The sequence below is a fragment of the Oerskovia sp. NPDC060338 genome, from assembly GCF_042726295.1.
Lineage (GTDB): Bacteria > Actinomycetota > Actinomycetes > Actinomycetales > Cellulomonadaceae > Oerskovia > Oerskovia merdavium.
On sequence record NZ_JBHXCQ010000004.1, the window covers coordinates 57,134 to 172,476 of the forward strand.

General features: G+C 70.5%; 104 protein-coding genes and 4 tRNA genes (2 of these 108 running past the window's edge). 20 read left to right on the forward strand and 88 right to left on the reverse strand.

Going from position 1 to position 115,343, the window contains the following annotated elements:
• Positions 1-1,230: the 5' portion of a glutamine--fructose-6-phosphate transaminase (isomerizing) gene (gene glmS / locus ACFWGN_RS06075; protein ID WP_377616126.1), read on the reverse strand. Its footprint begins 636 nt before the window's first position; only the first 1,230 of its 1,866 coding nucleotides appear in the window; the start codon lies at positions 1,228-1,230; its stop codon lies beyond the left edge, outside the window.
• 201 nt (positions 1,231-1,431) lie between these two features.
• Here glmS and coaA point away from each other — a divergent pair, with 201 nt between their 5' ends.
• Entirely contained in the window at positions 1,432-2,382 is a 951-nt protein-coding gene (coaA, locus tag ACFWGN_RS06080) for a type I pantothenate kinase (RefSeq protein ID WP_377616313.1), read from the forward strand.
• Positions 2,383-2,513: 131 nt separating this feature from the next.
• Here the strand turns inward: coaA and ACFWGN_RS06085 are convergent, their stop codons facing one another.
• The 8 genes from ACFWGN_RS06085 to ACFWGN_RS06120 all read right to left on the reverse strand — a co-directional run bounded on the left by ACFWGN_RS06085 (position 2,514) and on the right by ACFWGN_RS06120 (position 10,592).
• Positions 2,514-3,269, reverse strand: coding sequence for a DedA family protein (locus tag ACFWGN_RS06085; RefSeq protein ID WP_377616127.1), 756 nt, complete (start codon positions 3,267-3,269; stop codon positions 2,514-2,516).
• 274 nt (positions 3,270-3,543) lie between these two features.
• Positions 3,544-4,218 carry a peptide deformylase gene (locus tag ACFWGN_RS06090; RefSeq protein WP_377616128.1) on the reverse strand — a complete coding sequence of 225 codons (675 nt, stop codon included), beginning with the start codon at positions 4,216-4,218 and terminating at the stop codon, positions 3,544-3,546.
• Positions 4,215-5,579, reverse strand: a complete 1,365-nt coding sequence (gene glmM, locus ACFWGN_RS06095; RefSeq protein ID WP_377616129.1) for a phosphoglucosamine mutase — start codon at positions 5,577-5,579, stop codon at positions 4,215-4,217. Before glmM ends, ACFWGN_RS06090 begins: the two co-directional genes overlap by 4 nt.
• 153 nt (positions 5,580-5,732) lie before the next feature.
• Positions 5,733-6,221, reverse strand: coding sequence for a 30S ribosomal protein S9 (rpsI, locus tag ACFWGN_RS06100; protein WP_056653832.1), 489 nt, complete (start codon positions 6,219-6,221; stop codon positions 5,733-5,735).
• A gap of 46 nt (positions 6,222-6,267) precedes the next feature.
• On the reverse strand, positions 6,268-6,711 hold the full coding sequence (rplM, locus tag ACFWGN_RS06105) for a 50S ribosomal protein L13 (protein WP_030151909.1): 444 nt from the start codon (positions 6,709-6,711) through the stop codon (positions 6,268-6,270).
• Positions 6,712-6,980: 269 nt separating this feature from the next.
• Complete coding sequence (locus ACFWGN_RS06110) at positions 6,981-7,940, reverse strand: rhodanese-related sulfurtransferase (protein WP_377616130.1); 960 nt, start codon at positions 7,938-7,940, stop codon at positions 6,981-6,983.
• Between the two features lie 193 nt (positions 7,941-8,133).
• Complete coding sequence (locus tag ACFWGN_RS06115; protein WP_377616131.1) at positions 8,134-9,861, reverse strand: ABC-F family ATP-binding cassette domain-containing protein; 1,728 nt, start codon at positions 9,859-9,861, stop codon at positions 8,134-8,136.
• Between the two features lie 173 nt (positions 9,862-10,034).
• A complete protein-coding gene (locus ACFWGN_RS06120; protein WP_377616132.1) occupies positions 10,035-10,592 on the reverse strand; it encodes a DUF937 domain-containing protein in 558 nt (185 codons plus the stop codon).
• 186 nt (positions 10,593-10,778) lie between these two features.
• On the opposite strand from ACFWGN_RS06120, the gene ACFWGN_RS06125 reads away from it, so the two are divergent.
• On the forward strand, positions 10,779-11,177 hold the full coding sequence (locus ACFWGN_RS06125) for a DUF5709 domain-containing protein (RefSeq protein WP_377616133.1): 399 nt from the start codon (positions 10,779-10,781) through the stop codon (positions 11,175-11,177).
• 33 nt (positions 11,178-11,210) lie between these two features.
• Here the strand turns inward: ACFWGN_RS06125 and truA are convergent, their stop codons facing one another.
• Positions 11,211-12,131, reverse strand: a complete 921-nt coding sequence (gene truA, locus ACFWGN_RS06130) for a tRNA pseudouridine(38-40) synthase TruA (RefSeq protein WP_377616134.1) — start codon at positions 12,129-12,131, stop codon at positions 11,211-11,213.
• 34 nt (positions 12,132-12,165) lie between these two features.
• Here truA and ACFWGN_RS06135 point away from each other — a divergent pair, with 34 nt between their 5' ends.
• Positions 12,166-12,951, forward strand: coding sequence for an ROK family protein (locus tag ACFWGN_RS06135; RefSeq protein WP_377616135.1), 786 nt, complete (start codon positions 12,166-12,168; stop codon positions 12,949-12,951).
• Between the two features lie 109 nt (positions 12,952-13,060).
• On the opposite strand, the gene ACFWGN_RS06140 is transcribed toward ACFWGN_RS06135, so the two are convergent.
• The 43 genes from ACFWGN_RS06140 to ACFWGN_RS06350 form a co-directional block, all read right to left on the reverse strand.
• The gene (locus ACFWGN_RS06140) at positions 13,061-13,795 is read right to left on the reverse strand and encodes an alpha/beta fold hydrolase (protein ID WP_377616136.1); all 735 of its coding nucleotides are present in this window, start codon (positions 13,793-13,795) and stop codon (positions 13,061-13,063) included.
• Positions 13,796-14,056: 261 nt separating this feature from the next.
• Positions 14,057-14,575 (reverse strand): 50S ribosomal protein L17, encoded by a 519-nt coding sequence (rplQ, locus tag ACFWGN_RS06145; RefSeq protein WP_377616137.1) that lies wholly within the window; start codon positions 14,573-14,575, stop codon positions 14,057-14,059.
• A 56-nt stretch (positions 14,576-14,631) separates the two neighbouring features.
• Complete coding sequence (locus tag ACFWGN_RS06150; RefSeq protein WP_056653808.1) at positions 14,632-15,651, reverse strand: DNA-directed RNA polymerase subunit alpha; 1,020 nt, start codon at positions 15,649-15,651, stop codon at positions 14,632-14,634.
• 154 nt (positions 15,652-15,805) lie between these two features.
• The gene (gene rpsK, locus ACFWGN_RS06155) at positions 15,806-16,210 is read right to left on the reverse strand and encodes a 30S ribosomal protein S11 (protein WP_056653805.1); all 405 of its coding nucleotides are present in this window, start codon (positions 16,208-16,210) and stop codon (positions 15,806-15,808) included.
• A 103-nt stretch (positions 16,211-16,313) separates the two neighbouring features.
• Positions 16,314-16,688 (reverse strand): 30S ribosomal protein S13, encoded by a 375-nt coding sequence (gene rpsM / locus ACFWGN_RS06160; RefSeq protein WP_030151919.1) that lies wholly within the window; start codon positions 16,686-16,688, stop codon positions 16,314-16,316.
• A gap of 214 nt (positions 16,689-16,902) precedes the next feature.
• Positions 16,903-17,016, reverse strand: coding sequence for a 50S ribosomal protein L36 (gene rpmJ / locus ACFWGN_RS06165; protein ID WP_009740505.1), 114 nt, complete (start codon positions 17,014-17,016; stop codon positions 16,903-16,905).
• 85 nt (positions 17,017-17,101) lie between these two features.
• Entirely contained in the window at positions 17,102-17,323 is a 222-nt protein-coding gene (infA, locus tag ACFWGN_RS06170; RefSeq protein WP_012867920.1) for a translation initiation factor IF-1, read from the reverse strand.
• A 344-nt stretch (positions 17,324-17,667) separates the two neighbouring features.
• Positions 17,668-18,504, reverse strand: a complete 837-nt coding sequence (gene map, locus ACFWGN_RS06175; protein ID WP_056653802.1) for a type I methionyl aminopeptidase — start codon at positions 18,502-18,504, stop codon at positions 17,668-17,670.
• A gap of 22 nt (positions 18,505-18,526) precedes the next feature.
• The gene (locus tag ACFWGN_RS06180) at positions 18,527-19,084 is read right to left on the reverse strand and encodes an adenylate kinase (RefSeq protein WP_191801536.1); all 558 of its coding nucleotides are present in this window, start codon (positions 19,082-19,084) and stop codon (positions 18,527-18,529) included.
• A 56-nt stretch (positions 19,085-19,140) separates the two neighbouring features.
• Entirely contained in the window at positions 19,141-20,436 is a 1,296-nt protein-coding gene (secY, locus tag ACFWGN_RS06185) for a preprotein translocase subunit SecY (protein ID WP_377616138.1), read from the reverse strand.
• 233 nt (positions 20,437-20,669) lie between these two features.
• Positions 20,670-21,242 (reverse strand): 50S ribosomal protein L15, encoded by a 573-nt coding sequence (gene rplO, locus ACFWGN_RS06190; protein ID WP_082609121.1) that lies wholly within the window; start codon positions 21,240-21,242, stop codon positions 20,670-20,672.
• A 2-nt stretch (positions 21,243-21,244) separates the two neighbouring features.
• On the reverse strand, positions 21,245-21,427 hold the full coding sequence (gene rpmD / locus ACFWGN_RS06195) for a 50S ribosomal protein L30 (RefSeq protein ID WP_030151924.1): 183 nt from the start codon (positions 21,425-21,427) through the stop codon (positions 21,245-21,247).
• Positions 21,427-22,083: a 30S ribosomal protein S5 gene (gene rpsE / locus ACFWGN_RS06200; protein ID WP_056653795.1), complete on the reverse strand. Its 657-nt coding sequence runs from the start codon at positions 22,081-22,083 to the stop codon at positions 21,427-21,429. The genes rpmD and rpsE overlap by 1 nt, the downstream gene beginning before the upstream one ends.
• A gap of 52 nt (positions 22,084-22,135) precedes the next feature.
• Positions 22,136-22,507 (reverse strand): 50S ribosomal protein L18, encoded by a 372-nt coding sequence (gene rplR, locus ACFWGN_RS06205; protein ID WP_056653792.1) that lies wholly within the window; start codon positions 22,505-22,507, stop codon positions 22,136-22,138.
• 2 nt (positions 22,508-22,509) lie between these two features.
• Complete coding sequence (gene rplF / locus ACFWGN_RS06210; RefSeq protein ID WP_056653788.1) at positions 22,510-23,046, reverse strand: 50S ribosomal protein L6; 537 nt, start codon at positions 23,044-23,046, stop codon at positions 22,510-22,512.
• Between the two features lie 20 nt (positions 23,047-23,066).
• Positions 23,067-23,465 (reverse strand): 30S ribosomal protein S8, encoded by a 399-nt coding sequence (gene rpsH, locus ACFWGN_RS06215; RefSeq protein ID WP_030151928.1) that lies wholly within the window; start codon positions 23,463-23,465, stop codon positions 23,067-23,069.
• A 76-nt stretch (positions 23,466-23,541) separates the two neighbouring features.
• Positions 23,542-23,727, reverse strand: a complete 186-nt coding sequence (locus tag ACFWGN_RS06220) for a type Z 30S ribosomal protein S14 (RefSeq protein ID WP_012867931.1) — start codon at positions 23,725-23,727, stop codon at positions 23,542-23,544.
• A gap of 1 nt (position 23,728) precedes the next feature.
• On the reverse strand, positions 23,729-24,301 hold the full coding sequence (gene rplE, locus ACFWGN_RS06225) for a 50S ribosomal protein L5 (RefSeq protein ID WP_056653785.1): 573 nt from the start codon (positions 24,299-24,301) through the stop codon (positions 23,729-23,731).
• Positions 24,301-24,642, reverse strand: a complete 342-nt coding sequence (gene rplX, locus ACFWGN_RS06230) for a 50S ribosomal protein L24 (protein WP_056653782.1) — start codon at positions 24,640-24,642, stop codon at positions 24,301-24,303. Before rplX ends, rplE begins: the two co-directional genes overlap by 1 nt.
• Positions 24,643-24,644: 2 nt before the next feature.
• Positions 24,645-25,013 (reverse strand): 50S ribosomal protein L14, encoded by a 369-nt coding sequence (gene rplN / locus ACFWGN_RS06235; RefSeq protein ID WP_056653778.1) that lies wholly within the window; start codon positions 25,011-25,013, stop codon positions 24,645-24,647.
• A gap of 205 nt (positions 25,014-25,218) precedes the next feature.
• Positions 25,219-25,521, reverse strand: a complete 303-nt coding sequence (rpsQ, locus tag ACFWGN_RS06240; protein ID WP_056653775.1) for a 30S ribosomal protein S17 — start codon at positions 25,519-25,521, stop codon at positions 25,219-25,221.
• A gap of 7 nt (positions 25,522-25,528) precedes the next feature.
• Entirely contained in the window at positions 25,529-25,768 is a 240-nt protein-coding gene (rpmC, locus tag ACFWGN_RS06245; protein WP_056653772.1) for a 50S ribosomal protein L29, read from the reverse strand.
• Positions 25,768-26,187: a 50S ribosomal protein L16 gene (gene rplP, locus ACFWGN_RS06250; RefSeq protein ID WP_056653770.1), complete on the reverse strand. Its 420-nt coding sequence runs from the start codon at positions 26,185-26,187 to the stop codon at positions 25,768-25,770. Before rplP ends, rpmC begins: the two co-directional genes overlap by 1 nt.
• 2 nt (positions 26,188-26,189) lie before the next feature.
• Positions 26,190-27,032 carry a 30S ribosomal protein S3 gene (gene rpsC / locus ACFWGN_RS06255; RefSeq protein ID WP_030151934.1) on the reverse strand — a complete coding sequence of 281 codons (843 nt, stop codon included), beginning with the start codon at positions 27,030-27,032 and terminating at the stop codon, positions 26,190-26,192.
• Positions 27,032-27,403 carry a 50S ribosomal protein L22 gene (gene rplV / locus ACFWGN_RS06260; protein WP_193718679.1) on the reverse strand — a complete coding sequence of 124 codons (372 nt, stop codon included), beginning with the start codon at positions 27,401-27,403 and terminating at the stop codon, positions 27,032-27,034. Before rplV ends, rpsC begins: the two co-directional genes overlap by 1 nt.
• Positions 27,404-27,473: 70 nt before the next feature.
• Entirely contained in the window at positions 27,474-27,755 is a 282-nt protein-coding gene (gene rpsS / locus ACFWGN_RS06265) for a 30S ribosomal protein S19 (RefSeq protein ID WP_012867940.1), read from the reverse strand.
• A 14-nt stretch (positions 27,756-27,769) separates the two neighbouring features.
• Entirely contained in the window at positions 27,770-28,606 is an 837-nt protein-coding gene (rplB, locus tag ACFWGN_RS06270) for a 50S ribosomal protein L2 (RefSeq protein ID WP_056653766.1), read from the reverse strand.
• A gap of 33 nt (positions 28,607-28,639) precedes the next feature.
• Positions 28,640-28,942 (reverse strand): 50S ribosomal protein L23, encoded by a 303-nt coding sequence (gene rplW, locus ACFWGN_RS06275; protein ID WP_056653763.1) that lies wholly within the window; start codon positions 28,940-28,942, stop codon positions 28,640-28,642.
• Positions 28,939-29,640: a 50S ribosomal protein L4 gene (gene rplD, locus ACFWGN_RS06280; protein WP_056653761.1), complete on the reverse strand. Its 702-nt coding sequence runs from the start codon at positions 29,638-29,640 to the stop codon at positions 28,939-28,941. Before rplD ends, rplW begins: the two co-directional genes overlap by 4 nt.
• A 5-nt stretch (positions 29,641-29,645) precedes the next feature.
• Positions 29,646-30,308: a 50S ribosomal protein L3 gene (gene rplC, locus ACFWGN_RS06285; protein ID WP_191801411.1), complete on the reverse strand. Its 663-nt coding sequence runs from the start codon at positions 30,306-30,308 to the stop codon at positions 29,646-29,648.
• Positions 30,309-30,322: 14 nt separating this feature from the next.
• On the reverse strand, positions 30,323-30,631 hold the full coding sequence (gene rpsJ, locus ACFWGN_RS06290) for a 30S ribosomal protein S10 (RefSeq protein WP_012867945.1): 309 nt from the start codon (positions 30,629-30,631) through the stop codon (positions 30,323-30,325).
• 1,027 nt (positions 30,632-31,658) lie between these two features.
• A complete protein-coding gene (gene tuf / locus ACFWGN_RS06295; RefSeq protein ID WP_377616141.1) occupies positions 31,659-32,849 on the reverse strand; it encodes an elongation factor Tu in 1,191 nt (396 codons plus the stop codon).
• Positions 32,850-32,967: 118 nt separating this feature from the next.
• Complete coding sequence (fusA, locus tag ACFWGN_RS06300) at positions 32,968-35,073, reverse strand: elongation factor G (protein WP_377616143.1); 2,106 nt, start codon at positions 35,071-35,073, stop codon at positions 32,968-32,970.
• A 108-nt stretch (positions 35,074-35,181) separates the two neighbouring features.
• Positions 35,182-35,652: a 30S ribosomal protein S7 gene (gene rpsG, locus ACFWGN_RS06305; protein ID WP_030151942.1), complete on the reverse strand. Its 471-nt coding sequence runs from the start codon at positions 35,650-35,652 to the stop codon at positions 35,182-35,184.
• Positions 35,652-36,026 (reverse strand): 30S ribosomal protein S12, encoded by a 375-nt coding sequence (gene rpsL, locus ACFWGN_RS06310; protein WP_021479869.1) that lies wholly within the window; start codon positions 36,024-36,026, stop codon positions 35,652-35,654. The genes rpsG and rpsL overlap by 1 nt, the downstream gene beginning before the upstream one ends.
• A 381-nt stretch (positions 36,027-36,407) precedes the next feature.
• The gene (locus tag ACFWGN_RS06315) at positions 36,408-40,277 is read right to left on the reverse strand and encodes a DNA-directed RNA polymerase subunit beta' (protein WP_377616144.1); all 3,870 of its coding nucleotides are present in this window, start codon (positions 40,275-40,277) and stop codon (positions 36,408-36,410) included.
• Between the two features lie 129 nt (positions 40,278-40,406).
• Positions 40,407-43,931, reverse strand: a complete 3,525-nt coding sequence (gene rpoB / locus ACFWGN_RS06320) for a DNA-directed RNA polymerase subunit beta (protein ID WP_056762583.1) — start codon at positions 43,929-43,931, stop codon at positions 40,407-40,409.
• 476 nt (positions 43,932-44,407) lie between these two features.
• Positions 44,408-44,791: a 50S ribosomal protein L7/L12 gene (gene rplL, locus ACFWGN_RS06325; protein WP_030151946.1), complete on the reverse strand. Its 384-nt coding sequence runs from the start codon at positions 44,789-44,791 to the stop codon at positions 44,408-44,410.
• 108 nt (positions 44,792-44,899) lie between these two features.
• Positions 44,900-45,427, reverse strand: coding sequence for a 50S ribosomal protein L10 (gene rplJ / locus ACFWGN_RS06330; protein WP_030151947.1), 528 nt, complete (start codon positions 45,425-45,427; stop codon positions 44,900-44,902).
• Positions 45,428-45,735: 308 nt separating this feature from the next.
• The gene (locus tag ACFWGN_RS06335; protein ID WP_377616145.1) at positions 45,736-48,297 is read right to left on the reverse strand and encodes a CHAT domain-containing protein; all 2,562 of its coding nucleotides are present in this window, start codon (positions 48,295-48,297) and stop codon (positions 45,736-45,738) included.
• Positions 48,298-48,399: 102 nt separating this feature from the next.
• Positions 48,400-50,244 (reverse strand): S8/S53 family peptidase, encoded by a 1,845-nt coding sequence (locus ACFWGN_RS06340; RefSeq protein WP_377616146.1) that lies wholly within the window; start codon positions 50,242-50,244, stop codon positions 48,400-48,402.
• 108 nt (positions 50,245-50,352) lie between these two features.
• Complete coding sequence (locus tag ACFWGN_RS06345; protein WP_377616148.1) at positions 50,353-50,850, reverse strand: hypothetical protein; 498 nt, start codon at positions 50,848-50,850, stop codon at positions 50,353-50,355.
• Positions 50,847-51,491: an RNA polymerase sigma factor gene (locus ACFWGN_RS06350; protein ID WP_377616149.1), complete on the reverse strand. Its 645-nt coding sequence runs from the start codon at positions 51,489-51,491 to the stop codon at positions 50,847-50,849. The genes ACFWGN_RS06345 and ACFWGN_RS06350 overlap by 4 nt, the downstream gene beginning before the upstream one ends.
• 479 nt (positions 51,492-51,970) lie before the next feature.
• On the opposite strand from ACFWGN_RS06350, the gene ACFWGN_RS06355 reads away from it, so the two are divergent.
• Positions 51,971-53,326, forward strand: a complete 1,356-nt coding sequence (locus tag ACFWGN_RS06355; RefSeq protein WP_377616151.1) for a glycosyl hydrolase family 18 protein — start codon at positions 51,971-51,973, stop codon at positions 53,324-53,326.
• Between the two features lie 134 nt (positions 53,327-53,460).
• Here the strand turns inward: ACFWGN_RS06355 and ACFWGN_RS06360 are convergent, their stop codons facing one another.
• From ACFWGN_RS06360 to ACFWGN_RS06385, 6 genes are all read right to left on the reverse strand, one after another.
• A complete protein-coding gene (locus ACFWGN_RS06360) occupies positions 53,461-55,503 on the reverse strand; it encodes an alkaline phosphatase family protein (RefSeq protein ID WP_377616152.1) in 2,043 nt (680 codons plus the stop codon).
• Between the two features lie 325 nt (positions 55,504-55,828).
• Positions 55,829-56,545 carry a 50S ribosomal protein L1 gene (gene rplA, locus ACFWGN_RS06365; protein ID WP_191801426.1) on the reverse strand — a complete coding sequence of 239 codons (717 nt, stop codon included), beginning with the start codon at positions 56,543-56,545 and terminating at the stop codon, positions 55,829-55,831.
• 124 nt (positions 56,546-56,669) lie between these two features.
• Complete coding sequence (gene rplK / locus ACFWGN_RS06370) at positions 56,670-57,101, reverse strand: 50S ribosomal protein L11 (RefSeq protein WP_191801428.1); 432 nt, start codon at positions 57,099-57,101, stop codon at positions 56,670-56,672.
• Positions 57,102-57,176: 75 nt separating this feature from the next.
• Positions 57,177-57,980 carry a transcription termination/antitermination protein NusG gene (gene nusG / locus ACFWGN_RS06375; protein ID WP_377616153.1) on the reverse strand — a complete coding sequence of 268 codons (804 nt, stop codon included), beginning with the start codon at positions 57,978-57,980 and terminating at the stop codon, positions 57,177-57,179.
• Between the two features lie 126 nt (positions 57,981-58,106).
• A complete protein-coding gene (gene secE / locus ACFWGN_RS06380) occupies positions 58,107-58,382 on the reverse strand; it encodes a preprotein translocase subunit SecE (protein ID WP_377616154.1) in 276 nt (91 codons plus the stop codon).
• A 104-nt stretch (positions 58,383-58,486) separates the two neighbouring features.
• A tRNA-Trp gene (locus ACFWGN_RS06385) sits at positions 58,487-58,559 on the reverse strand.
• A 357-nt stretch (positions 58,560-58,916) separates the two neighbouring features.
• Between ACFWGN_RS06385 and ACFWGN_RS06390 the strand changes: the two genes are divergently transcribed.
• The gene (locus ACFWGN_RS06390) at positions 58,917-60,563 is read left to right on the forward strand and encodes an AbgT family transporter (RefSeq protein ID WP_377616155.1); all 1,647 of its coding nucleotides are present in this window, start codon (positions 58,917-58,919) and stop codon (positions 60,561-60,563) included.
• Positions 60,564-60,701: 138 nt separating this feature from the next.
• On the opposite strand, the gene ACFWGN_RS06395 is transcribed toward ACFWGN_RS06390, so the two are convergent.
• Both ACFWGN_RS06395 and ACFWGN_RS06400 read right to left on the reverse strand, forming a co-directional pair.
• On the reverse strand, positions 60,702-62,183 hold the full coding sequence (locus ACFWGN_RS06395; protein WP_377616156.1) for a leucyl aminopeptidase family protein: 1,482 nt from the start codon (positions 62,181-62,183) through the stop codon (positions 60,702-60,704).
• Positions 62,184-62,261: 78 nt separating this feature from the next.
• The gene (locus ACFWGN_RS06400; RefSeq protein WP_377616158.1) at positions 62,262-64,106 is read right to left on the reverse strand and encodes an SLC13 family permease; all 1,845 of its coding nucleotides are present in this window, start codon (positions 64,104-64,106) and stop codon (positions 62,262-62,264) included.
• A gap of 202 nt (positions 64,107-64,308) precedes the next feature.
• Here ACFWGN_RS06400 and ACFWGN_RS06405 point away from each other — a divergent pair, with 202 nt between their 5' ends.
• From ACFWGN_RS06405 to ACFWGN_RS06440, 8 genes are all read left to right on the forward strand, one after another.
• Positions 64,309-65,325, forward strand: a complete 1,017-nt coding sequence (locus ACFWGN_RS06405; RefSeq protein WP_377616159.1) for an ABC transporter ATP-binding protein — start codon at positions 64,309-64,311, stop codon at positions 65,323-65,325.
• Entirely contained in the window at positions 65,322-66,176 is an 855-nt protein-coding gene (locus ACFWGN_RS06410; RefSeq protein ID WP_377616160.1) for an ABC transporter permease, read from the forward strand. The genes ACFWGN_RS06405 and ACFWGN_RS06410 overlap by 4 nt, the downstream gene beginning before the upstream one ends.
• Entirely contained in the window at positions 66,163-67,563 is a 1,401-nt protein-coding gene (locus tag ACFWGN_RS06415) for a histidine kinase (protein WP_377616161.1), read from the forward strand. The genes ACFWGN_RS06410 and ACFWGN_RS06415 overlap by 14 nt, the downstream gene beginning before the upstream one ends.
• Before the next feature lie 104 nt (positions 67,564-67,667).
• Positions 67,668-68,300: a response regulator gene (locus ACFWGN_RS06420; protein ID WP_377616314.1), complete on the forward strand. Its 633-nt coding sequence runs from the start codon at positions 67,668-67,670 to the stop codon at positions 68,298-68,300.
• A gap of 74 nt (positions 68,301-68,374) precedes the next feature.
• On the forward strand, positions 68,375-69,421 hold the full coding sequence (locus tag ACFWGN_RS06425; RefSeq protein ID WP_377616162.1) for an adenosine deaminase: 1,047 nt from the start codon (positions 68,375-68,377) through the stop codon (positions 69,419-69,421).
• Positions 69,422-69,467: 46 nt separating this feature from the next.
• A complete protein-coding gene (locus ACFWGN_RS06430; protein ID WP_191801449.1) occupies positions 69,468-69,899 on the forward strand; it encodes a hypothetical protein in 432 nt (143 codons plus the stop codon).
• Positions 69,899-71,509 (forward strand): cell wall metabolism sensor histidine kinase WalK, encoded by a 1,611-nt coding sequence (locus ACFWGN_RS06435; RefSeq protein WP_225219970.1) that lies wholly within the window; start codon positions 69,899-69,901, stop codon positions 71,507-71,509. The genes ACFWGN_RS06430 and ACFWGN_RS06435 overlap by 1 nt, the downstream gene beginning before the upstream one ends.
• Positions 71,506-72,174, forward strand: a complete 669-nt coding sequence (locus ACFWGN_RS06440) for a response regulator transcription factor (protein ID WP_377616164.1) — start codon at positions 71,506-71,508, stop codon at positions 72,172-72,174. Before ACFWGN_RS06435 ends, ACFWGN_RS06440 begins: the two co-directional genes overlap by 4 nt.
• 36 nt (positions 72,175-72,210) lie before the next feature.
• Here the strand turns inward: ACFWGN_RS06440 and ACFWGN_RS06445 are convergent, their stop codons facing one another.
• Positions 72,211-73,485, reverse strand: coding sequence for a phosphotransferase family protein (locus tag ACFWGN_RS06445; RefSeq protein ID WP_377616165.1), 1,275 nt, complete (start codon positions 73,483-73,485; stop codon positions 72,211-72,213).
• Between the two features lie 293 nt (positions 73,486-73,778).
• Here ACFWGN_RS06445 and ACFWGN_RS06450 point away from each other — a divergent pair, with 293 nt between their 5' ends.
• Positions 73,779-74,099: a GntR family transcriptional regulator gene (locus ACFWGN_RS06450; protein WP_377616316.1), complete on the forward strand. Its 321-nt coding sequence runs from the start codon at positions 73,779-73,781 to the stop codon at positions 74,097-74,099.
• Positions 74,100-74,229: 130 nt separating this feature from the next.
• A complete protein-coding gene (locus ACFWGN_RS06455) occupies positions 74,230-75,135 on the forward strand; it encodes a L,D-transpeptidase family protein (RefSeq protein WP_377616166.1) in 906 nt (301 codons plus the stop codon).
• A gap of 114 nt (positions 75,136-75,249) precedes the next feature.
• On the opposite strand, the gene ACFWGN_RS06460 is transcribed toward ACFWGN_RS06455, so the two are convergent.
• The 3 genes from ACFWGN_RS06460 to ACFWGN_RS06470 all read right to left on the reverse strand — a co-directional run bounded on the left by ACFWGN_RS06460 (position 75,250) and on the right by ACFWGN_RS06470 (position 79,440).
• Positions 75,250-76,467 (reverse strand): UDP-N-acetylmuramate dehydrogenase, encoded by a 1,218-nt coding sequence (locus tag ACFWGN_RS06460; protein WP_377616168.1) that lies wholly within the window; start codon positions 76,465-76,467, stop codon positions 75,250-75,252.
• Between the two features lie 70 nt (positions 76,468-76,537).
• Positions 76,538-77,848, reverse strand: a complete 1,311-nt coding sequence (locus ACFWGN_RS06465; RefSeq protein ID WP_377616169.1) for an MFS transporter — start codon at positions 77,846-77,848, stop codon at positions 76,538-76,540.
• The gene (locus tag ACFWGN_RS06470; protein ID WP_377616170.1) at positions 77,845-79,440 is read right to left on the reverse strand and encodes an MFS transporter; all 1,596 of its coding nucleotides are present in this window, start codon (positions 79,438-79,440) and stop codon (positions 77,845-77,847) included. Before ACFWGN_RS06470 ends, ACFWGN_RS06465 begins: the two co-directional genes overlap by 4 nt.
• Before the next feature lie 99 nt (positions 79,441-79,539).
• Here ACFWGN_RS06470 and ACFWGN_RS06475 point away from each other — a divergent pair, with 99 nt between their 5' ends.
• On the forward strand, positions 79,540-80,640 hold the full coding sequence (locus ACFWGN_RS06475) for a LacI family DNA-binding transcriptional regulator (RefSeq protein WP_377616171.1): 1,101 nt from the start codon (positions 79,540-79,542) through the stop codon (positions 80,638-80,640).
• A 130-nt stretch (positions 80,641-80,770) separates the two neighbouring features.
• Here ACFWGN_RS06475 and ACFWGN_RS06480 read toward each other — a convergent pair whose 3' ends face one another.
• The 6 genes from ACFWGN_RS06480 to ACFWGN_RS06505 all read right to left on the reverse strand — a co-directional run bounded on the left by ACFWGN_RS06480 (position 80,771) and on the right by ACFWGN_RS06505 (position 82,603).
• Positions 80,771-81,223, reverse strand: coding sequence for a MaoC family dehydratase (locus ACFWGN_RS06480; protein ID WP_191801463.1), 453 nt, complete (start codon positions 81,221-81,223; stop codon positions 80,771-80,773).
• Positions 81,220-81,687, reverse strand: coding sequence for a MaoC family dehydratase N-terminal domain-containing protein (locus ACFWGN_RS06485; protein WP_056653682.1), 468 nt, complete (start codon positions 81,685-81,687; stop codon positions 81,220-81,222). The genes ACFWGN_RS06480 and ACFWGN_RS06485 overlap by 4 nt, the downstream gene beginning before the upstream one ends.
• A 32-nt stretch (positions 81,688-81,719) precedes the next feature.
• The gene (gene rpmG / locus ACFWGN_RS06490) at positions 81,720-81,890 is read right to left on the reverse strand and encodes a 50S ribosomal protein L33 (RefSeq protein WP_030151977.1); all 171 of its coding nucleotides are present in this window, start codon (positions 81,888-81,890) and stop codon (positions 81,720-81,722) included.
• Positions 81,891-81,978: 88 nt separating this feature from the next.
• Positions 81,979-82,055: transfer RNA gene (locus tag ACFWGN_RS06495), tRNA-Met, on the reverse strand.
• Positions 82,056-82,118: 63 nt separating this feature from the next.
• Positions 82,119-82,191, reverse strand: a tRNA-Thr gene (locus tag ACFWGN_RS06500).
• A 330-nt stretch (positions 82,192-82,521) separates the two neighbouring features.
• Positions 82,522-82,603, reverse strand: a tRNA-Tyr gene (locus tag ACFWGN_RS06505).
• 162 nt (positions 82,604-82,765) lie between these two features.
• Between ACFWGN_RS06505 and rarD the strand changes: the two genes are divergently transcribed.
• The 4 genes from rarD to ACFWGN_RS06525 all read left to right on the forward strand — a co-directional run bounded on the left by rarD (position 82,766) and on the right by ACFWGN_RS06525 (position 86,455).
• Positions 82,766-83,749, forward strand: coding sequence for an EamA family transporter RarD (rarD, locus tag ACFWGN_RS06510; protein ID WP_377616172.1), 984 nt, complete (start codon positions 82,766-82,768; stop codon positions 83,747-83,749).
• Positions 83,750-83,851: 102 nt separating this feature from the next.
• Positions 83,852-84,346 carry a YajQ family cyclic di-GMP-binding protein gene (locus ACFWGN_RS06515; protein WP_191801466.1) on the forward strand — a complete coding sequence of 165 codons (495 nt, stop codon included), beginning with the start codon at positions 83,852-83,854 and terminating at the stop codon, positions 84,344-84,346.
• A 223-nt stretch (positions 84,347-84,569) separates the two neighbouring features.
• A complete protein-coding gene (locus tag ACFWGN_RS06520; protein WP_377616173.1) occupies positions 84,570-85,415 on the forward strand; it encodes an HAD family hydrolase in 846 nt (281 codons plus the stop codon).
• Positions 85,412-86,455 (forward strand): alpha/beta hydrolase family protein, encoded by a 1,044-nt coding sequence (locus ACFWGN_RS06525; RefSeq protein ID WP_377616174.1) that lies wholly within the window; start codon positions 85,412-85,414, stop codon positions 86,453-86,455. The genes ACFWGN_RS06520 and ACFWGN_RS06525 overlap by 4 nt, the downstream gene beginning before the upstream one ends.
• Before the next feature lie 84 nt (positions 86,456-86,539).
• On the opposite strand, the gene htpX is transcribed toward ACFWGN_RS06525, so the two are convergent.
• The 17 genes from htpX to ACFWGN_RS06610 all read right to left on the reverse strand — a co-directional run.
• Positions 86,540-87,415, reverse strand: coding sequence for a zinc metalloprotease HtpX (htpX, locus tag ACFWGN_RS06530; protein WP_377616175.1), 876 nt, complete (start codon positions 87,413-87,415; stop codon positions 86,540-86,542).
• A gap of 245 nt (positions 87,416-87,660) precedes the next feature.
• Positions 87,661-89,085 carry an FAD-dependent oxidoreductase gene (locus ACFWGN_RS06535; RefSeq protein WP_377616176.1) on the reverse strand — a complete coding sequence of 475 codons (1,425 nt, stop codon included), beginning with the start codon at positions 89,083-89,085 and terminating at the stop codon, positions 87,661-87,663.
• 237 nt (positions 89,086-89,322) lie between these two features.
• Positions 89,323-89,856 carry a hypothetical protein gene (locus tag ACFWGN_RS06540; RefSeq protein WP_377616177.1) on the reverse strand — a complete coding sequence of 178 codons (534 nt, stop codon included), beginning with the start codon at positions 89,854-89,856 and terminating at the stop codon, positions 89,323-89,325.
• The gene (locus tag ACFWGN_RS06545; RefSeq protein WP_191804605.1) at positions 89,853-90,329 is read right to left on the reverse strand and encodes an LpqN/LpqT family lipoprotein; all 477 of its coding nucleotides are present in this window, start codon (positions 90,327-90,329) and stop codon (positions 89,853-89,855) included. The genes ACFWGN_RS06540 and ACFWGN_RS06545 overlap by 4 nt, the downstream gene beginning before the upstream one ends.
• Positions 90,330-90,459: 130 nt before the next feature.
• The gene (locus ACFWGN_RS06550) at positions 90,460-91,584 is read right to left on the reverse strand and encodes a WXG100 family type VII secretion target (protein WP_377616178.1); all 1,125 of its coding nucleotides are present in this window, start codon (positions 91,582-91,584) and stop codon (positions 90,460-90,462) included.
• A gap of 132 nt (positions 91,585-91,716) precedes the next feature.
• Positions 91,717-91,989 (reverse strand): WXG100 family type VII secretion target, encoded by a 273-nt coding sequence (locus tag ACFWGN_RS06555; RefSeq protein ID WP_191804601.1) that lies wholly within the window; start codon positions 91,987-91,989, stop codon positions 91,717-91,719.
• 119 nt (positions 91,990-92,108) lie between these two features.
• Entirely contained in the window at positions 92,109-96,560 is a 4,452-nt protein-coding gene (locus ACFWGN_RS06560) for an FtsK/SpoIIIE domain-containing protein (RefSeq protein ID WP_377616179.1), read from the reverse strand.
• Between the two features lie 64 nt (positions 96,561-96,624).
• Positions 96,625-97,317 (reverse strand): hypothetical protein, encoded by a 693-nt coding sequence (locus ACFWGN_RS06565; protein ID WP_191804597.1) that lies wholly within the window; start codon positions 97,315-97,317, stop codon positions 96,625-96,627.
• Positions 97,314-99,113: a protein kinase gene (locus ACFWGN_RS06570; protein WP_377616181.1), complete on the reverse strand. Its 1,800-nt coding sequence runs from the start codon at positions 99,111-99,113 to the stop codon at positions 97,314-97,316. Before ACFWGN_RS06570 ends, ACFWGN_RS06565 begins: the two co-directional genes overlap by 4 nt.
• On the reverse strand, positions 99,110-101,017 hold the full coding sequence (locus ACFWGN_RS06575) for an FHA domain-containing protein (RefSeq protein ID WP_377616182.1): 1,908 nt from the start codon (positions 101,015-101,017) through the stop codon (positions 99,110-99,112). Before ACFWGN_RS06575 ends, ACFWGN_RS06570 begins: the two co-directional genes overlap by 4 nt.
• Positions 101,014-101,856, reverse strand: a complete 843-nt coding sequence (locus ACFWGN_RS06580; protein WP_377616183.1) for a PP2C family protein-serine/threonine phosphatase — start codon at positions 101,854-101,856, stop codon at positions 101,014-101,016. Before ACFWGN_RS06580 ends, ACFWGN_RS06575 begins: the two co-directional genes overlap by 4 nt.
• Positions 101,853-103,550: an RDD family protein gene (locus tag ACFWGN_RS06585; RefSeq protein ID WP_377616185.1), complete on the reverse strand. Its 1,698-nt coding sequence runs from the start codon at positions 103,548-103,550 to the stop codon at positions 101,853-101,855. The genes ACFWGN_RS06580 and ACFWGN_RS06585 overlap by 4 nt, the downstream gene beginning before the upstream one ends.
• A complete protein-coding gene (locus tag ACFWGN_RS06590; protein WP_377616186.1) occupies positions 103,550-106,057 on the reverse strand; it encodes a transglutaminase family protein in 2,508 nt (835 codons plus the stop codon). Before ACFWGN_RS06590 ends, ACFWGN_RS06585 begins: the two co-directional genes overlap by 1 nt.
• Positions 106,057-107,517 carry a DUF58 domain-containing protein gene (locus ACFWGN_RS06595; protein WP_377616187.1) on the reverse strand — a complete coding sequence of 487 codons (1,461 nt, stop codon included), beginning with the start codon at positions 107,515-107,517 and terminating at the stop codon, positions 106,057-106,059. The genes ACFWGN_RS06590 and ACFWGN_RS06595 overlap by 1 nt, the downstream gene beginning before the upstream one ends.
• 4 nt (positions 107,518-107,521) lie before the next feature.
• Positions 107,522-108,496 carry a MoxR family ATPase gene (locus ACFWGN_RS06600; protein ID WP_191804585.1) on the reverse strand — a complete coding sequence of 325 codons (975 nt, stop codon included), beginning with the start codon at positions 108,494-108,496 and terminating at the stop codon, positions 107,522-107,524.
• Between the two features lie 58 nt (positions 108,497-108,554).
• Entirely contained in the window at positions 108,555-114,569 is a 6,015-nt protein-coding gene (locus tag ACFWGN_RS06605) for an Ig-like domain-containing protein (RefSeq protein ID WP_377616188.1), read from the reverse strand.
• A 343-nt stretch (positions 114,570-114,912) separates the two neighbouring features.
• Positions 114,913-115,343: the 3' portion of a polyprenyl synthetase family protein gene (locus ACFWGN_RS06610; RefSeq protein WP_377616189.1), read on the reverse strand. The gene runs 592 nt beyond the window's last position; the window shows 431 of its 1,023 coding nt (coding positions 593-1,023); its start codon lies beyond the right edge, outside the window; it ends in the stop codon at positions 114,913-114,915.

Consider the following 115,343-nt stretch of genomic DNA (forward strand, 5'->3'; position numbering starts at 1 on the left):
GGTCGAGGCGACCGCGATCTCCGGTCCCGCGTGCGTGTACAGGACCGCGTCGGACTCGCGCGGGATGGTCGACCCGTGCGTGTTGACGATCGAGATGACCTTGGCGCCCTGCTCACGCGCGTGCCGGACCGCCATGAGCGTGTCCATGGTCTCGCCGGACTGGGTGACGGCCACGACGAGCGTCTTCTCGTCGACGATCGGGTCGCGGTAGCGGAACTCGTGCGCGAGCTCGACCTCGACGGGGATGCGGCACCAGTGCTCGATCGCGTACTTGGCCACGTGCCCCGAGTAGGCCGCGGTGCCGCACGCGACGACGATGATCTTGTCGATGGTCCGCAGCACGGACTCGTCGATGCGCAGGTCGTCGAGGATCAGGCGTCCCTCGGCGTCGGTGCGTCCGAGCAGGGTGTCCCCCACGGCCTGCGGCTGGTCGTGGATCTCCTTGTCCATGAAGGACACGAAGCCACCCTTCTCGGCGGCAGCAGCGTCCCAGTCGACCGTGAAGCGCGTGGCCTCGGCCGGGTTGCCGTGGAAGTCGACGACCTCGACCGAGTCCGGCGTGATGGTCACGATCTGGTCCTGGCCCAGCTCGAGCGCGTCCTTGGTGAAGGCGATGAAGGCCGCGACGTCGGAGCCGAGGAAGTTCTCGCCCTCGCCGAGCCCGACGACGAGCGGCGAGTCGTGGCGCGCGCCCACCACGGTCGTGGGGCTGTCCGCGTGGACGGCGAGCAGGGTGAACGTTCCCTCGAGCTGACGAGCCACGTAGGCCATGGCCTCGGTCAGGTCACCCGTGCGGCGGTAGGCACGGGCGAGCAGCTGGGCGGCGACCTCGGTGTCGGTCTCGGAGAGGAACGTGGCGCCGTCGGCCAGCAGCTCTTCCTTGAGGACCGCGAAGTTCTCGACGATCCCGTTGTGGATGACCGCGAGGCGCCCCTCGTCCGCGAGGTGCGGGTGCGCGTTGGTGTCGTTGGGCGCGCCGTGCGTCGCCCACCGTGTGTGTCCGATCGCTGCGGACGCGGCAGGCAGCGGTCTGGCGGCGAGCTCGTCGAGGAGCTTGACCAGCTTTCCGGACTTCTTGGCCGTCGCGACACGGTTCAGCCCGGGTGCGACGAGCGCGACCCCGGCCGAGTCGTAGCCGCGGTACTCGAGCCTGCCGAGTCCTTCGAGGACGACGTCCAGGGGTCGCCCGGACGTTTCGAGAGGGCCTGCGTAACCCACGATTCCACACATGTTTCGGAGTCTAGCGGCACCGGTCTGGGCTCCTTCGACCGCGACATCTCGCGGTTCTTTGTTAGTGGTCCGGCGGCTCGCGGTTCCCGATCACCGCGTGCGTCCGGCAGAATCATCCGAGTGGTTCCTCCCTCCGACCTGCCCGTCCCTCCGCGCGAGGGTGTCCCTGCGAGCGACCCGAGCGCCTCTCCCGGTGCGGGGCTGCTGCCCGAGCGCACCACGGCGTCGCCCTACGTCGACCTGGACCGCGCCGCGTGGAGCAAGCTCTCCGAGTCGACGCCGCTGCCGCTGACCGACGCCGACGTCGTCAAGCTCCGCGGCCTGGGCGATCCGATCGACCTGGCCGAGGTCGACGCGATCTACCGCCCCATCTCGCGGCTCCTCAACCTGTACGTGACGGCTACGAGCGGCCTCCACGAGGCCACGTCGACCTTCCTGCGGGAGAACTCGACGCGCACGCCGTACGTGATCGGTGTCGCGGGGTCGGTCGCCGTGGGCAAGTCGACGACGTCCCGCATCCTGCGCGAGATGCTCGCGCGCTGGCCGGAGACCCCGCGCGTCGAGCTCATCACGACCGACGGGTTCCTCTACCCGAACGCCGAGCTCGCGCGGCGTGGCCTCATGGAGCGCAAGGGCTTCCCGGAGTCGTACGACCGACGCGCCCTGATCCGGTTCCTGTCGCGCGTCAAGGCGGGGGCTCCCGAGGTCCGCAGCCCGGTCTACGACCACCTGACCTATGACATCGTCCCGGGGGCCGAGACGGTCGTCCGCAAGCCGGACGTCCTGATCGTCGAGGGGCTCAACGTCCTGCAGCCCGCACGGCCGAGCGCGACCGACGAGTCGACGGTCGCGGTGAGCGACTTCTTCGACTTCTCGATCTACGTCGACGCCCGTACGCGCAACATCCGCCAGTGGTACGTGGACCGGTTCCTGTCGCTGCGCCGGACGGCGTTCGCGCGCCCCGAGTCGTACTTCAAGCGCTACGCGACGCTCACCGACGAGGAGGCGATCGAGAAGGCCAGGTCGATCTGGGACTCGATCAACGCGCCGAACCTCGAGGAGAACATCCTGCCGACCCGCGGGCGGGCGACCCTGGTGCTGACCAAGGGCTCGGACCACTCGGTCCAGCGGGCACGTCTGCGCAAGATCTGAGCGGCAGCCTGGGCCTGGCGGGGCGCTGGGGTGCCCAGCACCCCGGGGATCCCGCGAACGCACTGAGCGATCGGCCCCTCCCGCCGCTCACGCCCCCACGGGACGCGTGAGCACCAGGAGGAGCAGCGCGCTCAGCAGGCCCGGCGGACCGCCGACTCGTCGTCCTGCAGGTCCGCGGTGCCCGACGACGGCGCAGCGGCCTGGTCGGTCGTCGCACCGTGGAGCGGGGTGGCGCCTGCGGCGGCAGCCCGCGCGGCCTCGGCGGCGCGGCGCTTGCGGGCCATGCGGTTCATGATGCGGTCGACGACCACCCCGGACAGGACGCCCAGGATCACGCCGATGACCATGGCGAGGAGCGGCTGGTGGCCGAGCCACTGCGCGGCGACGAGCCCGATGAGGACCGAGTAGAGCGACCACGTCACGGCGGCGAGCCCCGAGTAGAGCATGAATCGTCGCCGCGGATAGCCCACCGCGCCCGCGGTCATGTTGACCGCGACACGACCGATGGGGATGTACCTCGCCGCGAGGATGAAGGCGGCCCCACGTGCCTTGAGGGCCTGGTCGGCCCAGGCGACCGCCTTGCGGCCCCGGACCGTGCGGAGGAAACGGATCCGCTCGGTGCCGATGCTGCGGCCGAGCGCGTACGCGATCTGGTCGCCGGTCCACGCTCCGAGCGCGGCGATGACCAGGACGAGGACGAGGTTGGGATTGCCCGACGCGCTGGCGGCGACCGCGAGCGTGATGACCACGGACTCGCTGGGGATCGGCGGGAAGAAGCCGTCGATCGTCGCGAAGGCGTACAGGGCGGGGTAGATCCATGCGGACGCCGCGAGTGCGAGGACCCAGGTCTCCAGGTTCTCCAGGAAGGTCGAGACGGCCTCTATCACGGGTCCTCTGTTCGTCGGCTGGTGTGGCGAACCAGGCTGGTCACAGGTACAGGAGATGCACCTGTGACCAGCCTACGGATACGAGGGGCCGGCACCATCGGGGAAACCCCCCAGTCTGCCCTGATACCGACCCCTACCTTCCTCGATGAATTCTGCCGCACCGACCGGGACCGGTGCGTCATCCTCCGGAGGGAGATCACCACCTAGGGAGGTCCCCCGGAAGGATGCTGTGACACTTCCGGGGGACGGACCTCCCTGACGGGGGCGGAGCCGGTCAGGGCAGCGTGAACCCCAGGGCCTCCGCGGCCCCGGAAGGATCCGGGGTCTGCCCCCAGAACCGCATCATGCTGTCGTTCGACGCGAGCGACCGGAGCTCGGCACGGTCGAGGTAGAGCCTGCCTCCCAGATGGTCGGTCTCGTGCTGGACGATGCGCGCCGGCCAGCCGGTCAGGACCTCGTCCACCGGGCGACCGTGCTCGTCCTGGCCGGTGAGCCGGACGGTCCGGGGCCGGGCCACGACGGCCTGCCAGCCGCTCACGCTCAGGCAGCCCTCGTAGAACGCCCGAAGTTCGTCCCCCACGGCTTCGTACGCGGGGTTGACGAGCACGCGGAACGGCAGAGGGTGGCGTTCGCGCAGGTCCGCGTCCTCGGGGTCGGAGACGCCCTGGTCCTGGATCACCGCGACCGCGATGCCCAGGCCGATCTGGGGAGCCGCGAGCCCGACCCCGGGGGCCGCGTGCATGGTGCGACGCATGGCCTCGACCAGCTCGGGGAACAGGTCCCCGAGCTGCCCCGTGTAGGGCGCCGCCTGTCGGCGCAGGACCGGGTGACCCGCCTGGACGATCGGCAGCACACCGTCCTCGTGGCGTGCGAGAAGGCTCGCGACGTGGTCGCGCACCTCCTCGTCGACGGGTCCGGCGAACCCGACGGCGTGACTCTCGGTCGTCACAGGGCCAGCCTGTCCCGCACCACTGCGGCGAGCGACTCGGCCACGGCGTCGGCCGAGGCCTGTGTCGCGGCCTCGACCATGACGCGCACCAGGGGCTCGGTGCCCGACGAGCGCAGGACGACGCGGCCGGTCTCGCCGAGTCGGGACTCGGCTGTCGCGACGGCCTCCTGGAGGACCGTGTCGGTCGCAGCGCGGGCCTTGTCCACCCCCGGGACGTTGAGCAGCGTCTGCGGCAGCTTGGGCACGGCGCCCGCGAGGTCCGCGAGCTTGGTCCCCGACTCCTGGATGCGTGCCGCCAGCTGGAGCGCCGTGAGGACGCCGTCGCCCGTCGTCGCGAACTGCGACAGGATGATGTGACCCGACTGCTCGCCGCCGAGGGTGTACCCGTTGGCGCGCATCTCCTCCAGCACGTACCGGTCACCCACGCCGGTCTGGACGGTCCGGATGCCGGCCTCACGCATCGCGAGGATCAGCCCGAGGTTGCTCATGACCGTCACGACGAGAGTGTCCTCGTGCAGGCGCCCCTTCTCCTTCTCGGCGAGGGCCAGGACACCCATGATCTGGTCGCCGTCGACGAGCACACCCCGGTGGTCCACGGCGATGCAGCGGTCGGCGTCGCCGTCGAACGCGACGCCGAAGTCGGCCTCGGAGGCGACCACGACGGCCTGGAGCTGCTCGGGGTGGTTCGAGCCGCACTTCTCGTTGATGTTGCGCCCGTCCGGGCTTGCGTTCATCACGACGACATCGGCACCTGCCGCACGCAGCGCCGCGGGTCCCACGTCGCTCGCCGCGCCGTTCGCGCAGTCCACGGCGATGCGCAGCCCCGAGAGCGGCAGGGCGTCACCCGTCGCGCCGATGCTCCCGATGAGGTGCTCGACGTAGTCCGCACCGGCGCTGCCCGTGTCGGTGCGGACGCGGCCGACGCCGGCCCCGAGCGGACGGTCCCACGCGGTGCCGAGCTGACGCTCGATCTCGTCCTCGAGCGAGTCCTCGAGCTTGATCCCGCCGCGGGCCAGGAACTTGATGCCGTTGTCGGCCATCGGGTTGTGCGAGGCGGAGATCATGACGCCGAAGTCCACGTCGAGCGTGCTCGTGAGGAATGCGACGGCCGGCGTCGGCAGGACGCCGACGTCCAGCACGTTGACCCCCGCGCTCGCCAGGCCCGCGGTCACTGCGGCCCCGAGAAACTCGCCAGAGGCCCGGGGGTCGCGACCGATTACCGCACGCGGGCGGTGCCCTTCGGGTTGTCCCGTGCGACCCAGCACGTTGGCCGAGGCCACGCCCAGGCCGAGCGCGAGCTCGGCCGTGACGTCCCTGTTCGCCAGCCCCCGCACGCCGTCGGTGCCGAACAGTCGTCCCATGAGTTTTCCTCCCTCAACGGGACGGTACAGGCACCGAGGCCCGCTCCGCCCCCGCTGCGAGCAGACCGGTCCGGTCGCTCGTCAGCATCCCTGACAAAAGACAACGGCCCCGGCGGACGATGTCCACCGGGGCCGTTGTGCGCAAGCGCTGGATCAGCGCTTGGAGTACTGCGGAGCCTTACGGGCCTTCTTGAGCCCGGCCTTCTTGCGCTCGACGACGCGAGCGTCGCGGGTCAGGAAGCCGGCCTTCTTGAGCGCCGGGCGGTTGTGCTCGGCGTCGATCTCGTTCAGCGCGCGGGCGATGCCCAGGCGAAGAGCGCCGGCCTGGCCGGACGAGCCGCCACCGTTGATGCGGGCGATGACGTCGAAGCGACCCTCGACGTCGACCAGCTTCAGCGGGGAGTTGACCAGCTGCTGGTGCACCTTGTTGGGGAAGTACCCCTCGAGGGTGCGGCCGTTGATCTTCCACTGGCCGGTGCCGGGCACCAGGCGCACGCGGGCGATGGCCTCCTTGCGACGGCCCAGGGCCTGCGCGGGGGCGGTGATGCTCTGGCCACGGCCCGTGGGGGCTGCGCTCTCAGAGGTGTAGTTGCTGGGAGTCTCTTCGTCCAGCACGTCGATGTCGACGGTGGTCTCGGCCACTGGTGTGTCCTCGCGTCCTAAGTTCTCGTCTACGAGCAGGCGGAGCCTACTGCGCGACCTGGGTGATCTCGAAAGTCTTCGGCTGCTGCGCGGCGTGCGGGTGCTCAGAGCCTGCGTAGACCTTGAGCTTGCCGAACTGGGCGCGGCCGAGCGAGGTCTTGGGGATCATGCCGCGGACGGCCTTCTCCACAGCACGCTCGGGGTGCTTCTCCAGCAGGTCGCTGTAGGCGACCGCCCGAAGACCACCCGGGTAACCGGAGTGGGTGTAGGCAAGCTTCTGCTCGCGCTTGTTGCCGGTGAGGGCGACCTTGCCGGCGTTGATGACGATGACGAAGTCACCTCCGTCGACGTGAGGCGCGAAGGTGGCCTTGTGCTTGCCACGGAGCAGGGTCGCCACGTGGGTGGCGAGGCGGCCCAGGACGACGTCGGTCGCGTCGATGACGTACCAGTCACGCTGGACGTCGCCGGGCTTCGGGGTGTACGTACGCACGGTCGTAGCCTTCGTTTCGTGTCTTCGATGTCTTCGGCGCAGGAGCCTGCGTCCGACAAGTCGTTCGGCCTTCGGTCGACGGATGTCCACGTCACGGAGCGAGTGGGCGCACAAGTGACGAGATAACCGAAGGGGAAGCACAACGACTCAACAGACTACCTGGACGGCCCATGCAGGGTCAAAACAAGATGCGTCACACCGAGGGCGAAAAGGACCTCGGTGTGATCAGCCTCGTCGGACGGCACGGGCTCTGGTGCCAGACAGCCGATTCAGGCGGTTGCCCGGTGGTTGTCGTGGGAGAGACCGGTCCTCGCGTCTTCCCGAGGACGAGGATACGCGCCCGGGCGCAGTTCGGCACAGGCGTCGCACTGGAGCGTGCGCGCCAGGCCCGCACATTCGGTGCAGAACAGGCGCAGGGTCTGGCACCCGGGGTCGACGCAGTTCTCGTACTTCGCCGTCGCCGCAAGGCACTCGCAGCACGCGCCGAGCGGGACGGTGTCGTCACCGAACTCGACGTGCATGCGCTCGTCGAACACGTAGAGCGACCCTTCCCACAGCCCCTGGTCGCCGAACGTCTCGCCGTAGCGGACGATCCCGCCGTCGAGCTGGTAGACCTCCTCGAAGCCGCGCGCGAGCATGAGCGAGGACAGGACCTCGCACCGGACGCCGCCCGTGCAGTAGGTCACGACGGGCCGGCCCTTGAGGTCGTCGTACGCCCCCGAGTCGAGCTCCGCGACGAAGTCACGCGTCGTCGCGACGTCGGGTACCACCGCACCGCGGAACTTGCCGATCGCGGCCTCGAACGCGTTGCGGCCGTCGAAGAACACGACGTCCTCGCCGCGCTCGGCGACCAGCTCGTGGAGCGCCTCGGGGGCGAGGCGCACCCCGCTGTCGACCACGCCGTCCTCGTCGACCGCGATCTCGTCGACGGCCCCGAAGCTCACGAGCTCGGGTCGGACCTTGACGGACAGGCGGGGGAAGTCGCGACCCGTGCCGTCCGACCACTTCACGTCGATCCCCGCGAAGCCCGGGTACTGCTTGGTGGTCTTGACGTACTGCTTGAGGTTCTCGACCGTTCCGCCGAGCGTGGCGTTGATGCCGTGCTCCGAGACGATGACGCGTCCCGTCAGGTTCCACTGCTCCCCGAGCGAGCGTTGCCACAGCTGCACCGCGCGCGGGTCGGCGAGCGGTGTGAAGGCGTAGAAGAGCACGATCTTGGGGACGGCCATTGCTCCATTTTAGGAGCCCGACGGCGCCGCGCGGGCCGTGCTATCGGCTCTCCGCGCGGCGTGTGGTCTTCCTCACCGCACGACCTCCGCGCGCGGGGCCCGTCTCGTGCGTCGTCACGTCTCGTCGTCGCCCGACCGACCTCGAGCCGGCGACCGGTGGCGCCCCGACGACGGGGCTGCCCCGGTCGGCCGGTCAGCGCTGTCGCTTGACGCGCTCGACGTCCCACACGGGCTCGGGGGTCTCGACGACGCGGCCGTCCGAGCCGAAGACCACGAACCGGTCGAAGCCCCGCGCGAACCACCGGTCGTGCGTGACGGCCATGACCGTGCCCTCGAACGCCAGGAGGCCCGCCTCGAGCGCCTCGGCAGAGTGCAGGTCGAGGTTGTCGGTCGGCTCGTCGAGCAGCAGGAGCGTGGCTCCCCCGAGCTCGAGGAGCAGGATCTGGAAGCGCGCCTGCTGGCCGCCCGAGAGCGTCTCGAAGCGCTGCTCGGCCTGACCGACCAGCTCGTAGCGGTCGAGGGCCTTGCTCGCGGGCTCGCGCCCCATGCCGTCGCGCGCACCGTCACCCCGGTGCAGGATCTCGAGGAGCGTGCGGCCCTCGAACTCGGGGTGGGCGTGGTTCTGCGCGAACCACCCCGGGCGCACGCGCGAGCCGAGCACGGCGCGGCCCGTGTGCGCGACGGGCGGGACCACGGCCGCGTCGCCCGGAGCACCCGTGGTGCCCACAGCGCCCCCGGCGGACTCGTAGACCGGCCGGTGCTCGACGTCCGGGTCCGACCCGCCCCGAGCCAGCAGGCGCATGAAGTGCGACTTGCCCGAGCCGTTGGACCCCAGGATCGCGACGCGCTCGCCGAAGAAGACCTCGAGGTCGAACGGCTCCATGAGGCCCGTGAGCTCGAGCCGCTCGCACGTCACGGCGCGCTTGGCCGTGCGTCCGCCCGTGAGCCGGACCTTGACGTTCTGCTCGTGGGCGAGCACCTGCGGCGGGCCGGCCTCCTCGAACTTGCGCAGGCGCGTCTGGGCGGCCTGGTAGCGGCTCGCGAGCCCGTCGTTGAACGCCGACTTGTTCTTGAGCATGTTGACGAGGTCCTTGAGCTTGGTGTGCTCCTCCTCCCAGCGGCGCAGCAGCTCCTCGAGGCGGCTTCGGCGGTCGGCGCGCGCCTCGGCATAGGTGCCGAACCCGCCGCCGTGCACCCAGATCGTGCCGCCCGCGGCCGTGGGCTCCACGGTGGCGACCTGGGTCGCGGTGCGCGCCAGGAGCTCGCGGTCGTGGCTGATGAACAGCACGGTCTTGGGCGAGGCCGCGAGCTTCTCCTCGAGCCAGCGCTTGGTCGGCACGTCGAGGTAGTTGTCGGGCTCGTCGAGGAGGAGGACCTCCTCGGGCCCCCGGAACAGGGCCGTGAGGACCAGGCGCTTCTGCTCGCCGCCGGACAGCGTGCGGACCTCGCGGAACTGGGCCTGGTCGAACGGGATGGACAGGACCTCGTCGGTGACCTTGTCCCACTCGGCCTCGGCCTCGTAGCCGCGCGCGTCGGCCCAGTCGGCGAGCGCCTGGGCGTACCGCATCTGGGAAGGGGTGTCGTCCACCGTCATGATGTCGAGCTCTGCCGCGGCGAGCTCACGGGCGGCGTCGCGGATCGAGGGCTGCGCGAGGTCGACGAGCAGGTCGCGGACCGTGCGGTCGTCGTCGATACGACCGACGAACTGCCGCATGACGCCGAGCCCACCGCTGCGTCCCACGGTGCCGCCGTGCGGCGACAGGTCGCCCGCGACGATGCGCAGGAGCGTCGTCTTGCCGGCGCCGTTGGGTCCGACGAGCGCGACCTTGGCCCCGTCCGCGACGCGCAGGGTCGCCCCCGCGAGGAGGGGACGCCCGTCGGGCAGGAAGTAGCTGATGTCGCTGATGTCGATGTGACCCACGGGCACATCCTCCCTGCCCGAGGCCCCGGATGACGATTCCTTTCCGCCCGGGCGGCCGCGCACGGGCCGCGGAGGGCGGGCAGGGCTCCCCTGCGTCACCCTCGCGATGCCCGACGGCGGAGCGCACCCGGGTGCACCCGTGCGCCCGGGTGCGCTCCGCCGTCGGGCAGAGGTCAGCGCTTGCCGCCGCCCAGGAGGCCGCCCAGCCCGCCCAGGATGCTCCCGAGGCCGCCGCCTCCCGAACCGCCTTGCCCACCACCCAGGAGCCCGCCCAGCAGGTCGCCGATCCCGCCGCCCCCGGCGGCCTCCTGCGTCCCGGCGGGCTGCTCGCTCTTGCCCCCGAGCTGCTTGGCGAGGAAGGACAGCGCGATGGGTGCGAGCGCCGGGAGGATCGAGGCCAGGACGTTCGACTGCGTGCCGCTCTTGTCCGCGAGCTGCGCGACGACCTGCTCCTCGTTCGATCCGAAGATGTTGCGGACGATCTTCTCGCCGTCGGCCGTGTCGACGTCGTCGAGGTTCACGCCGCCCTCGACGAGCGAGGGAGAGTGCTGCGCGAGGGCCTTCTGGAGCGACGCGGCCCCGGCGGGGTCCTGCGCGTTGGCCTCGAGACCGCCGATCAGCGCGGGAAGGGCCGTCGTGACCGCCTGCTGGGCGGTCGCCTCGTCCACGCCGAGCCTGCCGGCGAGCTGGTCGAGCGGGATGGCGGACAGGAGGTCGTCGATCGATGCCATGGTGGGACTCCTGGTTCAGGCCGCCCCGCAGGTCGAGGACGGCGTCGTCACGGGAAGGACGTGCGCCGGGGCACCGGACGGCCACCCGTCGGGAGTCCCTGCCGCGCGCACCCCGAGCCTAGTCCGCAGGTGGCCGGATCTGCCCGGTGGGCTGCGCGAACGCGTCACCGGTGCGAGTGTGGAGACATGAGCGACGACACACCGGCCACCCGGACAGACCCGGCCCTCGGCACCGAGGGCGACTCCGACCAGCTCCAGCAGGACGACACCCTGGTCGACCGCGGCGTCGACGACGTGCTCGACGAGGGGTACGCCCCGCCCGAGCGCGCTCCCCTGACCTACGCCCACCCCGAACGGCTCGAGGAGGACGGCGAGTCGCTCGACCAGCGCCTCGCCGACGAGGAGCCCGAGGACTGGGAAGCCGACCCTCTCGACCGCCCCGACTCGACCCGGTCGGGCCGCCTCGTGGCGGACGCCGACGCGCTCGACGGGCGCGTCAACGACACGTACGCGGACGACGCCGGGATCGACGGCGCCGCGGCGAGCGCCGAGGAGGCCGCGGTCCACATCGTCGAGGAGCCGTAGGGGACGACGGCGGGCGCGGGACGACGGCGGGCGCTACGAGGTCGGGGAGGTCCCTGCTCCGGCGGTCGGCCCTGCCGCCCCCGCGTCCCACACGTCCTCGTCCATGCGCACCGCGCGCACGCGCTCGGCACGGGCAGCGAGCTCGTCGTCGGGCGGGTACGTGACCTCCTCGAGGACCAGGCCGTGCGGCGGCACGACGCCGGCCCCCGCGTCCCGCCGCCTCGCTGCCAGGACCTCGGCCGGCCACGAGACCGGGCGGCGCCCCTCCCCCACGGCGACCGACGCCCCGACGAGCGCCCGGACCATGTTGTGGCAGAAAGCGTCGGCGCGGACGTGCGCGACGACGAGCCCCGCGTCGGGGCCGTCGGCCGCACGCTCCCACGACAGGTGCTGGAGCTCGCGGATCGTGGTCGCACCGGGGCGCGGCTTGCAGAAGGCCGCGAAGTCGCGCACGCCGAGCAAGGGTTGCAGCGCCTCGTGCATCGCGTCCGCGTCGAGCGGCTTGCGGTTCCACAGGACCCACTCGCGGCGCAACGGGTCGCGCAGCGTGGGGTCGTCGACGATCCGGAACGTGTAGCTGCGGTAGAGAGCCGAGAAGCGGGCGTCGAACCCCTCCGGCGCCCGGGAGGCCCGGTGCACCACGACGTCACCCGGCAGCACTCCCCCGAGCCGCGCGACGAGCGCGTCTCCTGGCTCGCGGTCCGACCGGCCGGGCATCGCGTCCCAGACGGACCGTGGGAGGTCGACGTGGGCCACCTGCCCGCGGGCGTGCACGCCGGCGTCGGTGCGCCCCGCGACCGTCAGGCGCGGCGGGACGCCCCGCAGGATCTGCCCCAGACCTTCCTCGAGGGCCCCCTCGACGGTCCGCAGACCGGGCTGTCGGGCCCAGCCCGCGAAGTCGGTGCCCTGGTAGGCGAGGTCCAGGCGGACGCGGACCGGCTGCTCGTTCGTCACGTGCACCTACGCTAGCGCCCGTTAGTGTGCAGACATGCCCGAACGTCCCGCCACGACCGACCCCGCCGACCTGCGCACCCTCGCGGTGGACTGCGGCGGGGGCGGCATCAAGGCCAACGTGCTCGACGCCGCGGGGACCGCGCACGCGACCGCCGTGCGGGTACCCACGCCCTACCCGCTGCCGCCCTCGCTCCTGGTCGACGTCATCGCGCAGATCGCCGACCGCCTGCCCCCCGCCGTGCGTGTCACGGTCGGCATGCCCGGCATGATCCGGCGCGGGGTCGTCGTCCACACCCCGCACTACATCACCCGCTCGGGCCCGCGGAGCCGTGTCGACCCGGCCCTCGCCGAGCAGTGGGCCAGCTTCGACGTCCAGGCCGCCGTGAGCGAGAGGCTGGGGATGCCGGCGCTCGTCCTCAACGACGCCGAGGTCCACGGGGCCGGGGTCATCGCGGCGTCGGGCCTCGAGCTCGTCCTGACGCTCGGGACGGGGCTGGGGTCGGCGCTGTTCCACGGAGGGCGCCTCGCGCCCCACCTCGAGTGGTCCCACGCCCCGGTGCGGCGCGGCACCACGTACGACGAGTACATCGGCGAGGTCGAGCGTCGCCGCCTCGGGAACGGGCTGTGGTCACGGCGGGTCGTCGCGCTCGTCGACGGCCTGCGCCCCGTCTTCTGGTGGGACCGCCTCTACCTCGGCGGGGGCAACTCACGCCAGATCACGCCCTCCGCGCTCGAGCGGCTCGGTGACGACGTCGTGATCGTGCCCAACTCCGCCGCGCTCGTGGGCGGGGCCAGGGCGTGGGACCTGCCCCTGGCCTGAGCCGGGCGGTCGTGCGGGACGGGAGGTGCCGGGCCGGCCGGGACCGTCGGAGCAGGGTAGGGACTGCGGGGCGGGACGGCCTGCGGGCGAGGCAGGGCCGGACGGCGGGTCACGCCCGCCGCTCTGCCGCCACGACCTCTCCGTACGCCTCGAGGACCGCACGGTTGAACGCGACGGGTCGGTCGAGGCTCACGAGGTGCTTGGCCCCGGGGATCACGACGAGCTGGGCGCTGGCCCCGCCGGCCCGCGCCGCTGCGACGAACTCACGCTCACCGAAGCGGAAGTGGTCCCACCGACCGTTGACGAACCAGACCGGCGAGTCGGTCGCGGCCAGAGCCGTGAGGGGGTCCGAGGTACCCACCTCGTCCAGGATCGCAGTCATGGCCGTCAGTGCGAACCCGCCCGCACCGATGTCGACGATCCCGGCCGCGGGCAGGGTCCGGTCGACCAGTGCCTGGTTGATCGCCGCACCGTTGTCGGGCAGCTTCTCGATCCGGTCGGCCGCGACGCGCCACGCGCCACGCAGGGGCGAGCCGGGGACGGTGCAGCAGCTCGCGGCGACGAGCCCCGCGACCTGCTCGGGACACCGCGCACGGTGCTCGATCCCGACGTACCCGCCCAGCGAGAGCCCGACGACGAGCGCCCGGCCTCCGAGGTCGTCCACCGCACGGGCGACGGTCGTCACCGCGCCGTCGAGCGTGAACGGCTCGCCGATCCTTCGGCCGTGCCCCGGCAGGTCCACCGCGCGAGCCTCGATGCCGGCACGGTCCATGGCCTCGAGCTGCGCGCGCCACATCGTGCGGGACGTGCGCGAGCCGTGGACGAACAGCACCGGGAGAGCCATGCGGACCAATCTAGGGCGAACCGGCCTGCGTCGCGGGCCGAGGCGTGCCCGTCACCGCGCGCGCGACGTCGCGCACCCCGCGGGGTAACCCGTGTCCCGCCCCGCGGCAAGCGCCAGGTCTCCCGCCTCCCGGCCTGACGCCACCCCCGGGCCGAGCCCTCAGCGCTCGACGTCGCTCCGTCGTCGGGCATGGCGAAGGGCCCGGCACCAGATGGTGCCGGGCCCTTCAGGAGGTACCCGTCCGGCAGAGCCGGGGCGGGATCAGTCCTCCTTGGAAGCCGGAGCGTCCTCGACGACGAGAGCGTCCTCGACAACCGGGGCGTCCTCGACGACCGGCGCGTCCTCGACCTTGGCGGCCTTGGGCTTGCTGGCCTTCTTCGCAGCCTTCTCGGCCTCGTGGACGACAGCCTGCTTGGGGCTGACGGGCTCGGTCACGAGCTCGATGACCGCCATGGGGGCGTTGTCGCCCTTGCGGTTGCCGACCTTCGTGATGCGCGTGTAGCCACCGTTGCGCTCCGCCATCTGCGGGGCGATCTCGGTGAAGAGCGTGTGCACGACGGACTTGTCGCGGACCACGGTCATGACGCGACGGCGAGCCGACAGGTCACCGCGCTTCGCGAACGTGATGAGACGCTCGGCCAGCGGACGCAGGCGCTTGGCCTTGGTCTCGGTGGTCGTGATGCGGCCGTGCTCGAAGAGCGCTGTGGACAGGTTCGCGAGGATGAGACGCTCGTGAGCCGGGCCACCGCCGAGCCGCGGACCCTTGGTGGGGGTAGGCATTGATCTTGCTCCTTAGAAGTGGATCGTGCGTGCGGCCGAGCCGCTCGCACGGAAGGTCAGTACTGCTGCTGCTCGTCGGAGAACGTCGCCTCGTCCTCGTCGGCCTCGTAGTAGTCGGCCGTCGAGGGGTCGAAGTCCAGCGGCGAGTCCTTGAGGTTCAGGCCGAGCTCTGCGAGCTTCTCCTTGACCTCGTTGATGGACTTCGCGCCGAAGTTCCGGATGTCCAGCAGGTCTGCTTCGCTGCGAGCGACGAGCTCGCCGACCTGGTGGATGCCCTCGCGCTTGAGGCAGTTGTACGAACGGATCGTGAGGTTGAGCTCCTCGATCGGGAGCGCCAGGTCCGCGGCGAGAGCGGCGTCCGTCGGGGACGGGCCGATCTCGATGCCCTCGGCCTCGACGTTGAGCTCACGGGCGAGGCCGAAGAGCTCGACGAGCGTCTTGCCGGCCGAGGCCAGCGCGTCGCGCGGGGAGATCGCCTGCTTCGTCTCGACGTCGACGATCAGCTTGTCGAAGTCGGTGCGCTGCTCGACGCGGGTCGCCTCGACCTTGTACGTGACCTTGAGGACCGGCGAGTAGATCGAGTCGACGGGAACACGGCCGATCTCGGCGTCGAAGGACTTGTTCTGGTTGGCGGAGACGTAGCCACGTCCACGCTCGACCGTCAGCTCGATCTCGAGCTTGCCCTTGTCGTTGAGGGTGGCGATGTGCAGGTCCGGGTTGTGGACCTCCACGCCCGCCGGCGGAACGATGTCCGCGGCGGTGACCGCGCCAGCGCCCTGCTTGCGCAGGTACATCACGACCGGCTCGTCGTTCTCCGAGGAGACCACGAGGTTCTTGATGTTGAGGATGATCTCGGTGACGTCTTCCTTGACACCGGACACCGTGGTGAACTCGTGGAGCACACCGTCGATACGGATCGAGGTCACTGCAGCGCCCGGGATGGACGAGAGCAGCGTGCGACGAAGCGAGTTGCCGAGGGTGTAGCCGAAGCCAGGCTCGAGCGGCTCGATGGAGAAGCGCGAACGGTTCTCCGAGAGGACCTCTTCGGTCAGGGTGGGGCGCTGTGCGATCAGCACTGGTGTGTTCCTTTCAGTGTGCGTCCGCCATATGACGCATCACGGGCAACGCTGTGCCGGGGCGGGACTCTGTCCACCCGCCCAGGTGGCCGCGCCCGCCGGCGCACCGACCCGAGGTGATCGGGTGCGGCGCGACGGCGAGCGAAGCGGAAGATCAGACGCGGCGACGCTTCGGGGGGCGGCAGCCGTTGTGAGCCTGGGGCGTCACGTCCTGGATCGAGCCGACCTCGAGGCCGGTCGCCGTGAGCGAGCGGATCGCGGTCTCGCGACCGGAGCCCGGGCCCTTGACGAAGACGTCGACCTTCTTGACGCCGTGCTCCTGGGCGCGGCGAGCCGCGGACTCAGCAGCGAGCTGCGCGGCGAACGGGGTCGACTTGCGCGAGCCCTTGAAGCCGACGTGGCCGGCGGAGGCCCAGGCGATGACAGCACCCGTCTGGTCCGTGATCGACACGATCGTGTTGTTGAACGTGCTCTTGATGTGAGCCTGGCCGTGAGGGACGTTCTTCTTGTCCTTGCGGCGCGGCTTGCGAGCCGCGGTGGCGCGAGTCTTGGGAGGCATTTCTGAGTTCTCTCCTGGTCTGAGGTGTTCGGACCGGGTCGGCGTGCGCTGCGCGGGTGAACTCGAGGTTCAGGCGAGCGGCACGCGTTCCACGGACTACTGCTTAGCGGGCCTTCTTCTTGCCGGCCACGGTGCGCTTGGGTCCCTTGCGGGTACGCGCGTTGGTCTTGGTGCGCTGCCCGCGGACGGGCAGGCCGCGGCGGTGACGCAGGCCCTCGTAGCAGCCGATCTCGACCTTGCGGCGAATGTCAGCGGCCACCTCACGGCGGAGGTCACCCTCGAGCTTGTAGTTGCCCTCGAGGTAGTCACGCAGCGCGACGAGCTCGGTGTCACCGAGGTCCTTCACGCGAACGTCCGGGGAGATCCCGGTGGCGGCCAGCGTCTGCTGGGCGCGGGTACGGCCGACGCCGTAGATGTAGGTGAGCGCGATCTCGAGCCGCTTCTCGCGGGGGAGGTCGACGCCGACAAGACGTGCCATGTGCCTTTCGGCTCCTCTGTACTTCGTTCGGAGGTCTACCGCACCATCTTCCCGCGGAGCTGCGGGCCCCGGCCTCCGAGCCGGGGGTTCCCCTCAGTGGACCTGTGCGGCCCGACCGTGAGGTTCGTGGTGATGCGCTGGTTGGCACCCGAGGGTGCCGGCGACCGGTCCGCTCTCGCGGACCTGGATCACCGTGCGCCGGAGCGCCGGGGACTCAGCCCTGGCGCTGCTTGTGGCGCAGGTTCTCGCAGATCACCATGACGCGACCGTGCCGGCGGATCACCTTGCACTTGTCGCAGATCTTCTTGACGCTGGGCTTGACCTTCATCAGTCTGTTCCTCCGCCGCCGCACGCACGCGCGGGCGAACCCAGGCTTGCGGCAGCAGTTGTTTCGAGTGGTGGATTCTTGACGACTACTTGTAGCGGTAGACGATCCGGCCACGGGACAGGTCGTACGGGCTCAGCTCCACCACCACTCGGTCCTCAGGGAGGATCCGGATGTAGTGCTGTCGCATCTTGCCCGAGATGTGAGCCAGAACCTTGTGCCCGTTGGCCAGCTCCACGCGGAACATCGCGTTCGGCAAGGCCTCGACCACGCTGCCCTCGATCTCGATGACACCGTCCTTCTTTGCCATATCCTCCGCTAACTCTCGTCTGAACTGCTTCCCACGCACCCGTGCTCTACGAGGACCGGTGAGTGGACGTCGTGTGTGTTCCGGCCCGTCGTCGGTCTGTTCGACTCGCACGGGAAACGCGGACTACACCCAGCGGACTATCCTACGGCATGGATCACCGCGAGGGAACCGCAGGGTTGTGCAGCCGGTCACCGTGGTGCTCGGTTGCCCGGCCCTCGGGCGCCTCGTGCTCGTGCGAGCTACGGTTCGCCCGACGACCGACGGCCCGCCCGGACCGGTAGGTCAGGACGGGCCGGGTCTGACGCCGGCCCGAGCCTGGGGCGGGGTCTGGCCGAACAGGGCCGTCAGGCGTCGAGCGGGGCGATCGTGACACCGAGCTCTGCGAGCTTGGCAGCACCGCCGTCGGGGGCCGTCAGGACCCAGATGCCGTCCTCGAGGATCGCGACGCTGTGCTCCCAGTGAGCAGCACGAGCACCGTCGTCGGTCACGACGGTCCAGTCGTCCTCGAGAACCTGCGTGAAACGCTCGCCACGCGTCACCATCGGCTCGATCGCGAGGCACATGCCTGGCTTGAGCCGAGGGCCCCGCTCACGCGTCCGATAGTTCAGGACGTCCGGCGGCTGATGCATCGAGGTACCGATGCCATGGCCGACGTACTCCTCGATGATCCCGTAGGCGACGCCGTCCGCGGCGGCCGAGGCCTCGATCGAGTCCTCGACCGCGTTCCCGACGTCGCCCAGACGCTCACCCGTGGCCAGCGCGGCGATACCCGCCCAGAGCGCCCGTTCGGTCGCCTCGACGAGTGCGACGTCCGCCGCGTCCGCCTCTGGCAGCACGAACGAGAAGGCGGAGTCGCCGTGCCAGCCGTCGACGATCGCGCCGCAGTCGACCGAGACCACGTCACCCGGGAGGAGCTCGCGCGTCCCGGGGATCCCGTGCACGACCTCGTCGTTCACCGAGACGCAGAGCGTCGCCGGGTAGCCGTGGTACCCGAGGAACGAGGGGGTGGCACCGGCGTCGCCGATGACGGCCGCCGCCAGGGCGTCCAGGTCCGCGGTCGTCATGCCGGGACGCACCGCCGAGCGGACCGTGGCGAGCGCGTCAGCGACCACCAGGCCCGCCCGGCGCATGGTGCGCACCTGGTCGACCGTCTTGTACTCGATCTTCTCGCGACCGAACACGTCTCGCCCCAACCGTCCCGGGTCAGCCGACGAGAGGCGCGAGCGCCTCGACGAGACGCGAGGTCACGTCGTCGATCTCACCGATGCCGTCGACCTGGGCGAGCAGACCGCGCTCGGCGTAGGCGGACGTGAGCGGAGCCGTCTGCTCGGCGTAGATGTCCAGACGGCGGGCGATCGCCTCCTCGGTGTCGTCCTCACGACCTTCGATCTCCGCACGCTTGCGCAGACGAGCGAGGAGCTCGTCGCGGTCCGCGGTGAGCTCGAGGACGGCGTCCAGCCGGACGCCGAGGTCCGCGAGGATCTCGTCGAGCTCGACGACCTGCGCCGCGTTGCGCGGGTAGCCGTCGAGGATGAAGCCGCGCGCCACGTCGTCCTGAGCGAGACGGTCACGGACCATCTCGTTCGTCACGGAGTCCGGGACGAGCTCACCCTTCGCGGTGTACTCCTGAACGAGCCTGCCCAGCTCGGTGCCGCCCTTGATGTTCGCACGGAAGATGTCGCCCGTGGAGATCGCAGGGATGCCGTAGTGCTCCGCCAGGCGAGCCGCCTGGGTGCCCTTGCCCGCACCCTGGGGACCCATGATGATCAGGCGAGCGGAGCCCTGCGCGGAGGACGCTGCAGTGGGAGTCGATTCGGTCAACGCAAGAACCCTTCGTAGTGACGCTGCTGCAGCTGCGAGTCGATCTGCTTGACCGTCTCGAGGCCGACGCCCACGACGATGAGGATCGAGCTACCGCCGAACGGGATGTTCGTGCTCACCCCCAGCAGGACGAGGACGAGCGTCGGGATGAGTGCAACGAGCGCGAGGTAGATGGCACCCGCGGAGGTGATGCGGGTGATGACGTAGTCCAGGTACTCCGCCGTCGGCCGGCCGGCACGGATGCCGGGGATGAAGCCGCCGTACTTCTTCATGTTGTCGGCGACCTCGTCCGGGTTGAACGTGATGGCCGTGTAGAAGAAGCAGAAGAAGACGATCAGGAGCACGTAGATCGAGATGTGGATCGGCGAGGCCGGGTCCGCGAGGTACTTCGAGACCCACTGGACCCATCCGGCCGTCGCGTCGCCGAACTGGGCGATGAGACCGGGGACCGCGAGCAGCGACGACGCGAAGATGACGGGGATGACACCCGACATGTTGATCTTGATCGGGATGTAGGTGCTGGAGCCGCCGTACATCTTGCGTCCGACCATGCGCTTCGCGTACTGCACCGGCACTCGGCGCTGGGACTGCTCGACGAAGACGACGAGACCGATCACCAGGACGATGACCGCGATCATGATGGTGAAGTTCACGGCACCGTTGGCGCCGCCCGCGATGGACCACAGCGCCGTGGGGAAGCTGGCGGCGATCGAGGTGAAGATGAGGAGCGACATGCCGTTGCCGACGCCACGCTCCGAGATCAGCTCACCGAGCCACATGATCAGACCGGTACCGGCGGTCATGGTGATCACCATGAGGGCGGAGGTCATGAAGCTGTCGTTCGGGATGACCTCGACCGGGCAGTTCGGGAAGAGGAAGCCGCTGCGGGCAGTGGTGATGACCGTCGTGGACTGCAGGATCGCAAGAGCGATGGTCAGGTAGCGCGTGTACTGCGTGAGCTTCGCGGTACCGGACTGGCCCTCCTTGTGCAGCGCCTCGAAGTGAGGGATGACCACGCGGAGCAGCTGCACGATGATGCTCGCGGTGATGTACGGCATGATGCCGAGCGCGAAGATCGAGAGCTGGAGCAGGGCTCCACCGCTGAACAGGTTCACCATTCCGAGGAGGTCGTTCTGCCCCTGGGAATCGATGCACTGCTGGACGTTGGCATAGTCCACGCCGGGGGTAGGGATGAACGAGCCCACACGGAAGATCGCCATGATGGCGATCGTGAACAGCAGCTTGCGCCGCAGGTCAGGTGTCCGGAAAGCCCGGGCGAATGCGCTGAGCACCTATCCTCCTGGCCCGCTCGAGGCGGGATGTCGTGTCGCCGGGGTTCGGCGAGATGTGACGCACCCGGCACGGGACGCCACTGGGCACCTTAGCCGCTGCGCCGCGATGGACGGCAATTTGAGACAACCGGCAGTGATTCTACGTTCCCCCGAGCGAGGCTGGTACCGGCTACCACGCCTCTAGACGCAGACAGGGCCGACAGCGCATAGCGCTATCGGCCCTGTCCTTCGTATCAGTTCTCCGAGATGGAGCCACCGGCCGCAAGGATCTTGTCCTTGGCGGAACCAGAGAGCGCGTCGACCGCGACCTCGAGCTTGACGGTGATCTCACCCGTGCCGAGCACCTTGACGAGCTCGCCCTTGCGGACGGCTCCCTTGGCGACCAGGTCCTCGACGGTGACGGAGCCACCCTCGGGGTACAGCGCGGAGAGCTTGTCCAGGTTCACGACCTGGTACTCCGTGCGGAACGGGTTCTTGAAGCCACGAAGCTTGGGCAGACGCATGTGGAGCGGCATCTGACCACCCTCGAAACGCTCCGGCACCTGGTAACGAGCCTTCTGGCCCTTGGTACCACGGCCGGCCGTCTTACCCTTCGACGCCTCACCACGACCCACACGGGTCTTGGCCTTCTTGGCGCCGGGGGCCGGACGGAGGTGGTGCACCTTCAGGGTGCCACCAGCGCCGACGGTCTGCTGAGCCTCGGCCTTGGGGGCCTCGGCGACAGCAGCCTTCTTGGCAGGAGCCTTCTTCTTGGGAGCGTCGGTCGAAGCCTCGACCGCGGTCTCCTTCTTGGCCTTCTCAGCCATGATCACTCGACCTCCTCAACGGCGACGAGGTGCGCCACCGTTGCGACCATGCCGCGGATCTCCGGGCGGTCCTCCTTCACGGCGGTGTCGCCGATCCGCTTGAGGCCCAGAGTGCGCAGCGTGTCGCGCTGATTCTGCTTGCCGCCGATGGCGGACTTCGTCTGGGTCACCTTGAGTCGAGCCATCACGCACCTACCCCAGCTGCACGTGCACGCAGGAGGGCGGCCGGAGCCACTGCCTCGAGCGGCAGGCCACGGCGCGCTGCAACAGCCTCAGGCTGCTCCAGGTTGCGCAGGGCCTCGACCGTTGCGTGCACGATGTTGATCGCGTTGGACGAACCGAGCGACTTGCTCAGCACGTCGTGGATGCCCGCGCACTCCAGCACGGCGCGCACCGGTCCACCGGCGATAACACCGGTACCCGGAGCGGCCGGACGCAGGAAGACGACACCGGCGGCTGCCTCGCCCTGGATGGGGTGAGGGATGGTGCCCTGGATGCGGGGAACCTTGAAAAAGTTCTTCTTGGCTTCCTCGACACCCTTGGCGATCGCCGCGGGAACTTCCTTCGCCTTGCCGTAGCCGACACCGACGGTACCGTCACCATCGCCCACCACGACGAGCGCGGTGAAGCTGAAGCGACGGCCGCCCTTGACGACCTTGGACACGCGGTTGATGGTGACGACGCGCTCGACGAAGGCGTTCTTCTCGGCGGCGTCACCACGGCGACCGTCACCCCGACGACCGTCGCGACGAGCGTCGCCCCGGCCTCCGGAGTTGCGGTCGGTCGACTCGTTGGCGGCACCCGTAGGGGCGCCGGTGCTGCTGCGCTGCCCTGCAGCCATCAGAGAATCCTTTGCTTCCGTACCGTGTACACGGTGGTGGTTTCGGCCATCATCACAGGGACAGACCGCCTTCGCGGGCCCCGTCGGCGACTGCAGCCACCCGGCCGTGGTACTTGTTGCCACCGCGGTCGAAGACGACCGAGTCGACACCAGCGGCCTTGGCACGCTCTGCGACGAGCTCGCCGACCTTGCGGGCCTTCGCGCTCTTGTCGCCCTCGAGCGACCGCAGGTCGCCCTCGATGGTCGAAGCGGAAGCAACGGTCTGGCCGATCGTGTCGTCCACGATCTGCGCCGTGATGTGGCGCGCGGAGCGCGTCACCACGAGGCGGGGACGAGCAGCCGTGCCGGCAATCTTCTTGCGCAGGCGGAGGTGGCGGCGCTTGCGCGAGACCGCCTTGCCCTTGCCGAGAACCTTGAGAGCCATCGTTACTTACCAGCCTTTCCGACCTTGCGGCGGACGACCTCGCCGGCGTACCGCACACCCTTGCCCTTGTACGGCTCGGGCTTGCGGATCTTGCGGATGTTCGCAGCGACCTCGCCGACCTGCTGCTTGTCGATGCCCGCGACCGAGAACTTGGTCGGGGACTCGACAGCGAAGGTGATACCAGCGGGCGCGGACACCACGACGGGGTGGCTGAAGCCCAGAGCGAACTCCAGGTCAGTTCCCTTCGCGGTCACGCGGTAACCGGTACCGACGATCTCGAGCTTCTTCTCGTAGCCCTCGGTGACACCGGTCACCAGGTTCGCGAGAAGCGTGCGGGTCAGGCCGTGCAGAGCGCGCGATGAACGCTCTTCGTTAGGGCGCGTCACCACGAGGGTGGAGGCGTCCTGGGAGACCTCGATGGGGGCGGGGATGGTGTGCTCCAAGGAACCCTTCGGGCCCTTGACCGTCACCAGTGCGCCGCTGATCGTGACATCCACTCCGGCGGGAACCGGAACGGGGATCTTGCCGATACGAGACATGGCGTATCTCTCCTTTCCGATTACCAGACGTAGGCGAGGACTTCTCCGCCCACGCCCTTCTTGGCTGCCTGACGGTCGGTCAGGAGGCCGGAGGACGTGGACAGGATCGCCACGCCGAGGCCACCGAGAACCTTGGGCAGGTTGGTCGACTTCGCGTACACACGCAGTCCGGGCTTCGACACGCGGCGCACGCCAGCAAGGGAGCGCTCACGGTTCGGGCCGAACTTCAGCTGGATCGTGAGGTACTTGCCCACGGGGGCGTCCTCGACGGTCCAGCCGGAGATGTAGCCCTCGGCCTGCAGGATCTCAGCAATGTGCGACTTCAGCTTCGAGAACGGCATCTGAACCGTCTCGTGGTAAGCCGAGTTCGCGTTACGCAGACGGGTCAGCATGTCTGCGATCGGGTCGGTCATCGTCATTGGGCTTCAGCCCTTCCTCGCCGGGGTATCTGGCCGGTTCCCCGAGGGGAACCGTGCCAGACCTACGACGTAGTTGTTACCAGCTGCTCTTGGTGACGCCGGGAAGCTCGCCACGGTGTGCCATCTCGCGAACGCAGATACGGCAGAGGCCGAACTTGCGGTACACGGAGTGCGGGCGACCGCACTTCTGGCAGCGAGTGTAGGCGCGAACCGCGAACTTAGGCTTTGCGGCTGCCTTGTTGACCAGGGCCTTCTTCGCCATATCAGTTCTGCTCCTTGAAGGGGAAGCCGAGACGGCGCAGCAGGGAGCGGCCCTCGTCATCGGTCGTCGCCGTCGTCACGATCGTGATGTCCATACCGCGGACGCGATCGATCTTGTCCTGGTCGATCTCGTGGAACATCGACTGCTCCGTGAGACCGAAGGTGTAGTTGCCGTGTCCGTCGAACTGCTTGGGCGACAGGCCGCGGAAGTCGCGGATACGCGGCAGTGCGATGGACAGCAGGCGGTCGAGGAACTCCCACATGCGCTCGCCGCGCAGCGTGACGTGCGCGCCGATCGGCATGCCCTCACGCAGCTTGAACTGAGCGATGGACTTGCGGGCCTTGGTGACCTGCGGCTTCTGGCCGGTGATGGCCGAGAGGTCGCGGATGGCACCTTCGATGAGCTTCGAGTCCTTGGCCGCGTCGCCGACACCCATGTTGACGACGATCTTCGTCAGTCGTGCAACCTGGTTGACGTTCTCGTGGCCGAACTCCTCGAGGAGCCCGGCGACGATCTCGTCGCGGTAGCGCTGCTTGAGACGCGCGATCTCCGGGGCTTGCAGTTCAGTGCTCATCAGATGTCCTTACCGGAACGCTTGGCGACGCGCACGCGGACGTTACGCGTACGGCCGTCACGCTCGACCTCTTCGGTGCGGTACCCGACGCGGGTGCCCTTCTTGGTCTCCGGGTCGACGACCATCACGTTGCTCACGTGGATCGGCGCCTCGACGACCTCGATGCCACCGGTACGCGTCCCACGCTGGGACTGACCCACCTTGGTGTGCTTCGTGACGCGGTTGATGCCCTCGACGATCACGCGGTCGGAGTCCGTGAGGACCTCGAGCACGCGACCCTGCTGGGTACGGTCCTTGCCAGAGATGACGACCACCAGGTCGCCCTTCTTGATCTTCGCCATGTTCAGAGCACCTCCGGAGCCAGCGAGATGATCTTCATGAACCGCTTGTCACGCAGCTCGCGGCCCACGGGGCCGAAGATGCGCGTGCCACGAGGCTCACCGTCGTTCTTGAGGATCACGGCCGCGTTCTCGTCAAACTTGATGTAGGAACCGTCCGGACGACGACGCTCCTTGGCGGTGCGGACGATGACCGCCTTCACGACATCGCCCTTCTTCACGTTGCCGCCGGGGATAGCGTCCTTGACGGTTGCGACGATGACGTCGCCGATTCCGGCGTAGCGACGGCCCGAACCACCGAGAACACGGATGCAGAGAATCTCCTTGGCACCCGTGTTGTCGGCGACGCGAAGTCGCGACTCCTGCTGGATCATTTAGTGAACTCCTGTCGTCGAGCCGGTTCTCGCTGAGCGAGCCTTGCCGAACGGATAGCTGTCAGTGCCGGGTCCCTTGCGGGTGAACCGGCCAGGTGCGGCGGGGTCCCGCCGCCCTGTCTACTGGTTGCCGCACCTTCGTGCGGCCCGAGACCGGTCGTGACGGACGGGACCCCCGCCCGTCACGACCTGGTAGGCGCAGGGCCTACTTGGCCTTCTCGAGGATCTCCACCAGGCGCCACCGCTTGGTCGCGGACAGCGGGCGGGTCTCCATGATAAGGACGAGGTCACCGACGCCGGCAGCATTCTGCTCGTCGTGGACCTTGACCTTGCTCGTGCGCCGGATGACCTTGCCGTAGAGCGGGTGCTTGACCCGGTCCTCGACCTCGATCACGACGGTCTTGTCCATCTTGTCGCTCACCACGTAGCCGCGCCGCGTCTTGCGGTTGGCGCGCTGGTCAGCGGCCGTCTCGGTCACCGGTGCGGCGTTCGTTGCGTTCTCGCTCATTCCAGCCTCACTCACTCACGCTCGGTGCGGTACGGATACCGAGCTCGCGCTCGCGCAGGATCGTGTAGATCCGAGCGATGTCGCGACGCACGGCCTTCAGGCGACCGTGGCTCTCCAGCTGACCGGTGGCCGACTGGAAGCGGAGGTTGAAAAGCTCCTCCTTGGCCTTCTTCAGCTCGGCAACGAGCTTCTCGTCGTCGAACGTGTCCAGCTCGCTCGAACCCAGTTCCTTGGTTCCGATAGCCATCAGTTGCCACCACCCTCGCGCACCACGAAACGGCACTTCATCGGGAGCTTGTGGATCGCGCGGCGCATGGCCTCGCGAGCCAGGGGCTCCGGTACACCGGCCAGCTCGAAGATGATACGGCCGGGCTTGACGTTGGAGATCCACCACTCGGGCGAACCCTTACCAGAACCCATGCGGGTCTCCGCCGGCTTCTTGGTCAGCGGGCGGTCCGGGTAGATGTTGATCCAGACCTTTCCGCCTCGCTTGATGTGGCGGGTCATCGCGATACGAGCAGCCTCGATCTGACGGTTCGTGACGTACGCAGGCTCGAGAGCCTGGATGCCGAACTCGCCGAACGCGATCTGGTTGCCACCCTTCGAGGCGCCGGAGCGCGAGGGGTGGTGCTGCTTGCGGTGCTTCAGCCTGCGCGGGATAAGCATGCTCAGGCCTCCGTTCCGGACTCAGGAGCCTTCTCGGCGACAGGTGCCTCCGCCCCTGCAGCTGCAGGTGCCTCGGACTGTGCCGGACGCTCGTTGCGACGACCAGCACCGCGACGGTCTCCACCACGGTCAGGACGGTCGCCACCGCGGGGGCCACCACGGCCCTGGCGGGGAGCGGCGGTCGCCTGCTGCGCAGCGAACTCCTTCTCGGTCATGTCGCCCTTGTAGATCCACACCTTGACGCCGATACGGCCGAAGGTGGTGCGGGCCTCGAAGAAGCCGTAGTCGATGTTCGCGCGGAGCGTGTGCAGCGGCACACGGCCTTCGCGGTAGAACTCCGAGCGGCTCATCTCGGCGCCGCCGAGACGGCCCGAGCACTGGACACGGATGCCCTTGGCGCCAGCGCGCTGCGCGGACTGCATGCCCTTGCGCATCGCACGACGGAAGGACACGCGGCTCGCGAGCTGCTCCGCGATCCCCTGGGCCACGAGCTGAGCATCGATCTCAGCGTTCTTGACCTCGAGGATGTTGAGCTGGACCTGCTTGCCCGTGAGCTTCTCGAGCTCGCCGCGGATGCGGTCTGCCTCTGCGCCACGGCGGCCGATGACGATGCCCGGACGTGCGGTGTGGATGTCCACACGAACACGGTCGCGGGTGCGCTCGATCTCGACCTTGGAGATGCCGGCACGCTCGAGGCCCGTGGCCATGAGCTTGCGGATCTGGACGTCCTCACGGACGTAGTCGCGGTACCGCTGTCCGGGCTTGGTGCTGTCGGCGAACCAACGCGACCGGTGGTCGGTGGTGATGCCGAGGCGGTACCCGTGCGGGTGAACCTTCTGTCCCACTATCGGGCCCTTCCCTTCGTGTCTTCGCGCGGAGCGAGAACCACGGTGATGTGGCTCGTCCGCTTGAGGATCTGGCTCGCGCGCCCCTGAGCGCGAGGCCGGAACCGCTTGAGGGTCGGGCCCTCGTCCACGAACGCCTGGGCAACGACGAGCTCCTGCTCGTCGAATGCCACGCTCGCGCGGTCGGCCTTCACCCGTGCGTTCGCGATCGCGCTCTCCACGACCTTGCGGATGGGCTCACTCGCGGCCTGCGGTGCGAACTTCAGCACCGCGACGGCCTCGGTGGCCTGCTTGCCACGGATGAGGTCCACGACGCGCCGGGCCTTCTGGGGCGTGACACGGACGAACCGCGCCTGCGCCTTGGCTTCCATTGCTGTCCTGCCTTCTTGTCTCGTCATGACGTTCGGAGTCGCCGTCTCTTGATCTGCGTCTGCACGCAGATCAGCGACGACGGCCCTTCTTGTCGTCCTTCACGTGGCCGCGGAAGGTCCGGGTGGGTGCGAACTCGCCGAGCTTGTGGCCAACCATCGACTCGGTGACGAACACCGGAGTGTGCTTGCGTCCGTCGTGCACGGCAAAAGTGTGACCGAGGAAGTCGGGCGTGATGACCGACCGACGGGACCAGGTCTTGATGACGTTCTTGGTCCCCTTCTCGTTCTGGACGTCCACCTTCTTCTGAAGGTGTCCATCGACGAAGGGGCCCTTCTTCAGGCTGCGTGGCATCTGTCAGGCTCCTATCAGCGCTTCTTGCCGGTACGGCGACGACGCACGATCAGCTTGTCGCTCGGCTTGTTCGGACGGCGGGTACGACCTTCGGCCTGGCCCCAAGGGCTGACCGGGTGACGTCCACCGGAGGTCTTGCCTTCACCACCACCGTGAGGGTGGTCGATCGGGTTCATGGCGACACCACGGACGGAGGGGCGCTTGCCCTTCCAACGCATACGGCCGGCCTTGCCCCAGTTGATGTTCGACTGCTCGGCGTTGCCCACCTCGCCGACCGTGGCGCGGCAGCGCAGGTCGACGTTGCGGATCTCACCCGACGGCATACGCAGCTGGGCGTAGGGGCCGTCCTTGGCGACGAGCTGCACGGAGGCACCAGCCGAACGGGCGATCTTCGCGCCGCCACCGGGCTTGAGCTCGATGGCGTGGATGACCGTACCGGTCGGGATGTTGCGCAACGGCAGGTTGTTGCCGGGCTTGATGTCGGCACCGGCGCCGTTCTCGATGACGTCGCCCTGCTTCAGCTTGTTCGGCGCGATGATGTAGCGCTTCTCGCCGTCCGCGTAGTGCAGGAGCGCGATGCGTGCCGTGCGGTTGGGGTCGTACTCGATGTGAGCGACCTTCGCGGGCACGCCGTCCTTGTCGTGACGACGGAAGTCGATGACTCGGTATGCGCGCTTGTGGCCACCACCCTTGTGACGGGTGGTGATGCGACCGGTGCTGTTGCGGCCACCGCTCTTGGTGAGCGGACGGACCAGCGACTTCTCCGGCTGCGAGCGCGTGATCTCGACGAAGTCGGCAACGCTCGAGCCGCGGCGGCCGGGCGTCGTCGGCTTGTACTTACGGATTCCCATGGGGATCTGTCCTCAATCTGCTCTCGTCCGGCCTCAGCCGACCGGCCCGCCGAAGATGTCGATCGTGCCCTCGCGGAGGGTGATGATCGCACGCTTGGTGTCCTTGCGCTTGCCCAGTCCGAAACGCGTCCGCCGGGTCTTGCCCTTGCGGTTGATCGTGTTCACGGAGGCAACCTTGACCGAGAAGATCTGCTCGACAGCGATCTTGATCTCGGTCTTGTTGGCCCGCGGGTCCACGAGGAAGGTGTACTTACCCTCGTCGAGGAGCCCGTAGCTCTTCTCGGAGACCACCGGCGCGAGCAGGATGTCGCGGGGGTCCTTCGTCACGGCGGTCACTTCGCGGCCTCCTCGGCCTCGTCAGCTGCTTCCGACTCGGACGCGACGGCCTTGACCGACGAGCCCGTGGCGGGTCCGGCGAGGAACGCAGCGAGTGCGCCCTCGGTGAAGACCACGTCGTCGGAGACCAGCACGTCGTAGGTGTTCAGCTGGTCAGCGACCAGGAGGTGCACCTGCTCCGCGTTGCGGAGGGACTTGCTCGTCAGCTCGTCGCCGCGCTCCAGCACCACGAGCACGTGCTTGCGGGGAGAGAGGTTGGCGAGCGAGGAGATCGCGGCCTTGGTCGACGGCTGGCCGTCGATCCCGAAGCCGGACACGACGTGGACACGGCCTGCACGAGCCCGGTCGGAGAGGGCGCCGCGCAGAGCAGCAGCCTTCATCTTCTTGGGGGTGCGCTGGCTGTAGTCGCGCGGCGTCGGGCCGTGAACGACCCCACCGCCGGCGAACTGAGGCGCACGGGTCGAACCCTGACGGGCGCGGCCGGTGCCCTTCTGCTTGTACGGCTTGCGTCCACCACCGCGGACCTCGCCGCGGCTCTTGGTGTCGTGCGTGCCCTGACGGGCTGCAGCGAGCTGCGCGACGACAACCTGGTGGATCAGCGGGACGTTCGTCTGGACGTCGAACACCTCGGCGGGAAGCTCGGCGGTGCCGGCCTTCTTGCCCGTGGCGTCGAGGACGTCAACAGTGAGAGCTGCCATGAGTGTCATGCTCCCTTCACGGCGCTACGCACGAGGACGACGCCGCCCTTGGGGCCGGGCACTGCGCCCTTGACGAGCAGCAGACCCTTCTCTGCGTCGACCGCGTGGACGGTCAGGTTCTGCGTGGTCTGCTGGTCGAAACCCATGCGACCAGCCATGCGCACGCCCTTGAAGACTCGACCCGGGGTCGAGGCCCCACCGATCGAACCAGGCTTGCGGTGGTTACGGTGTGCACCGTGGGAGGCCGGGGCGCCGTGGAAGCCGTGACGCTTCATGACACCGGCCGTGCCCTTGCCCTTGGTGGTGCCCTGGACGTCGACCTTCGCGCCGGCCGTGAAGACCTCCGCGGTGATCTCCTGGCCGAGGGTGTACTCACCGGCGTTGGTCGTGCGGACCTCGGTCACGTGACGGCGCGGCGTGACGCCGGCCTTCTCGAAGTGACCCTTGAGGGGCTTCGTGACCTTGCGCGGGTCGATCTGGCCTGCAGCCAGCTGGACCGCGCTGTAGCCGTCGACCTCTTCGGTACGGACCTGGGTCACGACGTTCGTGCCCACGGCAACGACCGTGACGGGAACCAGGCGACCGGCCTCGTCCCAGAGCTGGGTCATGCCGAGCTTCGTACCGAGCACGGCCGTGACGGGCCGCTCGTTCTGCTGGGGGGTAGTCATGTTGTCCTCCCGCCTCAGAGCTTGATCTCGATGTTCACGTCCGCAGGCAGGTCGAGACGCATGAGCGAGTCGACGGCCTTCGGAGTGGGATCGATGATGTCGATAAGCCGCTTGTGCGTGCGCATCTCGAAGTGCTCGCGGCTGTCCTTGTACTTGTGAGGCGACCGGATGACGCAGAAGACGTTCTTCTCCGTCGGCAGCGGCACCGGGCCCACGACCGTTGCACCAGCGCGGGTGACAGTGTCGACGATCTTGCGCGCCGAGCTGTCAATCACCTCGTGGTCGTAGGACTTGAGCCGGATGCGGATCTTCTGTCCCGCCATGGCGTCGTCTGACTCTCTCTCTCGAACCGCTAGCTGTCCGACCCACGCGCTCGGGCGTGTCGCCAATCGCGACCTACCCAGCGCACGCACCGAGGAACGGTGCAGGGCCGTTGGATATGTGAACCGCTCACGCATCGGGCCAACTTCTGGCGCCCGACGGCGTCACAGCCGTTCACAACGTTGTCGAGCCTGTGCAGAACCTGAGCTCCGCGGGGTCCTCGATCCGTATCGACAGAGAGTTCAACCCGCGGCAACCCCGGAATACCGAGGTCCGCATGCTTAGCGGTTCAACACACTGTTCGACACATGAAAGAGCGCACCCGTAACAGGCAACCTGAACAGTCTGCCACAGGAACTCGTGGAAGACCAATCGTGGCTCGTGTGACTCTGCCCTCAGACGGACTGTCCTCACGCTCCGACCGACACGCTCACGCGCAGTGCGGGCTTGTCGGTGCTTCAAGGGTAACCGCCCGATGGGGCCTCGCAGGACGAAGTGACGGCCTTCACACCGACGGCCGGCTCGCCTGGAGAGCCACAGGCCCGACCACGTGCTCCTCACCTGCATCGATGCAGCTCGACCACGCGCCGACCGGAATCGAGATCGGTCGCAGATCACTACTCCGGACCCTGCCGGTCTGCCCGTCTTCGCCCTCGAGTCACGCCTCGCGCGACCGGGGCACGACCCACCCGGCCCGGAGCCGAGCCCCCACCCGGAGTCGCACGCTGCCCGCTCCCCCGAGACCGGCCGTGCGCCTGCCACGACCAGGTCGTCGGGCGCCACGACGCACGACTACCGAGGGAGGCCCGACACCCGTCACGGCAGCGAGCACTCCGGTGCCTCGGCCGCCCCGGTATCGGCCCGCGGCGACGGACGGCATCGGGGCACGCCTCGCGAGCCCGGGTCAGGCACCCGGGGACGACGAAGGGCCCGGGTACCTTGCGGTACCCGGGCCCTTCGTTCAATCCTTCCCGACTGCCCTGAGCCTGAGGCTCACGAGCTGACGGAGTGGATCAGGTGGTCAGAAGATCACTTGATGATCTTCGTGACACGGCCCGAACCGACCGTACGGCCGCCCTCACGGATGGCGAAGCCGAGGCCCTCCTCCATGGCGATCGGCTGGATCAGCGCGACCGTCATCTCGGTGTTGTCACCAGGCATGACCATCTCGGTGCCCTCGGGCAGCGTGATGACGCCGGTGACGTCCGTGGTGCGGAAGTAGAACTGCGGGCGGTAGTTCGAGTAGAACGGGTTGTGACGCCCACCCTCGTCCTTGCCCAGGATGTAGACCTGAGCCTCGAAGTCGGTGTGCGGGGTGATCGAACCCGGCTTGACGACGACCTGGCCGCGCTCGACGTCCTCGCGCTTGATGCCGCGGAGCAGCAGACCGGTGTTGTCGCCGGCCTGAGCCTCGTCCATCTGCTTGTGGAACGTCTCGATACCCGTGACCGTGGTCTTCTGCGGGTTGCGGATGCCGACGATCTCGACCTCGGAGTTGACCGCGAGGGTGCCGCGCTCGACCTTGCCGGTGACGACGGTGCCACGACCGGTGATCGTGAAGACGTCCTCGACGGGCATGAGGAAGGGCTTGTCGAGCTCACGGACGGGCTCGGGGACGTTCTCGTCCACGGCCTCCATGAGCGCCTCGACGGACTTGACCCACTCGGGGTCGCCCTCGAGAGCCTTCAGACCGGAGACGCGGACCACGGGGGCCTCGTCGCCGTCGAAGCCCTGCGACGAGAGGAGCTCACGCACCTCCATCTCGACAAGCTCGAGGATTTCCTCGTCCTCGACCATGTCGGACTTGTTCAGCGCGACCAGCAGGTAGGGGACACCCACCTGGCGGGCGAGCAGGACGTGCTCACGCGTCTGAGCCATGGGGCCGTCGGTCGCCGCGACCACGAGGATCGCGCCGTCCATCTGAGCGGCACCGGTGATCATGTTCTTGATGTAGTCGGCGTGCCCGGGAGCGTCGACGTGAGCGTAGTGACGCTTGTCCGTCTCGTACTCGATGTGCGCGATGTTGATCGTGATACCGCGCTGCTTCTCTTCCGGAGCCTTGTCGATCTCGTCGAACTTGAACTCGGGGTTCACGTCCGGGTACTTGTCGTGCAGCACCTTGGAGATCGCTGCCGTCAGGGTCGTCTTACCGTGGTCGACGTGACCGATGGTGCCGACATTGACGTGCGGCTTGGTCCGCTCGAACTTGGCCTTCGCCACTGGGGTCCTCCTGGGACTTGGGTAGTTGTGCCGAACGATGCAGATGCACAAGACATCTGCGGGGCGTGCGGGTCGCTACAGGTTGATGGTTGTTACAGGGTCTTCGACCTGTGGGGACTCACTCGCCCCGGGTCTTCTTGATGATCTCTTCGGCAACGTTCCGAGGGACCTCGGCATAGCTGTCGAATGACATCGAGTACACAGCGCGACCCTGGGTCTTGGACCGCAGGTCGCCGATGTACCCGAACATCTCGGACAACGGTACTTGAGCACGGATGACCTTGACACCCGTCGCGTCCTCCATGGACTGGATCATGCCGCGACGAGAGTTGAGGTCACCGATCACGTCGCCCATGTACTCCTCGGGCGTACGCACCTCGACCGCCATGACCGGCTCCAGCAGAACCGGGTCCGCCCGCTTGACGCCCTCCTTGAGGACCATCGAGCCGGCAATCTTGAATGCCATCTCCGAGGAGTCGACATCATGGTACGCGCCGTCGATGAGCGTAGCCTTCACGCCCACGAGCGGGAAGCCGGCGAGGACACCCAGCTGGAGGGCGGCCTGGATACCGGCGTCGACCGACGGGATGTACTCACGCGGGATGCGACCACCGGTGACGGCGTTCTTGAACTCGTAGAGCTCGCCGCCCTCGGTCAGGTCGAGAGGCTCGAAGGTGACCTGCACCTTGGCGAACTGACCCGAACCACCGGTCTGCTTCTTGTGCGTGTAGTCGATCTTCTCCGCCGCGCGGCGGATGGTCTCGCGGTACGCGACCTGCGGCTTGCCGACGTTCGCCTCGACGTTGAACTCGCGACGCATACGGTCGACGAGGATGTCGAGGTGGAGCTCGCCCATGCCGCCGATGACGGTCTGGCCGGTCTCCTCGTCGAGCTTGACGCGGAAGGTCGGGTCCTCCTCGGCGAGCTTCTGGATGGCGACCGAGAGCTTCTCCTGGTCGGCCTTCGTCTTGGGCTCGATCGCCACGTCGATGACAGGCTCCGGGAAGGTCATCGACTCGAGGACCACGGGGTTCGCGATGTCACACAGGGTGTCACCGGTCGTCGTGTCCTTGAGGCCGATGAACGCGTAGATGTGGCCGGCGCTGCCGAGCTCGACCGCGTTCTCCTTGTTGGAGTGCATCTGGAAGATCTTGCCCAGGCGCTCCTTCTTGCCCTTGGTCGCGTTGAGCACCTGGGTGCCCGGCGTGACCTGGCCGGAGTAGACGCGGACGTACGTCAGCTTGCCGAAGAACGGGTGCGAGGCGACCTTGAACGCGAGAGCCGCGAAGGGCTCCGAGGCGTCGGGGTGGCGCTCGACGACCTTCTCCTCGTCCTTGACGTCGTGGCCGTTGATGGCCGGGACGTCGAGGGGCGACGGGAGGTAGTCGATGACCGCGTCGAGCATGGGCTGGACGCCCTTGTTCTTGAACGCGGAGCCGCACAGCACCGGGAAGGCCTCGCCCGCGACGGTGAGCTTGCGGATCGCGGACTTGATCTCCGCGATCGTCAGCTCTTCACCGTTGAGGTACTTCTCGAGGAGCTCCTCGTCGGCCTCGGCGACGTTCTCGACGAGCTCGGCACGGTAGGTCTTGGCCTTCTCGAGGAGGTCCGCGGGGATCTCCTCGACCTCGTAGGCCTCGCCCATCTTGGTCTCGCCGCGCCAGACGAGCGCGCGCATCTCGAGCAGGTCGACGACGCCCGTGAAGTCGCTCTCCGAGCCGATCGGCAGCTGGATGACCAGCGGCTTGGCCTTGAGGCGGTTCACGATGGTGTCGACCGTGAAGTAGAAGTCAGCGCCGAGCTTGTCCATCTTGTTGACGAAGCAGATGCGCGGCACGTTGTACTTGTCGGCCTGGCGCCAGACGGTCTCGGACTGGGGCTCGACGCCCTCCTTGCCGTCGAAGACAGCAACAGCGCCGTCGAGCACGCGCAGGGAGCGCTCGACCTCGACCGTGAAGTCCACGTGGCCGGGGGTGTCGATGATGTTGATCTGGTTCTTGTTCCAGAAGCAGGTCACGGCGGCAGACGTAATCGTGATGCCGCGCTCCTTCTCCTGCTCCATCCAGTCGGTCGTCGACGCGCCGTCGTGCGTCTCACCGATCTTGTAGTTCACCCCGGTGTAGAACAGGATGCGCTCGGTGGTCGTGGTCTTACCGGCATCGATGTGGGCCATGATGCCGATGTTGCGGACCTTGTTCAGGTCGGTCAGCACGTCGTGTGCCACGGGTACTTCCCCTTTGTGTGGGTTGAGTCGGGGGCGATGCTTCGACCGAGAGGCCGGCTGGACCCGCCGACGGCCCCGGGGGTGAACCCCCAGGGCCGGTCGGTCGGACTACCAGCGGTAGTGCGCGAAGGCCTTGTTGGACTCGGCCATCTTGTGCATGTCCTCGCGACGCTTGACCGCGGCACCGAGGCCGTTGCTCGCGTCGAGGATCTCGTTCATGAGGCGCTCGGTCATGGTCTTCTCGCGGCGGGCGCGCGAGTAGTCCGTGAGCCAGCGCAGCGCGAGCGTCGTGGAACGCGTGGGGCGCACCTCGACGGGGACCTGGTAGGTCGCGCCACCGACACGGCGAGAGCGGACCTCGAGGGCCGGGCGCACGTTCTCGAGCGCACGCTTGAGGACGACGACGGGGTCACCGTCGGTCTTCGCGCGGACACCCTCGAGGGCACCGTAGACGATCGCCTCGGCGGTCGACTTCTTGCCGTCCAGGAGGACCTTGTTGATGAGCTGCGTGACGACCGGGGAACCGTAGACAGGGTCGACGATGAGCGGGCGCTTCGGGGCGGGGCCCTTACGAGGCATTAGCTCTTCTCCTTCTTGGCGCCGTAGCGGCTGCGAGCCTGCTTGCGGTTCTTGACGCCCTGGGTGTCGAGTGCGCCACGGACGATCTTGTAGCGGACACCGGGGAGGTCCTTCACACGACCGCCACGGACGAGCACGATGGAGTGCTCCTGGAGGTTGTGGCCGACACCGGGGATGTACGCGGTGACCTCGACCTGCGAGGACAGCTTCACGCGTGCGACCTTGCGCAGTGCGGAGTTCGGCTTCTTGGGGGTGGTGGTGTACACACGCGTGCACACACCACGCCGCTGCGGGGAACCCTTGAGGGCGGGAGTCTTGGACTTCCCGACCTTCGAGGTCCGCCCCTTGCGGACGAGCTGCTGGATCGTAGGCACTACGTCTCCGTGTCTTCTCGAGCTGGACCGGGGCGAAACCCCGGCGGTGGTCTACGGGCTGTGGGCGCCGACGGCAAACGGCACCTGCGACGCAGAGCGTCGCAATCGCCACGTACCACCGGCTCGATGGTCCGGGCCCCGAACCACGGATCATCCGAGGAACACAGGGACCGGAATGCTCGCGCACTCACATCGGCTCGCTGGAGAACACCACAGCAAGCCCGACGGCGCGGGCACGGTCATTCACGATACCTGCCGGTCGGCAGGTAGTCAAAGCGAGAGGGGGTGACCGCGGCGCGTCGAACGCGCCACGGTCACCCCCTGTGCTACTCGTTCCCCCGCTGCCCGACGACGAGGAGTCGCCGGGCAGCGGGGTCAGGATCAGCGGTAGTCGCCGAAGTCCAGGTCCTCGAGCGGGATCGCCTCGCCGGAGCCCATGCCGAGCCCCTGGAAGTCGATCTCGTCGTAGCCGAAGCTCGGGTAGAGCTCGGTCTTGGCCTGCTCGGTGGGCTCGACCTCGACGTTGCGGTAGCGGGGCAGACCCGTACCGGCCGGGATGAGCTTACCGAGGATGACGTTCTCCTTGAGGCCGAGGAGCGGGTCACGACGACCGCTCATCGCCGCCTCGGTGAGGACGCGCGTCGTCTCCTGGAAGGAGGCCGCCGAGAGCCACGAGTCGGTCGCGAGCGACGCCTTCGTAATCCCCATCAGCTCGGGACGGCCGGAGGCCGGCTGGCCACCCTCCGCCACGGCCCGACGGTTGAGGTCCTCGAAACGCCCACGCTCGGCCAGCTCGCCCGGGAGCAGCTGCGAGTCACCCGAGTCCAGCACGGTCACGCGACGCAGCATCTGCCGCACGATGACCTCGATGTGCTTGTCGTGGATGTCCACGCCCTGGGAGCGGTAGACCTCCTGGACCTCGTCCACCAGGTGCTTCTGGGTGGCGCGGGGGCCGAGGATGCGCAGGACCTTCTTGGGGTCGACCGCACCCTGGACCAGCTGGGTACCGACCTCGACGTGGTCGCCGTCGCTGACGAGGAGGCGCGAACGCTTCGTCACCGGGTAGGCGATCTCCTCGGAGCCGTCGTCCGGGGTCAGGACGATGCGGCGCGTGCGCTCCGCCTCGTCGATCGTGATACGACCCGAGAACTCCGCGATGGGACCCTCACCCTTCGGGGTACGGGCCTCGAAGAGCTCGGTCACACGGGGCAGACCCTGCGTGATGTCGTCCGCGGAGGCCACACCACCGGTGTGGAAGGTACGCATCGTCAGCTGGGTACCGGGCTCACCGATCGACTGGGCCGCGATGATGCCGACGGCCTCGCCGATGTCGACGAGCTTGCCCGTGGCCAGCGAACGGCCGTAGCACTTGGCGCACGTACCGACGCGGGACTCGCAGGTCAGGACCGAGCGGACCTTGACCGTGTCGATCCCGGCGGCGAGGAGCGCGTCGATGACCAGGTCACCGGCGTCCTCCCCTCCCTTGGCGATGAGGTTGCCGTCTGCGTCCTGCACGTCGGAGGCCAGCGTGCGGGAGTAGATGCTCGTCTCGACCTTGTCGTGACGGACCAGGCGGTCGCCGATCTTCTCCCCGACGGGCAGCGTCAGACCGCGCTCGGTGCCGCAGTCCTCCTCGCGGACGATGACGTCCTGCGACACGTCGACCAGACGACGGGTCAGGTAACCCGAGTCGGCCGTACGCAGTGCGGTGTCGGCGAGGCCCTTACGGGCACCGTGCGTCGCGATGAAGTACTCGAGGACCGAGAGGCCCTCACGGTAGTTGGACTTGATCGGGCGAGGGATGATCTCACCCTTCGGGTTCGCCACGAGGCCGCGCATACCGGCGATCTGACGGACCTGCATCCAGTTACCACGAGCACCCGAGCCGACCATCGTGTAGACGGTGTTGCGCTCGGGGAAGCTCGCGCGCATCGCGGTGGCGACCTTGTCGGTGGCCTGGGTCCAGATCTCGATGAGCTCCTGGCGGCGCTCGTCGTCGGTGATCAGACCACGCTCGTACTCCTGCTGGACCTTGAGCGCACGAGCCTCGTGCTCCTCGAGGATCGCGGCCTTCTCGCTCGGCGTCGCGACGTCGGAGATCGCGATGGTGACACCCGAACGGGTCGCCCAGCGGAAGCCGGCCTCCTTGAGGGCGTCGAGCGAGGCAGCGACCTCGACCTTGGGGTAGGTCTCGGCGAGCTCGTTGACGATCGTCGAGAGCTTCTTCTTGTCGACGATCCCGTTGACGTAGCCGTAGCTGACGGGGAGCGTCTCGTTGAAGAGCGCGCGGCCGAGCGTCGTCGCGAAGACGAACGGCTCACCCGGGACGAAGCCCTCAGGGGCCTCTCCCTCGGCGAAGACGAGGCCGTCCATGCGGATGCTGACCTCGGCGTTCAGGTCCAGCGTCCCGCTGTCGAAGGCCATGATGGCCTCGGCGACGGAGCTGAACGCGCGCCCTGCACCCTTGGCATCCTTCTTGTCGTTCGTCAGGTGGTACAGACCGATGATCATGTCCTGCGAGGGCATGGTCACCGGACGGCCGTCCGACGGCTTCAGGATGTTGTTGCTCGAGAGCATGAGGATGCGGGCCTCGGCCTGGGCCTCGGCCGACAGCGGCAGGTGCACGGCCATCTGGTCACCGTCGAAGTCCGCGTTGAACGCGGCGCACACGAGCGGGTGCAGGTGGATGGCCTTGCCCTCGACCAGCTGGGGCTCGAACGCCTGGATGCCGAGACGGTGCAGCGTCGGTGCACGGTTGAGCAGCACCGGGTGCTCGGTGATGACCTCTTCGAGGACGTCCCACACGACCGGGCGCGCGCGCTCGACCATGCGCTTGGCGCTCTTGATGTTCTGCGCGTGGTTCAGGTCCACGAGGCGCTTCATCACGAACGGCTTGAAGAGCTCGAGGGCCATCTGCTTGGGCAGACCGCACTGGTGCAGCTTGAGCTGCGGGCCGACCACGATGACCGAACGGCCCGAGTAGTCGACACGCTTGCCGAGCAGGTTCTGACGGAATCGACCCTGCTTGCCCTTGAGCATGTCGGAGATCGACTTCAGCGGACGGTTGCCGGGGCCCGTGACCGGGCGACCACGACGGCCGTTGTCGAAGAGCGAGTCCACAGCTTCCTGCAGCATGCGCTTCTCGTTGTTGACGATGATCTCCGGGGCGCCCAGGTCGAGAAGACGCTTGAGACGGTTGTTCCGGTTGATCACGCGGCGGTACAGGTCGTTCAGGTCCGAGGTCGCGAAGCGGCCACCGTCGAGCTGCACCATGGGGCGCAGGTCCGGCGGGATGACCGGGACGGCGTCCAGCACCATGCCCGTGGGCGAGTTCGTGGTCGTCAGGAACGCGTTGACGACCTTGAGGCGCTTGAGCGCACGGGTCTTCTTCTGGCCCTTGCCGGAGCGGATGATCTCGCGCAGGAGGTCAGCCTCGGCAGCCAGGTCGAAGTCCTGGAGACGCTTCTGGATCGCCGCGGCGCCCATCGAGCCCTCGAAGTAGTTGCCGTAGCGGTCCTGGAGGGCGCGGTACAGCATCTCGTCGCCCTCGAGGTCGGCGACCTTGAGGTTCTTGAAACGGTCCCAGACCTGGTCCAGGCGGTCGAGCTCGGCGTCGGAACGCTTGCGGATCGCCGCCATCTCGCGCTCGGCCGAGTCGCGGACCTTGCGGCGGGCGTCGGCGCGAGCGCCCTCGGCCTCGAGCGCGGCCAGGTCGGCCTCGAGCTTCTGGGCACGGGTGTTGATGTCGTTGTCGCGACGGTCCGTGATCTCCTTCTTCTCCAGGTCGATCTCGTTCTGGAGGTTGGGGAGGTCTTCCTGACGGCCCTCGACGTCGACCGACGTGATCATGTACGCGGCGAAGTAGATGACCTTCTCGAGGTCCTTCGGCGCGAGGTCGAGGAGGTAACCGAGGCGGGAGGGCACACCCTTGAAGAACCAGATGTGCGTGACAGGAGCGGCGAGCTCGATGTGGCCCATGCGCTCGCGGCGCACCTTCGAGCGCGTCACCTCGACGCCGCAGCGCTCGCAGATGATGCCCTTGAAGCGCACGCGCTTGTACTTGCCGCAGTAGCACTCCCAGTCACGGGTGGGACCGAAGATCTTCTCGCAGAAGAGCCCGTCCTTCTCCGGCTTGAGGGTGCGGTAGTTGATGGTCTCAGGCTTCTTGACCTCGCCGTGAGACCAGTCACGGATGTCGTCTGCCGTGGCCAGTCCGATACGCAGCTCGTCGAAGACATTGACGTCGAGCAAGGTGGTCCTACTTCCTTCGTCTGCCGGCCTGTCCGGGGTTCGTCCCGGCCGGCGCGGTGGAGGTGCTACAGAGTGTCGGGTGGCGGTGGGGGCGGTCGTTCGTCACGAACGCCCCCACCGCTTCCGAGATCAGATCTCGTCGATGCTGGATGCTGCGTTGGGGCGACGCGAGAGGTCGATGCCGAGCTCCTCGGCAGCGCGGTACACGTCGTCGTCCGACTCACGCATCTCGATGGAGACACCGTCGCTGGAGAGCACCTCGACGTTCAGGCACAGCGACTGCATCTCCTTGAGGAGAACCTTGAAGGACTCCGGGATGCCCGAGTCGGGGATGTTCTCGCCCTTGACGATCGCCTCGTAGACCTTGACACGGCCCGGGACGTCGTCGGACTTGATCGTCAGCAGCTCCTGGAGGGTGTACGCCGCGCCATAAGCCTCGAGCGCCCACACCTCCATCTCGCCGAAACGCTGTCCACCGAACTGCGCCTTACCACCCAGCGGCTGCTGCGTGATCATGGAGTACGGACCGGTCGAGCGGGCGTGGATCTTGTCGTCCACCAGGTGGTGGAGCTTCAGGATGTACATGTAGCCCACGGAGACCGGCTCCGGGAACGGCTCGCCGGAGCGGCCGTCGAACAGACGGGCCTTGCCGTCGCGCCCGACCATGCGGTTGCCGTCACGGTTCGGCAGCGTCGTGGAGAGCAGACCCGTGAGGGCTTCCTCCTCGAGGCCGTCGAAGACCGGGGTGGCCACGGGGCGACCGGGCTCGGACGATGCCGCGACGACGGGGAGGCGCTCCTTCCAGGAGAGGTCGCCCTCGCCTGCTGCGCCGTCCGTCTGCGAGATGTCCCAGCCCTGCTTGGCGACCCACCCGAGGTGGGTCTCGAGGACCTGGCCGACGTTCATACGACCGGGAACACCCAGCGGGTTGAGGATGACGTCCACAGGGGTGCCGTCCTCGAGGAAGGGCATGTCCTCGACCGGGAGGATCTTCGAGATGACACCCTTGTTGCCGTGACGGCCGGCGAGCTTGTCGCCGTCCGTGATCTTGCGTCGCTGCGCGATGTAGACGCGGACCAGCTGGTTGACGCCGGCGGGCAGCTCGTCGCCGTCCTCACGGTTGAACTCGCGGACGCCGATGACGGTGCCGGACTCGCCGTGGGGGACCTTGAGCGACGTGTCGCGGACCTCGCGGGCCTTCTCGCCGAAGATGGCGCGCAGCAGGCGCTCCTCGGGGGTCAGCTCGGTCTCGCCCTTGGGCGTGACCTTGCCGACGAGCACGTCGCCCGCGCCGACCTCTGCACCGATGCGGATGACTCCGCGCTCGTCGAGGTCCGCCAGGACGTCCTCGGAGACGTTCGGGATGTCCCGCGTGATCTCCTCGGGGCCGAGCTTCGTGTCGCGGGCGTCGACCTCGTGCTCCTCGATGTGGATCGAGGACAGGACGTCGTCCTGCACGAGGCGCTGCGACAGGATGATCGCGTCCTCGTAGTTGTGGCCTTCCCAGGACATGAACGCGACCAGCAGGTTGCGGCCGAGCGAAAGCTCGCCCTCGTCGGTCGCCGGGCCGTCGGCCAGCACGGAGCCGACCTCGACGCGTGCGCCCTCGTCGACGACGACACGCTGGTTGTACGACGTGCCCTGGTTCGAGCGGCGGAACTTGGCCGCGCGGTAGCTCGTCGTGGTCGCGTCGTCGTTGGCGACGACGATCATGTCGGCCGAGACCTCGGTCACGACACCGGGCTTGGTGGCGACGATGACGTCACCGGCGTCGATGGCTGCACGACGCTCCATGCCGGTCCCGACGAGCGGGGCCTCGGAACGGACCAGGGGCACGGCCTGACGCTGCATGTTGGCACCCATGAGTGCGCGGTTGGCGTCGTCGTGCTCGAGGAACGGGATGAGGGCGGTCGCGACCGACACCATCTGGCGCGGCGAGACGTCCATGTAGTCGACCTCGGTACCGAGGACGTCAGCCGTCTCGCCACCCTTGGTGCGGACCAGGACGCGCTCCTGACGGAACGAGCCGTCCACGTTGAGCTCGGTGTTCGCCTGGGCGATGACGTAACGGTCCTCGTCGTCGGCCGTCAGGTAGACGACCTCGTCGGAGACCTTGCCGTTCTCGACCTTGCGGTACGGCGTCTCGATGAACCCGAAGGGGTTGATCCGGCCGTAGGAGGCGAGCGAGCCGATCAGACCGATGTTCGGGCCTTCAGGGGTCTCGATGGGGCACATGCGGCCGTAGTGCGACGGGTGGACGTCACGGACCTCCATGCCGGCGCGGTCACGGGACAGACCACCCGGGCCCAGCGCGGACAGACGACGCTTGTGCGTCAGGCCGGCGAGCGGGTTGTTCTGGTCCATGAACTGCGACAGCTGCGAGGTGCCGAAGAACTCCTTGATCGACGCCACCACGGGGCGGATGTTGATCAGGGTCTGCGGCGTGATCGCCTCGACGTCCTGGGTCGTCATGCGCTCGCGCACGACACGCTCCATGCGCGAGAGACCGGTGCGCACCTGGTTCTGGATGAGCTCACCCACGGCGCGGATACGACGGTTGCCGAAGTGGTCGATGTCGTCGGTCTCGACGCGGATCTCGACGGGCTCGCCGGCACGCGTGCCGGGGAGCGTCGTGACCTCTGCGTGGAGGGCCGCGAGGTACTTGATCGTCGCGACGATGTCCGTGACGGACAGCGTGGAGTCCGCGAGGGGCGCGTCGACGCCGAGCTTCTTGTTCGCCTTGTAGCGGCCGACCTTCGCGAAGTCGTAGCGCTTGGGGTTGAAGTAGAAGTTCTCGAGGAGCGAGCGACCGGCCTCGACCGTGGGCGGCTCGCCCGGGCGGATCTTGCGGTAGAGGTCGACGAGCGCCTCTTCCTCGGTGTGGACGTGGTCCTTCTCGAGCGTGTCGAGCACGGCCGGGAAGTCCGCGAACTCCTCGCGGATCTGCGACTCGGTCACGCCGAGGGCCTTGAGCAGCACCGTGACGGACTGCTTGCGCTTGCGGTCGACGCGGACGCCCACGGCGTCACGCTTGTCGATCTCGAACTCCAGCCACGCACCGCGCGACGGGATGATCTTCGCGGAGTAGATGTCCTTGTCGCTCGTCTTGTCGGCCTGGCGCTCGAAGTACACGCCGGGCGAACGGACGAGCTGCGAGACGACGACGCGCTCGGTGCCGTTGATGATGAAGGTGCCGCGCGCGGTCATGAGCGGGAAGTCGCCCATGAAGACGGTCTGGCTCTTGATCTCACCGGTGTTGTAGTTCACGAACTCCGCGGTGACGAAGAGCGGTGCGGCGAAGGTGAAGTCCTTCTCCTTGCACTCCTCGGCCGTGTACTTCGGGGGCTCGAAACGGTGGTTCGAGAAGGAGAGAGACATGGAGGAGCCGAAGTCCTCGATCGGGGAGATCTCCTCGAAGATCTCCTCGAGACCCGACGTCGCGGGGACGTCCTGGCGACCGGCAGCAGCCGCGGCGTCGACGCGTGCGCGCCACGCCGGGTTGCCGAGCAGCCAGTCGAAGCTCTCCGTCTGGAGCCCGAGCAGGTCGGGCACCTCGAGAGGCTCGTAGATCTTGGCGAAAGAGACGCGCCGGGAAGCGGTGCGGTTCGCGATAGCGTCGGCGGACGGAGCAGAAGGGGTGCGCGAGGCAGCCAAGAGGGGTCCTTCCCTGCAGATCGATTGCACGCTGTACGCTGCGTGGCTGGAGGACCTCTTCCCCCCTGAGGCTGCCGTGGTGCACGATGGACGCACACCGAAGACGGTTCGGGCAGTTCAGAGGGTGCCGAGGGCACACGCGAGCGCAAAGCGCTAGCATACCCGGTCCGGTCAAGCGTGTCCAGCGACGCCAAATCACGGCCTGTCAAGACCGTTGTCGAGCCGCGTTCCACTCCCCCACCGGACCGGTGAGGACATCTTCTCGGTGGCCGCCATATGCCGCCCAAGAACACGAAAAAGATCCCTGCCCGACGGCGCCTGTCACCTTCTCCTGGAAGGTGGGCTCCGGCGTCGGGCCGGGAGACGCACAAGCGACGAGAGGCCCGCACCCCGGAGGGTGCGGGCCTCGTCGCCTGTGCTACCTGTCAGGTCGCGCGAGGCGACCTGTCATGCGATACCGCCCCGAAGGGCAGTGATCACTTGACGGTGACGGTTGCGCCGGCGCCCTCGAGGGCAGCCTTGGCCTTGTCAGCAGCGTCCTTGGCGACGTTCTCCAGGACGGGCTTGGGGGCGCCGTCAACGAGGTCCTTGGCCTCCTTCAGGCCGAGGCTCGTGAGGGCACGCACCTCCTTGATGACCTGGATCTTCTTGTCGCCGGCAGCCTCGAGGATGACGTCGAACTCCGTCTTCTCCTCGACCTCCTCGGCGGCAGCGGCCGCGGGGCCTGCAACGGCGACGGCGGCCGGAGCGGCGGCGGTGACCTCGAAAGCGTCCTCGAACGCCTTCACGAACTCAGAGAGCTCGATGAGGGAGAGGCCCTTGAACTGCTCGATGAGCTCTTCGGTGCTGAGCTTCGCCATGATGGCGGTCCTTTCGGTTGGTGCTCGGCAGCGGCCCTGTCAACGATCCACAGAGCCCTGCTGGAAGCAGAGGGGGTGTGTGCGTGCTGCGTGATCCTCCGAGGAGGGTCAGGCTGCAGCGCTCTCCGATTCCTGCTTGAGGCGCAGGGCATCGATGGTGCGAACGGCCTGCGAGGCGGGCGCGTTGAACAGGTATGCCGCCTGGTAGAGCGGCTGCTTGAACGCGCCGGCCAGCTTGGCCAGCAGGACCTCGCGGGACTCGAGGTCCGCGAGCTTGGTGATGTCCGCAGCGGTCAGGGAGCGTCCGTCGAGGACACCGCCCTTGATGACCAGTGCGGGGTTCGCCTTGGCGAAGTCACGCAGGCCCTTGGCCGCCTCGACCGGGTCACCGGTCACGAAGGCGATGGCCGAGGGGCCCTTGAAGTCGGCGTCGATCTCGATGCCGGCTTCCTTGGCCGCGATGGCGGTCAGCGTGTTCTTCACCACGGCGTAGGTTGCGTTGCCGCTGAGCGACCGACGCAGCTGCTTGAGCTGCGCGACGGTGAGCCCGCGGTACTCGGTCAGCACGGCCGCGTTCGACTCGCGGAAGTTCTCCGTGAGCTCTGCGACTGCGGCTGCCTTGTCCGGCCTCGCCATGGCAATCCTTCCGGTGGTGGTGCCACCGGTCTCCGCAGGGCGGGGGCCCTGGGGGGTGAGGTCCTGCGGAGACGAGAAGAGCCCCGCGCAGGCGCGGGGCTCGAAGTGCAGGCTCTCGCCCGCTCCGTGAACTCTCACCTGCGCTGGCCTCCGCACTTCTGCGGGACTTCGGTCCGGACTGCAGCTGACGAGTCAGCGGGCAGGACGGTACGACCGGCGGTCTTGGGTACTGGAACAGAGTACGTGACGCGGGCGCGTGGTCCAAATCGACGGTCGGCGTGACGCCAGAACGTCGAGAGCCGTCGAGATCAGGCCACGAGCGGGCCGAAACACACCAGCGGCACCGGCTCGTCCTCCACGCTGATGGCACGAGCGAGCGCATCGCCCGGCGTAGCCCCTCGAGCGAGCTCCGCGTGCAACCTGGGCATGCCCCGCGCGGCGACGTCGTCCCGCAGCGGAGCGATGCTCGCGATCACCGCCCGCGCCCCGAGACGCACGAGGACGCTCGTGAGTCCCAGCGGCTCACCCCCCGTGCGGACCGAGGAGAGACCGACCTCGCAGGCCGAGAGCACGACGACCGCGCCGCTGAGGTCGATCCCGTCGAGCTCGTGCGCGAACAACGGACCGTCCGTGAGACGCAACGAGGAGAACAACGGGTTGTCGGTCTCGTGCGTCCCGTGCGCGGCGAGGTGGACGACGCCCGCCCCGTCAAGAGACTCCACGACGTTGTGGCACGTGGCGTCCGCGCCGGTCAGGAGCGTCGCCCCGCCCCAGGCCCGTGCCACGAGACGGGTCTCCTCGTCCGACGCCAGGAGACCCGGCCCGCTGACGACGACCACACCGCCGGGTCGCTCCGTCTCGGCCTCCACCTGGAGATCCACCCAGGAGTTGACCCAGGTGCGCGCCCCGGCCCGTGACGGGAGAGACATCCAGGGCACGGCAAGGAGGAGGTCCCGCGCCGTGACGTGCAGGTCGCCGACCACCTGGAGCGGCCCGAGGAGAGCGTCGTCCAGCCTGACCAGGACCTTGCGCAGCGACGACGTCGCCGCCAATCTCATCGGCGCCGGGATCAAGGCGTTCGAGAGGACTGCGAAGTCCGCACGTGCACGCCGGACGAGCTCGGCCACGACGTCGAGGGGGGCGAGCCTCACGATGGACGCCCCGTCCTGCGAGACGCGCACGGCCGACACGTGCCCTTCGTGGATGACGATGTTGGCGACCGTCGGCCCGGACGGCAGGGCGGACAGCGCCCGGCGCAGCGAGCGCTCGCTGGTCGGGCGCGGCCTGCTGTCGTCGCCGGTCCGTTGCCACATCCGTCGGCGCGCCTCTTCCTGGAAGCGTCGCGCAGCCCCCAGGTGGAGCTGGCGCTCCTCGAGCGCCCCGGCCTCGGCCGCGGTACCCAGTCCTCGAGCCGCCTCGACCTCGCGGCGGGCGGAGGCGAGGAGCTCGGCCAGCACAGGGTCGGTGGCCGGGCGCACCCGTCCGGTACCCGCGAATGCCGCGCGCCCCCGTTCCACCGCGTCGAACACCGCGCTCGCCCGACCTGTCCGGAAGGCCGCGTCGACGTCGACGATGCCCAGTCGCACACCGTGGACAGCAGAAGCCGTCACGACGTCGACAGACCCCAGACGGGACCGGTGGGAGACCAGCGCCTCCTGCCCTCGACGGATCGCGGCGAGGCCGCGACGACGATCTCCGTCACCGAACGCGACCATGGCGCGCACGGCCTCGCGCTGGATCCGTACCGCGAGGCTCCAGGAGCGCGGGGACGACGTCACGGCCTCGAGCGCTCCTCGCGCGCGAGCCACGTCGCCGGCTCGGACGTAAGCCTCGGCCTGCAGCACGCGCGCCGGTACACCGACCAGGACCGGAGGCATCTCACGGGCCTTCTCGGCGATCTCCCCCGCGTTCCTCGCCACCTCCCGGAAGTCGTCGGGTGCAGCACTCTTCGAGAGGCCGGCCAGCAGGGCCTCCTGCCGGACGAGCTCGCTGCGCAGCGCCCAGACCACGTTGGACTGGCTGTGGAAAGCGGACTTCGCCTCTCCCGCGAGCTCTGCCGCGCGCTCGGTCTGCCGCAGGTGGAGCAGGCAGCGCGCGATGTCGAAGCGAACCCTGGCAAGGTCGGCGAGCGACCCACTCTGGTCGAGGATCGACGTCGCCCGTTCGAGCACGGCGACCGCCTCCGTGACCAGTCCGGCCTCCTGCAGGACGACGGCGCGGTCCAGGAGCCCGACGGCGTCCTCGTCACTGGGGTCCAGCTCGCTCGCCTCGTCCATGAGTCGCAGGGCCAGCGGCAGGTCACCGTGCAGGAACTCGGCATAGCCGAGGTTGTGCCGCCCCTTCGCCTCGATCGAGACGTCGCCCACCGTTCGCGCGTGCTCGACCGACGCTCCGAGATCCCGGCGAGCGTCGTCGACCGCCCCCACCTCGAGGTGCAACGCGCCTCGGTTGAGCAGCACGATCGCGGTGTCCCTCGACACGACCGTGGACTGCGCAGGCGCTGCACGGTCGAGCTCGGCCAGTGCGCCGGAGACGTCTCCGGCTCGGAGCAGGAGAAGCCCCCGCTGCCCCTGGACCGCGATCAGCTCGTCCGCGAGATCGACCTCGTGGCACCACGACTCAGCGTCGTCGAGCAGGTGGAGAGCCTCTCCGAGGTCGCCCGTCACCTCGTAGCCGCACCGGGCTGCCCCCAGGATCGCGCGAGGCCACAGCGAACGGAGGTCGGCCTGCTCGTCCCCAGCATCTCGAGGATCGCCGATCACGTCGAGCATGTCCCGGTAGCTTGCGAGCGCCTCGACGAAGAACTCTTCGTCGTTCTGCTGCCGGGCACGGATGTAGAACGCTCGCGCTCGATCGACCTTGTCCCTCACAGGGACACGGTAGCCAATCGCCGGGTCGCCAGCGCTCGACGGGGACCCTGGTGCGTGCACCAGGGTCCCCGTCGAGCACGAGGCGTTGCCTCGTCCGGGGGGTCAGTCCTCCGGGATCAGACCGGTCGCGCTCTGCACCGCGGGCCACAGCATGCGGCACCGCGCCGGTGCACCGTGAGGTTCCGGGGCCGTCGGTGCCGGGATGCCTGCCCTCAGCAGCGACGCAGCCAGCTCACCAGCGAGAACCGGTGCCGCGAAGGACGTCCCGCTCCAGACCGCGAAGCCGCCTTGGAATCCCTCCGGGTCGATGGTCGCGCGGAAGCCCTCCGAGAAGAGCTCCTTCATGTACATGGAGGGCGCGATCACACCGTCCATGGTCACCGGGGCAGTGCTCACGAGGCCCGCCCCCGTGCGCAGACAGGTGACCCAGGTACCGTCGTTGCTGAAGAGCGACGTCGTGCCGTCCGGGTTCTTCGATCCGACGGCGATGAGTGGTGGCTCGTCCCAGCTGAGGTGCTGTCCGGCGAGCAGCGTCGGCGGCGTGGTCCGACGGTCGATGCGCGGTGCGAAGGCCGCAGGGTACGTCTCTCGCACCTGCCCGTCGTTGCCGCTCGACGACACGACGAGCACTCCGAACCGCCGCAGCGCCGACAGGACCATACCGAGAGGAGCGTCGAAGTCGGCGTCCTCGGGACGCTCGTGGTAATAGCCGAGCGACAGGACCGCGACGTCCACCGGTGCGTATCCGGGTACCCCGCTGAGTCCGAGGACGTGCCAGAGAAGCATGCGTCGGAGCGAGCGAAGGAGGTCCCGCTCCGGGATGATCCCTGAACCCCCGTAGACCCTGGGCGCGAGGATGACAGCGTCCGGGCAGAGCTGGTGCACGAGACCGGCCATGAACGTGCCGTGCCCGGCGACCGGGTCCAGCGGGCCCGTGAGGGGGTAGATCGACACTCCACCGTGCTCGGGGTCCTGGAAGTCGAACTCGGGGTCAGGGCACAGGCCGACAGGGACGCCGACGACCTGCGGGTCCCGCAGGACGATGCGCTCGTTGTCCGCGAGTGCTTCGACGCCTGGGACCAGCTCAGGATTCCACCACGGGTGCTTCCCGACGCCGGTGTCCATGAGCGCGACGACCGGTCGACGCTCCCCCTGCTGACCCGTGAACACCGTGTCACCGGCACGGATCGCTCGCCAGGGTGCGGCGCCGACCCAAGCCACGGGCTGGCGTCCGCCCGAGCCCGCGACCGCGTACTCGTCCATCCCCGCGAACGGGTGGCTAGCGGTCTTGGGGTGGCTCCCGGTCTTCGGGTGGCTCCCGGTCTTGGGGTGGCTCCCCGTCTTGGGCATTCCCTGGATGAACGGCTGCGTGTCCGAGAAGTCCCACGGCTGCGACATGGGCTGCCCACCGATCGAGCCGGGCACGATCACGTGGTCGAGCGAGACGAAGGCCCCGGCAGGCAAGGGCTGCTCGCGTTCGGCCGGACCGTCGCCTTCATCGAGGTCGATCCGCGCGTCCCGCAGGAGCGAGACGACGTCCCAGCCGTCGGGGAGCTCACCGTTGTCCTCACGCGCCAGCACGACAGTGGTACCGAACACCGTCCGCATCTCCTGAGCGACGGCCGGATCGAGCCCAGCCTCGACCGCGCGCTCGACGAGCTCCAGGTCCTCGTAGGTCTCAGGCTCGATCTCCACCACCAGGTGTCGATGCCTTGCGGCTCGTCGGAGCTGACGCAACCACCGCGGGTCCGGCTCGCCCTCCTCCGGCGCCGCGGCGTTGATCAGCAGTCGATCACCGACGTACCACGTCGGCTGCGGGGAAGCCTCGCGTCCGGTCCGGCGTGCCGTGACCGGGTCGAGCGCTCGCGTCCGCCACTGCAACCGCGCGGGGGTGTCCCCGTGCCAACCTCGTCGAGCGTTCCCGCTCTCCGTCGAGCTCGTGCTCACGTGCTCCTCCTCGAGTCGTACTGACCGAGCCCGTCCGCCGCCGCGCGACGCCGTGCTCGTGGCATGGGGCGCGGCGCCCCTCGACGGGGCCGCCGCGGGTGGGGTCGGCTAGAGCTCGATGACCGGGGTGCTCACTGCACCGTGGGAGGACGCGGCCGGCTGCACCACGAAGCTGGCGGGTCCGGGCTCGACCTCGTCGAACACGAAACGACCGTCCTCGTCGCTCAAGGTCTCGCTCACCCCGCCCGGGCGGTGCAGCACGACACGGAGCTCTGCGGCCGGAGCCGCCCACCCGTCGATGCGCACCTTGCCGTCCTCGGTGGGCGAGAGCGAGATCATCACCGTCACGGCCTCCGACGTGAACGTGATGGTCCGCGCCTCGACCGGCGGCGCCTCACCGCGGACGGACATCTCCGGTACGCGCACGTACTCGAGCTCCATGACCTCGGCCTCGAGGCCGGCGAGCGTGATCGCGAAGAGCGACCTCTCCACCAGCCCGTCGGGTACCGGGTCGAGCATCGCGCTGATCCGCGCGAGGTCCGCGAGGATCTCGAGGTCTACCGTGTCCAACGGGTCGTCGGGGCTGTATCCGATCGGCGCGCTCATGATGTTTCCCATGTCCTGTCCCCCTGATCGCTTTCCATGATGTCGCGGAGCTTGGCCAGGCAGCGCCCGCGGTTGGATCCGATGCTGCCCACCGGCATGCCGATGGCGCTCGAGATGTACTTGTAGTCAGGGCGGTCCGCCAACGAGATCAGCCGGAGGAGCTGCTGGCAGCGGTCCGGCAGCTGGAGGACGGCGCGCCACAGGTGCCGGTCCCGCTCCCCCTCGAGGACCTGGGTCTCCGGGGTGGGGTCTGAGGACGGCAGCGCGCCGACGGGCCCGTCGAGCAGGTCGTCGGGAAGCTCGGTGCGGCGCTTCAGGTCGTCGCGCTGCTTGCGGACCACCTCCCACGCACCGCGCTTGGCGGTCACGAGGAGCCACTTGAGCACCGCGTGCGGCTCCTGGATGGTGTGAGCGTTGCGCACGAGCGCCATCCAGGTGTTCTGGACCACGTCGTCAGCGTGCTCTCGGTCGGCACCCTGCGCCCGCGCCGTGTGCCACAGCAGCGGGGTCGCCTCCTTCACGAAGTCGGCCAGTGCCTGGTGCTTGCCCTCCCGGTAGTCGAGGAGAGCAGCCGCGGCTCGATCGCCGAGGCTCACCTCCGGTTCGTCGACTTCCGGGACGTCCTCGGTGATCCGTGTCATGGCTGGGTGCGCCGTCTGCTCTCGGTCGTGCTCGGGTACTTCGGGGGAACCCGAGTCTAGAGGTGTTCGTGCAGGTGGGACAAGCATTTCCGCCATGGCAGCACCTCCCTCCGACCCGCTCTCGCGGCACTCTCGACGGACAGGCCGACTGGTCGTCGGACCTCCTCCTGCTGGGAGGGAGGGGGGGTTCGTCGCGTTTGATACACGCTCGTGAGATCTTTCCCGAACGACTTCGCCGAGGACTCGGGCGAGCGTGCTGACCCCGCCCCCGCCTCGCCGTCGGGCACGCTCGCGGAGCGTCTACGGGTACGCGACCCGTACGGGGATCCACGTACGGACCGCGCGGAGAGAGTCGTGGAATCCCTCATCACACGCGTGACCCGGGTCACGTACGGTCGGCCTGACCGACCACGACCGGTCCACTCCGACGGTCCCGGTGAGACGACGACGTCCCGGACCCCCTGCTAGAGGAGCTACACGTGAGACCCCTTCGCCACTCCGCCGACGGCACCCGCCGTCCGGCCCGTCTGCTCGCGGCGCTGACCGCCGCGACCGTCGCGCTCGGCGGCCTCGCGCTCGCCGGCACGAGCGCCCAGGCCGCACCGCTGCCCGCCGCACAGCCTGCGACGGTCGCCGCCGCAGCCGCCCCCGGCCACCAGTGGCTCACGGGCTACTGGCACAACTTCAACAACGGCTCGGTCGTCATGCCGCTCAGCGACATCCCGGCCGCGTACAACCTCGTCGCGGTCGCGTTCGCCGACAACCTGTCCGGCACGCCCGGTGGCATCACGTTCAACCTGTCGAGCGCGGAGCTGGGCGGGTACACGGTGCCGCAGTTCAAGGCCGACATCGCCGCGATCCGGGCCCAGGGCCGCAAGGTCATCCTGTCGGTCGGCGGCGAGAAGGGGAACGTGATCGTCTCCAACGCCACCGAGGCGAAGAACTTCGCCGACACCGCGTACGGCCTGATGCAGGAGTACGGGTTCGACGGCGTCGACATCGACCTCGAGCACGGCATCAACGCGACGTACATGTCGAGCGCATTGCACCAGCTCTCGGCCAAGGCCGGACCGAACCTCATCATCGCGATGGCGCCGCAGACCATCGACTACCAGGCCACCTCGATGGGGTACTACCAGCTCACGCTCGCGATCAAGGACATCCTGACGATCGTCAACACCCAGTACTACAACTCGGGCGCCATGATGGGCTGCAACCAGCAGGTCTACAGCCAGGGCAGCATCGACTTCCTCACCTCGCTCACGTGCATCCAGCTCGAGATGGGTCTGCGCCCCGATCAGGTCGGCATCGGGGTCCCCGCGGTCCAGGCCGCTGCCGGCGGCGGCTACCAGCCCATCGCCAACGTCATCAAGGCCGTCGACTGCCTCGAGACCGGGACAGGCTGCGGAACGTTCAAGCCGGCCACCCCGTACGGCAAGATCGGCGGCGTCATGACCTGGTCGATCAACTGGGACAAGAAGAACAACTACGCGCTCGCCACCGCGGTGGGCGCCCGCCTCGGCACCGGCTCGGGCGGCGGCGGCGGCACCGACCCGACCGGCGGCAGCACGGGCGGCGACCCCACCGGCGGCAGCACGGGCGGCGACCCCACGGGCGGCAGCACGGGCGGCACCGACCCGACCGGCGGGACCACGGGCGGCAGCACGGGCGGCTCGGGCACCTGCTCGGCCGCGGCGTGGGACGCCTCGAGCATCTACACCGGCGGCAACACCGTCGCCCACAACGGCCACACCTGGCAGGCCAAGTGGTGGACCCGCGGCGACGCCCCCGCCCCGAGCGACTGGGGCGTGTGGAAGGACCTCGGCGCCTGCTGAGTCCCCGTCCCCGGTGACGGCGGTACCGTCACCGTGACGGCCGAGCCGCCCGGCTCTCCTCCCCCAGGGAAGGAGAGCCGGGCGGCTCCGTGCTGCCGGCCGCAAGGGGGCGAGCGGCCGCGCGGCGCGGGGCGTCAGTCGACCGGGAAGAGAGAGACCGTCAGCGTCGCTCCGTAGGAGCCGGGAGCCGTGTCGGCCGGCAGCTCGAGAGCGAGGTCGGCCGTGACGTCGCTCGTGCCCTTGCGTCCGATCGCGTCGGCACCCGCGAGGGTCTGCGGCGTCGACAGCCCTGCTCCCCCGCCCTGCGCCGAGGAGATCCGCTGCCCGGCAGTCACGCCCGGCTTGTCGGCGACCAGGCGCGGTGCCCAGCCGAGCCGGTCCGCCCCGAACGTCGTCGACCCCGCCGAGAACGCGGTCGACTGGCCCGAGACCGCCCAGCCCGCAGCGTCATGACGCGTGTCCGAGACGCTCACGACGGGAAGTGCCGCGGTGTACGCCAGGTGGTCGCCGTCGAGCCCGCCCGCGAGCCGCACGGGCGCACCGTCACCCGCGACGGTCATAGAGAGCTTGCCCTCGGCCACGACCTCCTCCACGACCGCCTCGAGCGCGATGCCCTCGGCCCCCGCGGGTTCCGTGTCGCCCTGCGCCGTGAACCGCACCTGGTCGAGAGCCCAGAACCAGTCGTTGGTGCCGCTGTAGTGGAAGCGGTACTGCGCGGTCCTCGCCCCGACCGGCACGTCCGTGACGATCGTGCGCTTCCCGTTGTCGCTCGCAGGGAACAAGGCCACCTGGACCGGCGCGGCGCCGTCGAAGCTCACGAGGACCTCGGCGACCTGCACGCGGTCGTGGCGGTACGAGTGCTCGAACGTCAGCACGGCCTGCTCCTTGCCCGCGACCGCGTAGTCCGGCGTGACGAGAGTCGAGTCGAACTTTCCCGCGCCGTGGGCCTTGTCGTCCCACTCGTCCGAGTCGGCGACCGCGATCACGTCGCGGCCCCGCGTGAAGTTCTCCCGCGCCTGACCGGACTCGGCCGCGGACCAGAACGCCTGGGTCGTGAACGACCAGCCCCGCCACTCGGTCACGCCACCCGAAGGCATGGCGGAGTTGTCGACGCTCCAGCCGGTCGGAGCCGTCGTCGTGAACCCGAGCGTCCCGGCGGGGACACCCGTCTCGTCGACCCGCGGCGAGAGCGCGGGACGCAGGAAGTCGAAGTCGTCGGAGACGTCGTCGCCGATCGGGGTGCCGTCGAGACCCCACGCCGGGTCCACCGCGACGCCCGCCTGTCGCAAGACCGTCGGCGCGATGTCGGTGATCGCCAGGTTCTCCTGCCGCCCGCGGGGCTCGATGCCGTCGCCCGCCGCGATGACGAACGTCGCGCGCTCGGTCTGCGCCCGACCGCCGTGCCCACCCTTCGGCAGGTGGCCGTGGTCGGCCGTCACGATGATGTTCCAGCTCTCGGCCGCACGCGTGGGTCGCGCGTCGATCGCGGCGAGGATGCGGCCGATGCGCGCGTCCTGCACCTCGAGCTCGGCCGCGTACTCCGCGGCGTCCGCGCCGTGGCTGTGACCGGCCCCGTCGATGTCGTCGAGGTGGAGGAACGACACGTCGGGGTTCTGCGTCCCCAGGTAGGTGATCGCGGCCTGCTCGGTCTTGACGTCCGAGCTCGTCGCGAGCCGCAGGTCGATCCCGTCCGAGATGATGTCGCCGTTGCTCGCCGACGACGTGATCGGGGCCCAGGTCGAGGCCGCGAACGTCGCGATGCTCGGGTCGACCTGCTCGAGGCGGTCGAGGAAGCTCGGGTACTGCCCGTAGTTCTTGCCGGCGAACGTGTTGTCGCGGACGTTGTGCTTGTCCGTCCACACGCCCGTGAGGATCGTGGACCAGCCCGCGCCCGACACCGTCTGGGCGCCGCGCTGACTCACCTCGGTCGCGTCGCTCGTGGCGTACAGCAGGCTGTGGCCAGAGGTCCCGCGCTGCATGAGCGCGTGGAGGTTCGGGGTCGAGGCCGCCTCGATCTTGTCGAGCCGAGCCCCGTCGAGTCCGATCACGAGAGTCTTGTCCGTACGAGTTCCCTGCAGCACGGGGGCTTCGTCGTCGGCGGCGAAGGCGGCGGCCGGGACGAGGAACGTCCCTGCTGCCAGCGACCCGGCGAGTGCCAGGTGTGCGATCTTGCGCATGTCCAACCCTTCAGTCGTCATGGTGCACGTCATGGATGCGATGTCCGGACGAGCCGCGAGACTCACTTGTCCAGACAGGCATCACTCTGACCGCACCAGGCAGACCAGGGATGAACCGGGACGATCGGGGCCGTGAACGTCTGCGTCGCGCGGGCCTCGATCTGGGCCACCCGCTGCGCATACCGGACATTTAGCCCCCGCCCGGGGGAGGCACGCACCACCCGAGCCGGCACGGCGGCGCTCACCCCGCCCCACGACGAAAAGACCGACGGCGCCCCTCCCCGTGAGGGGAGAGACGCCGTCGGTCAGGAAGAGAACGGGCTGATCAGGCCGCGTCCTCCTCGAGGAGCTTCGTCGCCTTGGACGGGTCCACGGGGATGCCGGGGCCCATCGTCGTCGAGAGCGTCGCCTTGCTGATGTAGCGGCCCTTGGAGGAGGACGGCTTCAGACGCAGGACCTCTTCGATCGCTGCGGCGTAGTTCTCCACGAGCGCCTTCTCGTCGAACGAGACCTTGCCGATGATGAAGTGGAGGTTCGAGTGCTTGTCGACGCGGAACTCGATCTTTCCGCCCTTGATGTCCTCGACGGCCTTCGCGACGTCCATGGTCACGGTGCCGGTCTTCGGGTTCGGCATCAGACCACGGGGGCCGAGGACCTTACCGAGACGACCGACCTTGCCCATGAGGTCCGGGGTCGCGACTGCGGAGTCGAAGTCCGTGTAGCCTGCGGCGACCTTCTCGATGAGCTCGTCGCCACCGACGATGTCGGCGCCGGCTGCACGAGCCTGCTCCGCCTTCTCGCCGTTCGCGAAGACCAGGACGCGGGCGGTCTTACCGGTGCCGTGAGGCAGGTTGACCGTGCCACGAACCATCTGGTCCGCCTTGCGGGGGTCGACACCGAGACGGAACGCGACCTCGACGGTCGCGTCGTACTTGGTGGGCGACGTCTCCTTGGCGAGACGAACCGCCTGGAGCGGGGTGTAGAGCTCGTCGCGGTCGATCTTCTCCGCTGCGGCGCGGTATGCCTTGCTGCGCGTTGCCATCTGCTTCTCCTTGTCGAGCAGTCGTGGTCTACGGATCCGCGCGGACCCTGCCACTGCCCGCCGGTCAGAGACCGGCGGGCTCATGAAAATGAGGTTCAGCCCGGAGGCTGGGGGTGGAGCTGGGTCAGCCCTCGACCGTGATGCCCATGGAGCGAGCGGTGCCCGCGATGATGAGCGATGCGGCGTCGAGGTCGTTCGCGTTGAGGTCCTCGAGCTTGGTCTGAGCGATCTCGCGCACCTGGGCGGAGGTCAGCTTCGCGACCTTGACCGTGTGCGGGGTCGGCGATCCCTTGTCCACGCCGGCAGCCTGCTTGATGAGCTCAGCAGCCGGGGGGGTCTTGGTGATGAAGGTGAACGAGCGGTCCTCGTAGACCGTGATCTCCACGGGGATGACGTTGCCGCGCTGCGACTCGGTCGCGGCGTTGTACGCCTTGCAGAACTCCATGATGTTGACGCCGTGCTGACCGAGCGCGGGGCCGATCGGCGGGGCGGGAGTTGCTGCGCCGGCCTTGATCTGGAGTTTGATCAGCCCAGAGACCTTCTTCTTGGGAGGCATGAGATTCCGTGCTTTCTGTGTCTGGGCCGACGCCGTGGGCGATGACCCGGTTGCAGGTGCTGTCGTCCGACAGGATCAGATCTTGGCGACCTGGTTGAACGACAGCTCGACCGGGGTCTCCCGGCCGAAGATGGAGACGAGGACCTTGAGCTTCTGGCCCTCGGCGTTGATCTCGGAGATCGTCGCGGGGAGCGTGTCGAACGGACCGTCCGTGACGGTGACCGACTCGCCGACCTGGAAGTCGACCTCGAAGGGGGCCTTGGCCGACGCTGCCGGCTTGCCGGCCTCGGCCTTGGGCTCGATCGTCGGGGCGAGCATCGAGAAGACCTCGTCGAGCGTCAGCGGCACCGGCTGGTGGGTGTGGCCCACGAAGCCCGTGACACCGGGCGTGTGGCGCACTGCGCCCCACGACTCGTCGGTCAGGTCCATGCGGACCAGGACGTAGCCGGGGATGCGGACGCGACGCACGATCTTCTTCTGCGCGTTCTTGATCTCCGCGACCTCTTCCATGGGGACCTCGATCTGGAAGATGAAGTCCTCCATGTTCAGGCTCTGGATGCGGTTCTCCAGGTTGGCCTTCACACGGTTCTCGTAGCCCGCGTAGGAGTGGATCACGAACCAGTCGCCCGGCTTGGTGCGCAGGTCCTTCTTGAACTCCTCGACCGGGTCGAGGTCGTCGAGGACGTCGCCGTCCTCGTCGACACGGGACTCGTCGTCGGCCTCGGCCGGCTCCTCGTCCGTCTCGGTGTCCGGTCCCTCGTCGTCCGCCTCGACCTCGTCGATGGCAGCCTCGGGTGCGTCGAGCTCGACCTCGGCGCCTTCGGCGACGGGCTCGGTGGGATCGACGTTCTCCGCCTGGTCCAGCGACTCCTGGGACACGAACGAACCTGCTTTCTACTGACTACTCGAACATGCTATTGACGGGACCGCTCACGGTCCTCGCGCTCCGGGCGCGTACTCGTGCAGTGCCGCGAGATGCTCGCGGCACGAGGCGCCCTCCGGGAATCAGCCCCCGAAGACCCACAGGGCGGCGACGCCGACCCCGAAGTCGAGCAGCGTCACGAACGCCATGACCACAGCCACGAAGACGAGGACGACGGTGGTGTAGGTGATCAGCTCGGAACGAGTGGGGGTGACGACCTTCTTGAGCTCGGCGATCACCTGGCGGACGAACAGGGCGATCCGCGAGAAGATGTTGCCCTTCTTCGCGTCGCCCTTCTTCTTGTCACCGCCGGCGCGCACGCCTTCAGCACCCAGCGCCTCTGATGGCGATTCGCTCACTGTTCATCCCCACTACGTGACGTTGAAACCGAAACCGATGCTGACCTTTCGTGGTGTAACCCGTTACCGGACTACGCGCACGCCCCCGGGAGGACGACGCCTTGCAGGGCAGACAGGGCTCGAACCTGCAACCTGCGGTTTTGGAGACCGCTGCGCTACCAATTGCGCCACTGCCCTTCGTGATCGACGCCACCCCGAGAACCTACCCAGAAGGCAGAGATCATCGGGTGGGCACCTGCCACCGAAGGAATACTGTACGCGAACCGAGCGCCGTGGTCGAACCGGCCCTCGCCACGCCCCGCCGGAGCCCGCCGGGGCCCCACCAGGCGACCGCACACGAAGCGCCTCTCAGCACCCGCCGCGACCGTCCTTCAGGACCCACGCTAGACGACGGTCCGCAGATCTCACCCGCTCGTCCGGGATCCGATCATCCTCTCCCGGTGATTCACCCCACGTCCACACGATCTCCTCGCAATACTTACCCCCGAGTCCTCGTGCACCCCGCACGAGGCGACCGGGACACGAGAGGGCGACATGTCGGAAGCCGCGGTCGTACGTCGCACCCCCCTCGAGCGCATGCTCGACGGGATCGAGCGGGTGGGGAACAAGGTCCCGCACCCCGCCATCATCTTCCTGGGGCTCATCGCCCTCATCATCGTGCTCTCGCACGCCTTCTACCTCGCCGGGACCTCGGTCACGTTCGACCAGGCGCAGGTCGCCGAGCAGGTCGAGCCGAGCGGTGAGGAGCTCATCGGGGACGCGCCCTACCAGAGCGAGGACCCCCACGTGGAGCAGGTCACGGTCTCGGTCGAGTCGCTCCTGAGCGCCGACGGGATCCGGTTCATCTTCACGTCGCCCGTCGAGAACTTCAACGGGTTCGGCGTCGTCGGCGTGATCGTCGTCGCCATGATCGGGGTGGGCCTCGCCGAGGAGGTCGGCCTGATCGGCGCGTTCATCAAGCGCCTCGTCAAGGTCACGCCGGCGCGCTTCATCACGCTCATCGTGGTCTTCCTCGGCGTCCTGTCCTCGATCGCGACCGACGCCGGATACCTGGTCCTCATCCCGCTGGCCGCCGCGGTCTTCCACACGCTCGGCCGACATCCGCTCGCAGGCCTGGCCGCGGCGTTCGCGGGCGTGGGCGGCGGGTTCGGCGTCAACCTGCTCATCACCCCGATCGACGGCATGCTCGCCGAGATCACCAACGAGTCGATCGCGGACCCCGCGCAGCACGTCTCGATCACGGGAAACCTCTACTTCGCGATCGTCTCGACCATCGTGGTGACCCTGGTCGCGACCCTCGTGACCGAGAAGTTCGTCGAGCCACGCCTGGGCACCTACCGCGAGGACGAGGCTCCCGCGCCCGACGACCACGACTCGGGCGGCGCTGCCGCCGCGGCCCCCTCGGGCGAGCTGACCGCCGCGGAGAAGCGCGGGCTCAGATGGTCCGGGTTCGGCCTGATCGGGGTCACCGCGCTCGTCCTGCTGCTGGCGCTCCCGTCCTGGGGGCCGCTGCGCAACCCCGAGACCGGCAGCCTCATCGAGGGCTCGCCGCTCATGGGCAGCATCATCTTCCTGATCCTGATCTACTTCTTCGTCATGGGCCTGTGCTACGGCAAGGGCGCAGGGACGATCAAGAACAGCATGGACGTCATCAACCCCATGACGAAGACCATCGCGGGCCTGTCCGGGCTGATCTTCCTGCTGCTGATCATCAGCCAGTTCATCGCCTACTTCAACTACTCGAACCTGGGCACGGTCGCGGCCGTGAACATGGCCGACGCCCTCGAGCAGGCGAACCTCGGGACGGTCCCGCTCATCATCGGCCTGATCGCGATGACGGCCGTGATCGACATCTTCATCGGCGGCGTGGTGCCGAAGTGGGCGATCTTCGCCCCGATCTTCGTGCCGCTGTTCATCCAGCTCGGCATCTCGCCCGACCTCGCGGTCGCGGCCTACCGCGTGGGCGACTCGCCGATCAACGTCGCGACCCCGCTCATGCCGTACTTCGCGCTCATCGTCATCTTCGCCGAGCGGTACCGCAAGAAGGTCGGCGTGGGCTCGATCATCTCGCTCATGCTGCCCTACACGGTCGCGCTGCTGCTCGTGTGGACCGCGCTGCTCGTGGGCTGGTACCTGCTGGGGCTGCCGCTGGGCCCAGGGGCGGAGATCTACCTGCAGTGAGGCAGCGGCCCGACGGCGGAGCTCCCGTCGTCGGGCCGGCGTCGCCCCACCCCGGGTCCTCCCGGGCGGCACGACGCAGACACGACGAGAGGCCGGTCGCTCGCGGTGCGAGCGACCGGCCTCTCCCGTGCTCCCGCCCTACGCGACCGGGACCGTGAACGAGCCCGCGAGCTCGGCGAGCAGTCGCGCCCCGAAGCCCGTGGCGCCCTTGGTCCAGACCGCGTCGTCGGTGTCCGACTTCATGGTGCCCGCGATGTCGAGGTGCGCCCACGACACGTCGCCCGCCCACTCGGCGAGGAACAGCGCCGCCGTGATGGTCCCCGCGAACTCGCCCCCCAGGTTCTTGATGTCCGCGACGTCCGAGTCGAGCTGGGGCCGGTACCGGTGCTCGAGCGGGAGGCGCCAGACGCGCTCGTCGGTCGCTGCCGACGCCGACTCGACCTGGGCCGCGAGCGCGTCGTCGTTGCCGAGCAGCGCGGCCCGGGCCGTGCCGAGCGCCGCGAGCGCCGCGCCCGTGAGGGTCGCGATGTCGACGATCGCGTCGACGCCGTCCTCGACCGCGAGCGCGATCGCGTCGGCCATGACCAGGCGGCCCTCGGCGTCGGTGTTGACGACCTCGATCGTGCGGCCGCTGCGCGTCGTGAGGACGTCGCCCAGCTTGGTCGCGCTGCCCGAGGGCATGTTGTCGGTGCACGCGAGGTACGCCGTGACGGTCGTACCCACGCCCAGGTCCTTGAGCACCGAGAGGGCCGCGAGCGCCGCCCCGGCCCCGGACATGTCCATCTTCATGGCCGCGTGCATCGCGTTCGAGGGCTTGAGGCTGATGCCGCCCGAGTCGTAGGTGATGCCCTTGCCGACGAACGCGAGGTGCCCCTCGCCACCGCGGTACGTCAGCTTGGCCAGGCGTGGCTCGACGACGCTGCCCGCGTTGACCCCGAGGATGCCGCCGCACCCCATCTCGGTCAGCGCTGCCTTGTCGAAGACCTCGACCTCGAGGCCGTTCGCGGCTCCCAGGCGCACCGCGACGTCGGCCAGGTCGGGGGCCGTGAGGTAGCCCGCCGGGGTGTTCGCGAGGTCGCGCGAGACGAGCGCCGCGCGGGCGAGGACCAGGCCGCGCCGGGCGCCCGCGAGCGCCTCGGCCGCGTCGCCGTCGGTGACCAGGACGATGCCCGTGACCGGGACCGTCGCAGGCTCGGTGCGGAGCTGGTCGTAGCGGTAGCGCCCCAGCAGGACGCCCTCGACGACCGCGCTCGCGACCCCCGCCAGGTCGAGGCCCTCGGTGCCCGCGAGCGAGACCGTCACGATCGTGTCGCGCGCGACGGCCCGGGCGTGGTGGGCCGCGGCGTCGCGGACCGCGGCGGTGTCGAGCCGTTCGGCCGGTCCGGCGCCGACAGCGACCACGTCGGCCCCCGCCGAGGGACGGGCGAGGCTCTGCCCCGCACGCCCCGTGAAGCCCCAGCGGGCGAGCTCGTCGCGGTCGGCGCCGATCGCGGCCGGGACGTCGCCGTCCGAGGTGACCAGGACCCCGGTCGTGCCCCCTGCGGGCGCTGCGTCGACGGACACCTCCACGGCGCGGACGGCCGTGTCGGACGGGATCGGGTCGAAGGGTGCGTCACCCATGGCGTGCTCCATCTCTCGGGCCACGGCCGGTGCCGGGGCGGGTGCGGTGCGGGTCGTGCAGGACATGCCAGGCGAGCCCTACGGCCGCCAGATCAGGGGGACGAGGAACACCGCGACCAGCAGGTAGACCCCGAGCACGGGCAGGCCGAGCTTCCAGTAGTCACCGAACCGGTAGCCGCCCGGCTCCATGACCATCATGTTGCCCGGGGTGGCGACGGGTGTCAGGAGCGCCGCGGCGGACGCGACCGCGACGCACATGACGAGCGGAACCGGCGAGATCCCGAGCTCGAGCGCGACCGACCCGGCGATCGGGATCATGACCAGGGCCGTGGCCATGTTGCTGATGAGCTGACCGAGCACCGCGCACAGCACGAAGATGCCCAGCAGCAGGAGCGTCAGCCCTCCCCCGCCGACCACGTCGATCAGCGCGGTCGCGACGATCTCCGCGGCGCCCGTCTGCGTGATCGCGGTCGAGAGCGGGATCATGCCCGCCACGAGGATCACGGTCGTGAGCGAGATCGAGCGCTGCGCCTGGCGGGTCGTCACGACCCGCAGCAGGATCATCGCGATCGCGGCCCCCACAGCGGTGACCGCGGCAGGCAGCACGTCCGTCGCGAGCGCGGCCACCATGAGCACGAGCACCACGATGGCCGGCACGGCCCGGCGCCCGAGCGGCGCGGCCTGGCGACGGATCGAGTCCGGGGTGTCGACCACGAGGACGTCGGGGTCGTCGGTGTGGCGGTCGAGCGCGTCCCACGGCCCCTGCAGGAGCACCGCGTCGCCCGCGCGCAGCGTGACCTCGTGGTCGCGCGGGTCGGCCGCCGGACGGTTCTCCCCCTCGTCGCCGGCCGGGTCGAGGACCTCTCCGAGCCGCTTCACGGCCAGGACCACGAGCTCGCCCGAGTCCGTGACCATGCCCGGGAAGACGCGCTCGCCGATCAGGCCCGAGCGCGGGCGCACGATGACCTCGGCGACCCCGTGCTCGCGCGAGACGAGCCCGCAGGTGACGTCCTCGCCGTCGGGCCCGCTCGGGGCGACCAGGCCGCCCACGGCCGCGAACTCGTCGATCCCCGCACGGCCCCCACGCACCACGAGCTGACCGCCCGCCACGACCTCCGGCACGGGTCGCCCCGACCGGTCCTGCACCGCGACCGCGTGCACCGACCGGTCCCCCGTGTCGATCGCGTCGGCCGCGACCCCGACGAGGGGCGAGCCCGCGGGCACCGCGAGGCACGCGATGCTGCCGGCCGGCGCGTAGTCGCGCAGCAGGTCCGCGGGCAGGCCCGTCAGGTCGCGCGAGAGCGAGCGCGCGCTGCGGTGCGGCAGCAGGCGCGGACCCCACAGCACGCAGACCAGGATCGTCCCCGCGAGCAGCGGGACGCCCACCAGCGCGAACTCGAAGAACCCCAGGCCCGTGCCCGTCTCCTCGAGGGCCGTCGCCGAGACGATCACGTTGACGGGCGTGCCCGTCAGCATGAGGAGCGACCCGGCGTGCGCACCGAACGCGAGGGGCATGAGGAGCTGCGAGGGCGAGCGGCCGAGCCGCGTCGAGAGGACCACGACCATGGGGAACAGTGCCGCGACCGCGCCGTTGGGCGTGACGAGCGCGGACAGCACCGCCGAGAGCACGAGCATGAGCACCATGAGCCGCGCGGGGCTCGTCCCCGCCCGGTCGATCAGCTGCTGGCCCGCCCACGCCGTGATGCCCGCGGCGTCGAGCGCCTCGGCGACCACGAAGAGCGCCGCGATGAGGATCACGGTCGGGGTCCCGAACCCCGCGAGGGACTCCTCGACCGTCAGGACGCCCGTGAGATAGAGCGAGAGGGCGACCGCGAGCGCCACGACGCCGACCGGCAGGCGGTTCCACACGAAGAGGACCACCGCTGCGCCCAGGACGGTCAGCGTGATCGCGGCGTCGCTCATGCGGCTGACAGTAGTGGACCCCTGGCGGGCCTTCGTGGCGGACATCCCGTCACCGCGGGTGAGTCCTCCGGTCACCCTCGGCAGACGGGATCGTCACCCTCGGCGGGCCGGACCGTCACCCTCCGTGTCCACCGACCGGTGGACCCCGCGTCCCCCCGACCGGTCGTCGCGGCGAGCACCTCTCCCACGCCAGGCTGGAGCCATGACCACAGACAGGACTCCTCCCCGAGCAGGTACGAGCGCCCCGGCCATCGAGGTCCGCGGGCTCACCAAGCGCTACACGCAGGGCAGCGGCGCAGGCAGCACCGTGAAGCAGGCGGTCGACGGCCTGGACCTCACGGTCGAGCGCGGCGAGATCTTCGCGGTCCTCGGCCCCAACGGCGCTGGCAAGACCACGACGGTCGAGATCCTCGAGGGCTTCCGCAAGCGCGACGGCGGGCAGGTCCAGGTCCTCGGCGAGGACCCCGCGCTCGCGGGGCGCGCGTGGCGCAGCCGTATCGGCGTCGTGCTCCAGGACTCGCGCGACCAGGCCGAGCTCACGGTGCGCGAGCTCGTGCGCCACTTCGCGACGTTCTACCCGGCCCCGCGCGACCCCGAGGAGGTGATCGCCGCCGTCGGGCTCCTGGAGAAGGCCACGACGCGCTCCCGCCAGCTCTCGGGCGGCCAGCGCCGGCGACTCGACGTGGCCCTCGGGATCGTGGGCGACCCCGAGCTGCTCTTCCTCGACGAGCCCACCACGGGCTTCGACCCGCAGGCGCGCCGCAGCTTCTGGGACCTCGTCCTGGCCTTGCGGGCGGGTGGCACCACGATCCTCCTGACGACCCACTACCTCGACGAGGCCGCGCACCTGGCCGACCGCGCCGCCGTCGTGCGTGACGGGAAGGTCGTCGCCCTCGGGGCGCCGGCCGACCTGGGCGGGCCGGGTGCGCTGCGCCCCGTCGTGCGGTGGGAGTCCGACGGCGTCACGCACGTCGAGCGCACCGACCACCCGACCGCGCTGGTCGCGTCGCTCGCGGCACGCCTGGCCGGACCTGACGGCGAGGTGCCCGGCCTGCGGGTCCTCCAGCCGAGCCTCGAGGACGTGTACCTCGAGCTCATCGGGGCCGTACCGGCGGCCCCGACCACCACCTCGTCGGCCGAGGCGGCGCCGGGACTCCCGTCCGACGCCCGGTCCTCTGCCGTCCCGTCCGCTCCCGTCGCCGAGGAGGCCTCCCGATGAGCACCCAGTCGTCCCCCACCCGCGCGGTGCCCGCCGGGCAGCCCCTGCCCGGCGTCCTCGGCACAGGCCTGCGACGGACCTGGATCGAGATGCTCGCGTTCCTGCGCGAGCGTGACGCGGTCGTCTTCATCCTGGCGTACCCGCTCATCATGATGGCGATCTTCGCGACGGTCTTCGGGCAGCAGGACCAGGGCAACGCGGCCGGATCCGTGCCGTTCGCGCAGTACTTCCTCCCGGGCATGGTCGCCACGGGCGTCATGCTCACGAGCTTCCAGAACCTCGCGATCTCGATCTCTGTCGAGCGCGACGACGGCACGCTCAAGCGCCTGCGGGCGACCCCCCTGCCTGCGACCTCGTACTTCCTGGGGAAGATCGGGCAGGTCCTGATCGTCACGACCGTCCAGACCGCCGCCCTGCTGCTGCTCGCCGCCACGGCGTTCGACGTCCCGATGCCCTCGACCGCGTCGGCCTGGGCGACGTTCGCGTGGGTGTTCGTGCTCGGCACCGCGACCGGCTCGGTGCTGGGTGTCGCGTTCTCCTCGGTCCCCCGGTCAGGGAAGTCCGTGAGCGCCGTGGTGACGCCGATCGTCCTGGTCCTGCAGTTCATCTCGGGCGTGTTCTTCGCGTTCTTCGCCCTGCCGTCATGGATGCAGCAGGTCGCGTCGGTCTTCCCGCTCAAGTGGCTCGCGCAGGGCATGCGTTCGGTGTTCCTGCCGCCCGAGGCCGTTGCCCTCGAGACGTCAGGGTCGTGGCAGCACGGCGCGACGGCTGCTGTACTGGTGGTGTGGCTCGTCGTGGGCCTCGTGGTGGGGGTCCGGACGTTCAGGTGGAGGCGGCGTGACGACGGCTGACAGCCCGGTGGACCGTCCGGCGACGGGGTCCGTGGCGGCGGGGCCCTCCGACTCGGCCGCCACGGGCACGCCCGTGCCTCCTTCCCCCGACCCGGCGCTCGATCCCGGCTCGGCCCTCGGACGGCTCGAGGGCTCGTGGGACCGGGTCGTCGTGTGGTGGGACGTGGGCTTCTACGTGGTCGTGGCCCTGTGCGCGCTGGCCCTGCTCTCGGCCGGGATCGAGCCCGACCGGCTCGCGCTGGCCCTGGGGGCGATCGGGGTGATCCTGCTGGCGTACACGTTCCTGGGCCGGCGTGCCGCCCGGAACCGGGACCAGCGCCTGGCCATGGTGTACCTGCTGATCCTGATCGTCGCGACCGACGTCGCCGTGATCCAGAACCAGCTCGGGACGTTCCTGCTGTTCGTCGCGTTCACCCAGATCTGGATGCTCTCGGAGAGCCGGTGGGTCAGCCTCGCGCTCTCGACCCTGCTCGCGGTCGGCACGACCCTCGCGCTCACGGCCGCGTCTGGGTTCTCCCGCGAGGCCCTCACGAGGGCCGCACCGCAGATGGGGGTCGCGCTCGCCTTCTCGATCCTGCTCGGGATCTGGGTCGGCCAGGCGATGCTCCAGACCGCACGCCATGCCCAGCTCGTCGACGACCTCAACGCCACGCAGGCCGAGCTCGGGACGGTCCACCACGCGGCCGGGGTCGCGGCCGAGCGCGAGCGCATGGCGCGCGAGATCCACGACACCCTGGCGCAGGGGTTCACGAGCGTCGTCATGCTCGCCCAGGCCGCGAACGCCGACCTCGACCGTGACGACGTGGGCGCAGCCCGGGACCGGCTCGCGCTCGTCGAGGCCACGGCCCGCGACAACCTGGCCGAGGCCCGGTCCCTCGTCACGGCGTTCGCTCCCCTGCCGTTGCAGGGCGCGACGCTCGTCGAGGCGATCGAGCGCCTGGCCGCTCGCTTCGAGGACGAGTCGGGGGTCGCGGTGACGCTGCGGCTGTCGGCCGTCCCAGGACTGGGCAGTGCCGAGGACGTCGTCCTGCTGCGGTCCGCGCAGGAGGCCCTGGCCAACGTGCGCCGCCACGCGGCGGCGCGCTCCGTCGTCGTCTCCCTGGGGCCCGGGGAGGGCGTCGGGACCGTTCGCTCGGAGGACGTGAGGCCCGACGGCACCACGGTCGTCCTCGACGTCGCGGACGACGGTCAGGGGCTGGGGCCGGGCATCGTGGAAGGGTTCGGCCTGCGCGGCATGCGCGAGCGTGTCGCGGCGAGCGGCGGCACGGTGAGCGTCGCGTCCGTCCCGGGCGGCGGGACGCACGTGCGGGTCGAGCTGCCGGTGCCCGCCGACCACCCCGCCGACGCCCCCACGCATCCCGCCCTACTCCCCCGGAGCCAGCCGTGACCTCCCCCACCGACCACCCAGCGCCCTCACCCACCCTTCATCCGGGGACCGCCGCGGCGACCGCGACCGGAGCGACGCCGTCGGATCCCCAGGTCCGCGTCCTCGTGGTCGACGACCACCCCGTGGTCCGTTCGGGCCTCGTCGGGATGCTCACGGCCGAGCCGGACCTCGTGGTGGTCGGTGAAGCGGGCGACGGGCGCGAGGGCGTGCGGCTCGCGCACGAGCTGCGCCCCGACGTCGTGCTCATGGACCTGCGCATGCCCGTGCTCGACGGCGTGGGGGCGACGAGCGAGATCCTCGGCGGACCCCGCTCCCCCGGCGACGGGCGGGGTGCGCGGCCCCGCGTCGTCGTGCTCACGACGTACGAGACCGACACCGACATCCTGCGTGCGGTCGAGGCGGGCGCGACGGGGTACCTGCTCAAGGACACGCCGCGCGACGTGCTCGTGGCCGGGATCCGGGCCGCGGCCCGCGGCGAGACCGTCCTGGCCCCCACGGTCGCGACCCGGCTCGTGACGTCGGTCCGCGGCGCGGGCGAACGGCTCACGCCCCGCGAGTCGCAGGTCCTCGCGCTGGTCGCGCGCGGTCTGAGCAACCCCTCGATCGGGCGCGAGCTGTTCATCTCCGAGGCGACCGTCAAGACGCACCTGCTGCGTGCGTTCGCCAAGCTCGGGGTCGACGACCGCACGCGCGCCGTGACCGTCGCGATCGAGCGCGGGATCCTGCCCGGCGTGTGAGGCCGCCCCCGATCTCACCCGGCCGGGGACCGGAACTCCCCGTGCGGGGGCCCGGCTGATGGAAGACTGCCCCTGTGCGTGATCTGGCGAAGCTCCCCAAGGCCCACCTCCACCTGCACTTCACCGGGTCCATGCGGCCCGAGACGCTGCGGGACCTCGCGGCGCAGTACGGGGTGCGGCTCCCGTCCGCGCTGCTCGACGGCGACCCGCTGCGCCTGCCCGCGACCGAGCGTGGCTGGTTCCGCTTCCAGCGCCTGTACGACGCCGCGCGCGCGTGCGTGCGCTCCGAGGCGGACATGCGCCGGATCGTGCACGAGGCCGCGGAGGACGACGCGGCCGAGGGGTCGGGGCGCCTCGAGATCCAGGTCGACCCCACGTCGTACGCGCCCTTCGTAGGCGGCATCTCGCCCGCGGTCGAGATCGTGCTCGACGCGGCTCGCGAGGCGAGCGCCGCGACGGGGACCGAGGTGGGCGTGATCGTCGCCGCGTCGCGCATGCGGCACCCGCTCGACGCGCGCACGCTCGCACGCCTCGCGGCGCAGTACGTGGGCGACGGTCCGGGCGAGGTCCTGGGCTTCGGGCTGAGCAACGACGAGCGGCGCGGGGACACCGCGGCCTTCGCGCCCGCTTTCGCGATCGCGCGCCGCGCGGGGCTCGCCCTGGTCCCGCACGGTGGCGAGCTCCTCGGCCCGGACCACGTGAGCGAGGTCCTGACGGACCTGGACCCGGACCGGCTCGGCCACGGGGTCCGGTCGGTCGAGGACCCGCGGGTCCTCGAGCAGGTCGTCGAGCGGGGGGTCGCCCTCGAGGTCTGCCCCGCCTCGAACGTGTCGCTCGGGGTGTACGACGACGGCGCGCAGGTCCCGCTCGGGGCGCTCGTCGACGCGGGCGCGCAGGTCGCGCTCGGGGCCGACGACCCGCTGCTCTTCGGTTCGCGGCTCGTGGCGCAGTACGAGTCGGCGCGGACCGAGCACGGGTTCTCGGACGAGGAGCTGGCCGACCTCGCACGCTCCTCGATCCGGGCGAGCCGGGCCGGGCACGCGACCACGGCGCGGCTGCTCGCGGGTGTCGACGAGTGGATCGCCGAGGCTCCGCCCACGGGCGAGGCAGCCCGTGGGTGACGCGCCCTCTCATGCCCCTCTCATCAGGGCACGGGACACTCGCGCCATGCGACGGACGACGACGTGGGTGGGCGCCCTGGTGCTCGGCTTCCTCGGCGTCGGCACGGCCGCCGTGGCACTCGTCTCCGCGAGCCCTCCGGACCGCGACCTGGGGAACCAGGTCGTCCTGAGCCCGGCCCCGGTCGAGACCGTGACCCCCACGCCCGTCCCGGCCCCGGTCGAGCCCGTCGAGGAGGAACCGGGCGAGCCCGTCGAGCCGGTCGAGAAGCCGGGCGACGGGTCCCTCGTCCCCGTCCAGCCCGCGCCGCCCCGGATCGGGAGCACCGTCGACAGCGGCACCGGCACGGCGCCTTCGACCGGCGAGCTGCCGTACGACGACGGCATGTACCACCCCGGCGACGAGTACGACGACGGCATGTACCGGCCCTCGGACGAGTACGACGACGGCATGTGGACTCCCGACACGGGGAACGGATGATGTCCGCCCCCCTCGATCCCGCCGCGCCCCACCGTCCCCGGACCACCGCGCGGCTGCTGACCGTCCGCGTCCGCATCCTCGGCGCGGTCCTCGCCCTCGCGGCCCTGGGGCTGATCATCGCGGGCGGCGTCGCGTTCACGTCCCAGCGCCGGCACGTCGACGACCGGATGGCCCTGTCCCTCACGCGCTCGCTCGAGGAGTTCGAGGCCCTCGCCCAGGACGGCGTCAACCCCTCCACGGGCGAGCGGTTCACGTCGTCGGACGACCTGGTGAACTTCGCGATGCGACAGACCGTGCCCGCCCCGCACGAGGGCATGGTGGGCTTCCGCGCCGGACGCGCCCAGTGGATCGCGGCGTCGCCCGTGCCGCTCCGGCTCGAGGACGACGAGGCGCTCATGGACGCCCTCGAGCCCCTGACCACGGGGGGCCGGGTCGTCCTGCGCGAGATCTCGACGCCCACCACCAGCTACCGGGCGCTGGTCGTGCCCGTGACGGACGGCAAGGAGCCCTCCGCCCTCGTCCTGGCGTACGACCGGGACGCCGAGCACGCCGAGTTCGACCAGGTGTTCCGGACGTACGCGATCATCGCGGTGGTCTCGCTCCTGCTCATCGGCGCGGTCGGCTGGGTCGTCGCGGGTCGCCTGCTGCGTCCGGTACGCCTGCTCGGCCAGACCGCTCGTCGGATCAGCGACACCCGCACGTCCGAGCGCATCCCGGTCACGGGGAACGACGACGTCTCCGAGCTCACCCAGGCCTTCAACGAGATGCTCGACCGTCTCGCCGCCGCGTCCGACGCCGAGCACCAGCTCCTCGACGACGTAGGGCACGAGCTGCGGACCCCGCTGACGATCGTCCGCGGGCACCTCGAGCTCATGGACCCGCACGACCCCGAGGACTCGGCGGCCACGCGCAGCCTCGCGCTCGACGAGCTCGACCGCATGCACCGGCTCGTCGACGACCTCATGACCCTCGCGACCGCCGGGAGCCCGGACTTCGTCCGCCTCGAGGAGACCGACCTGGGGCGCCTGACCGACGACATCCTCGACAAGGCCCGTCTCCTGGGCGACCGCAGGTGGAAGATCGACGCGCGGACGGGGGCCACGGCGCTCGTCGACGAGCAGCGCCTGACCCAGGCGTGGCTCCAGCTCGCCTCGAACGCCGTGAAGTTCTCCGCACCGGGATCGAAGATCACCCTGGGCTCCGCGGTGCGCGACGGCCGGATCCGGCTCTGGGTCCGGGACGAGGGCATCGGCGTCTCGCCCGACCAGCTCGAACGCATCTTCGTGCGCTTCGCCCAGGCCGAGCGCGACCCTGCGTTCCGCGACGGCGCGGGCCTGGGCCTGGCGATCGTCAGCGCGATCGCGGGCGGGCACGACGGACGGGTCGAGGTCACCTCGACCCGAGGATTCGGTTCCACGTTCACTCTCGACCTCCCGCTCGAACCCGGCCAGGCTCTCCCCGTCCCGGGGCCGGACCACGACCACAGGTCCTCCTCCCCGTCACCCGCCGGGACGGGGCCGGGCAGGGCGGACCACGACCTCTTGACTCCGCTGACCGTGGAGATCCCCGTGGTCGTCCCGGCACACCTGGGTGAAAGGACATCGCTGTGAGCCAGATCCTCGTCGTCGAGGACGAGACACGGATCTCGTCGTTCGTGTCCAAGGGGCTGCGCGCGGCCGGGTACGCGAGCACGGCCGTGACCACAGGTCGAGAGGGCTACGACCTGGCACAGACGGGCGACCACGACCTGATGATCCTCGACCTCGGTCTGCCGGACCAGGACGGATTCACGGTCCTGCGGCGGCTCCGCGCGGCGCGCAACACGATCCCCGTCATCATCCTCACGGCCCGGTCCTCGGTCACCGACACGGTCGCGGGCCTCGAGGGCGGGGCGGACGACTACATGGTCAAGCCGTTCCGCTTCGAGGAGCTGCTGGCACGCATCCGCCTGCGCCTGCGGACCGAGCCCGCAGGCGAGGTCACGGTGCTCTCGCACGGCTCGCTCAGCCTCGACCTGCGCACGCGTCGCGCCCGCACCGCGGACCGGGAGGTCGACCTCTCGGCCCGGGAGTTCGCCCTCGCGGAGACGTTCCTGCGCAACCCGGGCCAGGTCCTGAGCCGGGAGCAGCTGCTCTCGCGGGTATGGGGGTACGACTTCGACCCCGGCTCCAACGTCGTGGACGTCTACGTCCGCTACCTGCGCAACAAGCTGGGTCCCGAGCGGGTGGTCACGGTGCGCGGCATGGGCTACCGGTTGGCGGACCCGGCGGCCTGACCCGTCGGCGGCGGGCGCGGGTCCGTGTCCCGTCTCTCAGCCGAGGGGCAGCCTGTCCTCGGCCCCTGCGAGGAGCTCTTCGGCAACAGCGAGCCAGACCTCGGCGAGGGCGTCGCGCGGCGCGCCGGGCAGCAACGAGAGGACGACGCCGGCGGTGCGTGCCCGCAGCCCGACGGGGTCCGTGCTCTCGCCGAACGCCGCGAGGCAGCGGTCCACGAGTCCCCGGACCCCGGGGTACACCTGGGGCGCGAGGGTCTCGAGGACCGCGAGGTGCCCGGTCATGCACGCGAGGTCGTCCACGCGGTGACCCGGGCCAAGTGTGTCGACGTCGAGCACAGCGGCCACCCGGCGGCAGCCCGCGCCACCGACGAGGAGGACGTTGGCCTCGTAGAAGTCGCCGTGCGTCGCGACCACGGGACCGGGGTCCCGTGTCTCGACGATGCGACGCACGCCTCGTTCGAGGGCTTCGATCCGCGGGGCGAGAGCCGGCAGACGCCCGACGGCGGAGCGTGCGTAGTGCGCGGACCGCTCGGCCCAGGCGGGGCGGCGCTCGAGCAGGACGGCGTCCGGGGGCAGGGCGTCGAGCGCCCGGACCAGCTCGTGCGGGTCGACCGCGAGCGCCTGCTCGTGCCGGGGGGTCGAGGCCACGGCGGAAGCCATGGTCTCCTCAGGGCGCGCACCGAGGACGAGGATGCCCTCGCCGAGCGAGGCCAGGACCCTGGGGGCTGCGAGCGGCGCCGTCAGGCTGCAGCCCTGCGGTGCGGCCTCGGCGACCAGGAAGAGGTCGTGGCGCAGCCGGAGCTCGGCGACCCGGTCCGGGCGGACGACCTTGAGGTAGACGTCTCCCGCGGTCGTCCGCGCGCGCAGGACCGCGCGGCGCAGGGGGCGGTAGGCGACCAGGTCCAGCCCCAGGACGAGCGGGGCGTGCGGGTCGATCGAGCGCCACCGGTCGGTCAGCGTCGCGGCGTCGCAGGCCGTCGCGAGCCCCGGCAGGAGGGGGTCGACGGGGTGGCGCCACACGTGGACGGTCCGGTCACCGTCGACCATGCGCAGGATGCCGTGCCGTTCGACGACGTCCGGCGGGAGGTCGGCCGTGGTCGCCACGAGGTACTCGTCGCGACGTCCGGCGGTCCGCGGCCCCCCGGCGCGACCGCGCACGGTGACCTCGTACCCGACGCTCACCTCGGCACCCGGCCGCGCGTGCACCTGGTGCACGCGCCACGAACCGAGCGCGACGTGGTCGACGGCGAGCGCCGCCTCCAGGAGGTCCCCGGCCCGGGGGCCGGTGAGCAGCTGCGCAGCGGTGTCCATGAGAGCGACCCAAGCGGTCCGACGTGATGCGGGGATGAGGGGCGCGTGAGAGACCTCTCACGCGGTCGTTGACACCGGACGTTGTGGATGTCATTGTATCGACATGATGACACAAAGCCACGGAGGCGGTCTGCTCACACCCCTCGAGGACCTCGCCCGGCCGGTGGTCCAGGTGCCTGCACCCAGGCCCGTCGCACACCTGGGCGCCTGAGATCGCCGGGACCGAGCGGCCCTCCGCCTCCGGGCTGCAGCTCGAGATCGACCCCGCGTCGGGTGTACCTCCCTACGAACAGATCCGCTCGCAGGTCGTCGCGCACATCGCCGCCGAGCGCCTCGTGGTCGGCGACCGGCTACCGACCATCCGGGCCCTCGCGACAGACCTGGGCCTCGCCGCCGGGACCGTCGCGCGCGCCTACCGCGAGCTCGAGTCGGCCGGCATCACCACGACGCGCCGTCGCGCGGGCACGGTCGTCGCCGACGGGGTGGCCCCCACCGACGTCGTCGCCCGGCAGGCCGCACGCGCCTTCGTCGCTGCGGTGCGCGACGCGGGGCTCGACGACGACGCGATCGTCGACCTCGTGCGAGGCGAGCTCCTGCGCCGGCACGAAGCCTGAGGCCTGAGGCAGGACGCTTCACAACGATTGCGCATCCCCCGGGTCGGCGATGCGGACCCTGCGCGCGCGGCGTGAGAACGTGGTCGTGCCAGTTCTCCGGCAGGACGCCGGGCATCGAGGGGGATCACGCATGTCGAAGGAACGATCGACGAGGACGAGATGGACGGCCGCGACGGCCGCCCTCGTCGCGCTGCTGCTCGTCGGAGGGTGCGACGTCCTGAGCCCCGGCGACGGCGGGACCTCGGCCCCGCCCGCCTCGACCTCGTCGCCCTCTCCTTCCGAGACACCGACGCCCACGCCCACTCCGACGCCCAGCGAGACCCCGGCCCCTGCGCCGGAGACACCCGCTCCCGTCGAACCGGCCCCTCCCGTCGAGACGCCCGCTCCCCCGGCAGCCGAGCCCGCGCCCGTCACGCCGGCCCCCGACCCCGCGACCGAGGAGCTCGTGCGCGGGAGCACGGGAGAACGGGTCGTCGCCCTCCAGCAACGGCTTGCCGACCTCGGCTACCTCGGAGCGAGCCCCGACGGCATTTACGGTCCGGGCACGCAGCAAGCCGTCTGGGCGCTCCAGAAGGCCGCAGGCATCAGCCGCGACGGCCGGGTAGGGCCCCAGACCCAGGCCGCCCTGGACCAGGGCGTGCGGCCCACGCCCCAGAGCTCGTCGGGTCACGTGATCGAGATCGACATCGCCCGTCAGCTCGTCCTGGCCGTCGACGACGGGCGGGTCACCGCGATCATCAACGCCTCGTCCGGCAACGGCGAGCGCTACGAGGCCAAGGGCCGCACGTACTACGCCCGGACCCCCGCCGGGACGTTCCAGGTGGGGCGCCAGGTCGACGGGAGCTACGAGTCCTCGCTCGAGCTCGGGAGCATGTGGCGGCCCAAGTTCTTCAACGGCGGGATCGCGGTCCACGGCTCGGCCTCGGTCCCCCCGTCGCCCGCGTCGCACGGGTGCGTGCGGGTCTCCAACGGCGCCATGAACTGGATCTGGGACTCGTGGGGCGCCCCGGCCGGCACGACCGTGATCGTCTACTGAGCAGCACAGCCGCTCGGTCCACGAGGTAGAGGGCAGGCGTCGAGGTAGAGGGTCAGAGCCCTCTACCTCGCCCCGTACCCTCTACCTCGCCGCTCAACGAGGGGCCTCAGCGCCTCAGAGCGCGACGCCCACCAGCACGGGCTCGGGGACGAGCTCGATCCCGTACGCGTCGAGCACGCCGTCGCGCACGGTGCGCGCGAGCTCGACGATCTCCGCCGCGGTCGCGGCCCCGCGGTTCGTCAGCGCCAGGGTGTGCTTGGTCGAGAGCCGCGCCGCGCTCGACGGGCCGTGCACCCCGAACCCCTTGGTGAAGCCCGCGTGCTCGATGAGCCAGGCCGCCGAGGTCTTGACCAGGGTCGGGTCGATCTCGCCCAGGCTGGGGCCTGTGGTGCGCGAGGGGAGCGCCGACCGGACCGGGAAGCGCGGGGCGTCGGCCGGCAGCAGGTCGGCCTGGTCCGCGGCGACGACCGGGTTCGTGAAGAAAGAGCCCGCGCTCCAGCGGTCGTGGTCGGGGGCCGACGGGTCGTCGAGCAGCATGCCCTTGCTCCCGCGCAGCTCGAGCACCGCGGCGCGGACCTCGGCGCTCGGCGCCCGCTCGCCCACCTGGACCCCGAGCCGACGGGCGAGCTCGGGGTAGCCGATCGGTGCCGAGAGCGTCCCGAGCCGCATCTGGAGGTTGACGTCGAGGACGACGAACCGGGGGGACGGGTACCAGATGTCGCCGCCGTCGGGCGACGCGTGCATGGTCCGCTTGAGGAGCGAGGTGCGGTAGCCGAAGTCCAGGTCGACGAGAGGCAGCGTCCGGATGCGCGACTGCTCGCGGTCCCACACGCGCACCGACGCCACGACGCCCGCGACCTCCTGGCCGTACGCGCCGATGTTCTGCACCGGCGCGGCCCCGACCGTGCCGGGGATGCCTGACAACGCCTCGATCCCGACCCACTCCTGCGCGACGGTCTGCGCGACGAGCTGGTCCCAGTCCTGGCCCGCGGTCGCGGTCAGGCTGCCGCCCCCGCACGTGTCCTCGGCGTCGATCCGGATCTCGGAGCGCACGTCGCGCACGACGACGCCGCCGAACCCCTCGTCGCTCACGAGCAGGTTGGAGCCGCCCCCGAGGACGAGGAGCGGCTCGCCCGCGTCGTCGGCCGCGCGCACCGCGTCGATGAGCTCTGCCTCGGTGCTCGCCTCGAGGTACGCGTCGGCAGGGCCGCCGACGCGCAGCGTCGTGAGGTCGGCGAGCGTGGGCTGCTCGAGCACCTCGCCCCGACCGGGCGCGGCACCCTCGGTGACGGCTTCGACGGCGGACACGCGGCGCGAGGAGGGGGCAGTCATGGCTCCAGCCTAGTTCGCCGCCGCCGGCACCCTCTCTCGATGCCGCTCCCGCTCCTCGCCCCGGCGACCGTCAGGGGGTCTCGGTGCCCGCGCCGCCCGCCGCGGTGGGCAGCGGCTTGGCCGCGTTGACCACGAGCAGACCGATCACGAGCGGCACCGCGATGACGAGCAGCGCGGGGCGGTAGCCGCCGATGTGCTCGGCCAGGAAACCGATGAGCGGCGGGCCGACGAAGAACGCCGAGTAGCCGATGGTCGACACGACGCTGACCCGGACCGCGGCGTGCGCGGGGTCGTCCGAGGCCGCGCTCATCCCGACCGGGAACCCGAGCGCTGCGCCCATGCCCCACAGCACCACGCCCACGAGCGCGACCCACAGGTTGGGCACGAGCGTGAACACGAGCAGGCCGACGAACGCGAGGCCTGCCGAGATGCGCAGCACGGCCACCCGGCCGAACCGGTCGAGCAGGCCCGTCCCGAGCAGGCGCATGCCCGTCATGGCGGTGAGGAAGATCCCGAGCGCGACGGCGCCCATCGCGTCGGACGTGCCGAACCCGTCGACGACCGCGAGCCCGACCCAGTCGTTCGCCGCGCCCTCGGTCAGGGCGGCGGCCAGGACCACGAGGCCGATGAGCAGCGTGCGCGGTTCCTTCCACGCGGCAAGGGCGCTGCGCGCGCCCTTTCCGTGGACCGCGGTCGCGGGGTCCTCGCCCGCCGCGTCGTCCCGCAGGTCGCCCGACGACGCCGCGAGGGCCTCGTCCGTGACCGCACCTGCGGGGAGGAAGGACCGCACGCACCACAGGACCGCGAGCAGGCTCAGTGCGAGAGCCACCGCGAGGTGCCACTGCACGGGGACCCCTGCGAGCGCGGCCAGTGCGCCGACGCCGGCCCCTGCCATGGTCCCGAACGAGAAGCCCGCGTGGAAGCGGGGCATGATCGCCTTGCCGAGGCGCTGCTCGACCGCCGCGCCCTCGATGTTCATCGCGGCGTCCCAGACCCCGGTGCCGATCCCGAAGAGGAACAGGCCGACCCGTACGACGTCGACCGAGCCCTGGGACACGCCCGTGACGGCCACGACGAGCCCCGCCACGTTGACCGTCGCGAAGATCACGACCGCGCGCGAGGCGCCGACGCGCTGGACGACCATGCCCGAGAGCGGCAGCGCGAGGAGCGAGCCGATCGCGGCGAACAGCAGCAGGAAGCCCATGCTGCCCTCGGAGAGCCCGAGCGCGTCCCGGACCGCGGGCAGGCGCGAGGCCCAGCTCGCGAAGTTGAAGCCGTTGAGGAAGAACACCGCGAACACGGCCCAGGTGGCTGCCTGGACGACGCGGGCGGCGCTCGCTGCGCGCTGCTCCCCGGAGCGGGGGGCGGGCGGGGTGGTCATGCGGGGGTCTCCTCGCGTCGGTGGGAGGTCGAGCCGGTCGGTGCAGGGTCGGTCGCGCCGTGTCGTCGCACACCACGACGGCGGCGCGTGCGCAGGGTCGACGGTACCGCGTGATGAGTTACCACCTGGTCAGGCTTCGCGGTCGCGTCAGGAGCGCCCGCCACGGTGTCCTCGGCGCGCACGTCGCGGTCGCCGTCACCGTCGAGCAGGGCGTCGTCCGTGCCGGTGCCGACCGCTCGGCGACCCGCGGGCGGGACGGGAGCCCCGCCGTCGGGCCCTGCGAGCGGTGCCGGGCGCTCCCCCGCGACGAGCGGCGCGACCTTCTTCGAGAGCAGCACGCTGACGACCATCGCGACCACGATGAGGACGAGCGCGTGACGCGCGCCCATGGCCTCGGCAGCGATGCCCAGCAGCGGCGGGGCCGCGAGCGAGGCCATGGACGAGAACGCCGAGACGACCGAGACACGGCTCGCCGCCTGCATCGGCTCGTCCGAGGCCGCGGCGATGCCGATCGGGACCGCGAGCGCTGCACCCAGGCCCCACGCGACCACGCCCACGCCCGCGAGGGCGAGGTTCGGGGCGAACCCGAACAGGAGGAGGCCACCGATCGAGGCGACCCCCGAGACCCGGAGCACCGCGACGCGGCCGTAGCGGTCGATCAGGCGCGTGCCCAGCAGGCGCATGACGGTCATCGCGCCGACGAACGCGCCGAACACGACCGCGCCCACGGCCTCGGTCTGGTCGAACCCGTCGACCACGGCGAGCGAGAGCCAGTCGTTCGCGGACCCCTCGGACAGTGCCGCGGCCATGATGACGAGGCCGATGAGCAGCGTGCGGGGCTCACGCCACGCACCGAGCGCGGCCCCCAGGCGCACGCGCCGCGAACGCGGGTGCAGCGCTGCGGCGGCCTCGACCCCGTCGGGGCCGGCGTCGCCCAGGCGCCCCTCGACCCGCGGGCGGGGCAGCGTGTCGTGGATGAACATCGGGATGCTGGCCAACCGCCAGACCGTCGCGACGACCGCGGTGCCCACGAACTGCGCCAGGACCGGGACGTCGCCCGCGGCGCACGCCGCACCGACGAGCGAGCCCAGGACGGCACCGATGCTGAAGGCCGCGTGGAACTGCGGCAGGATCGTGCGGCCCGTCCGACGCTCGACGCTCGCGCTCTCGACGTTCATGGGGACGTTGCCGAGCGAGAAGGCCACGCCGTTGAGGAAGATGCCCGCGGCCAGCAACGGGACCGAGCCCGTCGCGGGGCCGACGCCCAGGAGCACGAGGGCCGCGGCGAAGAAGCCCGTCGAGGCGAGCATGGCCGCACGGCCGCCGAAGCGGTTGACGATCGGCCCGGCGAGCGTGACGGTCAGGAGCGCACCGACAGCGCCGGCGAGGAGCACGAAGCCCAGGCCCTTGGGCGTCATGCCCAGGGCGTCACGCACCGAGGGGATGCGGGCGAGCCAGCTCGACATGGTGATGCCGTTGAGCAGGAAGATCCCCAGGAGGGACCAGCGGGCGCGGGAGAGGCCGGGGTCGAGCGCTGGTCGAATCGATTCGATACCTGCGTCGGGAGTGGCCTTCGAAACGATTCGAGACATGGTGACAAGTCTGCGGGTAGTCTGGCCGCGCCGTCAAACACCTTTTCCGTGCGTCACGGCGGATCCGAGTTCGTCCAGAAGACCGGCAGAGGGGCAACGATGACCGAGACCGAGCAGGCACCCAAGCCGCCAGGCCGTCCGACCCTCGCCCGCGTCGCCGCGCTCGCCGGTGTCTCGGTGTCCACCGCGTCGCTCGCGTTCTCCGGTGCTGGCCCCATCACCCCCGAGACGCGCGACCGCGTCATGGCCGCCGCGACCGAGCTCGGCTACGCCGGTCCCAACCCGCTCGGCCGCCAGCTCCGCTCGGGACGGTCCGGGATCGTCGGCGTCGTGATCGGCGACCAGCTCAAGCGCGCCTTCCGCGACCCCGTCGCGGTCCAGGTCCTCGACGGGCTCGTCTCGACGCTCGGGACCAGCGGCCTCGGCGTGCTCCTCATCCCCGGCATCCCGTCCGAGGACCCGTCCCGCGCGGTCGACCCTCTCATCGAGAGCGCAGCGATGGACGTCGCGGTCCTCGTCTGGGGCATCGGGACCGACGACGCGCCCCTCGCCGCGCTGCAGCGCCGCGGCGTCCCCGTCGTGATCGGCGAGGGGCACCCCGTACCGGGGACCCCGCTCGTCGGCATCGAGGACCGCAAGGGCACGGCCGAGGTCGTGCGACACCTCGTCGACCTGGGGCACACCCGCGTCGCCGAGATCACCCTCCCCCTCGACAACTCACGCCGCAGCGGCGTCATCGACGCCGACCGCCTCGCCCAGGCCGACCGCACCCCCACGCTCAACCGGCTCGCGGGCGTGCGCGACGTCGTCGAACCTCTCATCTCCTGGGAGACCGAGGCCTCGCTCGTCGAGCACGGGCACGCGGCAGCGGTCGAGATCCTCGGGACCTGGGTACCGTCCGACGAGCGACCGACGGCGATCATCGCGCACTCGGACCTGCTCGCCGCGGGCGCCGTCCTGGGCGCCAAGGAGCTCGGCCTACGCGTGCCCGAGGACGTGTCCGTCGCGGGCTTCGACGGGCTCGACCTGCCGTGGCTCAGCCCGGACACCCTCACGAGCGTGCACCAGCCTCTCGCCGAGAAGGGCGCCGAGCTCGGCCGCGCGGTGGTCTCGCTCCTCGCGGGCAAGGAGCCCGAGACCGTGATGCTCGACGTCACGCTCGTCGTCGGGACCACGACCGGGCCCGTCCCGGCCGCCTGAGCCGCAGGGTCAGGTCCGGCCGCACCGTCGCTCTCGGTCCCCACGGCCCTCCCACCGACGCCGGAGGGCGCCTCTCCCGTGCGGGAGAGGCGCCCTCCGTCGATGTGCTGGCGGCGCTGGTGTCCGGCTCTCAGAGGCGGACGACGGCCTGCGACTTCATGAGCACCTTGGCACCCTCGAACGTGACGGTGAGGTCGACGCGGACCGTGCGGGCCTCGGGGTCGATCGCGCCGATCGTGCCGGACACCGAGATGACCGCCTCGCCCGGGTTCGGCACGGGCACGGGGCGCGTGAAGCGGGTCTGGTAGTCGACGACCGCCCCCGGGTCCCCGGCCCAGTCCTCGACGAGGGTCACCGCCGCACCCATGGTGAACATGCCGTGCGCGATCACGCCGGGCAGGTCCACGCTCTGGGCGAAGGTGTCGTTCCAGTGGATCGGGTTGAAGTCGCCGCTCGCGCCGGCGTACCGGACGAGGCGTGCGCGGTCGACAGCGATCTCCCGCGTCCCGACGACGTCACCGACCGCGAGAGCGGAGAGGTCCGGTCGCGTGGTGCTCACCGGGGAAGCCGTGTGCTCGGTCATGCGTCCTCCCCGCGGACGACGAGGCTGGACGTGACGGTCGCGACGGGCTCGACGGTTCCGGAGCCGTCGGCCGCCAGGGCGCCGATCTCGGCGCGCGTGGTGACCATCGAGATGCCCGCCCGCTGCGTGATCGAGTCGACGTGCAGGACCGTCACCAGCTCGTCGCCGGCGACGATGGGTCGGTGGTGCACGAACCGCTCGTCCGCGTGGACGACCCGCGTGAAGTCGACGCCGGCCTCAGGGTCCTGGATGAACGGGGCCTCGGCCCGCTGCGCGACGACCACCGCGAAGGTGGGCGGCGCGATCAGGTCCGGATAGCCCAAACCCCGCGCTGTGACCACATCGTGGTGCGCGGGGTGGGTCGAACCGACGGCGCTGGCGAACTCGCGGATCTTCTCGCGGCCTACGGAGTACGGGGCGGTGGCCGGGTACTCACGACCGGCGTAGTCAGCGTTGATCGCCATGCGTGTCGGTGCTGCTCAGAGGAGCCGCTGGATCAGCGGGTCTCGCGGTGAGCGGTGTGCTTGCCGCAACGCGGGCAGAACTTCGCCAGCTCGAGACGGTCGGGGTCGTTGCGGCGGTTCTTCTTCGTGATGTAGTTGCGCTCCTTGCAGTCCACGCATGCGAGCGTGATCTTCGGGCGAACGTCTGAGCTCTTGCTTGCCACGGTAGTGCCACCTCTCGCGCCTCCGGAGGGCGCTACGTGCTTGCTAGGCCGCACGGCGCCGGCCGCCGTACGGTGTGATGTCAGGAAGTGGTAGCGGGGGCGGGGCTCGAACCCGCGACCTCACGATTATGAGCCGTGCGCTCTGACCAACTGAGCTACCCCGCCGCGTGATGAACGCGGGGTCGTGTCGCCAGTATTCCAGCGAGACGACCCCGCGTCACTTCACAGAGCCCCGAAAGGGAATCGAACCCTTGACCTTCTCCTTACCATGGAGACGCTCTGCCGACTGAGCTATCGGGGCAGCGGTGAAAAGATTACACGGGTTCTGCCGTGGTGCGAAATCGACCTCTGCGACCACCCGGAAACCCAGTGATCAGGCCGATTTCTCGACCTGCGGGCCGTGCGCTCCGAGGCCCGCGCGACACGTCGCACGCGTCGGACATGTCAGGACTTCACCCCCCACGTCGACCGGACGACCCATCGGCCGAGAGACCGCGGCGAGCTCCGACGTCGGGCGGGAAGCGTGCGCACCCCCGCCGGCCCGCGACGTCCGCCGGACCGTCCACCCCGTCCGAATCTCCACCAACGCGAACGAGGCGCCACCCAAGGGGTGACGCCTCGTTCAAGTGCGTGGCAGGTGAGGGATTCGAACCCACGAAGGCTATGCCGTCTGATTTACAGTCAGATCCCTTTGGCCGCTCGGGCAACCTGCCATGTTCGGTTGTGCACTCTCGCCACACGTTCGCGACCAGGCTGCACCGAGGCGCAACCAGAGGACGCTTCCGAACTGCGGGAGCGTGGCAACAGTACAGCCGATCGGGCCCTGGTGAAAAATCGACCCCGCGCGCGGACCCCGCCCACGCTTACAGTGGACCGTGAGCCAGGCCCCCCAGCACCCCGTGAACGACCTCTCCGCACCACCGGACGCGTCCCGTCCGGGCACCCAGGCAGGCCCTGCCCCGATCGACCGCCTGGGCGTGGTCCTCGGTGCGAGCGCGTACTTCCTGTGGGGCGCGATGCCCCTGTTCTTCCCCCTGCTCCAGCCGGCCGGGCCGCTCGAGATCATCGCCCACCGCGTGGTCTGGAGCCTGCTCTTCTGCCTGCTCCTGCTGCTCGTGATGCGCAAGCTGCCCGCGTACCGGGCGGTGTTCCGGGTGCGCCGGACCGTCGGGCTCCTCGCGATCGCGGCCGTCCTGGTCGCCACGAACTGGGCCGTCTACGTCTACGGCGTGCTGTCCGGTCACGTGCTCGACGCAGCGCTCGGGTACTTCATCAACCCGCTCGTCACGGTGCTCCTCGCGGTGCTCGTGCTCAAGGAACGGCTGCGGCCCGCGCAGTGGGTGGCCCTGGGGATCGGGGCGTCGGCCGTGATCATCCTCACGATCGGCCTGGGCCGCCTGCCCTGGATCGCGCTGACCCTCGCGATCTCGTTCGGGCTGTACGGGCTCGTCAAGAACCGGGTCGGGCGCGACGTCGAGGCCCTCCCGGGGCTCGCGGTCGAGACCACGCTGCTGTTCCCCGTGGCGCTCGGCTACCTGGTCTTCCTGGGTGCGACCGGGGTCGGGACGTTCGGCACCGAGGGCACGGGCCACGCGCTCCTGCTGGCCTCGAGCGGGATCGTCACGGCCCTGCCCCTGCTGCTCTTCGGTGCGGCCGCCCGCCGTCTGCCGCTGAGCCTCGTGGGCATGCTCCAGTACCTCGCGCCCGTGCTCCAGCTCCTCGTCGGGCTCCTCGTGTTCCACGAGCCCATGCCGCCCGCGCGGTGGGCAGGTTTCTCGCTCGTGTGGCTCGCGCTCGTCGTCCTGAGCGTCGACGGCCTGCGCGCCATGCGTGCGTCCCGCCTGGCCGCGACGCGCTGACCCCCGCCTGCAGCGACGCCGCGCGGGCCGGGGCGGCATCCGCGCCGCCCGCCCACTACCGTGGACCCCAGACCAATCCACCTACCTCGTCAGGAGAGCACCGTGGCCGATTCATCGATGGACATCGTCAGCAAGGTCGACCGCCAGGAGGTCGACAACGCCCTCAACCAGGCCGTCAAGGAGATCCAGACGCGCTACGACTTCAAGAACGTCGGCGCCTCGATCGCCTGGAGCGGCGAGAAGATCGTCATGATCGCCAACTCCGAGGAGCGCGTGCTCGCGATCCTCGACGTCTTCCAGACCAAGCTCATCAAGCGCGGGATCTCGCTCAAGGCGTTCGACACGGACGACAAGGAGCCCAAGCTGTCGGGCAAGGAGTACCGCCTCGAGGGCGTGCTCAAGGAGGGCCTCGCCGGCGAGAACGCCAAGAAGATCACCAAGATCATCCGCGAGGAGGGGCCCAAGGGCGTCAAGACGCAGATCACGGGCGACGAGGTCCGCGCGACCAGCAAGTCGCGCGACGACCTCCAGGCCGTCCAGTCGCTGCTCAAGGGCGCGGACCTGGACTTCGCGGTGCAGTTCACGAACTACCGCTGACACCCTCTCGCGACGGGCGCGTCGCCGGTCGGGCTCGTGCCCGACGGCGGCGCGCCCGTCCGCGTGTCGGGTCCCGCCGTGTCACGCCCACGACGCGCGGGCGTGTCGCCGCCGCACGAACCTAGACTCGCGGCGTGGACACTCATCGACTCCCGGCGGCGGTGCCCGTGCTGAGCCACGGGGTCCACCGCGCCGTCCCGGCCCACCCTGCTGGCTGCTCTGCATGACCAGCCCCCTGCGGCCGCCCCGCGTCGTCGCGACCGACCTCGACGGGACCCTGCTGCGCTCGGACGGCTCCGTCTCCGAGCGCACGCGCGAGGTCCTGGCAGCCCTCGACGACGCCGGGACCCAGGTCGTGTTCGTGACCGCTCGCCCGCCGCGCTGGCTCACGGAGGTCGGGCGGCTGGTCGGTGGCCACGGCGTCATCATCTGCCTGGGCGGGGCGTGCGTGTACGACGTCGGCACGCTCCAGGTCGTCGAGTCCCGCGGTTTCGCGCCGCTCGCCCTGGGCGACGTGGTCCGTGACCTGCGGGCGGCGGTGCCGGGGGTCGCGCTGGCCGTCGAACGGGTCGACGGGCCGGTGTTCGACCCGACGTTCCGGCACGACGAGGGCATGCCCGAGGAATGGCGCGGACCGGTCGAGCGTGCGCTCGACGCCCCCGTCGCGAAGCTGCTCGCGCGCACCGACGACACCTCGCAGGACGAGTTCTTCGAGCGCGTGCTGGACGCGGTCGGCGACCGGGCCCTGCTCGCCTACTCGGGGGCCGCGGGCCTCGCCGAGCTGCTCCCTCCCGACGTGACCAAGGCCGGCGCGCTGTCCGCCTGGTGCGCGTCGCACGGCATCGAGGCGAGGGACGTGTGGGCGTTCGGCGACATGCCCAACGACCTGCCCATGCTGGCCTGGGCCGGAACCTCGTACGCCGTAGCGAACGCGCACCCCGACGTGCTGGGCGCGGTCACGCACCGCACGGCGTCCAACGACGAGGACGGCGTCGCGGTCGCGCTCGAGGGCCTGCTCGACACCTCGGTACCGCACCCCCGCCCGTCGGCCGACAGGTCGGGCACATGATGTTCGCCCTCGCACGGCAGGACGGTCGTCGCTCTCTCTCCCGCCGCGCTCGCCGGCTGTCGGCCCTCGCGCTGGCGGTCGCGCTCACGGCCGCAGGCTGTACCGCGCCCGCGTCGCCCGACCCGGAGGTGCCGTCCGCCGCGGCCGACGCGCCGTCACGCCCGGCCCAGCCCGACGACGCCGCGCTCACGACGTACTCCTACGGCCCGCGCCCCGCGCAGACTGCCGACCTGATCCTGCCGGCGTCGCTCACCGAGCGGACCGAGGAACTGCGTACACCGTCCGGCAGCGAGGCTCCCGCGCCGCAGGTCGTCGACGTCGTCGTCCTCGTCCACGGCGGCGGCTGGGACGCCGCCTACGACCGCTCGTCCGAGACCGAGGTCGCCCGTGACCTGACCGACGACGGCATCGTGGTGTGGAACCTCGACTACCGCGGCGTCGGCGCGGCCGACCCGCTCGACGAGGGCGGCTGGCCCGGGACGTTCGAGGACGTCGCCGCAGGCCTCGACCTCCTCCCCCATGCCCTCGGGGAGGCGGGCCTCGCACCCGGGCGCGTAGCCGTCGTCGGGCACTCCGCGGGCGGGACCATGGCCCTGTGGCTCGCCGCCCGCCACACCCTGCCCGACGGCGCCCCCGGCGCGGCTCCGCTCGTCCGTCCCGACCTCGTGGTCACCCAGGCAGGCGTGAACGACCTGAAGACCGCCGGGGCCGAGGGGGCCGTCGAGGGGGCCGTCCAGGGGCTCATGGGCGGCTCGACGAGCGAGGTCCAGGACGACCGGTACGACCTCGCGTCGCCCACCGCACTGCTCCCGCTCGGTGTCCCGACGCTCGTCACGACGGGTGACCTGGACGCCGTGGTCGTGCCGTCGGTCGCGACCGACTACGCCGAGGCTGCGCAGGCCGCCGGAGACGACGTGACGCTCGCGGTGATCCCCGGCGAGGACCATCTGTCACCCCAGAACCCCCGCTCGGACGCCTGGGCCGCGGTGCGCGACTGGCTGGCCGAGCGCGGGATCGCCCCGGCCGGGTCCGCGAGGTAGAGGTCCCGTCGAGGGAGGGGCCCTCGACGAGACGGCAGCCTCCTGAGCCCTCCCGGAGACCGGGCTCCACCTCGGCGCGGGCCCTCAGTAGCGCGTGATACCGCCCTGCTGACCTGCCATGGTCTCGAGCCGCTTGATGCGCTCGGCCATGGGCGGGTGCGTCGCGAACATCTTGGCGACGCCCGCCCCGCGGAACGGGTTGGCGATCATGACGTGCGAGACGTCCACGAGCTCTCGGTTCTGCGGCAGGGGCGCACGTGCGGTCCCCTGCTCGAGCTTGCGCAGCGCCGACGCGAGGGCCAACGGGTCGCCCGTGAGCTTGGCGCCGTCCTCGTCCGCGTCGTACTCGCGCGTCCGGGAGATCGCGAGCTGGATGACCATGGCCGCGACGGGCGCGAGCAGAGCCATCGCGAGCGCGGCGAGCGGGTTGCCGCCCCGGTCGCGGTTGCCGCCGAAGATCAGCAGGAACTGCGCGAGCGACGTGATGACGCCAGCCATGGCGCTGGCGACCGACGACGTGAGGATGTCCCGGTTGTACACGTGCATGAGCTCGTGCCCCAGGACTCCGCGCAGCTCACGCTCGTCGAGCAGCACCAGGATGCCCTCGGTGCAGCACACCGCGGCGTTCTTGGGGTTGCGGCCCGTCGCGAACGCGTTGGGCGCCTGCGTGGGCGAGACGTACAGCTTGGGCATGGGCTGACGTGCAGCGGTCGAGAGCTCGCGCACGATCCTGTACATCGCAGGCTGCTCGAGCTCGCTCACGGGCCGCGCGTGCATGGCACGGATCGCGATCTTGTCGGAGTTCCAGTAGCCGTACGCGGTGGTCACCAGACCGATCGCGACGAAGATCCACAACGTCCCGGCCGAACGGGCGAACACCGCCCACAGCCCCAGGATCACGACCCACATGATCCCGAAAAGTCCTGCGGTCTTCAGACCGTTGAAATGCTGGTGACCCACTCCCAGCCCCTTCCCTCGAGCACAGGATGCCGTGGTGCGAGCATCCACCGGATGAACGCGCGGCGCACGCGGGAGGTTCCCTCCGCCGTCGGGCACGGGCCTCGCGGCGACGAGCCGCGCTGCGGGCGCCGACTGTGGGCAGCCGGGAACGGTGCCGCGCCCTGGGAGCCTGCGCCACCGCAGGTCCCGGTACGACGACGGCGCCCCGGCCCGGGTGGGCAGGGGCGCCGTGCGTGGTGCGCGGGTCAGGCCGTGGCGTCGTCCTCGCGGCGCGCGATGCGGATCATGTCCTCACGGGGCACGACCTTGACGCGCTCGCGACCGCGGGCCTCGCCGAGGGCACGCTCGTGGGCGTCCAGGACCTCCCAGTCGGACCACTGGACCAGGTGCACGCCGCGCTCGGTCAGGAACTCGATGATCGCGTCGGGCGAGCCGTGCGGCGCGACGCGACCGGCCTCGAGGTCGCCCTCGACCGCCTCGACGCCCTCGCCGGCGGGGACGGCCCCGGTGACGTCCTCGACGAGGTGGCGGACGGTCTCGGAGGCGTCGGACTTGGTGTGCCCGATCAACCCGACCGGCCCACGCTTGATCCAGCCCGTGGCATAGACCCCCGGGACCTGCTCACCATCGATGTCGATCACCCGACCCTCACGGTTGGGAATGACACCCTTGAGCTCGTCGAACGGCACCTCGGGCAACGGCGACCCGAAATACCCCACCGCCCGATACACCGCCTGCACCGGCCAGTCCTGGAACTCCCCCGTCCCGCTGACCGTCCCGTCCCCGTTCAAGACCGTGCGCTCGGTACGCAACCCCTCGACCTTCTCCTGCCCCAGCACCGCGACCGGAGCCTTCAAGAAATGCAGGTGCAACCGCCGCGAGGCCGTGAACTGCGACGGATCCTTCAACGTCCAGTCCGTCAACGTCTTGACGACCTGCTTCGTCTGGTTCGACGAATTGATCGCCGCCATCGACCCCTCGTCGAACTCGAAGTCCTCCGGATACACGATCACGTCCACATCCGGCACATGACCCAGCTCACGCAGCTCCAACGGCGAGAACTTCGCCTGCGCCGGACCACGCCGCGCGAACACGTGCACATCCGTCACCGGCGACGCCTTCAACCCCGCATACACGTTGTCCGGGATCTCCGTGGGCAACAGATCATCCGCGTGCTTGGCCAAGATCCGTGCCACGTCCAACGCCACGTTCCCCGCCCCCAGCACCGCGACCTCCCGCGCCTCCAACGGCCACTCCCGCGGCACGTCCGGATGCCCGTCGAACCACGACACGAAATCGGCAGCACCGAACGACCCCGGCAGATCGATCCCCTCGATCGCCAACGCCGCATCCCGGATCGAACCCGTCGAGAAGATCACCGCGTCATAGAACTGCCGCAGATCGTCCAGCTTCAGATCCACCCCATAATCCACGTTCGCCAACAACCGCACATCACCACGCGCCAACACCTTGTGCAACGCCACGATGATCGCCTTGATCCGCGGATGATCCGGAGCCACCCCATACCGCACCAGACCAAAAGGCGCAGGCAACCGCTCGAACAGATCGATACTCACCTCGACATCCGTCTTCGACAGAATGTCCGCCGCATAGATACCAGCAGGACCAGCGCCGACGATAGCGACGCGCAAAGGACGGGAGCTGCTCACAGGAAAGAACGCCTTCCGATCGAGGAGGGAGAGGACGGACCGCAGGAGATGGGCGGTCCGTCACGCGGGCTGTCCGGGTGAGGTCCGCGGCCGCCAACGGGAGAACCACTCGATTGTACGACTGAGGTGAACCTCAACACTGACAGGCGATCTCGCCTGATGGAACCCCGTCTTGCGATCTGAGCAATCGTTACGTGGTTCCGCGGTCGGACCCACCACGCGACGTGCACCGCCGGGTCAGCCCTCGAACCGCCGCATGAACCCGTTGTCGAACCGTGGACGCCACCCGAGCGAGCGCAACGTCGAGAAGACCGGCACCTTGATGGTCGACGGTGTGAACGACAGTGTCGCGACGTTCGACACCTCGTAGCCTCGCTCGCCCGACACCGTGACCCGCGGTGCGACGACGACCTTCAGCGACCGTGCCCCGAAGGTCTTCCCCCGGAACCCGTCCTTGCGCGCCTCGGCGTGCACGGTGCCGGCCGAGACACCTACGGCCCTGCGGGTCGAGCCGTGCAGCTCGGTGAACGCATAGGTCCCACGACGGCCGTCGAGCGTGACCACGAGCCGGAAGGTCTTGGTGACGGCCCCGGCTCCGAAGAAGGACTGCCAGCGCACGTCCCAGCCCTTCCAGGTCGCGGTCACGACGGCACCCTTGTCGGTCGGTTCTGCCGTGACCTCGTAGGGCACGTCCTCCGCGTTGAGCGACAGGAGCGCCGCGACCACGTCCTCGACCCCAGCAGGACCGATAGCCGGCACAGGGGTGCTCACTCCTCGATCCTCAGGCTCTCCTGGATCGCCCGGATCTCGACCAGCAGCTGCTCGGCCTGGGCTCCCGAGCACGAGCCCGTGACCTGCACCAGGTCCACGACGGGGCCCCGGTCGACGATCGTCGTGCGGACGGCCTGGACCAGGGTCCCTCCCTCTGCATCCGTGAAAGCGCCCTCGATCCGGAAGCCCGGGTGTCCGGCGATCTCCCGCTCCTCGCGCCCCAGCTCGGCGTACCCGGCGAGCCCGGTCAGCTTGGTCACGACCTCGCTCACGGCGTTCTCGAGCGTGAGCTGCTTGCGCGTGCGCGACACGACCACGATGACGTTGGGCCGGAACTCACCGGGAGCCACGACCTTGGCCAGGGCGAGCGGGAGCGCGACCTCGGGAAGCGGAGCCCAGCCCTCGGGGCAGTCAATGCTGACCCGGACGGGAGCAGGGAAGTCGGCGCTGGGGTAGGAGAGCACGGTGCTCATGAACCATCCTTCGTGTCGGTTGTCGCCGTCGTGCTCGACGGCAGGACGGGGTGCCAGTCTGTCAGGCCCTCGGTGGCTCAGGCCTCCCTCCGAGGCTCCGGCCGCTCCCGTCGCCCGCGAGGCGAGCAGGTCACCAGGGCAGGAGGTCGGTCAGACCCTCGACGAGCTTCTTGGGCTCGAGGTCGACCTTCAGCCCAACGCCGCCGCCGAGGCCGAGCGCGACACCGAGGTCGATGTCGATCTCCGTGTGCTCCCAGCCCGCTCTGACGTCCACGTTGGCCCGCACGCCGATCCCCGCGTAGCCGGTCGCCTCGGCGCCGACCTGCGCACCCTCGATCCCCACAGAGGCCTCGACCTTGGCCTCGGCACCGGCGAACGCCTCGGCACCGACGGCGACCCCCAGGCCGTCGGGCCCGACCGACGCCGCGGCGTCGACGCCGGCGCGCGCGCCCGCAAAGGCCTCTGCGCCGGCGTTCCCCGCGAAGATGCCGTAGCCCAGGGCTCCCTCGGCCTTGCCGCCCGCCCCGACGGCTACCCCGGCCTGCCCCTCGACCGCCAGGCCGTCGGCGCCGACGTACCCGCCCGCCCCGGCATCGGCCCGCGCTCCGGCCCAGCCGGCCAACGACCCGTCACCGTGGAAGCCGCTCGACTCGCCGAACGACCCGTCCATCTCTCCCTGGACGCCAAGCACTCCGGACACGTTCGCGCTGGCGAGGTGTGCCTTGGCATCGACAGGGCGCCTGTCGTCGAGCAGAGGGCCGTCCACCCGTTCACCGTCGAGCGTGGACAGCTCGTACGTGGGTTGATACGTCCGGTGCGGGTCGAACACCCCGCTGTCGTCGACCTTCTCTCCGGCCGCACCTCCCGTCGAGCCGTGCAACCACCACGGGGACCCTGGCACGGTCGGGCCCGCGGGACCGATCACCGTCCCCCCGCCAGAGCCGCCCGCGCCCGGCGTGCCACCTCCCCAGGCCGTCCCGCCGGACCCGTCGTCGTCGCTCGTGGCCTCCTGGTCGTCGGCGTTGCGCACGAGCGCGGCGCCCGCCTCACGCAGCGCGTCGCGCGTCGTGGTGAGCACCGCGGCGCACCGCGAGGACCACAGGTCACGGAACTGCTCGGCGTCGGGACCCTTCCAGTCCACGGCGCCCAGCCGCTGCGAGATCTTCGTCTGCAACGCGTCGAGGTCCCCGGACGCCTCGTCGAAGCTCTTGCCGAGCGTCCGGAGCGCCGTGACGTCGGCACCGTAGAAAGTCACAGGTTCTCATCTCGCGTCGTCGGGCATCAGCCCCGGGGAAGGTGGGCGACGTGCCGAAGGGGCAGACGAGAGGCACAGGACCCGAAGATCCTGCGCCCTCTCGTCTGCCCCTTCGTCGCGCGTCCTCGAGGATCAGGAAGCGTTGGAGGTGGCCTCCTGCGCGAGCGCGTTCGCCTGCGCCTTGGCGCCGGCCTCGTTGAGCGCCGTGATGACGGTCTGGAGTGCCGTCACGTGCTGACCCGACCAGTCCGAGCGGAACGCGGTGGCGTCCGGACCGTTCCACTCGACGGAGTCCAGCTTGCCCGTGAGCTTCGACTTGATGGCGTCGACGTCCGAGGCGGCCTGGATGAGCTCGGTCGAGAGCTGCTTGACCTGCTCGACGTTGAGGCCCCAGTAGTTGCTCATGTGCTGCTCCTTCTTTCAGGGCCACCCCCTGCGGGCGACCTCGTCATGTTCTCGACACGGAGTACTCAACCATGTCGTTCTTCCCTCGTACATGGGGACAGCTCCCCATGGGTGAAGGGCTACTCCGGAAGGGCGATCTGCACCTTCCGCGAGCGCCCGGACACGACGAGGAATCCTCGTCCGGCCGGGAACTCCGCGCGACGGATCCGCCCCAGCGACGTGCCGAGGAGGATGTCTCCGTCGGTGTCCCCGGGAGTCAGGATCAGCCCGCTCCGGCCCGCCTTGAACGGCTTCGCCAAGGTCCACGCCTGGCTCCACGTCGAGCTCTCGGACTCGCCGACCACGAGCTGGTCGGTCCGGACGAGGACCTGGACGAGCTTGTCGAGGACGGACTCCGCGGGCGTGCCCGTGAGCTCGGTGAGGTTCTCGACCACCAGGACGAGGTCACCACGGCCGAGCTGTCCTCCCTCGGCCTGCGCCTTGATCGACTCGACGACGGGGACGATCTCCTCGGGGCTCGTCGCGGCGGTGTCCCACACGGGCAGCGCCGAGATGGGCGTCGGGCGGGGCGAGAAGTACACGATCCGTGTCCCGGGACGCGCGCGCCGGACCGCCTGGGCGATCGTCACGAGCGCGGTCGTCCGGCCGCCGACGGGCGGGCCGCCCAGCAGGAACGTGCCGCGCTCGGGCAACGTGACCGGGGCGATGTCGAGGTCGTCGAGACCGATGACCGGCGCGCCGCCCACCGACGCGGGCAGCGACGAGAGCGGGATCGAGTCGGGGAGCTTCTCGATCGACGGAGCCTGCGGGACCCCGTTGCGCACCATCGCGTCGCGCAACCTGCTGATCTCGCGAGACTGGATCGAGACGTTGGCGTCCCCGCCCAGGACGGCGACCTGGACCTCGTTGCCCGCGAGGACGCCCCGACCGGGCGGCGAGGCCGGGGTCAGGACGTCGCGAGGCACCCCGACCATCAGGTAGTCGTCGGGGTTCGCGAGGCGCAGCACGAGCCGGCGCTGGATCGTGCTGCCCAGCGAGGTGGGCACGGCGCTCGGCCGGTCCCCGGTGATGATCACGTGCACGCCCACCTGACGCCCGTCGGTCGCGAGCTGGGAGAAGGCGGCCCACACGGGGAACCACGGCGTGGCCTTGAGGTCGTACTCGTCGCGGAACGCGCCGATCCCGTCGACGAGGAGCAGGATGCGGGGTTCCTGCGGGGCACCGGCCAGGGACCGGTACTCCCCGATCGTGCCTGCGCGCACGGCCGCGTACCGCACCGAGCGGTCGTCCACGATGCCGCGCAGCATCCGCAGGACGCGGGTCACACGCTCGGCGTCGTCGCCCGCGATGACAGCGCCGACGTGCGGCAGGTCCTCGAGCATCCGCAGGCCGCTGGCCCCGCAGTCGATCGCGTAGACCTGGACCGGGCCGCCACGGGCCGTGATCGCGGCCGAGACCGCGATCGACCGCAGGGTGGCGCTCTTGCCCGAGCCGCCGGTGCCGAAGATCGCCATGTTCCCGTCGCGGTCGGGCTCGTAGAAGACGGTCGGCTGCTTCTGCGACGCCGGGTCGTCGACGACGCCCAGGAGGAGCAGCTCGTCGGTGCGCGGGTTGGGCAGGAGCGCCAGGTCGTAGGTCCGGGCGAGCTCGTCGAGCCACGGCTTGCGAGGGGCCGGGACGGCCGCGCCCTGGGCCGCGCGCGCGATCGTCGCCACGGCCCGGGCGATGTCGTTCGGGCCTGGGTCGGTGACCTCCTCGACGTCGGGGGCCGGGATCTCCCACGAGGTGCCCGTCCCGAAGGACATCTCCTCGACGTCGAGCCGAGGACGCTGGGGCCGGTCGGTCGTCCACCCGCCCGCGTACCCCGTCTGGAACGGGGTGATGCGCCCGGGCCCGGTCTTGACCGCGCCTCGACCCGGGATCGACGGGTCGAAGTGCGCTGCGAGCGGGATGCCCAGGATGTCGGTCGAGTCGGCCTCGTCGGCCATGCGCAGCGCGACACGGAGGTTCGTGTTGGCCCGCAGGTTGTCCTTGATGACCCCCGCTGGTCGCTGGGTCGCGAGGATGAGGTGCAGCCCGAGCGAGCGCCCGCGCTGGGCGACGTCGACGACGCCGTCGACGAACTCCGGGACCTCGTTGACCAGGGCCGCGAACTCGTCGACGACGATCAGCAGGCTCGGCGGTGCCTCGGGGTCGCCCGTGCGCTCGAGCGAGACGAGGTCCTTGGCCTTCTTCCGGTTGAGCAGGTGCTCGCGGTACCGCAGCTCGGCCCGCAGCGACGTGAGCGCCCGACGCACCAGGTGGGGCGAGAGGTCGGTCACGAGGCCCACGGTGTGCGGCAGGTTCACGCAGTCCGCGAACGCCGCCCCGCCCTTGTAGTCGACGAACAGGAACGTGACCCGGTCGGGGCTGTGCGCGGCGGCCATGCCCAGCACCCACGACTGGAGGAACTCGGACTTGCCGGCGCCCGTGGTCCCGCCGACGAGCGCGTGCGGGCCCTGGGTGCGCAGGTCGAGGTGGAGCGGCTCGGTGCCCGAGTGCCCGACGAGGGCGTGCAGGGTCGCGTCGGACTTGCGGCGCACGGGCGGCGACCCGTCGCGCACGGTCAACGAGTGGTTCTCGCGCCAGCGCTCGACCAGGGCGTCGGGGTCGCTCAGGAGCGTCTGGCCCGCGAGCGACACGAACGACACCGAGCGCGGGAGGTCCGAGTCGTCGTCGATCGGTGCGCCGACGTCGACCACGGGGGCCAGAGCGCGCGCCAGCTCGTGCGCGGTCGCGAGGTCCACCTGCTCGCACGTCACGGGGAAGGTGAGGCGTCCGACGCGGACCTCGCCCGACGTCGCTCCCCCCTCGCCCGTCAGGACGAACGTGCGGCACGCGGCGGGCAGCTGCTCCACGGTCGGGGCGATCCACACGACGTGCACCCCCACGTCCGCGCCTCGCTCTGCGAGACGGGTCATGCGGGACCGGTCCACGGGGGCATCGTCCTCGACGAGCACGACGACGGTCGGCAGCACCGGCGCCTCGAGGTCGTCGAGCTCCTTGGCAGGGTCGACGCCGCCACGGTCCCGGGCGCGCTCGCCCAGGTCCGCGCCGCGCGACTCGACCAGGTCCTCGAGCCGCGACAGGAGCGACGCACCGGCGCCGGGGTTGTCCGCGAGGTGGTCACCGGCGAGGGGGCTGTGCGGCGAGCCCGTGTGGGGCAGCCACTCGAGCCACTCCCAGTCGACCCGCGACCGGGGCGACGTGAGCGCGGCGACGACGAGCTCGGCGGGAGAGTGGAGCGCGACGAGCTGGACCAGGATCCCGCGCCCCACGCCGTCGACCGTCCCGGCGGGCCCCGTGATGCCCAGACCACCGCTCGACCGCAGGTGCGCGACCACGGGCACGCCGTCGATGTGGGAGCACTCGGCCTGCAGCTTCTCGAGCTCCTGCCAGTAGACCGGCAGCGTGTCGTTGTTGCCCAGGTCGTCGAGCTGGACGCGAGAGACCCCTCGTCCGAGGCCGATCCGCACGCTCAGGAAGGCCTGGTGCTCGGGCCGGTGGGTCCAGAGCAGGGCGCCGAGTCGTCGTACGGCGTCCACCGTGTCGGCGACCGACGGCGTCTCGGCGAGCCGCACGGCACGCTCGACCGCATGGGTCCGCTCGATGGTCTCGCGCATGGCCGCGACCGAGACCGTGAACTGCTCGACCTGCGCCTTGAACCGTCGCTTGGCCTGGACCTTCTGGTCGACGTAGTTGCCGATCATCAGGATGGGGCTCAGCGCGATGAAGACGACCGACATGAAGTCCTTGCGGACCATCCAGAGCACGACACCCATGACCAGCGGAGCAGCCATGGCCAGCCACGGGAAGCGCGCAGGCTGGAGGGGCTGTGGCGGCTTGGGGGCCTTGAGCGTCCGCTCGGGGAAGCGGGCCACGACGCGCGGGGACCGGTTGAACTCGACGATCGGGCTCGTCGGGGCGAGGCTGCCGCTGCGCTGCAGCGCCACGACCGCGACGACCGAGCCGCCGACGTCCACCGTGTCGGCCGAGGTGAGGGTCGCACGCGCCATGCGCTCGCCGCCCATGACCAGGCCGTTGGCCGAGTTGGTGTCGACGATCTCGATGGACTCCCCGACGGTCAGCCGCGCGTGCCGCTTGGACACGAGCGGGTCGTCGAGCCGGACGTCCATGTCACGGTCACGACCGAGATAGCTCGTGCCCACGGGCAGCGGGAACTCCCTGCCCGCGTCCGGGCCCGAGAGCACGCGCAGCACGGCGGCGGCCGGACCCCGGTCCTGACCGGGGGCCTCGAACTGCTCCGAGACGCGGACGATCGAGACCGTCGCCCCGGACCGCAGCCCCGCCTCGATCAGGTCGCTCGTCGGGGACAGGACCCGGCCCTGGGACGCGCTCGACGCGTCGTCGACCTGGAGCGTGAGCCGGTCCGGGGCGACCGCACCGGCGCGCACGGGGTCGCCCGAGTAGAGCGCCTCGGCGATGTCGCGCACGGTCGCCGTGGCGTCGGCCGTGACCGCGACGTTGGTCAGGGTCGAGTCCGGGCGGTGCAGGGTCAGCTTGATGCGCACAGGAGAGGTCCTCGGTCAGACCGGCGCGGGCGCCGGGACGGTCGGGGGGAACGTGTCCCGGTGGTCAGTCGCTCGGCAGGTCGAGCAGGGAGAGGTCGTCGGAGGTCACGAGCCGCGACGCGACCGCGTACTCGACGAGGCGAGCGCGCCGGTTCGTGGCGAGCGCGCCCGGACCTCCACGGAGGCCCTTGACGCCGATCCGGTCGAGCTTGTCGCACACGTTGTCGAGCTTGCGGTTGAACCGCGTCGTGGCCCATCCGAGCCGACGCGCGGCGTCCGCCGAGGTCGGGATCTCCGAGAGTCCTGTCCCGTCCCGACGGAGCATGGGCTCGGCGAGCGCGACCATGAGCTGCTTCTGGCTGACCGTGAAGCTCGTCATGCCGATCGTGGTCGCGCCGTCGGCAGGCTCCTCCGAGCGGATCTCCTGGTACGGGGCGCCCGCGAGCTGGACCATGACCTCGTAGGTCGTGGGGCCCGCGGTGAAGACGATCGAGGTCGAGGCGAAGACGAGCGGGAGCCTGTTGCCCGGCGACAGCCAGGACTGCACTCCCCCGCCCGCGTCGCAGATGGTCGCGGAGATGAGCGAGCCCACGTTCGCGAGCCACCAGATCCCGTTCTCGTGCGTGATCCGCAGGAAGCGTCGGTGCAGGTAGGGGTTGTCCTCGATCTCGAGGTCGCCGTCGCGCCCGATGTCGAACTCCTCCCCGGGCACGGGGCGGAACCACTCGCCGCAGAACTCGATCGCGAGGTCGCTCATTCCGGCTCGCACTTCGTGAAGGGCTTGGACGGTCTTCCGTCGCGCTTGACCGTGATCTCGATGCAGACCTTCTCGCCCTTGGCGGCGTCGTACCTCACCACGTTGAAGGGCACCTCCTCGGGCTTCTCGTCGGCCGTCGGGTCCTCGACCCGACGGATCGAGAACATGTCGCCCTCCTGCCACCCCTCGGGGTACTCGATCTTGAAGGCCACCTGCCCCAGGTCGTCCACGTACCCGGACGTCACGGTCGTGACGGGGTGCACGATGTCGCCCAGGTTGTCGTTCGGGAGATCGCCCGCATCGGCCGCATCGGTGTCCTCGGCGCTCGGCCGGTCGTCCGCGTCCGCCGAGCCGCCACCGGGCGGGTTGAGGAGGACGAAGATCCCGACCACCACGAGCACCAGGACACCTGCGGCGACCAGGAGCGGCCAGACCTGCCGCCTGGGCGCGGGGGCCGCGGACGGCCCGGGGTCCAGGGGGGCCTCGACGCCGACGCGGTGCACCGTGTCGTCCACGGGCGGACCCCAGGCCCCCGTGTGCTGTCTGGCGCCGCTCGGCGCGGGCCGCTGCGGGACGAACCCCCCGCCCGACGGCGGCACGTGGGTCGGGAGCGCGGGCGCCTGCTGGTAGGAGGTGGGCTGCGCCGGCGCCTGCGGTGCCGCGACCGAACCCACCGGGGTGCCGTACTGGCCCGCGGACTGCGTCCCGGTCGCGAGCTGCGCACGCCCGCTCGAGGTCACGGGGGCGTACGGAAGCTGCGACGGGTCCTGCCGGTAGACGGGGGTCGTCCCGTTCGTCGTGGTCCGGCCGCCCGACGGGTGCGAGCCGGACGTTCCGCCCGGGACTCCCCGAGGGTCGATCGAGACGATCGCGCGCAGCCGCGTGCCGCCGTCGTCGTCGGGCTCGTCCTCCTGCGTGAGGCCCGAGTCGTCGAGGACGTCGATCGGGGTGACGGCGTACGACAGCTCGTTCTGGACCTGCTGGAGCGCACGCGCGAACGCGAGCATGCTCGGGTAGCGCGACGCGGGGTTCTTGGCCATCGCCGTGCCGAGCACCCGCTCGAGCGAGGCCGGGACGTCGGTGCGTCCCGTGGGCAGCAGCGGCGTCGACTCGATGCGGGTGATGAGGCTCGCGCTCGAGTTGGACCCGCCGGGAAGCTCGAACGGCGCGCGCCCGGCCAGCAGGGTGTAGGTCGTGGCGGCCAGCGCCCAGACGTCGGTCTCCTTGCCCGCCCACGGGTTCTCGGCGAACGACTCGGGGGGCGACCACGGGATGGACATGCCCTCGGCCCGGGACGCGTCGTCGAGCGTCGAGGAGATACCGAAGTCCGTGAGCGCCGGGTGCCCGTACTCGGTCACCAGGATGTTCGCAGGCTTGATGTCGCGGTGCAGGATCCCGGCCCGGTGCGCGGTCTCGACCGCGCCGGCGATCTGGACGGCGATCCGCAGGACCTCGGCCACGCTGAGCCGCTCGGTCCGGTAGCGCGCGCCGAGGTTGGGCCGCGAGCAGTACTCCATCGCGAGGTAGGGCCGTCCGTCGGACGCGACGCTCGCCTCGTACATCGTCACGATCGACGGGTGGGTCGACAGCGTCGCCATGAGGTCGGCCTCGACGTCGAACGCCGCGCGCTGGGACTCGCTCGACCACTCGTGCAGCAGGACCTTGATCGCGACGCGACGCCGCGGACGCTGCTGCTGGTACAGGAAGACGTCGGAGAAGCCGCCGGAGCCGACGACCGAGACGTACTCGTACCCGTCGATCAGGGGCGGCGGCGACGGGGCGCGCTTGGAGCTCATAGCAGTCCTTCGAAGACGAACGTCACGCCGTCGCCGACGTCGACGACGTCCTGGGACGCGACCATCATGGGCTCACCGGGGTGCAGGCGGCGTGGCGGCTGACCGGGGCGCAGGACCGTGGTGCCGTTGGTCGTGTTGAGGTCGCACACCAGGACGTGCCAGCCCTCGAGCTGGATCTCGACGTGCGAGCGCGAGATGTCCTGCTCAGGGCTGGGGACGGCCACGAGCCGGGGCAGGTCGTTGCTCTGCGCGCGCGTGGTCCGGGGCCTGCGCCCCAGGACCACGGGACGGTCGAGCTCGACGACCTGACCGTTGGACAGCGTGAAGCGGCCGAGCGACGGGCGCGTGACCAGGTGCGCGTCACCGTCGAGCGGAGCTCCGCAGCGACCGCACGTGTCGCGCGACGCGGGGTTGGCGTGGTCCTCGCGGCACACGCGCGCGAGGATCTGCTGCGCCCCGGGAGCGGGCGGCGGCGAGAAGGTCGGCCCGACCGCGGCCGGCGGCGCAGGAGGCAGCACGGGAGCCGGGGGCGCGGGAGGAGCCCCGGGAACCGGCGGCGGGGTGACGGCCGAGGACGGTCCTGCGCCGCCGACCTGCGCACGGAGGTCCGCGATGACCGACGAGAAGACCGTGTGGCCGTCATGGTCGTCGGCCTCTGTCGCGAGGCTCGGGGCCTGCACGGCGAGGCTCGGTTCGTGCGCGACGTCGACGTCGAAGGCGCGGGCCGCGGCCGCCGGGGTCGACCCCGTCCACTCGCGCGGCACACCGGCGATCATGCCGGCCTCCGGCTCGTCGTCCGAGGACGGACCGGAGTCCGTCGCCGACCCTGGTGCCGGGGCGACGAGCGGGGCGGGGGCGACGAGCGGGGCGGGGGCGACGAGCGGGGCGGGGGCGACGAGCGGGGCGGGGGCGACGAGCGGGGCGGGGGCCGCAGGGCTGCCCTCGCTCTCCTCGTGCCCGTCCTCGTCCACCCTGATCGCTGCTTCCTCGACCGTCCGCAGGACGGTCGACTCCCAGAGGTGGCCGTAGCCCGTCTCGGCCTCGCTCTCCGTCTCGGACGGCGGCGCGGGCACGAGGTCGACGCCCACCCCGGCGCCGTCCGTCGGGGCAGGTCCCTCGAGGTCCGGGACGATCGTGGCCTCCGGGGCGACCGTGGCCTCCGGGGCGACCGTGGCCTCCGGGGCGATCGTCTCCTCGGACGCCTCGTCCTGGCCATGATCGAGAGCGTCCGCCGGGCCGTCGGGCAGGGCGGTCGGGCCCGTGACCACCGCGCTGGTCTGCGCCGGCTCGGCGGCAGGTGCAGCGGCCGGGGGTCCCCAGGTGAGCGCGTCGAGCGACGGGAGCGCGGGGACGCGCACCGGAGCGTCGGCGGCCTCGGGGAGCTGCGCCGTCGAGGGCTCGGCGACCGAAGCCGCCGGAACCTCCACGAGGTCCCGCACGATCCTGGACGCCAGCACGACGCCCTCCCGCAAGGGCAGCCCGACGAGGGCGACCTGCCCCACCACGGCCTCGAGGTCCGCCAGCGGGTCGACGCCGAGCTGCACCGAGACCGCCTCGACTCCCTCCACGGTGCGTTCGGACCACGTCGACACGTCGTCCCCGTCCACGTGGACCCTCTCGGTGGGGGTGCGCAGGGTGACCGAGACCTCGCCGCGCACCGCGACCTGGACCCGCTGCCCGGAGACCACTGCGACCGCGAACGACGGCATGGTGCGCAGCGTCGCGCCCAGGACGACCGTCAACAGCTGGATGACCTCGATGACCTCGGTCTCCGCGTCGTCGGAGGCATCGAGGCGTTCCCACAGAGCGCGGACGAGCTCGCCCGTCGCGCCGTCGGGCAGGACGACGATCGCGCCTCCGCGCACGAACCCGAACGCGCTCCCCGTGTCGTAGCGCAGTCTCACGACCTGTCCCCCATCTGAAAGTGGATCTCGCGCGGCAAGGTGTCCTCGTCCGTGTAGCCCAGGGCGTCCCGGGGGGTCGTGGACCCGTCGTCGGAGTCCTGCCACGCCCCGGTCGCGTCGACGACGACCACGGTGATGTTATCCCGGCCTCCGGCCACGATGGCCTCGTTGACCAGCAGGTCGGCTGCGCACTGAGGGTCCGGCTGGGCCAGGAGGATCTCGGCGATCCGCTCGTCCGACAGCTCACCCGTCAGGCCGTCGGAGCAGACCAGCATGCGGTCCCTCGCCTCGATGGGGATCCAGCAGAAGTCCGGTTCGGGCGGGAGCGCAGCCCCGACGGCTCGCGTCACGACGTGACGCCGTGGGTGCGTGAGCGCTTGGATCGCGGTGAGCATGCCCGCGTCCACCATCTCCTGGACCTCCGAGTGGTCGACGCTGAGCTGCTCGAGGACGCCGTGGGACATCCGGTACGTCCGCGAGTCGCCGATGTTCACCACGAGCCAGTACGGGATGCCGTCCTGCTCGGCCACGACGACCCCCGTCACGGTCGTCCCGGCCCCCCGGCCAGGCTCCGTGCTGATCGCCCGCACGTCGTCCTGGGCGACGCCCAACCGTGCACGGACGTCCTCGGGCCCGACGGTGCCGAGAGCGCCGAGAGGGCGCAGGGCGTCGATCGCCGCGGCGCTCGCGACCTCGCCCGCGTCATGGCCTCCCATGCCGTCGGCCACGAAGAAGACCGACCGGTCCGCGAGGAAGCGGTCCTCGTTGAGGAGCCGGCGGGCACCGCGGTGGGAGCTCGCACCCCAGGCGAGGTGCACCCCGGTCGTGCTCGCGCTCACGCGGCACCACCCGGGTGCACCGTGAGACGGCGGTCACCGACCTGGACCACGGCGCCCACGGTCACGGCGACGCGGACACCCGCCTCGAGCACCTGGGGGGCGCTGCCGGGTCGGGTCAGGACGGTCCCGTTGGTCGACCCGCGGTCGACGAGCCAGATTCCGCCGGCGTCGACCCCCATCTCGGCGTGGGTCTTGGAGACCGAGCGGGTCGGGTCCTCGACCGCGACCAGGACCACGGGGCCCTCACCGGCCGCCTGCGGGTTGCGACCGATCAGCGCCGATCCCGTCACGGTGACCCGACGACCCGACTCGAGCGAGAGCACGAACCCGGCCGGGGAGTCCCGGCGGACGTCGGCCACGCTGAACCGGGTGCTGTCCCAGTCGGGGTCCTCGTCGGCGGCCGTGGTGGTCGCCACGGGCGCGACCGGCACAGCGGGTCCGGCCAGCGCAGCGGGTCCGGCCAGCACATCGGGCGCGACCGGACCGGCAGGCGCCTGCTGGGGCGAGGCGGAAGGCGCGGCACCGGGCGCGGGAGGCTGCGGCGTCGGGCCTGGAAGTGCCCCGCCCGACGACGGAGCCTCCGCGGGAGCGGAAGGCGCCACCTGGGCAGGGGCTCCCCCGGGCACCGAGGCGCCCGGTGCTCCCGGGACTCCCGTGATCAGGCCGTCCTGAGCGCCCGCCTGGGGCGCCGGAGCCGCGCTGAACGCCCACGGGTCGGGCGCGACCGGAGCCTGCTGCGGGGCACCGGGATACCCGGGCGCGACCGGCGCCGCGTAGCCCGCAGGCGGGGTCGGCGAGTACTGGACCGGCGTGGCGGTCGGAGCCCCGTACCCGGCGGGCGGCGGCGCGGAGGCGCCCGTCGGGGGCATCGCCGCGAACGGCCCCGTGGGGGCGGTCGGCCCCCCGGCCGCGGACGGCGCCACCGTCCGGACGTCGAGGACCACGGTCCTGGCCGCCTTGTCCTGCCAGCCCTGCCCCAGGCCGGACTTGTCGAAGGCCGGCGAGAGCACCACGAGGAACTCTCCGACACCGCACGCGATCGCCCCGAGCCCGACCACGATCCAGCGCAGCGCGGCACGGCCGAAGCCCACGGGCGAGCGGTCCTCGACCCGGACGGTGCGCAGCCCCAGGAGGAGGTTGCCGATCGTCCGACCCGTGCGCCCCTCCCAGAACCAGACGCCGAGCCAGTAGACGAGCGCCAGCGCACCGGTCACGGCCCACACGAGCGTCACCTGCCCGAACAGCTCCTCCGCCTGGGCCTGCGTCGTCACGATCGTGCCTCCCGTGAGCGGGACACCGATCGCGTTCAGCCCGCCGAGCGCAACGCCTCCGGCCACCACACCGATCACGGCGCAGTCCACGAGGAACGCGACGAACCGACGGCCGACGCCGGCGACGCGTGCGCCGTCCGCGGGCGTCGCGGACGGCGCGCCCGGCGCGCCTGCGAACGCAGGCCCACCGTGCTGTCCGAGACCCACGGGGAAGCCGTGCGCACGCTGGGTCATGGCCGCGACCTCGCGCTCGGTCGTGACCCCGAGGACGGGCTCCGACACAGGGTCCGGCGCGGGCGCCTGCGCGGGCCCCACCCCGTACGGGCTGCCGGTGCGCGGGAACCTGGTCCCGCAGACAGCGCAGAACGCGGACCCTGCGGCCTGCGTCGTTCCGCAGGCGCTGCAGGTCGTCGTCTCGGACATCACTCGTCTCCTGGCTTCGTGACCGGACCCGGCGCCGGCGTGCGCGCCGGCCGGACGGGCTGTCGAGAGGGGCGGAACCTGGCCGGGAGCCAGGACCTCCGCGCGCCCCGCAGGGATCGTAGCGACACCGCGGCGCGAAGTCGCTGCCCTCGCGGCAGGGTGGACCGCATCCCGGTCAGCACCGCGTCGACCTCGGTCCAGAACGACTCGATCTCCTGCGGGCTCGGGTCGCCGGTCCCGAACACCTGGGCGTCGGCCGTCCGAGCGAGCGTGACCGTCGGTGCAGCAGCTGCGGGGAACGACTCGGACAGGACGCCCGCGCCCTCCCGGCGCGTCGCACCCCCCGCGACGGGCGCACCCAGGTCCGTGGCGGCGTCGAGCACCTCGCGCCAGCCACCGCTGATCCGGTCGACGGGCCGCTCGGCCTCGCGCCGTCGCTTCCGCCGCCGCGACTTGAGGGCCACGATCAGGAGCAGCGGGAGCGCGAGCAGGATCAACGGCACCGCGACCGCGACCGCGACGAGCGCCGCCTGACCCCAGTCGAACCCGGACGACTCGGCGTCGTCCTTCTTCTCCTCGTCGTCGACCGTGCCGGCCTCGGCGTCCGCAGGCTCCTCGGGCGGCTCCGGGTCCTCGAGGACCGGGGGCTTGGGCACCTGGTCGCTCTTGGGCTCGGGCTCGATCTTGTTGTCCTCCTCCGGGATGGCGTCGACCGGCACCCACCCGTAGCCCTCGAACGGCACCTCGACCCAGGCGTGGACGTCGGCGCCCGTGGCGACGAACGGCGTGCCCTCCTCCCAGGTCTCGGGCGGGTAGAAGCCCATGACGACGCGCGCCGGGATCCCCGCGGACTGCGCCATGAGGGCGAGCGCGACCGCGAACTGCTCGTCGTCGCCGACCATCTCGTCGTCGGCGAGCAGCGTGTCGATGCGCTCTGCCGAGTGCCCGGGGCGCGAGGGGAGCTGCGTCTCGAGACCGCTCGAGAAGATGCCGCTCGCGACGAGACCGGTCTTGAGGTTCTCGAGCTGGACGACGGGGTCCGTCTCCTCGGCCATGAACTGCGCGGCCTTGCCCGCGACGGAGTCGGGGACGTTGATCGAGCGCGGCAGCTTCTCGTCGAGGATGCGCGAGGACTGCAGGTCCTCGGCCGACGGCGCAGGCGCGACGATCGCGTCGAGGCGGAACGAGTCCCCCGGACGCAGCCCTGCCGTCACGACCCCGGTCGCCGTGGTCGAGTTGTAGTAGGTGGTCGAGCCCAGGTCCTCGGCCCGCTCGCCCTGGTAGTCGATCCCGGCGAGCGACCCGACGTCGGGCACCCACACGCCCCGGTAGTCGCCGATCGTGACCGTGAGGTCGGTCGGCGTGCCCTTGGCGACCGTGGCGATCTGGTCGCCGGCACGGGTGAAGACCCCCGACCCGGACCCGGACCCACCGCTCGAGACGTCGTACACGACACCGTTGTACGCGTCGAGCGTCGCGAGACGGACACGGGCACCCGCGGGGAGGCCCTCGACCGTGAACAGCTCGTCCTCGGTCATCTCCTTGGCGTACTTGCGGAACGACGCGAGCGGGCTGACGTACTCGTGCAGGTCGAGCGGCGGGACGACGTTCTCGCGCAGGACCACGCGCTCGGTGTCCGGGGTGAGCACGGGGGCCAGGAGCACCGCCGCGACACCGCCCAGCGCGAGCATCGCGGCGCCGCCACGGGCACGGTGCCAGCGCAGGCGTCGGGTCGCCGCGAGGCTCGCCTCCGTCGTGACCTGGTGCTCTCCGAGCCGCGCCTCGGTCGCGCGCCACGCGCCCCACAGGAGGCCCACGACGACCAGGACCAGGCCCTGGGCCACGGGCAGCGCGGGCACGACCGTGCCCAGGAGGATCACCGCGACGAAGGTCAGGGTGACCGGGACGAGAGCCCACTGGGCGTCCCGGACCCGCCACGCGAGCGTGCCCGCGACGAGCGCCGTCACGAAGAGGAGGAGGAACGGCACGACCCCGAGCTCCGGGAACGACTGGAGCGGCGGGACCGAGGTGACGATCTCCTTCCAGCCCGTGACCGCACCGAGGAGGAGGCCGCGGAACGTGTCGAGGGTCGGCAGGACGCCGGCGACCGTGGTGCCCGGCAGAGCGAACGGACCACCGAGCAGCACGTAGACGAGGACTGCGGCGGCGGCGACGCCGAGGGTGCCCCAGCGGCGCCAGGCGCCGAGCCATGCGACGCCGAGCCCCAGGACCATGCCGCCGACGGCGGGCAGGAGGTACGCGGTCGAGCCCCACGCAGGGCCGAACCCGACGATCGCCGCGCCGAGCATCACGACGAGGGCGAGCGTGTCGAGGGCGCCCGAGCCCGTGAGCGCCCGCGGAGACCGCGTGCCGCGCGGGGCCCGGGACGTCGTCCCGTTCGAGCGGGTGCCGGTCGCTGTCGAGCCCGTGGTGTGGCCCGTGGGCATGCCGGGCCAGGCGGGGGCGCCGGGGCCGGGCGTCCGCCCCCGGGTGTCGTTCTGGGACATCAGTCGTTCAGCCTCCGCAGCGCGAGGGGAAGGTCGCCCAGCTCCCCGATGGTGAGCACGACGAGCTCGGCGATCCGGTGGCGGCTGACCTTGGCGCCCGGGACGCACTGGATCGCCATGACCCGGACGTCCTGCGGCAGGCGGGCCGAGGCCGCGCGCAGCTCCGTGGGTGTGACCGAGCTGCCGACCACGAGCGCGACGACCGAGGCGTCCGTGACGCTCGCGGTCGCGACGCGCGCGACGTCGACGAGGCTCGTGCGCAGCTCGCGGGTCTCGACGCGTGCGAGGTCGTCGAGGAGCCGCACGCGGTTGTCACCGCGCAGGCTGCCGTCGTTGACGAGGACCGTGAGGCCACGGTCCTCCTTGATGGCCTGGAGCCCGAGCGAACCGCACGAGCTGACCGCGAGCTCGAACTCGTCGGGGTGGCCGTAGTCCTCGGTGCGCGTGGACAGGATCACCGCGAGGTGCGATCGCCGCGTCTCCTCGAACTGGCGGACCATGAGCTGGCCCGTGCGGGCCGTCGTCTTCCAGTGGATGTGGCGGCGGTCGTCGCCCGGGACGTAGTCGCGCAGCGCGTGGAACGACACGTCCGAGTTGGAGATGTCCTGGGTCACGCGGCCTTCGAGGTCGCGCAGGAAGCCCGTCGAGGAGCCCGACAGGTTCTTGGTGCGCGGGTGGACGAACAGCTCCTCGGGGTCGGTCCAGACGACCTCACGGCGCAGCAGCCCCAGCGGGTCGGCGCGGACCGAGCGCACGGGGCCCACGGGGATGACCGAGCGGCGGTGCGTCGGGATCGTGAAGATCTCCTCGTGGCTAGCTCCGGTGCGCAGACGCGGGACGGGGAACGAGGCCACGCCCGCACCCACGGGCAGCTCCATCACGGCGGGCAGCAGGGGGCGGGGCGACTGGTTGCTCACCTCGAGCCGGCCGACCGCGCGGTCACCGACCGTGACGCGCTGCTGCCCGAGGTCCAGGTCGACCGTGTACTTGAACGTCCCGCGCACGAACGCGACGGCGGCGAGGAGCGCGACCGTCAGGACGACCGCGACCACGATCAGCTCGACCCACGAGAACAGCAGGCCGGCCCACCACGCCGCGACGGTCCCGACCAGGACCGCCCACCCGAACGGGCTCACGACCGAGACCACAGGGGCGAGCGCCGTCGCGACAGGTGTCGTCACAGGGGCGAGCAGCCCGCGCAGGCGTGCCGCCAGCCCGCTCCCCCTGCCCGACGGCGTCGCGCGCCCCGGGCGCGCGGGCGCGGCCCTGCCCGTGGTCGGGCGGGCCGGGCGGCTCCAGGGAGCCCGGGCGCTCCGGGGGGCTCCGGACGGGGTCCCAGGGGACTCGGGGGCGCCGGGCGTACCCGTGGTGCCCTGGGTGCTCGGGGCGCCCTGGGGCGTGCGCCCGGGAGCAGGGTCTGGAGCGCCGCCCGCGGCGACGGAGGTCTCGGTCGTGGTCATCAGGTCAGGCCGACCGGCGTTCCTGCGGTGCCGCGACGTCGGCCAGGAGGCGCGCGAGCACCCCCTCGTTGGTCGCCCCCGCGAACTCTGCCTCGGGGTCGAGCACGAGCCGGTGCGCCCAGGCGGGCTGTGCGAGCTCCTTGATGTCGTCCGGCAGGACGTAGTTGCGACCGTGCGCCGCAGCCCACACCTTGGCGCACCGGACGAGGGCGAGCGCCCCGCGCACCGAGACCCCGACGCGGCACTCGGCCGCGTTGCGGGTCTCCTCGGCGAGGCGCGAGATGTACTCGAGCACGGCGCCGTCGACGTGGACACCCGCGGCGAGGTCGGCCATCTCGGCGACGGCCTGCGTGGTGATGAGCGCCTGCAGGGTCGCGCTGCGGTCACGCACCGAGGCCCCCTGCAGGATCTCGACCGTGGCCGCGTGGTCGGGGTACCCGAGCGAGGTCTTCATGAGGAAGCGGTCGAGCTGCGCCTCGGGCAGGCGGTAGGTGCCCGCCTGCTCGATCGGGTTCTGGGTCGCGATGACCATGAACGGCCGGCCCACCGAGTGGGTCACGCCGTCGACCGTGATCTGCCCCTCCTCCATGACCTCCAGGAGCGCGGACTGCGTCTTGGGCGAGGCACGGTTGATCTCGTCCGCGAGGACGATCGACGCGAAGATCGGGCCCTGGTGGAACTCGAACTTCGCGGTCTTCTGGTCGTAGATCGTCACGCCCGTGACGTCGGAGGGCAGCAGGTCCGGCGTGAACTGGATGCGGTTCTGCGTGCCCTGGACGCTCGCAGCCAGCGCGCGGGCCAGGGAGGTCTTGCCCGTGCCGGGCGCGTCCTCGAGGAGGATGTGGCCCTCGGAGAGCATGCACGTGAGGACCAGGCGCACGACGTGCGACTTGCCCAGCACGGCCTGGCCCACGTTGGTGACCAGACGGTCGAAGGTCTGAGCGAACCAGGCGGCCTGCTCGGGGGTCATGGTGGTCATCGGGAGGTTCCTCGTGGTCTCGGTCGTGCTGAAGGTAGGGCGCGGGTCCTGCGGGGCGTCACCAGATCGCTGCTCTGGAGTCGCCCCAGACGTTCGTCTTGACCCAGATCGTCGTCCCGGCGTTCCCGTGGAAGCACCACATGGTGCCGTCCCAGTTGCCGTTCGCGTCGGTCCGCTGCGACGCGCCGTTGAGCGCGGTGCTGGAGAACCCGCCGCTCGAGGGGCTGAACCAGTGGTTCCCGCCGTAGCTCGACCAGCACTGCGTGCTGAACGACGTGTTGGGCTCCGCGTTGCGGATGCGGAGCACGAGGTAGGCGCACGCGGGGTCGTTGCAGTCGTTGTTGCTCACCCGGCTGCCCCGCTCGGTCCAGATGTCACGGGCCGGCTTGGCGTCCGAGGTCGCAGCCGCGCACTTCGAGGCGGTCTGCCCCTCGGTGTCCTTGACCGTGACACAGATCTCCTTGCGGTCGGAGTAGCCCGCCGCGACGTTGACGCTCCCGCTCGCGGCTCCGCTCGAGACGGCCCCCGTGACCGTGGTCGTGTAGGTGCGCCCGTTGCCCGAGGTGCTCCAGCTGAAGCCGACGGTCTGGTTCCCTCCCGAGGCGTTCACGCTGGGCGCCGGGATGGGACCGTACGGGTTCGCGGTGGCCTTGTTCGAGGCCGGACCGTCCCCCCGTCCGCCGTCGGCCTTGACCACCGCACGGACGTAGAAGTCGTAGCCCGTCCCGTTGTTCAGTCCGCTGACGACCTTGTTCGCTCCCAGAGCGGCCCAGCCCGAGCTGCCGTTCTGGCTCCACTCGTAGCCGATCTCGCCGTCACGCGCCCCGGCGGCCGTCACGTTGGCGAACGCGAGCTGGACCGTCCCGTTGGCTCCCGTGGCCTTGGCGGTCAGGCCCGTCACCGCACCGGGGGCGGCGAACGCACGCTGCGGGTTGGACTCAGGGCTGAAGTCGGCCTCGCCGAACTTGTCCGAGGCCTTGTTGTGCGCCTTGACCCGGAATGTGTAGTCGGTGCTGTCGGCAGGCACGCTCATGGTCGCCGTCGTCGTGGCGACCTTGGTCGAGGAGACCACGGCCCCCCCACGCAGCGCCTCGACCGTGTAGCCCGTGATCGGACCGCCGTTGTCCGCCGGCGCCGACCACACGACCTTCATCTGCGACGAGGCACCGAGCGACGTACGCGTCGCCCCCGGCTTCGCCGGAGCCGCAGGCCGTCCTGCCGGGATCTCGGGTGCCGAGGCCCCGGACCACTCGGACGAGTCGGGGGCGGCGTTCTTGGCCTGGATCTCGAAGGTGTAGGAGCCGCCGTTCTGCAGTCCGGTCCACTCGTACGAGGTGCCGGTCACGCAGGCGCGGTCCGTTCCTCCGCCGGGTCCCGAGATGCGGATGTTGACGCATTCGATCGGGGAACGGTCCGTGTACGTCGCGTTGACCCAGGTGAGCTTGATCGACTTGTCGCCGAACTCGAGGGTCGGCGGTGCCGGGCGGTCGGGCTTCTCGTCGGGTCGTGCATCCTCGGAGGGTGCGGACGGGTCGGAGTCACCGACCTCGTTGGTCGCCACGACGGTGAAGTTGTAGATGACGTTGTTCGTCAGGCCGTCCAGCGTGCAGGTGGTGGTCGCGCACGCCTTGGTGTAGCCGTTGGTCGACTTGACGGTGTACCCCGTGATCTCGGCACCGTTGTTGACGGGCGGGTCCCACGTCAGCACGACCGTCTTGGAGCGGACCTCTTCGACCGTGGGCTTGGCCGGGGTCTCCGGGCGTCCCTGGACGGTCACCTGGATGCGTCCCTCGACCTGGCGGTCGGGGTCGTTCGTGGCGTCCTGGATGCGGTAGCGCACGACCATGACCCCGACGAACGTCTTGTCCGGGGTCACCACGACCTGGTCGCCGGAGACCGTCGCCGAGCCGTTGCCGGTCTCGACCAGGGCGTCGACGACCTTGAGCGGGGTCTCGGGGAAGGGGTTCGAGTCGTTGGCCAGCACCTTGACCGGGACGTCCTTGCCCTGGTGGGCCTTGTCGACGGTGTCCTCGTTGGCCTTGGCCAACGGGCGGGTCGAGGCCACGACCTTGACCGCGAGGATCCCTTCGACGGGTGGGTGCTCGCCGTCGGTCGCCGAGATCGGGACGTTCAGCACGGTGCCCTTGGCGATCTCGGGGGTGGCCTGGACCGTCGCGGTGGTACCGCTGACCGCGACCGAGATCCCGGCCGGGGCCGCACCCGCGGTGAACGTCACGGGGTCCCCGTCGGGGTCCTCGACGAACCGGGCCAGGTCCACGGTCGCCTCGTCACCGGCCGCGACGTCGACGTTCGACGCCGACAGGACCGGGGGAAGGTTCTTGGGCGCCAGGACGAGGACGGGCAGCGTGAGCAGGGCCTTGTGGCCCTCGGGGTCGTCCGGTCCCGAGCCGTCGGTGACCTCGAACGACAGGGCTGAGGGCCCGGCGTAGTCCACCCGGGGGGTGTAGACCACGTTCGTGGCGTCGGTCACGGCGACCGTTCCCTCGAGCGCCGAGACCTTCGACTCCTCGGTCAAGCGCGGGGTGCGCCCTTCCAGGACCAGGACGTAGTCGGTGATGTCCACGGGCAGAGCCTCACCCGCGTGGACCTCGAGCGGCGCGATCCCCGGGCGCAGCTGCGGGATCTGCTCGGTCAGGCCTGGGACCTTGACGAACGCCCGGGACGTGAGGCCGTCCACGTCGGTGACCGTGTAGGTCAGGACCTGTCGCTCCTCGGTCAGCGGCACGGTCAGGACGCCGTCCGCGGACACCGTGGCACCGAGGGTCTCGGTCGTAACCGTGAGCTCGGACGCTGCGCCGTCGGGGTCGTCGTCGTTGTCCAGGACCGCGACCTTGACGCTCGTCTTGCCCAGGATCGAGTCCATCGGGACCGTGTCGTCGCGCGCGATCGGCGCGAGCAAGGGGGCGTCCTGGTCGACGTTCACGGTGATCGAGGCCGCGGCCCGAGCGCCGAACGCGTCCTCGATCCCGTAGTAGAACGATGTCGAACCCGCCTCGGCAGGGCTCGTCAGGACCACCCGGTCCTGCACGACCTGGGCGTCGAGCTCCTTCGGAGCCTCCAGGCCCGCAGGGCGCAACGCGATCTGGTCGCCGTCGGGGTCGGTGTCGTTCGCGAGCGCGGCCACCGAGACCGTGCGGTCGGGGCGGACCGTGACCACGTCGTCGATCGCGACAGGCGGCTGGTTCGCTGCCGGCGGCCGGGAGATCCCGACCTGGACCGTGCCCACGGCGATCTCGCCGCGCGCGTCCTGGACCGAGTACGTGAACGTGTCCGACCCGGTCGCGTCCTTCGACGCCACGTAGACGAGGTAGCCGTCCTCGACCTTCGCGGTCCCCTTGGTCGGTGAGGACGCGATCCCGGTCAGCTGGACCGAGTCGCCGTCCGGGTCGATCCCGTCCAACGGCACCGCGACCCGCACGCTGGCCCCGGACAGCACGCGCATCTGCACGGGCAGCGGCTGGGGCGCCGAGTTCTCCTCACCGTCCCGGATGTGGATCGTGACCTGGGCCGAGTCCTCCTGGCCGTTCTTGTCCCGGACCCGGTAGATCGCGTAGGCCGTGCCGGCCTCGGGACCGGCCTTGAACCGCAGCTGCCCCTCGGACGCGAAGATCTCGCCCTGCTCGGGGGCCACGCCCTGCTCGAGCTCGTCCTGCAGGAAGAGCTCCAGGCCGTCGGGGTGCGTGTCGTTCTTGAGCACGGGGATGGTGACCACGTCGCCCACCCTGACGGTCGCCTCGTCCGCGGCCGCGTTCGGCGGCTGGAGCTTGACGGGGGCCGGGACCGGGATGACCCGCACCTGCCCGGTCGTGGTCTGTGTCCCGTTGGAGACCGTGTACTCGATCGTCACGGGCGCGTCCAGCCGGCGGATCTCGGTGATCCGCAGCATCTGGTGCGCCAGCACCGCGACCGAGACCCCCGCGTTCTCCGGCACGTTGACCGACTGCACCACGAGCACCCCGCCCGCAGGATCGGTGTCGTTGGCCAGCACGTCCACGAGCGTCTTGCCCCCCGAGGGAAGCAGCGCGGTGTCGGAGACCACGATGGGCGGCCCCTCGGCGGCCGAGGCCGGCAGCACGTCGACGCGCACCAGCCCCGTCGTCGCGTTGGGACCGTCCGAGACCTGGTACGTCAGGTCGTAGGACCGCGGCTCGTTGGAGAAGAACTGGAACGTACCCGCATCGAAGTTGGAGGTGATCTGCGCGGGTGCGGACTCGGAGACCGCCACCAGACGCAGCTCGTCACCGTTGGCGTCGTAGTCGTTCAGCAACGGCTCGACCGTCACGGGCTGCCCCGCCGGCACGACCACGTGGTCCGCGACCGCGACCGGCGCGAGCTGCCCGGCCCCCGACACGTCCACGTTCAGCACGCCCTCGAAGACCTCGCCCTGACCGTCGGCCACCATGATCTTGACGATCTTGCGGCCCGTCGACCCGCCGCCGTCACGGAACTCGACCGTGCCGTCCGGGCGCGAACGCACCTCGTCGCCGGCCGACGTGACCGACGCCGCCGCGAGGTACAGGTCGTCGCCGTCCGGGTCACGGAAGAACGGCAGGACCTTGATCTCGGCAGTCTTGCCGGACTCGACGACCAGCACCGGCTCCCCCGTCTGCTCGGGCGCGGCGTTCTCGCCCCACGGCGAGACCTTCAGCTCGACACCGGCCTCGGCAACCCCGCCACGACCGTCGGACACCGAGTACCGGAACGAGGACGTCCCCGCTTCTGCGTCCGCCGGGACGACGGCCTGGAGCGCCGCACCACCCAGCACCGTCTGCACCTGCGCGCCGTGCGGCCCCTCGCCGGCGAGGGTCGCGGTCATGACGTCCCCGTCGGGGTCGACGTCGTTGCCCAGCACGGGCAGCAGGGTCGTGCGCCCGGGGCGCACCCCGAACGTGTCGTCGACCGGCAGCGGCGGCTGGTTGGGCTGGGAACGGTCGAGCACGAACTGGTCGACCTGCTCCGGGGTGCTCAGGTCCGCCTCGGACTCCTCGCCCTCGGCCTGCTCGGGGAGCACCAGCTCCCAGTCGTCGACCTTCTCGTACTCGTCGGCCGCCATCCACAGCGTGCCCGCCGACAGGTCGTTGAGCACGATCGCCTTGCGGTTGACCCGGTACTCCAGGCGGTTCTGGGGATCCACCCCGTCGAGCCGCTTGTCGATGTCCAGGTCGGTCCCCGCACAGTCACGGATGACCTGACCCGACTGCGACCACGCGCCGTACGTGCATCCACCCAGCTGCACGGGCGCCGCCGGCAGGCCCGACGCCGCGCGCGTCACCGCGTCGCCACCGTCGAGGGGCGCCAGGACCAGGCCTGTGCTCGTCGCGACCGCGACGTCCGGCGTCTTGGCCCCCGGCTGCTGCAGGCGTCCGTCCGACGCCCCTTCGAGCGCCAGCGTCTTGCCCCCCGGAAGAACCAGCTGAGACTGCGTGCGGTTGAGCACGACCGGCTGCGACCCCACGGTCGTGAGCTCGACCTCGTCGCCCTTGCCGACCGGCACCGTGGACGTGGTGACCTCCTCGACCGTCCCGGTCGCCGTCGTCGTGACCTTGGTCAGCTCACCCGTGGCCGGGACGACGACGAACACCGTGCCGTCCTGGGCGACCTGGACGACGCCCTCACCGCCGACCTCGGCGGTCGGCTCGAGGTTCTCCGCGTCGAACGACGCGACCCCCGCGAACGGGACCACCCACAGCAGGCCCTCCTCGTCGTCGAGGACGGCCACCGTGGAACCTCCCAGGGCGACCTCAGCGCCCGTCGGCGGACGGACCGTCCCGTCGAGCTTGAGCCGCGCCACGTCGACGGGGCTCACGGAACCTGCGCCGTCGTCGACGAGCAGCACCTTGCCCGCGTTCTGCAGGACGTCGAACGAGGCCGACGAGGCCAGCAGCGACCCGTCCAGTGCCTGGGACTCGAAGTTGAACCGCCCCAGCGCGCCACCCGACGTGCGGGTCACCCACACGCCGGAGTCGTTGAGCTCCACGTCTGCCGTGGCTTGACCGTCGTACGTGATCGCGAAGGCGACCAGCGCGGTCGAGAAGATGGACACCGTGCTCACGGATGCGACGGAGCGACGCCTGTCGTACAGACGGGAAAGGAAGGTCACAGATCCTCCGAGGATGCTGAGTGCTGCAACCAGGTGTCCCCAGAGCTCCTCCTGCCAGGTGCCCCTACCCGTCGCGGGTAGAAGGATAACCACAAGACGTCACGACCTTGGCATCCAGTGGATGGGGAGAACTCCCCCTGGCGCTACTGGCAGCAATGCTGCGAGCAGCGTCCTCGCAGGCCAGGGACACCGTCCCGCGAGCCCACGCGCGTGGCTCCAGAGGACGAGATTCACCTGGTACGGCGGAGGGCGGCGCCGGGGACCGCGAGGTCCCTGGCACCGCCCTCCGAGAGGTTCAGGCCGCGCGGTCGGCGAGCGCCTGGGCGAACGAGACGAGCGCGTCCTTGACCGGGCCCGCAGGCAGCGGGTCGAGCTCGGCGATCGCCGCACGGGCCCAGCCCACGGCGAGCGCGCGGGTCTCCGCCAGGACCTCGTGCGCACGCAGCGCGGCGACGGCCGACGCGAGCTCCTCGTCCCCGGACAGGTCCGAGTCGAGCAGGTCGACGATCGCGGCGTCCGCGGCGGTGCCCTTGCCACCGCTCACACGGGCGCGCAGCAGCAGGGCGGGCATGGTCGGCACCTTCTCACGGAGGTCCGTGCCGGGCGTCTTGCCGGACTGCTCGCCCGAGGACGCGAGGTCGAGCACGTCGTCGGCGAGCTGGAACGCGACGCCCAGCTTCTCGCCGTACTCCGCGACGACCTCGACGACCGACGGGTCGCACCCGC

Bases quoted from the DNA above. Each gene is read 5' to 3' on its own strand.
- glmM (WP_377616129.1), bottom strand. From the start codon at position 5,579: ATGGGACGACTGTTCGGCACCGACGGCGTGCGGGGGCTGGCGAACAGG.
- ACFWGN_RS06110 (WP_377616130.1), bottom strand. From the start codon at position 7,940: ATGGCCGTCCCCAAGATCGTGCTCTTCTACGCCTTCACACCGCTCGCC.
- ACFWGN_RS06120 (WP_377616132.1), bottom strand. From the start codon at position 10,592: ATGGCATCGATCGACGACCTCCTGTCCGCCATCCCGCTCGACCAGCTC.
- ACFWGN_RS06125 (WP_377616133.1), top strand. From the start codon at position 10,779: ATGAGCGACGACACACCGGCCACCCGGACAGACCCGGCCCTCGGCACC.
- ACFWGN_RS06135 (WP_377616135.1), top strand. From the start codon at position 12,166: ATGCCCGAACGTCCCGCCACGACCGACCCCGCCGACCTGCGCACCCTC.
- ACFWGN_RS06140 (WP_377616136.1), bottom strand. From the start codon at position 13,795: ATGGCTCTCCCGGTGCTGTTCGTCCACGGCTCGCGCACGTCCCGCACG.
- rplQ (WP_377616137.1), bottom strand. From the start codon at position 14,575: ATGCCTACCCCCACCAAGGGTCCGCGGCTCGGCGGTGGCCCGGCTCAC.
- rpsK (WP_056653805.1), bottom strand. From the start codon at position 16,210: ATGCCTCCCAAGACTCGCGCCACCGCGGCTCGCAAGCCGCGCCGCAAG.
- rpsM (WP_030151919.1), bottom strand. From the start codon at position 16,688: ATGGCACGTCTTGTCGGCGTCGACCTCCCCCGCGAGAAGCGGCTCGAG.
- rpmJ (WP_009740505.1), bottom strand. From the start codon at position 17,016: ATGAAGGTCAAGCCCAGCGTCAAGAAGATCTGCGACAAGTGCAAGGTG.
- infA (WP_012867920.1), bottom strand. From the start codon at position 17,323: ATGGCAAAGAAGGACGGTGTCATCGAGATCGAGGGCAGCGTGGTCGAG.
- ACFWGN_RS06180 (WP_191801536.1), bottom strand. From the start codon at position 19,084: ATGGGTCCCCAGGGTGCGGGCAAGGGCACCCAGGCGGCTCGCCTGGCG.
- rplO (WP_082609121.1), bottom strand. From the start codon at position 21,242: ATGGCTGAGAAGGCCAAGAAGGAGACCGCGGTCGAGGCTTCGACCGAC.
- rpmD (WP_030151924.1), bottom strand. From the start codon at position 21,427: ATGGCTCGACTCAAGGTGACCCAGACGAAGTCCGCCATCGGCGGCAAG.
- rpsE (WP_056653795.1), bottom strand. From the start codon at position 22,083: ATGGCTGCAGGGCAGCGCAGCAGCACCGGCGCCCCTACGGGTGCCGCC.
- rplR (WP_056653792.1), bottom strand. From the start codon at position 22,507: ATGGCTCTCAAGGTTCTCGGCAAGGGCAAGGCGGTCTCGCGCAAGCGC.
- rplF (WP_056653788.1), bottom strand. From the start codon at position 23,046: ATGTCTCGTATCGGCAAGATCCCCGTTCCGGTTCCCGCCGGAGTGGAT.
- rpsH (WP_030151928.1), bottom strand. From the start codon at position 23,465: ATGACGATGACCGACCCGATCGCAGACATGCTGACCCGTCTGCGTAAC.
- ACFWGN_RS06220 (WP_012867931.1), bottom strand. From the start codon at position 23,727: ATGGCGAAGAAGGCCCTGGTCAACAAGGCAGCCGCAAAGCCTAAGTTC.
- rplE (WP_056653785.1), bottom strand. From the start codon at position 24,301: ATGAGCACTGAACTGCAAGCCCCGGAGATCGCGCGTCTCAAGCAGCGC.
- rplX (WP_056653782.1), bottom strand. From the start codon at position 24,642: ATGGCGAAGATCAAGAAGGGCGACCTGGTGGTCGTCATCTCTGGCAAG.
- rplN (WP_056653778.1), bottom strand. From the start codon at position 25,013: ATGATCCAGCAGGAGTCGCGACTTCGCGTCGCCGACAACACGGGTGCC.
- rpsQ (WP_056653775.1), bottom strand. From the start codon at position 25,521: ATGAGCGAGAACGCAACGAACGCCGCACCGGTGACCGAGACGGCCGCT.
- rpmC (WP_056653772.1), bottom strand. From the start codon at position 25,768: ATGGCTATCGGAACCAAGGAACTGGGTTCGAGCGAGCTGGACACGTTC.
- rplP (WP_056653770.1), bottom strand. From the start codon at position 26,187: ATGCTTATCCCGCGCAGGCTGAAGCACCGCAAGCAGCACCACCCCTCG.
- rplV (WP_193718679.1), bottom strand. From the start codon at position 27,403: ATGGAAGCCAAGGCGCAGGCGCGGTTCGTCCGTGTCACGCCCCAGAAG.
- rpsS (WP_012867940.1), bottom strand. From the start codon at position 27,755: ATGCCACGCAGCCTGAAGAAGGGCCCCTTCGTCGATGGACACCTTCAG.
- rplB (WP_056653766.1), bottom strand. From the start codon at position 28,606: ATGGGAATCCGTAAGTACAAGCCGACGACGCCCGGCCGCCGCGGCTCG.
- rplD (WP_056653761.1), bottom strand. From the start codon at position 29,640: ATGGCAGCTCTCACTGTTGACGTCCTCGACGCCACGGGCAAGAAGGCC.
- rplC (WP_191801411.1), bottom strand. From the start codon at position 30,308: ATGACTACCCCCCAGCAGAACGAGCGGCCCGTCACGGCCGTGCTCGGT.
- rpsJ (WP_012867945.1), bottom strand. From the start codon at position 30,631: ATGGCGGGACAGAAGATCCGCATCCGGCTCAAGTCCTACGACCACGAG.
- rpsG (WP_030151942.1), bottom strand. From the start codon at position 35,652: ATGCCTCGTAAGGGCCCCGCCCCGAAGCGCCCGCTCATCGTCGACCCT.
- rplL (WP_030151946.1), bottom strand. From the start codon at position 44,791: ATGGCGAAGCTCAGCACCGAAGAGCTCATCGAGCAGTTCAAGGGCCTC.
- rplJ (WP_030151947.1), bottom strand. From the start codon at position 45,427: ATGGCGAGGCCGGACAAGGCAGCCGCAGTCGCAGAGCTCACGGAGAAC.
- ACFWGN_RS06345 (WP_377616148.1), bottom strand. From the start codon at position 50,850: ATGAGCGCGCCGATCGGATACAGCCCCGACGACCCGTTGGACACGGTA.
- ACFWGN_RS06350 (WP_377616149.1), bottom strand. From the start codon at position 51,491: ATGACACGGATCACCGAGGACGTCCCGGAAGTCGACGAACCGGAGGTG.
- ACFWGN_RS06360 (WP_377616152.1), bottom strand. From the start codon at position 55,503: ATGCGCAAGATCGCACACCTGGCACTCGCCGGGTCGCTGGCAGCAGGG.
- rplA (WP_191801426.1), bottom strand. From the start codon at position 56,545: ATGGCAACGCGCAGCAAGGCATACCGCGCCGCAGCGGAGAAGATCGAC.
- rplK (WP_191801428.1), bottom strand. From the start codon at position 57,101: ATGCCTCCCAAGAAGAAGGTCTCTGGGCTGATCAAACTCCAGATCAAG.
- ACFWGN_RS06390 (WP_377616155.1), top strand. From the start codon at position 58,917: ATGTCGGAAGCCGCGGTCGTACGTCGCACCCCCCTCGAGCGCATGCTC.
- ACFWGN_RS06395 (WP_377616156.1), bottom strand. From the start codon at position 62,183: ATGGGTGACGCACCCTTCGACCCGATCCCGTCCGACACGGCCGTCCGC.
- ACFWGN_RS06400 (WP_377616158.1), bottom strand. From the start codon at position 64,106: ATGAGCGACGCCGCGATCACGCTGACCGTCCTGGGCGCAGCGGTGGTC.
- ACFWGN_RS06405 (WP_377616159.1), top strand. From the start codon at position 64,309: ATGACCACAGACAGGACTCCTCCCCGAGCAGGTACGAGCGCCCCGGCC.
- ACFWGN_RS06410 (WP_377616160.1), top strand. From the start codon at position 65,322: ATGAGCACCCAGTCGTCCCCCACCCGCGCGGTGCCCGCCGGGCAGCCC.
- ACFWGN_RS06430 (WP_191801449.1), top strand. From the start codon at position 69,468: ATGCGACGGACGACGACGTGGGTGGGCGCCCTGGTGCTCGGCTTCCTC.
- ACFWGN_RS06435 (WP_225219970.1), top strand. From the start codon at position 69,899: ATGTCCGCCCCCCTCGATCCCGCCGCGCCCCACCGTCCCCGGACCACC.
- ACFWGN_RS06445 (WP_377616165.1), bottom strand. From the start codon at position 73,485: ATGGACACCGCTGCGCAGCTGCTCACCGGCCCCCGGGCCGGGGACCTC.
- ACFWGN_RS06455 (WP_377616166.1), top strand. From the start codon at position 74,230: ATGTCGAAGGAACGATCGACGAGGACGAGATGGACGGCCGCGACGGCC.
- ACFWGN_RS06460 (WP_377616168.1), bottom strand. From the start codon at position 76,467: ATGACTGCCCCCTCCTCGCGCCGCGTGTCCGCCGTCGAAGCCGTCACC.
- ACFWGN_RS06465 (WP_377616169.1), bottom strand. From the start codon at position 77,848: ATGACCACCCCGCCCGCCCCCCGCTCCGGGGAGCAGCGCGCAGCGAGC.
- ACFWGN_RS06470 (WP_377616170.1), bottom strand. From the start codon at position 79,440: ATGTCTCGAATCGTTTCGAAGGCCACTCCCGACGCAGGTATCGAATCG.
- ACFWGN_RS06475 (WP_377616171.1), top strand. From the start codon at position 79,540: ATGACCGAGACCGAGCAGGCACCCAAGCCGCCAGGCCGTCCGACCCTC.
- ACFWGN_RS06480 (WP_191801463.1), bottom strand. From the start codon at position 81,223: ATGACCGAGCACACGGCTTCCCCGGTGAGCACCACGCGACCGGACCTC.
- ACFWGN_RS06485 (WP_056653682.1), bottom strand. From the start codon at position 81,687: ATGGCGATCAACGCTGACTACGCCGGTCGTGAGTACCCGGCCACCGCC.
- ACFWGN_RS06520 (WP_377616173.1), top strand. From the start codon at position 84,570: ATGACCAGCCCCCTGCGGCCGCCCCGCGTCGTCGCGACCGACCTCGAC.
- ACFWGN_RS06525 (WP_377616174.1), top strand. From the start codon at position 85,412: ATGATGTTCGCCCTCGCACGGCAGGACGGTCGTCGCTCTCTCTCCCGC.
- ACFWGN_RS06545 (WP_191804605.1), bottom strand. From the start codon at position 90,329: ATGAGCACCGTGCTCTCCTACCCCAGCGCCGACTTCCCTGCTCCCGTC.
- ACFWGN_RS06555 (WP_191804601.1), bottom strand. From the start codon at position 91,989: ATGAGCAACTACTGGGGCCTCAACGTCGAGCAGGTCAAGCAGCTCTCG.
- ACFWGN_RS06565 (WP_191804597.1), bottom strand. From the start codon at position 97,317: ATGAGCGACCTCGCGATCGAGTTCTGCGGCGAGTGGTTCCGCCCCGTG.
- ACFWGN_RS06570 (WP_377616181.1), bottom strand. From the start codon at position 99,113: ATGAGCTCCAAGCGCGCCCCGTCGCCGCCGCCCCTGATCGACGGGTAC.
- ACFWGN_RS06585 (WP_377616185.1), bottom strand. From the start codon at position 103,550: ATGTCCGAGACGACGACCTGCAGCGCCTGCGGAACGACGCAGGCCGCA.
- ACFWGN_RS06590 (WP_377616186.1), bottom strand. From the start codon at position 106,057: ATGTCCCAGAACGACACCCGGGGGCGGACGCCCGGCCCCGGCGCCCCC.
- ACFWGN_RS06595 (WP_377616187.1), bottom strand. From the start codon at position 107,517: ATGACCACGACCGAGACCTCCGTCGCCGCGGGCGGCGCTCCAGACCCT.
- ACFWGN_RS06600 (WP_191804585.1), bottom strand. From the start codon at position 108,496: ATGACCACCATGACCCCCGAGCAGGCCGCCTGGTTCGCTCAGACCTTC.